The 115343-nt window shown below is 41.4% G+C and carries 90 protein-coding genes, 1 tRNA gene and 3 pseudogenes (2 of these 94 cut by a window edge); 75 read left to right on the top strand and 19 right to left on the bottom strand.

From position 1 onward, the window contains the following. From ACP8HI_RS13550 to ACP8HI_RS13490, 13 genes and pseudogenes are all read left to right on the top strand, one after another. On the top strand, window positions 1-2 hold a 2-nt sliver of the coding sequence (locus ACP8HI_RS13550; protein ID WP_438351567.1) for a hypothetical protein. 583 nt of this gene lie to the left of the window's left edge; a 2-nt sliver of its 585-nt coding sequence is all that appears in the window; its start codon lies off the left edge, out of view; only part of the stop codon is in view: it crosses the left edge, with 2 bases visible at window positions 1-2. Window positions 3-16: 14 nt separating this feature from the next. Then, window positions 17-607 carry a hypothetical protein gene (locus ACP8HI_RS13545; RefSeq protein ID WP_438351566.1) on the top strand — a complete coding sequence of 197 codons (591 nt, stop codon included), beginning with the start codon at window positions 17-19 and terminating at the stop codon, window positions 605-607. Between the two features lie 73 nt (window positions 608-680). After that, the gene (locus ACP8HI_RS13540; protein WP_438351565.1) at window positions 681-902 is read left to right on the top strand and encodes a hypothetical protein; all 222 of its coding nucleotides are present in this window, start codon (window positions 681-683) and stop codon (window positions 900-902) included. 470 nt (window positions 903-1372) lie between these two features. Further along, window positions 1373-1447 (top strand): annotated as a pseudogene (locus ACP8HI_RS13535) (terminase small subunit); the annotation flags it as partial. A gap of 25 nt (window positions 1448-1472) precedes the next feature. Next, window positions 1473-1868, top strand: a complete 396-nt coding sequence (locus ACP8HI_RS13530) for a hypothetical protein (RefSeq protein WP_438351564.1) — start codon at window positions 1473-1475, stop codon at window positions 1866-1868. A 275-nt stretch (window positions 1869-2143) separates the two neighbouring features. Continuing rightward, a complete protein-coding gene (locus ACP8HI_RS13525) occupies window positions 2144-2491 on the top strand; it encodes a hypothetical protein (RefSeq protein WP_438351563.1) in 348 nt (115 codons plus the stop codon). A 358-nt stretch (window positions 2492-2849) separates the two neighbouring features. Beyond that, window positions 2850-3554, top strand: a complete 705-nt coding sequence (locus ACP8HI_RS13520) for a hypothetical protein (protein WP_438351562.1) — start codon at window positions 2850-2852, stop codon at window positions 3552-3554. Between the two features lie 50 nt (window positions 3555-3604). Further along, window positions 3605-3742: a hypothetical protein gene (locus ACP8HI_RS13515; RefSeq protein WP_438351561.1), complete on the top strand. Its 138-nt coding sequence runs from the start codon at window positions 3605-3607 to the stop codon at window positions 3740-3742. Window positions 3743-3807: 65 nt separating this feature from the next. Next, window positions 3808-3921, top strand: coding sequence for a terminase small subunit (locus ACP8HI_RS13510; protein ID WP_438351825.1), 114 nt, complete (start codon window positions 3808-3810; stop codon window positions 3919-3921). After that, the gene (locus ACP8HI_RS13505; protein ID WP_438351824.1) at window positions 3914-3988 is read left to right on the top strand and encodes a hypothetical protein; all 75 of its coding nucleotides are present in this window, start codon (window positions 3914-3916) and stop codon (window positions 3986-3988) included. The genes ACP8HI_RS13510 and ACP8HI_RS13505 overlap by 8 nt, the downstream gene beginning before the upstream one ends. Window positions 3989-5318: 1330 nt before the next feature. Beyond that, window positions 5319-5459 carry a hypothetical protein gene (locus ACP8HI_RS13500; protein ID WP_438351560.1) on the top strand — a complete coding sequence of 47 codons (141 nt, stop codon included), beginning with the start codon at window positions 5319-5321 and terminating at the stop codon, window positions 5457-5459. A 124-nt stretch (window positions 5460-5583) separates the two neighbouring features. Beyond that, window positions 5584-5853 carry a group-specific protein gene (locus ACP8HI_RS13495; RefSeq protein ID WP_438351823.1) on the top strand — a complete coding sequence of 90 codons (270 nt, stop codon included), beginning with the start codon at window positions 5584-5586 and terminating at the stop codon, window positions 5851-5853. 191 nt (window positions 5854-6044) lie between these two features. Next, window positions 6045-6440: a hypothetical protein gene (locus ACP8HI_RS13490; protein WP_438351559.1), complete on the top strand. Its 396-nt coding sequence runs from the start codon at window positions 6045-6047 to the stop codon at window positions 6438-6440. Between the two features lie 100 nt (window positions 6441-6540). Here ACP8HI_RS13490 and ACP8HI_RS13485 read toward each other — a convergent pair whose 3' ends face one another. Beyond that, window positions 6541-7296 carry a stalk domain-containing protein gene (locus tag ACP8HI_RS13485; protein ID WP_438351558.1) on the bottom strand — a complete coding sequence of 252 codons (756 nt, stop codon included), beginning with the start codon at window positions 7294-7296 and terminating at the stop codon, window positions 6541-6543. Window positions 7297-7652: 356 nt separating this feature from the next. Here ACP8HI_RS13485 and ACP8HI_RS13480 point away from each other — a divergent pair, with 356 nt between their 5' ends. Both ACP8HI_RS13480 and ACP8HI_RS13475 read left to right on the top strand, forming a co-directional pair. Beyond that, the gene (locus ACP8HI_RS13480; protein ID WP_438351557.1) at window positions 7653-7952 is read left to right on the top strand and encodes a type II toxin-antitoxin system RelE/ParE family toxin; all 300 of its coding nucleotides are present in this window, start codon (window positions 7653-7655) and stop codon (window positions 7950-7952) included. Then, a complete protein-coding gene (locus ACP8HI_RS13475) occupies window positions 7945-9048 on the top strand; it encodes an ImmA/IrrE family metallo-endopeptidase (protein WP_438351556.1) in 1104 nt (367 codons plus the stop codon). The genes ACP8HI_RS13480 and ACP8HI_RS13475 overlap by 8 nt, the downstream gene beginning before the upstream one ends. A 346-nt stretch (window positions 9049-9394) precedes the next feature. Here the strand turns inward: ACP8HI_RS13475 and ACP8HI_RS13470 are convergent, their stop codons facing one another. After that, on the bottom strand, window positions 9395-9790 hold the full coding sequence (locus tag ACP8HI_RS13470) for a helix-turn-helix domain-containing protein (RefSeq protein WP_438351555.1): 396 nt from the start codon (window positions 9788-9790) through the stop codon (window positions 9395-9397). Between the two features lie 71 nt (window positions 9791-9861). Then, the gene (locus ACP8HI_RS13465) at window positions 9862-10047 is read right to left on the bottom strand and encodes a helix-turn-helix domain-containing protein (RefSeq protein WP_438351554.1); all 186 of its coding nucleotides are present in this window, start codon (window positions 10045-10047) and stop codon (window positions 9862-9864) included. Window positions 10048-10263: 216 nt separating this feature from the next. On the opposite strand from ACP8HI_RS13465, the gene ACP8HI_RS13460 reads away from it, so the two are divergent. The 3 genes from ACP8HI_RS13460 (at window position 10264) to ACP8HI_RS13450 (ending at window position 11292) form a co-directional block, all read left to right on the top strand. After that, window positions 10264-10422 (top strand): hypothetical protein, encoded by a 159-nt coding sequence (locus ACP8HI_RS13460; protein WP_438351553.1) that lies wholly within the window; start codon window positions 10264-10266, stop codon window positions 10420-10422. Window positions 10423-10633: 211 nt separating this feature from the next. Then, window positions 10634-10825 (top strand): hypothetical protein, encoded by a 192-nt coding sequence (locus ACP8HI_RS13455; protein WP_438351552.1) that lies wholly within the window; start codon window positions 10634-10636, stop codon window positions 10823-10825. Between the two features lie 65 nt (window positions 10826-10890). Continuing rightward, a complete protein-coding gene (locus tag ACP8HI_RS13450; protein WP_438351551.1) occupies window positions 10891-11292 on the top strand; it encodes a hypothetical protein in 402 nt (133 codons plus the stop codon). 177 nt (window positions 11293-11469) lie between these two features. Here the strand turns inward: ACP8HI_RS13450 and ACP8HI_RS13445 are convergent. Beyond that, window positions 11470-11541 (bottom strand) — tRNA-Val (locus ACP8HI_RS13445). A gap of 385 nt (window positions 11542-11926) precedes the next feature. On the opposite strand from ACP8HI_RS13445, the gene ACP8HI_RS13440 reads away from it, so the two are divergent. Together ACP8HI_RS13440 and ACP8HI_RS13435 are read left to right on the top strand one after the other, a co-directional pair. After that, the gene (locus ACP8HI_RS13440) at window positions 11927-12370 is read left to right on the top strand and encodes a GNAT family N-acetyltransferase (protein ID WP_438351822.1); all 444 of its coding nucleotides are present in this window, start codon (window positions 11927-11929) and stop codon (window positions 12368-12370) included. An 89-nt stretch (window positions 12371-12459) separates the two neighbouring features. Then, window positions 12460-12699, top strand: coding sequence for a DUF3892 domain-containing protein (locus ACP8HI_RS13435; protein ID WP_438351550.1), 240 nt, complete (start codon window positions 12460-12462; stop codon window positions 12697-12699). Between the two features lie 61 nt (window positions 12700-12760). Here ACP8HI_RS13435 and ACP8HI_RS13430 read toward each other — a convergent pair whose 3' ends face one another. After that, on the bottom strand, window positions 12761-13498 hold the full coding sequence (locus ACP8HI_RS13430) for an MBL fold metallo-hydrolase (RefSeq protein ID WP_438351549.1): 738 nt from the start codon (window positions 13496-13498) through the stop codon (window positions 12761-12763). A gap of 554 nt (window positions 13499-14052) precedes the next feature. Between ACP8HI_RS13430 and ACP8HI_RS13425 the strand changes: the two genes are divergently transcribed. Beyond that, window positions 14053-14607 (top strand): copper amine oxidase, encoded by a 555-nt coding sequence (locus tag ACP8HI_RS13425; RefSeq protein ID WP_438351548.1) that lies wholly within the window; start codon window positions 14053-14055, stop codon window positions 14605-14607. Between the two features lie 100 nt (window positions 14608-14707). After that, on the top strand, window positions 14708-15013 hold the full coding sequence (locus ACP8HI_RS13420) for a DUF1292 domain-containing protein (RefSeq protein WP_438351547.1): 306 nt from the start codon (window positions 14708-14710) through the stop codon (window positions 15011-15013). 77 nt (window positions 15014-15090) lie between these two features. On the opposite strand, the gene ACP8HI_RS13415 is transcribed toward ACP8HI_RS13420, so the two are convergent. Then, window positions 15091-16566 carry an aminotransferase class I/II-fold pyridoxal phosphate-dependent enzyme gene (locus ACP8HI_RS13415; protein WP_438351546.1) on the bottom strand — a complete coding sequence of 492 codons (1476 nt, stop codon included), beginning with the start codon at window positions 16564-16566 and terminating at the stop codon, window positions 15091-15093. Window positions 16567-16695: 129 nt separating this feature from the next. Here ACP8HI_RS13415 and ACP8HI_RS13410 point away from each other — a divergent pair, with 129 nt between their 5' ends. After that, entirely contained in the window at window positions 16696-18000 is a 1305-nt protein-coding gene (locus ACP8HI_RS13410; RefSeq protein ID WP_438351545.1) for an MFS transporter, read from the top strand. Between the two features lie 33 nt (window positions 18001-18033). Here the strand turns inward: ACP8HI_RS13410 and ACP8HI_RS13405 are convergent, their stop codons facing one another. Continuing rightward, a complete protein-coding gene (locus tag ACP8HI_RS13405; protein WP_438351544.1) occupies window positions 18034-18657 on the bottom strand; it encodes a YktB family protein in 624 nt (207 codons plus the stop codon). Between the two features lie 229 nt (window positions 18658-18886). On the opposite strand from ACP8HI_RS13405, the gene ACP8HI_RS13400 reads away from it, so the two are divergent. Next, window positions 18887-19483, top strand: a complete 597-nt coding sequence (locus tag ACP8HI_RS13400; protein ID WP_438351543.1) for a hypothetical protein — start codon at window positions 18887-18889, stop codon at window positions 19481-19483. Window positions 19484-19655: 172 nt separating this feature from the next. After that, window positions 19656-21068, top strand: coding sequence for an NADP-dependent phosphogluconate dehydrogenase (gndA, locus tag ACP8HI_RS13395; protein ID WP_438351542.1), 1413 nt, complete (start codon window positions 19656-19658; stop codon window positions 21066-21068). Here gndA and ACP8HI_RS13390 read toward each other — a convergent pair. Beyond that, window positions 21049-21366: a hypothetical protein gene (locus tag ACP8HI_RS13390; RefSeq protein WP_438351541.1), complete on the bottom strand. Its 318-nt coding sequence runs from the start codon at window positions 21364-21366 to the stop codon at window positions 21049-21051. The genes gndA and ACP8HI_RS13390 overlap by 20 nt on opposite strands. Before the next feature lie 187 nt (window positions 21367-21553). On the opposite strand from ACP8HI_RS13390, the gene ACP8HI_RS13385 reads away from it, so the two are divergent. The 5 genes from ACP8HI_RS13385 (at window position 21554) to ptsP (ending at window position 27664) form a co-directional block, all read left to right on the top strand. Beyond that, window positions 21554-22066 carry a shikimate kinase gene (locus ACP8HI_RS13385; RefSeq protein WP_438351540.1) on the top strand — a complete coding sequence of 171 codons (513 nt, stop codon included), beginning with the start codon at window positions 21554-21556 and terminating at the stop codon, window positions 22064-22066. A gap of 56 nt (window positions 22067-22122) precedes the next feature. Then, the gene (aroA, locus tag ACP8HI_RS13380; protein ID WP_438351821.1) at window positions 22123-23415 is read left to right on the top strand and encodes a 3-phosphoshikimate 1-carboxyvinyltransferase; all 1293 of its coding nucleotides are present in this window, start codon (window positions 22123-22125) and stop codon (window positions 23413-23415) included. Window positions 23416-23459: 44 nt separating this feature from the next. Further along, window positions 23460-23894 (top strand): CoA-binding protein, encoded by a 435-nt coding sequence (locus ACP8HI_RS13375; RefSeq protein ID WP_438351820.1) that lies wholly within the window; start codon window positions 23460-23462, stop codon window positions 23892-23894. A gap of 138 nt (window positions 23895-24032) precedes the next feature. Continuing rightward, window positions 24033-25919 (top strand): glucose PTS transporter subunit IIA, encoded by a 1887-nt coding sequence (locus ACP8HI_RS13370; RefSeq protein WP_438351539.1) that lies wholly within the window; start codon window positions 24033-24035, stop codon window positions 25917-25919. Then, window positions 25916-27664 carry a phosphoenolpyruvate--protein phosphotransferase gene (ptsP, locus tag ACP8HI_RS13365; protein WP_438351538.1) on the top strand — a complete coding sequence of 583 codons (1749 nt, stop codon included), beginning with the start codon at window positions 25916-25918 and terminating at the stop codon, window positions 27662-27664. Before ACP8HI_RS13370 ends, ptsP begins: the two co-directional genes overlap by 4 nt. A 77-nt stretch (window positions 27665-27741) precedes the next feature. Here the strand turns inward: ptsP and ACP8HI_RS13360 are convergent, their stop codons facing one another. Further along, window positions 27742-28266, bottom strand: a complete 525-nt coding sequence (locus tag ACP8HI_RS13360; protein WP_438351537.1) for a type 1 glutamine amidotransferase domain-containing protein — start codon at window positions 28264-28266, stop codon at window positions 27742-27744. Window positions 28267-28497: 231 nt separating this feature from the next. Here ACP8HI_RS13360 and ACP8HI_RS13355 point away from each other — a divergent pair, with 231 nt between their 5' ends. The 3 genes from ACP8HI_RS13355 (at window position 28498) to ACP8HI_RS13345 (ending at window position 31149) form a co-directional block, all read left to right on the top strand. Next, window positions 28498-28959, top strand: coding sequence for a hypothetical protein (locus ACP8HI_RS13355; protein ID WP_438351536.1), 462 nt, complete (start codon window positions 28498-28500; stop codon window positions 28957-28959). A gap of 213 nt (window positions 28960-29172) precedes the next feature. Further along, window positions 29173-30186: a catabolite control protein A gene (gene ccpA, locus ACP8HI_RS13350; RefSeq protein ID WP_438351819.1), complete on the top strand. Its 1014-nt coding sequence runs from the start codon at window positions 29173-29175 to the stop codon at window positions 30184-30186. A gap of 264 nt (window positions 30187-30450) precedes the next feature. After that, window positions 30451-31149 (top strand): 5'-methylthioadenosine/adenosylhomocysteine nucleosidase, encoded by a 699-nt coding sequence (locus ACP8HI_RS13345; protein ID WP_438351818.1) that lies wholly within the window; start codon window positions 30451-30453, stop codon window positions 31147-31149. A gap of 21 nt (window positions 31150-31170) precedes the next feature. On the opposite strand, the gene ACP8HI_RS13340 is transcribed toward ACP8HI_RS13345, so the two are convergent. After that, on the bottom strand, window positions 31171-31803 hold the full coding sequence (locus ACP8HI_RS13340; protein ID WP_438351535.1) for a GNAT family N-acetyltransferase: 633 nt from the start codon (window positions 31801-31803) through the stop codon (window positions 31171-31173). 242 nt (window positions 31804-32045) lie between these two features. Here ACP8HI_RS13340 and acsA point away from each other — a divergent pair, with 242 nt between their 5' ends. From acsA to ACP8HI_RS13310, 6 genes are all read left to right on the top strand, one after another. Continuing rightward, entirely contained in the window at window positions 32046-33770 is a 1725-nt protein-coding gene (gene acsA / locus ACP8HI_RS13335; protein ID WP_438351534.1) for an acetate--CoA ligase, read from the top strand. A 192-nt stretch (window positions 33771-33962) separates the two neighbouring features. Continuing rightward, entirely contained in the window at window positions 33963-35561 is a 1599-nt protein-coding gene (locus tag ACP8HI_RS13330; protein WP_438351533.1) for a response regulator, read from the top strand. Window positions 35562-35586: 25 nt separating this feature from the next. Further along, window positions 35587-37344, top strand: a complete 1758-nt coding sequence (locus ACP8HI_RS13325) for a sensor histidine kinase (protein ID WP_438351532.1) — start codon at window positions 35587-35589, stop codon at window positions 37342-37344. A gap of 175 nt (window positions 37345-37519) precedes the next feature. Further along, complete coding sequence (locus ACP8HI_RS13320) at window positions 37520-38869, top strand: ABC transporter substrate-binding protein (protein WP_438351531.1); 1350 nt, start codon at window positions 37520-37522, stop codon at window positions 38867-38869. A gap of 85 nt (window positions 38870-38954) precedes the next feature. After that, window positions 38955-39881, top strand: a complete 927-nt coding sequence (locus ACP8HI_RS13315; RefSeq protein WP_438351530.1) for a carbohydrate ABC transporter permease — start codon at window positions 38955-38957, stop codon at window positions 39879-39881. 1 nt (window position 39882) lies between these two features. Beyond that, window positions 39883-40719, top strand: a complete 837-nt coding sequence (locus ACP8HI_RS13310) for a carbohydrate ABC transporter permease (protein ID WP_438351529.1) — start codon at window positions 39883-39885, stop codon at window positions 40717-40719. A gap of 71 nt (window positions 40720-40790) precedes the next feature. On the opposite strand, the gene ACP8HI_RS13305 is transcribed toward ACP8HI_RS13310, so the two are convergent. Then, window positions 40791-41648 (bottom strand): helix-turn-helix domain-containing protein, encoded by an 858-nt coding sequence (locus ACP8HI_RS13305; RefSeq protein ID WP_438351528.1) that lies wholly within the window; start codon window positions 41646-41648, stop codon window positions 40791-40793. A gap of 110 nt (window positions 41649-41758) precedes the next feature. On the opposite strand from ACP8HI_RS13305, the gene ACP8HI_RS13300 reads away from it, so the two are divergent. The 16 genes from ACP8HI_RS13300 (at window position 41759) to ACP8HI_RS13225 (ending at window position 82047) form a co-directional block, all read left to right on the top strand. Further along, window positions 41759-42775 carry a dienelactone hydrolase family protein gene (locus ACP8HI_RS13300; RefSeq protein ID WP_438351527.1) on the top strand — a complete coding sequence of 339 codons (1017 nt, stop codon included), beginning with the start codon at window positions 41759-41761 and terminating at the stop codon, window positions 42773-42775. Window positions 42776-43005: 230 nt separating this feature from the next. Next, on the top strand, window positions 43006-43983 hold the full coding sequence (locus ACP8HI_RS13295) for an ABC transporter permease (protein ID WP_438351526.1): 978 nt from the start codon (window positions 43006-43008) through the stop codon (window positions 43981-43983). 23 nt (window positions 43984-44006) lie between these two features. Continuing rightward, complete coding sequence (locus tag ACP8HI_RS13290; protein ID WP_438351525.1) at window positions 44007-44885, top strand: carbohydrate ABC transporter permease; 879 nt, start codon at window positions 44007-44009, stop codon at window positions 44883-44885. A 58-nt stretch (window positions 44886-44943) separates the two neighbouring features. Next, window positions 44944-46509, top strand: a complete 1566-nt coding sequence (locus ACP8HI_RS13285; protein ID WP_438351524.1) for a DUF3502 domain-containing protein — start codon at window positions 44944-44946, stop codon at window positions 46507-46509. Between the two features lie 210 nt (window positions 46510-46719). Continuing rightward, entirely contained in the window at window positions 46720-48495 is a 1776-nt protein-coding gene (locus ACP8HI_RS13280; protein ID WP_438351523.1) for a cache domain-containing sensor histidine kinase, read from the top strand. Next, entirely contained in the window at window positions 48470-50077 is a 1608-nt protein-coding gene (locus ACP8HI_RS13275) for a response regulator (protein ID WP_438351522.1), read from the top strand. Before ACP8HI_RS13280 ends, ACP8HI_RS13275 begins: the two co-directional genes overlap by 26 nt. Beyond that, the gene (locus ACP8HI_RS13270; protein ID WP_438351521.1) at window positions 50074-51411 is read left to right on the top strand and encodes an ABC transporter substrate-binding protein; all 1338 of its coding nucleotides are present in this window, start codon (window positions 50074-50076) and stop codon (window positions 51409-51411) included. Before ACP8HI_RS13275 ends, ACP8HI_RS13270 begins: the two co-directional genes overlap by 4 nt. A 229-nt stretch (window positions 51412-51640) precedes the next feature. Then, the gene (locus tag ACP8HI_RS13265) at window positions 51641-53314 is read left to right on the top strand and encodes a hypothetical protein (protein WP_438351520.1); all 1674 of its coding nucleotides are present in this window, start codon (window positions 51641-51643) and stop codon (window positions 53312-53314) included. A 540-nt stretch (window positions 53315-53854) separates the two neighbouring features. Beyond that, complete coding sequence (locus ACP8HI_RS13260; protein WP_438351519.1) at window positions 53855-61999, top strand: S-layer homology domain-containing protein; 8145 nt, start codon at window positions 53855-53857, stop codon at window positions 61997-61999. 273 nt (window positions 62000-62272) lie between these two features. Continuing rightward, window positions 62273-68725, top strand: a complete 6453-nt coding sequence (locus ACP8HI_RS13255) for a CBM96 family carbohydrate-binding protein (protein WP_438351518.1) — start codon at window positions 62273-62275, stop codon at window positions 68723-68725. A gap of 377 nt (window positions 68726-69102) precedes the next feature. After that, entirely contained in the window at window positions 69103-72537 is a 3435-nt protein-coding gene (locus ACP8HI_RS13250) for a hypothetical protein (RefSeq protein ID WP_438351517.1), read from the top strand. Window positions 72538-72654: 117 nt separating this feature from the next. Continuing rightward, entirely contained in the window at window positions 72655-74970 is a 2316-nt protein-coding gene (locus ACP8HI_RS13245) for a helix-turn-helix domain-containing protein (protein WP_438351817.1), read from the top strand. A 204-nt stretch (window positions 74971-75174) separates the two neighbouring features. Continuing rightward, window positions 75175-76146, top strand: coding sequence for an ABC transporter permease (locus ACP8HI_RS13240; protein WP_438351516.1), 972 nt, complete (start codon window positions 75175-75177; stop codon window positions 76144-76146). A gap of 18 nt (window positions 76147-76164) precedes the next feature. Further along, entirely contained in the window at window positions 76165-77055 is an 891-nt protein-coding gene (locus ACP8HI_RS13235) for a carbohydrate ABC transporter permease (RefSeq protein ID WP_438351515.1), read from the top strand. A 241-nt stretch (window positions 77056-77296) separates the two neighbouring features. Then, window positions 77297-78907, top strand: coding sequence for an extracellular solute-binding protein (locus ACP8HI_RS13230; RefSeq protein WP_438351514.1), 1611 nt, complete (start codon window positions 77297-77299; stop codon window positions 78905-78907). After that, on the top strand, window positions 78907-82047 hold the full coding sequence (locus ACP8HI_RS13225) for a heparinase II/III domain-containing protein (RefSeq protein ID WP_438351513.1): 3141 nt from the start codon (window positions 78907-78909) through the stop codon (window positions 82045-82047). The genes ACP8HI_RS13230 and ACP8HI_RS13225 overlap by 1 nt, the downstream gene beginning before the upstream one ends. A gap of 106 nt (window positions 82048-82153) precedes the next feature. On the opposite strand, the gene ACP8HI_RS13220 is transcribed toward ACP8HI_RS13225, so the two are convergent. Next, on the bottom strand, window positions 82154-83026 hold the full coding sequence (locus ACP8HI_RS13220) for an AraC family transcriptional regulator (RefSeq protein WP_438351512.1): 873 nt from the start codon (window positions 83024-83026) through the stop codon (window positions 82154-82156). Between the two features lie 144 nt (window positions 83027-83170). On the opposite strand from ACP8HI_RS13220, the gene ACP8HI_RS13215 reads away from it, so the two are divergent. Continuing rightward, complete coding sequence (locus tag ACP8HI_RS13215) at window positions 83171-85069, top strand: beta-L-arabinofuranosidase domain-containing protein (protein WP_438351511.1); 1899 nt, start codon at window positions 83171-83173, stop codon at window positions 85067-85069. Between the two features lie 172 nt (window positions 85070-85241). Here the strand turns inward: ACP8HI_RS13215 and ACP8HI_RS13210 are convergent, their stop codons facing one another. Together ACP8HI_RS13210 and ACP8HI_RS13205 are read right to left on the bottom strand one after the other, a co-directional pair. Next, a complete protein-coding gene (locus tag ACP8HI_RS13210; RefSeq protein WP_438351816.1) occupies window positions 85242-86321 on the bottom strand; it encodes a glycoside hydrolase family 88 protein in 1080 nt (359 codons plus the stop codon). Window positions 86322-86451: 130 nt separating this feature from the next. Then, on the bottom strand, window positions 86452-87960 hold the full coding sequence (locus tag ACP8HI_RS13205; protein WP_438351510.1) for an alpha-N-arabinofuranosidase: 1509 nt from the start codon (window positions 87958-87960) through the stop codon (window positions 86452-86454). Between the two features lie 145 nt (window positions 87961-88105). On the opposite strand from ACP8HI_RS13205, the gene ACP8HI_RS13200 reads away from it, so the two are divergent. Next, window positions 88106-89008, top strand: coding sequence for an ArsR/SmtB family transcription factor (locus ACP8HI_RS13200; RefSeq protein ID WP_438351509.1), 903 nt, complete (start codon window positions 88106-88108; stop codon window positions 89006-89008). An 88-nt stretch (window positions 89009-89096) separates the two neighbouring features. Further along, complete coding sequence (locus ACP8HI_RS13195) at window positions 89097-89999, top strand: hypothetical protein (RefSeq protein ID WP_438351508.1); 903 nt, start codon at window positions 89097-89099, stop codon at window positions 89997-89999. A gap of 121 nt (window positions 90000-90120) precedes the next feature. Here the strand turns inward: ACP8HI_RS13195 and ACP8HI_RS13190 are convergent, their stop codons facing one another. Then, window positions 90121-90582, bottom strand: a complete 462-nt coding sequence (locus tag ACP8HI_RS13190; RefSeq protein ID WP_438351507.1) for a helix-turn-helix domain-containing protein — start codon at window positions 90580-90582, stop codon at window positions 90121-90123. Window positions 90583-90711: 129 nt separating this feature from the next. Continuing rightward, window positions 90712-90918: pseudogene (locus ACP8HI_RS13185) on the bottom strand (cupin domain-containing protein); the annotation flags it as partial. A 223-nt stretch (window positions 90919-91141) separates the two neighbouring features. On the opposite strand from ACP8HI_RS13185, the gene ACP8HI_RS13180 reads away from it, so the two are divergent. From ACP8HI_RS13180 to ACP8HI_RS13130, 11 genes and pseudogenes are all read left to right on the top strand, one after another. After that, the gene (locus ACP8HI_RS13180; RefSeq protein ID WP_438351815.1) at window positions 91142-91975 is read left to right on the top strand and encodes an amidohydrolase family protein; all 834 of its coding nucleotides are present in this window, start codon (window positions 91142-91144) and stop codon (window positions 91973-91975) included. An 18-nt stretch (window positions 91976-91993) separates the two neighbouring features. After that, window positions 91994-92924, top strand: a pseudogene (locus ACP8HI_RS13175) (aldo/keto reductase). 21 nt (window positions 92925-92945) lie between these two features. Then, window positions 92946-93968, top strand: coding sequence for a zinc-binding alcohol dehydrogenase family protein (locus tag ACP8HI_RS13170; RefSeq protein WP_438351506.1), 1023 nt, complete (start codon window positions 92946-92948; stop codon window positions 93966-93968). Between the two features lie 331 nt (window positions 93969-94299). After that, window positions 94300-94866 carry a hypothetical protein gene (locus ACP8HI_RS13165; RefSeq protein ID WP_438351505.1) on the top strand — a complete coding sequence of 189 codons (567 nt, stop codon included), beginning with the start codon at window positions 94300-94302 and terminating at the stop codon, window positions 94864-94866. A gap of 132 nt (window positions 94867-94998) precedes the next feature. Beyond that, a complete protein-coding gene (locus ACP8HI_RS13160) occupies window positions 94999-96579 on the top strand; it encodes a glycoside hydrolase family 43 protein (protein ID WP_438351504.1) in 1581 nt (526 codons plus the stop codon). Between the two features lie 298 nt (window positions 96580-96877). Further along, window positions 96878-97810: a carbohydrate ABC transporter permease gene (locus ACP8HI_RS13155; RefSeq protein WP_438351503.1), complete on the top strand. Its 933-nt coding sequence runs from the start codon at window positions 96878-96880 to the stop codon at window positions 97808-97810. A 16-nt stretch (window positions 97811-97826) separates the two neighbouring features. Then, complete coding sequence (locus ACP8HI_RS13150; protein ID WP_438351502.1) at window positions 97827-98663, top strand: carbohydrate ABC transporter permease; 837 nt, start codon at window positions 97827-97829, stop codon at window positions 98661-98663. A 111-nt stretch (window positions 98664-98774) separates the two neighbouring features. Continuing rightward, window positions 98775-100112: an ABC transporter substrate-binding protein gene (locus ACP8HI_RS13145; RefSeq protein ID WP_438351501.1), complete on the top strand. Its 1338-nt coding sequence runs from the start codon at window positions 98775-98777 to the stop codon at window positions 100110-100112. Window positions 100113-100220: 108 nt separating this feature from the next. Then, entirely contained in the window at window positions 100221-101972 is a 1752-nt protein-coding gene (locus ACP8HI_RS13140; RefSeq protein ID WP_438351500.1) for a histidine kinase, read from the top strand. A 1-nt stretch (window position 101973) separates the two neighbouring features. Continuing rightward, entirely contained in the window at window positions 101974-103584 is a 1611-nt protein-coding gene (locus ACP8HI_RS13135; protein WP_438351499.1) for a response regulator transcription factor, read from the top strand. Beyond that, a complete protein-coding gene (locus ACP8HI_RS13130) occupies window positions 103584-105158 on the top strand; it encodes a glycoside hydrolase family 43 protein (RefSeq protein ID WP_438351498.1) in 1575 nt (524 codons plus the stop codon). Before ACP8HI_RS13135 ends, ACP8HI_RS13130 begins: the two co-directional genes overlap by 1 nt. Window positions 105159-105329: 171 nt before the next feature. On the opposite strand, the gene ACP8HI_RS13125 is transcribed toward ACP8HI_RS13130, so the two are convergent. Together ACP8HI_RS13125 and rpsD are read right to left on the bottom strand one after the other, a co-directional pair. After that, window positions 105330-108443 carry a transglycosylase domain-containing protein gene (locus ACP8HI_RS13125; RefSeq protein WP_438351497.1) on the bottom strand — a complete coding sequence of 1038 codons (3114 nt, stop codon included), beginning with the start codon at window positions 108441-108443 and terminating at the stop codon, window positions 105330-105332. 154 nt (window positions 108444-108597) lie between these two features. After that, window positions 108598-109197, bottom strand: a complete 600-nt coding sequence (gene rpsD / locus ACP8HI_RS13120; protein ID WP_438351496.1) for a 30S ribosomal protein S4 — start codon at window positions 109195-109197, stop codon at window positions 108598-108600. A 422-nt stretch (window positions 109198-109619) separates the two neighbouring features. Between rpsD and ACP8HI_RS13115 the strand changes: the two genes are divergently transcribed. The 6 genes from ACP8HI_RS13115 to ACP8HI_RS13090 all read left to right on the top strand — a co-directional run bounded on the left by ACP8HI_RS13115 (window position 109620) and on the right by ACP8HI_RS13090 (window position 115156). Continuing rightward, window positions 109620-111605 (top strand): diguanylate cyclase, encoded by a 1986-nt coding sequence (locus ACP8HI_RS13115; RefSeq protein ID WP_438351495.1) that lies wholly within the window; start codon window positions 109620-109622, stop codon window positions 111603-111605. Between the two features lie 237 nt (window positions 111606-111842). Next, window positions 111843-112673 carry a hypothetical protein gene (locus tag ACP8HI_RS13110; RefSeq protein ID WP_438351494.1) on the top strand — a complete coding sequence of 277 codons (831 nt, stop codon included), beginning with the start codon at window positions 111843-111845 and terminating at the stop codon, window positions 112671-112673. Window positions 112674-112763: 90 nt separating this feature from the next. After that, complete coding sequence (locus tag ACP8HI_RS13105; RefSeq protein WP_438351493.1) at window positions 112764-113879, top strand: aminopeptidase; 1116 nt, start codon at window positions 112764-112766, stop codon at window positions 113877-113879. 91 nt (window positions 113880-113970) lie between these two features. Further along, a complete protein-coding gene (locus ACP8HI_RS13100) occupies window positions 113971-114216 on the top strand; it encodes an HPr family phosphocarrier protein (protein WP_438351492.1) in 246 nt (81 codons plus the stop codon). 131 nt (window positions 114217-114347) lie between these two features. Continuing rightward, complete coding sequence (locus tag ACP8HI_RS13095) at window positions 114348-114635, top strand: DUF1507 family protein (RefSeq protein ID WP_438351491.1); 288 nt, start codon at window positions 114348-114350, stop codon at window positions 114633-114635. Window positions 114636-114769: 134 nt separating this feature from the next. Continuing rightward, window positions 114770-115156 (top strand): Asp23/Gls24 family envelope stress response protein, encoded by a 387-nt coding sequence (locus tag ACP8HI_RS13090; RefSeq protein WP_438351490.1) that lies wholly within the window; start codon window positions 114770-114772, stop codon window positions 115154-115156. A gap of 33 nt (window positions 115157-115189) precedes the next feature. Here ACP8HI_RS13090 and ftsW read toward each other — a convergent pair whose 3' ends face one another. Then, a protein-coding gene (gene ftsW / locus ACP8HI_RS13085; protein WP_438351814.1) for a putative lipid II flippase FtsW crosses the window boundary here: on the bottom strand, window positions 115190-115343 show its 3' end. It continues 1070 nt past the right edge of the window; only the last 154 of its 1224 coding nucleotides appear in the window; its start codon lies beyond the right edge, outside the window; its stop codon occupies window positions 115190-115192.

Below are 115343 nucleotides of genomic sequence, written 5' to 3'. Positions count from 1 at the left end.
AGATGGGACATACATTATGAAAATACTAAATAAAATGTCAACTTACTTGTTAGTTATTTTGTGCATAGCAGCGTTTGGTTTGTTTATTTACCCCGGTATATATAAGTATGATAAATTAAATCAGAAGTTTCCCGTTAAAATAAATCGCTTAACCGGTGAAACTCAAGTTTTGTATAATGACGGATGGAGTGACATGGGCGGATACGATTCAGCTGCAATTAAAATGGAAAAGTACAAAGATGAAATTGTTCAAATGTTAGATAATCAGAGTATGCAGATTAAGAATGAAGTAATTGAGTTGGCGAAAGAAGAACTAATTGAAATAAAGCAAGAGGTAATCAACCAACCAGTGACGCGAACGATTGATTTTGATTCTGTGAGAAACAGGAATGAAAAGGTTGACGTAGCTGACACGGTGGATGAGAGTAGGTTGTATTTTAAAAAAGGGGATTCTCCTGGAATGGTCGAGAATATCATGGGCACCCCAGATAGAATAATGGGTGGAGAGTTTTATGAATTATGGGGTTATGGATTGTCTACTATCAGTTTTACTAATGGTGAAGTAAGTGGATGGGCAAATTCTGATGATAACTTGAAATTAAAGTAGATAAACAGATGCGTTGCACATAAGGGTCCTCAAAATGAGGGCTCTTTTTCATGTCTAAAAATGGAGGTGTCACATGGCTAATACTGGATACGGCAGGATTAACTATGCCACGGCAAACAAACAAGGCCAACAAGGCATAGTTCAGAACCAACAGAATATTGCCACTGATCAAAAATTCAAGCAAGATGAAATAGATCGCGCGTTATCTGTCATCGAAGCCCGTAAAAAGGAGCATAAACTACTAAGAAACCCTAAGATTACTGAAGCTATGCTCAGAACGATTAGGGAGCGCTAAGGGATATCTAGCAATAGTCCTTAGTGTGGGATAGAGCGATAAAACAGCAAACGAGATCGATGCGCAGAGCTTAGTCCAAGAAGTCATAGATAAGGCCATGAACAAGTGATCAGAGCATACAGAGACCACACAGGACAGGCTAAGTAATGCTGAGGTTACAGAACAATCAAGAGGCAGTTAGACAACGTTAGAAGCACACTGAGAGGTATTTGTGACCTGAACTACTAGGGTTGTATAGGCTTCCACGGAAATTTCGAGGAACCTCAGAAAACCTCAGATTGCGGAAGCCGTCAGAAGCACTAAGAAAAGGGTTCTCTAGGAGCTGAACTCAACAATCCTTAGTGCAGGGTGTAGCGTGAAAATGGGCTAGTGACTGCTAACGTTCAGGAAGCCATACAGAGGGGTATAGATAGCGTTCAGAGGGTACTGAGGTAGGAGTTCTATGTGAGCTGAACTCAATTATGTGGACAGCAATTAAGGTCGGTTATAGCGTCAAAACAGCAGAACAACAAGCTAGTAGGTTGTTAAGTAATGTTAAGGTTATATTTCATAAAAAAATGGGGGGATTCAATGTCATCTGATAAATCATTATCAAAAGTAACGGCCGATGAGATTAAATCAATAAAAAATATTCTGGAGCACTATCGCTATATGAAGAATGTTGTAAGATTGTTTGAACAAAGGGATATAGTAGATACAGACCCTTTAGTAAAAAAACGAAGATCGAAGATATATGATAATTATGTTGATCTTACGCAGCGGATAGAAAAATCTCATAGTTTGCTCACAGATGCGGAAATGAAACTAATGATTGAACTTCGATATATTCAAGGGTATTCATATAAAGAAACCATAATGATGGGAAATGCAGGATTTTCCGATAGCACATTACAGCGACGATTGAAAAAAGGCATAGATATAATGGCAATTCAATTTAAGAGCTGGGGGTTGTTTGATGCAAAATAAGGGAGTGATTGGATTTTCTCTAATGGGTGACGACCTAACAAAACTGGACATTCAGAAGGCGATCTTTAAGGTGTTACCTCCTAGTAAAACCTAGTATTCAACAGGAGGTACAAAAGGTGATGGGTCCCTTACTTACATACAGCTAGAGAAGTGCAAAAGGCGTATATGAGGAGATTGGTCAGGTACGATACAACATTGTTGTTAGCAAGAAAGAATATGTGAAAGAGGTAAATCCTTCCTTGTGTCGAATTAGACGGTGAGGAGGGATAAAAAACATGGAATATATATTACCTGAGTTGATGGCTAATTATGACACACATAAATTTAATGAAGTGATGCGTGTTATAGCGCGTATTAATGAAAAAGAGGTGTTTAATGGGGAGTATGATGTTCGATTTTACTGTGACACTAATTATCGCAGTGTAGATATTGCATTTCCTATTATGGGTAAATTACCTTTGCAGTATCTAGAAACTGAAGGTAATAAGTTCCCCGTTAAATTCAGTTATAATCCAGATCGCGATCAGTTAGAAATGTCAGGGAAAATTAATAAACCACATTTTGAGGCTAATGGTGGTTACGATATATTTATTCAACTACCTCAAAAAAAATATAATTTATAATTTACCATTTACGGATTGTACTATTGGGGTCTACTGAGTGATTGAAGTAAAATTACATAGCAAAACTAAGGTCGCTCAAATGAGCGGCTTTTTTTATTTTATATAAGGAGTTGATATAGATGGCATTGACAATCAAGCAGCAAATGTTTGTAAAAGAATACCTGAGTGACCTCAAGGGGCACTAATTTATATTATGACCTAATGGTTTTTGCAGGTTCGAATCCTGTGGAGGTCTTATGAAATGTAAAGAAGCTTCAATGGATCGATACGTTAAGGACTTGATCTAGTAAAAGAAAATATAGGAAATAATATGTAATATACTTTATACTTACTCCAGATCAAATATGGGGGTAAGTTTATGAAGTGGGAGAATAAAGACTGGTTTTGGTTGCTATCGATAATGGCGTTTGTAATGGGGACTTCGTACATGTATAAAAATGAGTTCATGAATCTAATTTCATATGCCTCAACTTTTTTATCCATCTCACTGGCTTTTATAGCAATTTACATTTCGGTTAGAGAAGTGACGAAAGCAGACAAAATCAAAGATGAAACTTTAGTGACATTGATTGAATTGAAGGAAAGAATTAGCCAACTCGATACCAAGGTAAGTAGTATTGATATTGACAGAATTAAAATGGGAATTGATGATGCTGTCAGTAATTTCAAACAAGGAATAGAAGTAATAAATAAAAGTGACGGACAGTCAGACGCTTCAAATGGGAAAATTATCGAAAAACTGGATGATAAAATTGATCAATTATCAAATGAGCTAAAATCTTCGATAACAATTGAAAATAAAATTAATAGTAATAATGTATGGCGGGACATGTTAATTGAAACTAATTTAACGGCTACTTATATAAAATTAAGTAAAACATCTGAAAATGGTCTTTTCACACTTCCATTAATTTTTGAAGAGTTAAACAGTAAAACGCCTTATTATTCAAGTAAAAAAGAAGTTGTTACTATAGTAAATCGGCATTTGAAACAGGGTACTCTTAAACCAGGAAAAGAGGAAGGTACTCTTATGTTAAATAATAGTTTATATAGTCGCCAATAGGCGGCTTTTTTATTTCAAAACAAACACAACGCCGGGGTGGTGATAATGTAGTGGCTGATAATCACGTTTTAGCCGAGAAAGATTACATGGCGGGATCTAAATATAAAGAGATCGCAGATAAATACGGGAAAGAGTTGGAAACAACGTTATGGATGGGAACGCACAAAGGGTGCACACAAACCAAATAGTATGCACACAAACAAAGGTGGTGCACCTCCGAAGGATGAGCAGACTTGAATAAGGCGGCTAACAGATAAGCAGAGTCTATAATATATACCTGATTGATCTCAATGCCACACAGGCAGCGATAAGGGCGGGTTACAGCGTTAAAACAGCAAGATCAGTCGGGCAAGGAGAACCTGACTAAACCTGACATCCAGAAGGCTATTCAAAAGGCGATGGATAAGCGTTCAGAGCGAACAGAGATCATATAGGATGCTAATTACTGCTAAGGTCAAAGAAGCTGTTTAAGAGGTAATGAACATAAAATAGTTGCAAATGTGAGCATGAAAAATACATCCAAGAACAAAACGAAGATACGCTGCTGATATGAATGCATCCTTTGACGATGTAAAATCAAAACGAACTCAAATAAATAAAAAGAGGACAGTGAAGTCCACGCTTACTGGAATTTTAGTGAACGGTAGCAAGAAAACTCGAAATTGAATTCTCAGGATTTCATGGGGTGATTTGAAATCACGTCATCAAGTCCAGGAGCGGAGAAACCTACTGAACTCAAAATTGAGGCGAGTACCCTAATCCGAGTACTGGGTGAGTACTCTAATACGTCATTTCATAATGAGATGATTCCTAATTGCTACACAACTATACTTGTATGGCATCTATATATTCCATATCATTTGGAGGTGATTGATTTACATATGATCAAAATCTATATTTTGTGAACATGTCTGTATAAATCCTTATGTACCAACGGTTTCAGCGTTTATCCATTTTCAAAATTAGAGTATTAAATTTTTATGCATGGTGGGTATGCATGGTTGTCGTATTTATATTCAGTATTAGGATTGATACCGCATAAATATCCACACCACTACATCAGATGTCACGCGTGACAGACTCGATAGTCACGGGGGCTACCCATCACAACCCAACACAACCAATGCAGATGTGGTGGTAGTTGAAATGAATTATTACATAACCTAACCTAAGACGTCAGAAGCTTTTAAAGCGTGTTTTAAGGGCTTCTATATATTTAACTATAAATGTACCAACAACAAGCAAAGAGCCGGGAAACATAGTGTTAATAAAGCCGTCCCCACTTGTGGGTATGAAGCCACAATGCGATAAGGTAGCCGGGGGGCTTGAATGTTCAATACATCCAATATCAGACGGACTCAAAGTTGAGTTGGTTGGAATTAGAGCTGAGGTAAGTAATCTTTAGTACAGGTAGTTGTAAATCTCTAAGGTACGAAATTCGTTCTTTTAACGAGTGTAAAATTGCGCTGGTCCATTAAAGGCATTCCTAACTTGGTAACACCTTCTTGTAGCACATCCTGAGAACGCAATTTTTCGTTTTCTAAATACTTTAACTTGGGGGTCTGTATGGAGGAACACAATCCCTTTCCCAACAACCCGGGAAAAGAAAATTCACACTTCGCTCAATGGGCCCGTATTGAATACAACCACTTTGAACCGTCATGAATTTAATGATGGTCCTGGAGGGAAGGTATTCAGCTGTTTTCGGAACAGCGGAAATTCACTTCATCCCCATAGATTTGGACTGAGAAAGGAGAGCGACTTATGAAGGAAGCGAAAATAACGGTCACAGTTAAGACTATCCCTCATCCAGATCCGCAGCGACTCATTAATATGTGGTCTCAGATCGTGTTGAAGGAACTACTTCGGCGGGATCAGGAAGATGAGGGACAATCCAGCGAGTAAGGTATTGGCTCTACTGCTCTTCTGAAGGGTGAGTGGTAGGGACGTTAATTTCGGCTTTTTCGGCTGCCCTAAAAGGGAGAGTAACTATTCTTGTGAAATGAAGGAGATACCTTATATGAACAGTATTCTCACAATTCAGATTGATGAAGCTGAGATTATGAAGTTATGCCGTGAAAGAATAGGCGAACTGGTTAAAGTGGTCGAAGGGGATAATGTATTCTGGGATACAGCAGAACTTAAGAAACGAACCTGTATGAGTTGGAATACAATTCAAGACACCTTTTTCTTTGACTCTAGATTTATAAAAAGGAAAGTGGGAGGTAAGTGGTACTTCCCTGCTAGAGAAACGAGAGAGTTCCTAGTTCAATGGCTGCTTGAATATCCAATCTCCTGAAAGCGATCTTAAAGGTTACGCAAATCAAAACCAACTTAAATAAATGCTACGTGTTCGTGGAATGCCAGTAGGAGGGTTCTTGGCTGGGCTTAGTACAGCGTGGTTGGCCAAGCTGAAATTACGGTGGATCTATCACATCGGATACAGATATAAACGTAACCAAAAACGCGCGTATAGGGAACGACCTATACATGGGTATAGAGGGAACGCTTGGAGATAGAAAAATTGAATCTGTAGATAGCGGAGTTTATGTGGCTAATATATCATTCGTGGATTCTACCAAAGAATTAAAAATTCGTGGATCGAATGATATACGAATAGAAGCCGGGCTAAACCTTGATTTAAAAGGGTGGGATGTTATTTTAAAACCTCAATTTGGGGCATATATCGGCACTGCCACAACCAGTAACCGTATACTAACAGTCGCTGGGCTAGATCCAATAGAATCAAGCCTTGATGAATTGGTTCGTTGGATTTCCCATCTAGAATACAGCGCAGTAGTAAATATGAGTTATGATTCAGCAACGAAAAACTTAAAACTTTATAATTCATTTGGTGACCAGGTAGCGATTGTTAATTTAACCTGATATAGCAGCCTTACTATAGTATGATTCAATAAAGAAAAGATCATTGAGGGTTATGCCTCGATGATCTTTTCTTTCGTCTCAATGATAAGTAAGCAGTTTATTAATTTGTTGTCTTAAACCAAACTCCACCAGTTCCATCATATTTTCGGCCGTATGTGATAAGTGGAGATTGATCGCTTTTCTTCACTTCGAAAGCAGCCCACCCTGTATTAGATGATCCAACATATATTTTAGAATCTATTGAAGGATCAGGCTCTACTACAGACACGAAATCATAATCAGTACCAGATGTTGACACAAGTTTGAAATTTACACTGTTAACATCGATATAAGCATCAGTCTTTTTATTTTCTGTAACTCCGATGTTTATTTTAGCTAGAATATATTCATATCCATCTTTAGGGGCAGAGTTAAATTGATTCGCCTCGCTAATTAAATTCCAAGCTTGTTCTCCACGAACCACTTCACTTATAGAAATCGTTCCTTTGTAGTCATCCATAAAATCAGACACATGGAAGGTAGCTTCCTGACCAATTTTAGCGGGATTTTGTCGAGTGGAAACTTTCGTCTTCTCCGCTACTGTATTATCGGTAGTAATGGTTTCTGTGCTTCCTTCACCACCTACAATGGTGATCGTTTGCGTCTTACTATCGAACGCCACGCTTGCGCCCAACAACTCTGAAACAGCCCTTAGGGGAACATATGTAGTGTTGTTGATCGTACGAATATCTGCTTTAGCTACACCACCATTTACGATCAATGTAATTTTCTGCGCTGCATAAGCACCTGCACCAAAAGCACCGAAAACTGCTAAGACAACAGTTAGAGATATGATTAATTTCTTTTTACTTCTCATTACTCAACCTCCATATATTAGATTTACTGGTAGACTATCAGAATTAGGTAAATATTACTATATGATTCTGTGACAAGAAATTTAAAATTGTGGAGTAAATCAGGGGGATTATTAGCACAGGTAAATATTACATAAATAAATATTGGAAGATTCCCTCATGATTTCGGTCGGTGGGGCTTTTTTTTGATTTCCAGTAATTTTCCAAAAAGTGTATTGACTACTGACCGCAAAGGGGATATCCTGTCATTATATGCCACTATATATCAAATTATAAATGTTTAACCTTTTAGGTTAATGCTCATTGACGGGGAGATCAGATGAATATATACTTTAAAGACAGGAAGACCGAAAAGGCAATGAATAATGAAAGGGAGGGGATTAGAGTCTGGGGTACAGACAACGCTAGAAAAATAAGGGCTAGGATGTCCGAACTTAAAGCTGCGGATAATCTTTCGCTAATACCCTATGTACCTCCAGCGAGGCTTCATGCACTGACAGAAAATAGAGATGGTCAATTTTCTGTGACAGTCAAGGAGCCCTTTCGTATTATCTTTGAACCCTACCATGACCCGGTTCCGCAAACTTTGGATGGGGGAATCGATAAGAAATCTGTAACGCAAATCAATATTATTGAGGTGGTGAACTATCATGGTTAATCATTCTGTATATGAGCCTAACTATGCTGTCCCGCCTGGAGAAACACTTCTGGATACTCTTGAAGAGTTAAATATGTCTCAGGCTGAATTGGCCAGAAGAATGAACAGGCCGGTAAAGACAATAAATGAAATCATAAAGGCAAAAACTGAAATTACGCCTACTACTTCTCTTGAGTTGGAGAGAGCAACGGGGGTTCCTGCGAGTTTGTGGAATAATCTCGAAAGGAATTATCGTGATAACCTCGCTAGAATTAAAGAGCGGGCCCGTTTAGAAAATCATGTGGGTTTTTTGGAGATACTCCCAGTAAAAGATATGATACGGAGGGAATGGATTCCTAAGTCTAGAAATAATATAGATCAACTTGTTGAAGTGTTAAATTTTTTTAGAATCTCGACAATTGAGGCATGGGAAACAATTTGGGGATCCGAATTATCCGAGAATGTTGCGTTCCGGAAGGCTTTATCATATGAAAGTGATAAAGGTGCTATATCTGCTTGGTTAAGACAGGGTGAAATTGAGGCTGAACAAATTCCGTGTGGAGTATTTGATAAAGCGAAATTCAAATCATTATTACAAAGTGAAATCAGAATTTTAACTAAAGAGCCCAATCCTCAGGTATTTTTACCAGAACTGGTTCGTCTATGCGCAGAAGTCGGTGTAGCGGTAGTATTAGTTAAAGAATTGCCTGGCTGTAGAGTTAATGGTGCTACTTATTGGGTTAATTCGCAAAAGGCTGTCATTCAGCTAAGTGCAAGGTACCGAGCAGACGATCATTTATGGTTTACGTTTTTTCATGAAGCAGGGCATATTGTTTTACATGGAAAAACAGAGACGTTTTTAGAGTACAAAAAAGAGGCTGAACTTGAAGAGAAAGAGCAAGAAGCAGATACCTTCGCTACTGAAAGTTTAATTCCTTCTGCGCAATATAAAGCCTTCATCACTAAAACTGCGTATTATAGCTATCAAAGTGTGGGAGCATTTGCCGATGATTTGGGCGTTTCTCCTGGAATTGTTGTAGGGAGATTACAACATGATGGTATAGTGCCTTATCGGAATCTGAACCAAATGAAACAAAGGTATACGTGGAGTGATTAAGGGAATAAAATACTCACATATATTAATAATATGTTCCCTTTTGAGTTTTATCTTCTATATATAAAGCTAACCCCAATAGAACGATATATAAGTCCCTACCAGTGATATGTCGATAGGGACTTTGTGTATTTAACGAAACAAATCTATAATCCTAGAAACATGCTCGATTTCCTCATATGGCACCTACACTGGACCTTCTGACGTTCACACCTTGGCACGTTCGGAATCGGTGGATGCTTCTGTTGCTCCGTTAATCCCATCACCATCACTAAGCAGTAAGGTAACTCATTGATTGCGTGCCGCAGCTATATGTAATTCATTCCTCACGTTCATATGATCCCACGACTCATAATTGTTCTCTTCGTTCTATCCAGTCCAGTATGGATTCCTTGCGGATCCGTCTGACGTTGCCAACTTTATAACTGGGGATCGGGTCATCTATGATCAGGCACCAATTGCGTGCCGTTTTGATACATACGCCTTGGCTTTCAGCGAGCTGTGCGATGGTTAATGATGCGGGATACCTGGACAATGACTCCGCTTTTTCTTTTCCTGCAGAGCCTCCAGGGATATTCATCTCTAAATCAAAGGTATCAATTTGATCTTTTACCTCATGTTCAGTATCTATAATGTCTGTTTGTTTGTGATTATACGCCCCATTACTAATAGCTCTTTCAACGGCAGTTACGAATAACTCATACATGAAATCCTGTGTTTCTTGGGAGAATTGTTTATTATGCAATGTTAACCCTCACATTCTACTTTGAGTCCAACCACATAACCTGAAATTAGTTCATATGATTACTTCTTTAGTCATCCCATTTTTTCGATAAGTGCGTTTTGATAATCTTCCAACCATTCGCGCTTAATCTTCCAGTACCCACCATCCTTATACGCCTTGATCTGCTTGGCGTATATCCGCCGTTTGAGTGTCACCTCACTGATTCCTAACCAGTAAGCCGTCTGCTTAAGGCTCATAATGTGCGGGATTTCCTGCATTGAAAGCAACTCCTTTCTTATTGTTTATTATTCAATTTTAACTCTCACAATCCATCTCATTTATACCATATTAAGGAGTATTAACAAAATTATAAAATATAATTCCCATATATCTCTAATGAATTGTTTTATATATAATTACAAGGGAGTGATGATAACGGAAGAATTGATATCAAATATAGATCCTCAAATATAAACAGGGGAGGGGGTGTTTTTATGGATGAAATAAAGAAAATGAAGGTTGTTAGTCAGGCGGTTGTAGACGAAAATGGAAAGTTACTTAGTGGTAAACCGAGTGACTTTCCAATCATAACTAATAGATGCAAAGCGTTAGCTCTTCTTTTGGAAACCGGACACGAATATAAAGTGGGATAGATTATCACTTTATTAAAAAAAGAAAAACAGCATGGCTCAAGAAATGATAGCCGATGGATTACACCGTTTCATTTATGAACACGGTGTATACCTTTTACTTGCAAAGAGTGAAAAATTCTAAATAGTCGAGGCGTGAATTTCAAGGTCTACTGAGCATTACGGACCCTCTGACTAAATCCAACTTTTAAACTTAACTAAGGAGAGATGTGGGATGCGAAAAGAAAAGCCGAAACTTAGGATTGGTTCTCATTTTATGATCATTAACGGAGAAAAAGTTGAAATCGACCCAAGTAAGACAGATCTTCCAGATCGTTGTAAGTTGGCTTGGGCTGAAATGATCACAGGGAACAAATACGAGTTAGTAGCTAAGGATGATACATCCATTGATGATAATCCACAGTGACTTAATTTAATTAAACGAAGTAGCTGCAGCGTACAAGCGAATAATCGTGGGAGGGATATATACACTTGAAGAGAAACGCCAAGGAACTACAAGAGCTACTACATGAACTTACAACTGATGCTATACAACTTGCAATTAGAGCTGGCACACTAGAAGCTCTTAGTTTGGAAAACGACAACCAACGGGATGAAACTAATAGCGATAGTAAATACACTAAGTTAAGTGAAGATAAAAGGAAACCCCTTTCACTGGAAGAATTGCCAGCCCATCTTACAGCAAAGAATATTCATGAATTCACCAATATCAGTCTTCGCAAAGTATACGAGCTCATGAACATGAATCCAGAGTATGGAGGGATACCGTCATTCAGAATCGGTAGTAAGTCGCTTCTTTCTGATCGAGATGAATTTCTTCAATGGTGGGATAAAGAGAAGGAAAAAGGTAGACGTGTTTGGCCTTCAAATTAACAGGTATCGATGCGGGGATTAAATAAGTTATATTTACGTATTTTCACCTGAATTACGCTTATTTGATAATCATTCAGTGGAAATTTAACGGCAGATTAACGGCAGACACTTTTTTGAACCAATATTTCCAACCTTATAAAAACAGAAAAACCCTTGATACACAAGGGTTCTCAGTGATGATCTGTACTGGATTCGAACCAGTGACCCCTACCCTGTCAAGATAGTGCTCTCCCGCTGAGCTAACAGATCTAAATGGTATATATTATGTCAGACACAATGACTATCATACCAGTAGCGGGAGTAGGTGTCAATATCATATTATGAAAGGTTCATAGTATGAAGTCGAAGGGATGCGTCTTATGTATTGAGCCATTGCTCAGTATATGTTTCATTCATCATCCCATTTACGGGAGTACCCCTTCTTGGTGACATAGTAGAAAGAGTAGATGAGGACGATGGTCATCACGACCACGACAGTAATGGTAACTCCCATACCCATGAAGATATTCGGCTCCTTTCGTGTTAGAATAAAGTCTTGCTAATTAATCAAACTATACAACAATTTAATTTTTTTGTATAATAATTCGATTAGAAAAGGATCATGAGGTATACGATCAGAGAGAGAGGTAAGGAAATGGCTGCTGAGATTATTCATGTTAACACAGAGGAACAATTACAGTATGGAATGGATATTCGAAAGAAGGTATTTGTGGAAGAACAGCAGGTACCACTAGATCTTGAAATGGATGAATATGATGCGATTAGTCCTCATGTGCATCACTTGTTAATACAAGATAATGAAGAATATGTGGCCACAGGTCGGATTATTTATTACGACGATGATACAGCGAAAATGCAACGCATTGCGGTAATAAAAGAATATCGTTCGAAGGGATTCGGTCGCGTGTTGTTGATCGCGATGGAGAAGTTGGCGGTGGAGCTAGGATTGCAATACGCGGTGCTGGATGCTCAATGTCAGGCTGAGCCCTTTTATGCAAAGCAAGGATATGAAGTGATCTCAAAGGAACCTTTCGATGATGCCGGAATATTACATGTTCGTATGAAGAAGAAGTTATAGTCCCGACGTGCATCAAACCATCACCTACTGGGAAGCATAGACGAAAGCCCTGAACACCATTAGAAAATCAATTAAAAGGAGCGATCGCTATGGAAACATCAGGCCGTGAACAATTTGTTGCTGTGCAGAAGAACGGGGATGGGGATCTGACCGCATTTCAGACTTCATCAGGTCGTGTATTGGCTTATGAACAAGCGCTGCAGGAAGTGAATGCAGGGACGATTGCTGGCGTTAATATATTTAAGGGGAAAGATGGAGGAATGTACATTCGAGGAGATGCGGATGGAGATCCATCTAACAACTTAGATCAACTACCTATTTTTGAATGATGCAAGACTGAAAGAGCCAGCTGTAGACTCCCGTAACGGAGCCGCAGCTGGCTTTCTTTTTTTAAAACTCGTAAATCAGATTTTGCTCTAAGAAGGTCATGCTACCTGTCTCATTAAGATAATGAACTTTCTCATCACTGTAATGCATTAAGTAGATTCTCTGTTGAATATCTTCAGATAGAGTTACAAGCTCTTGAAGGGTTGTGTGAACCTCTCCAGGACCTTGTAATTGGCACTCATGAAGGATCGTCTTACATCCGCGTGTTTGGACAAGGTGCAGAAGTAGTGAAGGATCGAAGGTCATGTCAGAGCTATAAAAGATGCTTTCATTAATATATATAGAGTAACTTGCTTTACCTGGGATATGTTTCGTTGGGATTAACTCTAGTATAATATGCTCGGTTATGTAATGAGGTTTCAGTGGTTGAAGCGGTCGTACATCAAAGATGTCCTCTAATGAAGTGATTTCCCCGGCTTGATAACATCCACCTTTTAAAGTATTCTCCCACAATGGTTCAACGAGATCATCTGAGATATAAAGAATCATCTTGCGCTTGTATATGTACTTCATTTGGAAAGCTAATTCTTCGAGTCCACCTACGTGATCTGCGTGAATATGGGTTATGAGTATTGCATCTATTTCATTAAAAGGTTTGCCCAAGTTGTGGAGTGCAAGCGGTGCTGTTATACCACAATCAATGAGAAGAGTGAACTGTTCATCATAGAGTAAGGCATTATTATTGTAATAGTTTTTGGCAAAAGCACTTCCAGTTCCGAGCATTTCTAACTGTAAACTCAAGATGATTACCTCCTTTCGTATCAGGTATCATTAATATATCATTCATTAGGTAGTGACGACAGCAGTAAATTTCATAGAGGATGTTCAAAAACTTATAAATCTAGAGTTCCCATTGGGTGGAATCCCCATACAATAAGGTATGGTTATACATCTGGAATGGGGTGTGATGATGGTTAAATCTAAAAGCAAGAAACCAGTTCAACCTAAAGGCGAAAAGGTAGTAAAGGAAATGAAACTTGTTACATCTCAAGTATGTGAAGTTTGTAAGACACCTTGTTCGGATGGAATACGATATAGAGAAAGAATGAGGATCCCTGGCGCATTAGGAAACGGTATTCCATGTATATTAACCAAATGGAGTAAATAAGGAAGTTCAAAAAGTCTACCCTTTTTGAACTCGCAGTAAATGGATATTAATAATAAGCATAACCTGCAGAAACCACTTCTGTAGGTTTTATTTAGTGGAAGGATCTCTTTGACCGCAACTTGCAGATTAGTTTAGTGTATATATGTATAGCATCACGAATGGAATAGGTTGGAGGGGGCGTTTTATTATGAGATGGAAAAAAATAATAGTCAGTACAATTGTCATGTCCCTCATGGGGGGCTCTTTGATGTTCGCTGATCCAGTCAACGAGAAGGTTCGTTTTTGGGTGAATGGGCAGGAAGTTCAAGATGGTGGTCTTATCTTAGAGGGACGTACGTACGTACCTATACGGGCGTTTGACGGCCATGTGAGTTGGAACCTTAATAATAATCAACTTAAAGTGATTAAGCCTAATGTGCATATCTTTCTATTTAAAGGAGATACGGTATTCGGCAACGTAAATAAAGGTAAACTGAAATTTAACGTATTCAGTCAAGTAGATAATTTAACTGAAAACATCGCATCAGTGAAGTTGGCAATAACGGACCCCTCTGGTAACACTAAGGATATTCAATCGCAGGATCTAAATAGTGATCAGAAGGATAACTTCTGGTTTCGAACAGATGATTTTACATATGATTTCAAAAGTGCAGGTAAGTACACTATCGGATTCTATATTAAATACTCTAAAAACTCAGAATATGAATTGGTTTCACAAAAAGTCATTACAGCCTTAAATTGATCGTTAAACTTGCGATATGTGACAGGTGAAATTGACCTGAAATGCCTTCCATGGTACGATACCAAAGTATAAAAATTCAAACTTGAAGTGAGGTGTTAAAATGAGCGATCAAAAACATGAACATGACGAAAATTGCAATCATGATCACGAGCATGATGAGGATGAGTTGGTCCTTACGTTGACGGATGAGAATGGTGTAGACGTGGAGATGGTTCTTGTAGAGACTTTCGACGTTGGTGAGAAAGTTTATGCTCTGTTACTCGAACGTGAGAATCCTGAAGCAGATGGTATTATCCTGCGCATGGAAGAAGAGAACGAGGAAATGGTTCTTTATAACATCGAGGATGAAGAAGAATGGAAGGCTGTAGAAGAAGTTTATAATGTGCTTGTTGCACAGCAAGAATAGATTACAATCTGTCCTTATATGAAGAAGCTCCGTACCAACTAGGTACAGAGCTTTTTTTGTGTTCTTATCTTTAGAATTTAGAAAATGGCGTCGGTCTCAACGATAACCTTAATATTGTGAATATAGCGGTCTTCCGGTCCTTTAACAGGCAAGCCTACTTCGATATGATCTATAATATAATCGATATTATCCTGAGAAATGACTTCACCTGGAAGTAGAATGGGGATTCCCGGTGGGTAGACATATATAAATTCGGCAATAATTCGGTCAGCAGACTCTTTAAATGGAATAACCTCAGTATCTCCATAGAAGGCTTCTCTCGGATTGATGGAGAGTAGCGGGATTTCTGGGATTTTGATGACCAGCTCATATGCTTGATTCTCCACATAATAGGTGTCAGATAGCTCACGCAAAGCAGATAGGAGAATCTCAATGGTATCTTCCTTATCCCCTGGTGTAACGAGACAAAGAATATTATACATATCACTTAATTCAACCTCAAGATTATAATGCTCGCGCAGCCAATTTTCTGTTTCATATCCGGTAATTCCAAGATGACGTACATGAATTGTTAGTTTGGTAGGATCGAGATCATGCGTAGCTTCGCCACCAAGAATCTCTTTGCCGAAGCAATATAGACCATCGATCATGTTGATCTCGCTTCGTGCATATTGTGCAAGTTCAATAGCTTTCTGTGCTATGGCATGTCCATTGAGAGCTAGATTACGTCTGGATGTATCTAGCGAAGATAGCAGAACATAAGATGTTGAAGTTGTTGTCAACATACTAAATATGGTCTGCGCACGCTGTGGATTTATTAAACCGTTCTTCACATTCAAATTTAGAACGGAGCTCTGAGTCATAGAACCACCTAGTTTATGAACACTAGTGGCAGACATATCGGCCCCGGCTTCCATAGCTGATGTAGGAAGATCTTCATGGAAATGGATCAATACACCGTGAGCTTCATCGACTAAAACAGGAACATTGCGACTGTGAGCCAGTTCAACAATCTCCTTTAAGTCGGCACATAATCCGAAATAGGTTGGATTGATAACTAAGACCGCTTTTGCATCAGGATGCCGATCAAGGGCTCTTTTAACAGAAGTTGTTGTAATTCCATGGTCAATCCCTAAATTCTCATCTCGAGCAGGGGAGACGAATACCGGTTTAGCTCCGGAAAAAACAATGGCTGACATGATTGATTTATGAATGTTTCTGGGGATAATAATCTTATCACCAGGCGAACAGGTGGATAGAATCATTGTCATAATAGCACCACTTGTACCTTGAACACTAAAATAGGTATAATCAGCTCCAAAGGCATCGGCTGCCAACGCTTGTGCTTCATCAATAACACCAGTAGGCTGATGTAGATCATCTAGCGGAGCAATATTGATTAAGTCTATGGAAAGGGCGTTATCCCCAATGAATTGTCGGAATTCTTCATCTGATCCTCGACCCTTTTTGTGTCCAGGTATATGAAATTGTACGGGGTTGCTAGCAGCATGGTTTTTCAATGCTGTAAAAAGCGGCGTTTTGCTGTGGTCCATGGAAATTTCACACCCTTTCGTAAATAAAATACAAGGATGAGTATAACAAATCGGGGGGGGAATGCAAGCTTTTGTTCAATGGAGTAGAAGTACGTAGAGAAGATATTATTTAGGGTGAAGGGAGTTACGATGACTGAATTTACTACGCCAGTTTCAAAGAGTGTTGCAAATAATCAATTGAGGTCCCCTTTTTTCGTGGAGCTTATGATCATTATATTTCTAGTCGAGTTTCTAAAGGGATCCCTACTGGTGACGCTTCTGCCCATATATATGAAGAACTCTTTAGGATTAACGGCTTGGAGTGTGGGAGTAGCGTTCTCATTGCAATACGTTGGTGATAATCTCTTTAGAAGTCCTTTTGGTTGGTTAGCAGAACGCTTGGGCTATCGTAAGACGATGTCAGGAGCACTATTGATGACCGTTGTTGCGGTGGTGATCATCGCCTTCACTTCTGCCCCAGTATGGATCGCTATTGCATGTTTAATTCTAGGGATCGGCACATCTCCACTATGGCCTTGTGCAATGACAGGTGCTACGGAAATATCGGGTCCCAATAATAGTAATGGTACTGCGATCGGGGCGCTAGAAACGGCTTCATTATTGGGAATAGGTGCGGGTCCCATTGTGATGAATTTTCTAATGCAACGGACAAACTCAAATTATCACACTTCTTTTTTAGTACTTATTGGCTGTGGTATCGTGCTTGTGCTAGTTGCATTGCTTCTCCCGGGTAAAGTTAAGAGTGTACAGCCACGCAGGGTGCTAGATGAGGTCATACATAAGAATGTAATCATACTAATGACCTCTAAGGTTAAACAATTGATCACCAGTGTTAAGAAGACAATGTATGAAGTGAAACATTCGCTAAAAGTAAGCTGGCTTGTCTATCCTGCATTGTTCCTACAGTCATTTGTTATTGGGATATTAACGCCTGTTATAACCTTGTATGTACAAAGTGAACTGGGGTACTCACCGAATATGTATAGTCTGCTGTTAATTGCTGGAGGAGGGATAACGGTAATTGCATTGATTCCTTGTGGCAAATTAATTGACCGTTTCGGAACGGCTCCATTTTTACATGGTGGATTTCTTCTTGCGGCGATATCCATCTTTTTATTCTCAATGGTACAATCTGTATTGCTTGTGTTCATAATGGTAGCGCTAATTGGGGTGAGTTATGCATTTATTTTGCCCGGATGGAATACCTATGTATCTCATTTAGTACCTAAGGGGGAACGCGGAGCGATTTGGGGGTTTTTCCTGACACTGCAAGGATCTGGTATGGTGGTAGGTCCACTGGTATCGGGTAGGATATGGGATGTTATGGGGCACGAAGCCCCGTTTATAGCAAGCAGCCTAGTGATGGCTACCTTGTTTGTTGTCCATTTATTGTTAACGCGTAAACCGCGGACAGGAACAACGGTGAGAGGATAGTTATTTCTTAAAAGAGCGAGTTGTGAAGACCCTCTAAAAAGACATTTTGTACAGCGGTAGTAGTTGTTCAAATGTAGTATGAATAAGGGCTAGAAGTTCCTCGCCGTTCTGAAGAATGGGATCATCATTATCAATGCGCAATCCGCACATGATTTCAGCTTTCTTTACGGTAGATAATTTGTGAGCCATAGCTTTCAGATCAGCACTTTTTACATCTGAATGAAGTGTTCCACTAGGATCCATATGATCCATGGACCAATAGAATTGTTGCGGGACTAGCTTATTAATGATCGTGGTTTGCGCTTGAAGCTTCTTGGCAAACTGCAATTTATTAGGGCTCTCATAGATCACGGCAAAGATAATAAAGAGATGGGATTCGAACATACCTACTTGAAAATGAGGTAATGCCTTATATCCCCGTTTACTAGTTCCCCATGCGACCCAAGTATCCTTTGGTGGATTGACCTTACGGCGTGCGTGCTTGGCTACATGTGGATAGATCTCTTCTCCACAGAGTGCAGATAGGAATGGGGCTATTTCTGTTCCGAGTAAATCTAATTTTGGACGAATATTTGCAATGAGTGCTTCCATACGTTGTTGTAGCCCTGGAACGTGAAAGACGTCGAAATCCTGCTTCGTAAATCCTGTGAACGACATGGTAATGCCTCCTGTATGCTTGTTTGAATTGGTATCAGAATAGTATAACACACCTTTTAAATGGAGGATCAAGGTGGATGGATCGCTCTTATTTACAGGGAAATGTTTAATGATGATTTATTAAGGGTAAAAATAGTCAATAAACCAAGTTACCATTACATAAGATAAAGTATAAAATATAGCATGGAGATGATCCTGTTGTGTAATTGCCAATTTAGGAGGGAGTGCCGTGAACAAAAGCTGTGAAGTTGAGTACTGTAATCTGGAGCTCCGATTCAATCGGCGACATATTCAAGATTTGATCAAAGATTTGATTCAAGAGGGCTATTCCCTTTATTGGAGTGAGAATGAGACACTATTTATTATTTCAGTTAGAACGGGACGGAAATTAGTTAAACTTCGGTTTTTGAAAACACGGAGCGGTTATAAAATGGTAGGAGATTATATTATTCGTGATGCTAAACTTTCCGATTGGATGGAGAAATTGATTGGAGACTCAAGAGGTCACGCGGTTGTAAAGCGATTTAAGGACAGACAGATTCTTATTGAAAATATATTGTTCGGGGAAGTGATCCGTTTGGTGGAAATATCCGGTTATGAACAGCGGGTACTGTACCAGAAGGGAACCTACTTTAGTGAACGAGAGATGAACGATATGTATTTTTCATTAGAAGGAGATCTACGTTTACAATTACGACGTATTGAAGTGGATGAAGAATTGGAGAAATTGTATGAAGCCATGAAGGAAAGTGATACGGTGAAGATGGAACTTTGCAAAGAGCGACTTCGAGAATTATGTCGGGAATTGTCGACTCTTGAATGGTAAACAAGTTTTTCGTCTACAATAAAAGAGTCATTTAGGAAACACACCTCGAACCTTTGAGGTGTTTTCTGTGTTAGGAATTAGCAGTAGGGGTTCACTTTTTGGCGTAAAAACGCTAATATATAGATTGAGTATTAATGTTTTATAATAACTAGAGCAAAGGATGAGAAACCAAATGGCAAAACAAGAAATAGGGGTCATTGGACTTGCTGTAATGGGTAAGAATTTAGCTCTTAACATTGAGAGTAGAGGTTTTTCAGTCTCTGTATACAATCGCTCTCCTGAAAAAACGCATGACCTTCTGAAAGAAGCTGTAGGTAAAAATTTGAGCGGTTCTTTTTCCGTTGAAGAATTCGTGGAGTCGCTTGAAGTACCACGCAAAATTCTTATTATGGTACAAGCAGGTAAAGCCACTGACGCAACGATTGAGCAGTTGCTGCCATTTCTAGATCAAGGCGACATCATCATCGATGGGGGTAATGCTTACTTCCCTGATACAGTACGCCGCAGTAAAGAACTCGAAGGTAAAGGCTTCCGTTTCATCGGAGCTGGTGTCTCCGGTGGAGAAGAAGGAGCATTAAAAGGTCCTTCTATCATGCCTGGTGGTCAAGAGAGTGCGTATCAATTAGTTGAGCCAATCTTAACAGCTATTTCAGCTAAAATAGATGGTGAGGCCTGCAGTACATATATTGGACCTGATGGTGCGGGACACTATGTCAAAATGGTGCATAACGGTATCGAGTATGGTGATATGCAACTCATTTGTGAAGCTTACCAGCTCTTGAAGGATGTTTTACATCTTGACGCTAAGGAATTACATGAAATTTTCACAGAATGGAATAAAGGGGAACTGGACAGTTATTTGATCGAAATTACTGCCGATATTTTCTCGAAGTATGATTCCGAGACTGGTAAGCCAATGGTTGATGTTATCCTTGACTCTGCTGGACAAAAAGGTACTGGTAAGTGGACAAGCCAAAGCTCCCTTGATCTTGGCGTACCTTTGTCAATGATTACTGAATCGGTATTCTCACGCTTCTTGTCTGCAATGAAAGAAGAACGTGTAGAAGCTAGCAAAATTCTGAACGGACCTACAACTGAACCTTTCCAAGGGGATAAAGCTGAGTTCATCGAAAATGTTCGTAAGGCTTTGTTTACGAGTAAAATCGTATCTTATGCTCAAGGTTTCGCGCAACTACGCGCTGCTTCTGATGAGTATGAGTGGAACTTGAAATATGGTGAACTTGCAAAAATTTGGCGCGGAGGCTGTATCATTCGTTCCCGATTCTTACAAAACATTACGGATGCATACGAGAACAATGCAGACTTGAAGAATTTGTTGCTTGATCCATTCTTTAAAGATATTTTGGAGAATTATCAAGGAGCTTGGCGTCAAACGATTTCTGCTGCAGTTACACAAGGAATTCCAGTACCTGGATTCGCAAGTGCACTTGCATACTACGACAGCTATCGCACAGAGAGATTGCCGGCGAATCTACTTCAGGCGCAACGTGATTACTTCGGCGCTCACACGTTCAACCGTGTGGACAAAGAAGGTAGCTTCCATTTTAACTGGATGACAGAATAGGGTTTACGGGAATCAGTCCATGCATGGCTTCCATAAGGCAGGAACGAATATTATCTTGTTCAAGATAACTTGTGCCAGGTCGCTTAAGAAGTAGTATGCTGACCTCTCCGAAGTATTGGAAATTACGAAGTAAACGTGGCTTAGGGAGTTCCAGCAGTGCTGGATCACCTTGAGCCACTTTTTGTTGAACATAATGAAGAACCCACATCATATCATCGCGACATAACATATGGCGGACATCACAGATTTCTTCAAGGCGTCTTAAGTTAGGGATTGAATGACTCTCAGAATGGTGCATGAATTCAACGCTCCTTTTAAAGCAGTCTATTTACAGCTCACTCTAGTATATGTAACTCTAGTAGAAATAGAATCTTCCTTGGGTAGTATGATTGTCGAAACTTTTAGGGCTGTGGTATGATATGAAACAACGAGTTAGTATGATTTCTTTAAGACCTAGATATGGGGTTGAATAAAGGGGTGAGAGTTTGAGTCAATCACAACATAATATTATTCTGATAGGAATGATGGGTACGGGCAAATCTACTGTAGGTAAATGGCTCGCACAACATCTTGAATATAATTTGGTTGATTTGGATGCTGCGCTGGAGGTCCAGGAGGGATGTAGCATTGCATCGATATTCACCAATCAGGGAGAAGCTTATTTCCGTCAGGCTGAGACAGGGATATTACAGAAGGTTCTTACATCTACGAAGCAGGTTATCGCTACAGGCGGTGGAGCTGTGTTAAATCAAGAGAATTGTGATTTAATGAGCCATGGTGGTTGGGTTGTTGCTTTGACTGCTGAAGCGGATGATATCGCTTCACGTGTTCAAGGGGATGGGCTGAGACCATTGCTAGCGGGAAATACAGAAGAGAGAATACGCAGTATTCTTGAAGAACGTAAGAATGCATACCTATTTGCTGATTACACAGTGAATACATCTTTATTTTCGGCGGAGCAAGTGGGTTCAATGATTTTAGCGAATTACCGCGTTTAAGAGTGTTTGCGGTAGGAGGTAACCTTGACTATATAACTACAAAGGAGTTATTGATGATGGATATTATTGTTAATCCTACACCTCAATTAAGAGGGAATATTGGGGCTTTGTCTTCCAAAAACTATACAACGCGTTATTTGCTTGTCGCTGCATTAGCAGAAGGTACGAGCACTATTTATTTCCCAGCACACAGTGAAGATAGCGATGCTATGAGACGCTGTATTCAGGATCTTGGGGCAACGCTGATTGAAGATGATGAGAAGGCTGTTATTACTGGCTTCGGTAAGCATCCAAAGGATGTTAAAGAATTGAATGTCGGCAATGCTGGCGCTGTTTTGCGATTCTTGATGGGAATTGCTGCGTTATGCCCAGAAGTTACGTTTGTGAATACATATCCAGATTCTTTGGGGAAAAGACCTCATGATGATCTGATCGAAGCACTAGGCCAATTGGGCGTCGAGGTTGATCATAATGACGGTAGATTACCAATAACCATTCGTGGGGGCAAGCCCCAGGGCGGTAAAATCAAGGTGTCTGGCGAGGTAAGTTCACAATATTTGAGCGCTCTTCTATTTCTGACACCATTGCTAGATCAGGATAGTGAGATTGAAGTTCTAGGAGATTTGAAATCGAAGGTTGTAGTGGGTCAGACACTTGAAGTTCTTGAACAGGCTGGAATCGTTATTCATGCGCGTGAGGATTATATGGTTTTTCAAGTGCCAGGTAGACAAAACTACCAGGCGAAGGAGTACAAAGTACAAGGTGATTATCCGGGTTCAGCAGCCATACTGGCCGCAGCTGCTGTTACGCAGTCTGATGTCATTGTAGAACGATTGTCTGTCTCAAGTAAGCAGGGTGAACGTGCTATTGTCGACGTATTGAAGATGATGGAGGTCCCTCTTACACATGAGAATGATATTGTCCACGTTAAGGGGAATGGTAGATTGAAGGCGATAGAATTTGATGGTGATGCAGCTACGGATGCTGTGCTTGCTATGGTTGCAGCTGCCGTATTTGCTGAGGGGACATCGCGATTCTATAATATAGAGAATTTAAGGTATAAAGAGTGTGATCGAATCACAGACTATTTGACAGAACTTCGTAAAGCAGGTGCGAATGTAGAAGAGAGACAGTCAGAGATCATTGTCCATGGACGCCCGGAAGGCGTTGAAGGTGGTGTGGAGATTAATGCACACTACGATCATCGTGTGATTATGGCCTTGAGTATACTTGGATTGAGATCTGTGCAACCGATCCGAATTAAAGATGCTCATCATGTTGCTAAGTCTTATCCGCAGTATTTCGACCATTTACAAGCACTTGGTGCACAAGTGGAATGGGTTCAATAATATTTATATAATCAATCCTATACTTTAGGAAATGGGGTGCCATGATGTCTTTCAGTAATCCAACGCGCGAAGAAATTAAGGATATTTTGAAGCAAGCTGGTAATATTGCCGTAGTGGGTCTATCTGATAAGAGTGACCGCACTTCCTATATGGTTGCCTATGCTATGCAAAAGAGGGGCTATCGTATTATTCCTGTTAATCCTACTGCTAGTGGGACAGAGATTTTAGGTGAAACATGTTATGCATCGCTTCAAGATATTCCCGAACCGATAGATATTGTGAATGTATTTCGTCGTGCTGAGTACTGTGCAGAGGTAGCACGTGAAGCTGTAGCTATTGGGGCCAATGTATTGTGGCTACAACAGGGAATTGTTAGCGATGAAGCTGCGGAGATTGCTAAAGAGCGTGGGTTAACTGTTATTATGGATCGATGTATCAAAGTTGAGGATGCTAATTTGCTAGTTAAGGATTCCGAATAGGAATAAAGAAGACCCTTTTGGGTCTTTTTTTTGTTTTTGACAAAATGTCTGTCAGGGCGTACCATTTAATGTACATAGGATCAACAATGAATGAAGCTTCATTCGTTGTTGATCGTGTGGAGAAGGGGGAGTGTCACCTTGAATTGGTTGGGATCTTTACAACAGCTCGGAAGAGCGGTCATGCTCCCTACAATGGTGTTGCCTGCTGCGGCTATTCTGTTAAGCGTAGGTAGTTTACCTTGGGCAGCGTGGGGACTTCCAGCCATAGCTGAAGTTAGTACATGGGCAGGCCAAGGGATATTCTTCTTCTTGCCTTATTTATTTGCGGTAGGAGTAGCGTTGGGGCTTGCTAACCAAGGAGGGCCAGCGGGGCTTGCTGCGTTATCTGGCATGTTTATTTACGACCAGATTACAAGACATATGGGCGATGGAAAGATACAGCCAACTATTTTAATCGGAATTATCTTCGGTATGATCGCAGGCGTACTATACAATCGATTTAAACTTATGAAGCTTCCAGAAATTTTACAGTTCTTTGGTGGAACACGATTTGTGTTTCTGAGTATGGGGTTGTTCTCAGCTATATTCTCGTGGTTTATGGTTGGAATAGCACCACTTTTACAGCGAGGTCTGGACGAACTGACTCTCATGGTTACACATTTAGGTGGGTTTGGGCTCTTCATATATGGGATGCTATATCGCATTCTTACTGCCTTTGGTCTGCATCACCTACTAAACAATGTGTTCTGGTTCCAGATTGGAAACTATACCACGCCGCAAGGAAATATCGTGCAAGGTGATTTACCACGTTATTTCGCAGGTGATCCCACGGCTGGAACGTTCATGGCGGGATTATTTCCAATCATGATGTTTGCTCTGCCGGGTATTGCTCTGGCAATTATTCATGAAGCACGTGAGGACCTTAAACCCAAGATTAAGAAGATATTTCTAACAGCCGCATTGGTCTGTTTCTTCACAGGGGTGTCTGAACAGATTGAGTTTGCCTTCTTATTTGTGGCTCCTTATATGTATATTATTCATGTTGTATTGTCCGGAATCGCGATGTGGATTACATATGCCTTAGGAATTCATCATGGATTTTCATATTCTGCTGGGGCTATTGATTACGTACTCAATCTTCATTTATCACAGAATGCCTGGATGATCATTCCTATTGGAATAGTGTATGGGGTCATCTATTACGTGCTGTTCCGATGGGCAATTCATAGATTTCAAATCCCAACACCAGGACGTGAAGAGGGATCGACACTAGAAGATTGGGCAGGGAATATCCCCTACCAAGCTCCGCTCATACTGGAAGCCCTCGGAGGTAAGGAGAACATTGTACAGGTAGAATCTTGTATTACCCGCCTGCGACTTACCGTTAAGAATGACAGGCTAATTGATGGTAATGCCCTTAAGTTACTTGGTTCTGCAGGATTGATCAAGCTAGGCGGTGGCAATGTCCAGGTTGTCTTTGGCACGTATTCAGAATTGATTCGTGAGGAAGTTAATAAGTTGATGCAGAGAGATTTGCCTCAAGTACTATTTAGTGCTCCGGTTCAGGGACGTATGTTGCCGATTGAGGATGTGCCGGATCATATATTTGCTACTAAGTTGGTCGGGGATGGCGTGGCATTTATGCCCGAGCGAGATGAATTGGTTTCCCCAGTCTATGGAACGATCATTCATCTGTATCCTACGATGCACGCGATTGGAATTTCGACACCAGAAGGTCTTGAGGTACTTCTTCATATAGGGATAGATACATCCCAGCTCAAAGGTGGACACTTTGAAGCTGTCGTCAAAGAAGGGGATTCTGTTGTTCCGGGTCAGTTACTCATTAAGTTTGATTTGGCGTATATCCGTAAGCATGCCAAATCATTGGCGACTCCGATGGTGATTACCAATCCTGAACGAGTTAAGTCATGGAGCTTTGCTCCTTTCAAAGCCGTAAAAAAAGGGCAGGCATCTGTGATGTCTGTTGTGTTATACGACAGGAATGTTGGAGGGTTTGAGTCATGATACAAGGTATTGGAGCGGCTTCTGGAGTCGCTATTGGTAAAGCTTTTGTTCTTCCTAGTTGGGAGTGGGATCTACCTGAATCCAGAATGGATACCATTGATTTGGCAAAGGAATTCGAACGATTGTACGAAGGGATTCGCACCTCAAGAAGTGAAATTGAGATCATCAGAGATGAATTCAAAGAGGTGGTAGGTGAAGAGGAGTCCAATATTTTCGATGCTCATCTTGCGATACTAGAGGATCCAATCTTTATGAATGAAATCCAAGGGATCATTGAACGCCAATACAAAGCGGCTGAAGTTGCTGTGAAAGAGGCTATTGACCATTTCGTAACGATGTTCGATCTGCTGGATGATGAATATATGAAAGAACGGGCTTTGGACATTAAGGATGTTGGGAATCGATTGTTAAAGCATCTACTTGGGGCACCGGAGATAACACTTCCTGAAGATACCCAACCTTATATTCTGGTTGCTAAGGAACTATCTCCGTCCCAGCTAGTGCATCTAAATCCTTCTCATGTGTTAGGGATAGCTACCTTAGTTGGCGGGAAGACATCTCACTCTGTTATTATGTCGCGGGCTTTGGGGATTCCGTTTGTATCTGGATTGGAGAATAGTTTAAAGACGCCAATTCAGACTGGGGATATGATGATAATAGATGGAGACGAAGGTCATGTTTTCATAGATCCGAATGAATCAACGATCATCCATTATTCAAGCCGACGAGTGAAGCAAAAGAAGAAGAAGGAGCAGCTTGAACTCTTGGCATCTGTAGAAGCGGTGACTAAAGATGGTGTTCAGCTGAATCTATCTTCCAATATTAGTTCTGTCAAAGAAATGGACACTGCACTGAAATATGGTGCAGTGGGGGTAGGGCTTTTTCGAACAGAATTCATATATATGAATCGAGATACATTTCCAAGTGAGAATGAGCAATTTGAGGTATATCGTCATGTAGCAGAATCCATGGGCAATGGATCCGTTGTTATACGTACATTGGATATTGGAGGGGACAAGCATTTGGATTACTTCCCTCTTCCGGAAGAGGATAATCCATACCTCGGATACCGAGCTATTCGGATTAGTCTAGACCGGAAGGAGTTGTTCAAAACCCAACTAAGAGCGATATTACGATCTAGTCATTACGGAAAAGTGAAGATTATGTATCCTATGATTTCTTCGGTAGAAGAAGTGAGACAAGCTAATGAAATTCTCCGTGAAGCGATGAAAGAATTAGACGAACGAGGAATCTCCTACAATCATGATATTCAAGTTGGGATTATGATTGAAGTGCCAGCAGCGGTTGCGATTGCTGACTTACTGGCCGAAGAAAGTGACTTCTTTAGTATTGGTACGAATGATCTTGTACAATATGTACTTGCTGTTGACCGAATGAATGAGCAGATCGCTCATATGTACCATCCGTATCATCCAGCTATACTTCGCATGCTTCGATCGACCGTTGAAGCGGCAAGAAATGCAGGTATCCCAGTTAGTGTCTGTGGTGAAATGGCAGGGGACGAGCGTTCTATTCCTTTGTGGATAGAATTAGGGGTGCATGAACTTAGCATGTCTCCAGAATCATTACTTAGGATCAAGCATCGTCTTCTGAATACATCTGCTGAAGAAGATAAGGAAGTAGCAAGAGAATGTCTTCAGCTACGTACGAGTACAGAAATCGAAAAATTGTTGAATGATTATCATGATGCTCACAGAAGTAGTATCTCTATTGCTGTAGATTAGTGACTTCATATAAATTAAAAACACCCGCTTTCTTTTTGTCCCATTGGGATTGAAGGAAGCGGGTGTTTTTAGTTCGGTTATTTGTCTGCTAAAGCGTCACAAAAGGCTTTACCGTACGGTGGAAGATCGGGAGGTCTACGAGCAGAAATAATGTGTCCATCCACGACAACAGCTTCATCTTTCCAAATGGCACCTGCATTCTCCATATCGTCTCGTATTCCTGGAGTTGAAGTTACAGTAACGCCATTCAGAATGCGCGCGGACACGAGCACCCAGCCTGCATGGCAGATCTGTCCAATGGGTTTGCGATCGTTGTTCATGTCACGAATAAGCTCTATTACTTTACTATAACGACGGAGTTTATCAGGAGCCCATCCTCCTGGTACAAGAATACCATCATAATCTTGACTATTTACTTCTTCAAAGGAGTAATCACTTTTTGCTGGAACGCCATATTTACCGATGTATGTTATTCCTTTTTCTTCTCCTACAAGGTGAACCTCAGCTCCCTCCTCGCGTAATCGGTAGATCGGATACCATAACTCTAAATCTTCAAAGTCTTCGCTCACAAGCGCTATTACCTTTTTGCCGGAAAGTCTCATTGTTGTATCGCTCCTATTCTGATTTGGACGTATATCTTTGAACGCGTACTATTTCATTCTAACAAAAGGATTGTCTTTAGTCACAATTTAGAAATCCATTATACAGAGTTAGAGGTAATTTAAAATAAACCCATAAATGAGAAGGATTTACTCCAAACAAAGTCGAATAGGGTTAAAATCATTCTATTTATTTACGTATGTCTAAATATATATTGTTACGATGAGGTGTTAATGGTGAAGATACAATGTAAGTGTGGTCAATTGATGCGACTAGAGCTGCGTACCATTCAAGTCGCAGGAGAAATACAAATCCTACATGTACCTATGAGAGCTTGTGAAGCATGTTCGACGTATCGTCTATTGGGATCAGTAAAGCCCATATTGACGGATTATCTGAAGAATATTGAGACCTCACCGCGCAAGAAACGGATCTCCTTCACGAAAATTAACGAGTCATCACAGGTTATCTACGAAGTGTTTTTACAAGAAGAGAGCGATTCTTGTGAGGAACTCGAACTTGCAGTAAGAGAGGCAATAAATGAACGGATCAATCTATTACTTGATCTATTTGGGTATGCTAAAGGAGTAGAGGACATGATTTGGGTTGATCATATTAGACAAAGATTACGACAGCTTTCAAACCTATTAGCAGAATTGGACCGAGAGAATCACTATTCTCACGAAAAAGGGTAGTTCTGTGTAGTTTATTGGCTTTTTCCGTCATTTTTTGTTACGATATTAATGAGTATTTATATCTAGAGAAGTTTACATCTCGTATTGTTATATATAATTCAGAATTTACAATAGGTTATGAAGCGTTAACATTGCGTAAAGTAGGAATTTGTCGTAATATTAAGCTTATTGGGTTGATCGAATGAAAATTTATTTGTAATGGAGAGAAAGAATTTGACAGTAACCATTTATGATGTTGCGCGTGAGGCTGGCGTATCTATGGCTACGGTATCTAGGGTTGTGAATAACAATCCCAACGTCAAGCCACAGACCCGTAAGAAAGTATATGAGGCAATTGAGCTCTTAGGATATCGTCCCAATGCTGTTGCGAGAGGTCTGGCTAGTAAGAAGACTACAACGGTTGGTGTTGTAATTCCTGACATTTCTAATTCAATATTCGCTGAAATTGCTCGGGGCATAGAGGATATTGCAAACATGTACCATTACAATATTATTCTATGTAACGCTGACAAGAAGAAAGAAAAGGAAATTCGAGTTATTAATACATTACTTGAGAAACAAGTGGATGGATTGTTGTTCATGGGCGGAACTGTAACAGAAGAACACATTCAAGCATTCCAGACTTCTTCAGTTCCGGTTGTGCTCTGTGCAACTAGTGATGTGAACAACAATTATCCATCGGTTGACATCGACCATGAAGCTGCTGCTTTCGATGCAGTGAATACGCTGATTCGGCATGGGCATCGTGAGATTGCTATGATCAGCGGTACACTTCAAGATCCAGCAAATGGTTATTCACGTTTCCAAGGATATAAGAAAGCATTGGAAGCGGCAGGAATTGAATATCGGGAAGACTGGGTTCGTATTGGTAATTATCGCTATGAATCCGGAGTAGAGGCAATGAAATATTTCCTTGATCTGAGAAAAAAACCGACGGCTATCTTCTCTGCAACAGATGAAATGGCGATAGGTGCGATTCATAGTATTCAGGATGCAGGGCTTAGAGTGCCGGATGATATCTCCATTATTAGTGTGGACAATATTCGTATGGCATCTATGGTTCGGCCATTACTCACAACAGTAGCCCAACCGATGTATGATTTGGGAGCAGTAGCTATGCGACTCTTAACGAAATATATGAAGAAAGAGAACGTCGAGAATCCGCGGGTTATTTTACCGCATGAGACCATTCTTCGCCTTTCTGTTAGAGCTGTGAAAGAAGATTAATACATTGTGAATAATGGTTTTATTGAAAGCTCCGTTAAGGAGCTTTTTTCAAATATAAGAAAGTATAAGTTTCACTTGAAACAATTTCATAATCGCCGATGCAGCTAAATCGGCGATTATGAAATTGTTTCTTGATACTCTATTACTTATATTTCGGCAGAGACGGATACCGTCCTTGAAAAAGGACGGTATTGCCGTTTCTGCTTGATGAGACTAAGACCATAAAAACTAGTTAATGAGGTGTGCAATATGGGGCTTGTGGGAATAGAATCAACTATTGGGCTGATCGGAGCTATGGATGAAGAGATCAAGTTATTATTAGCAGGAATGGAACAGAGTAAAGAAATAACCAAAGCTGGAGTTCGCTTTGTTAAAGGGATCCTTCATGGGAAGCCTGTCGTTGTATGTAAGTCTGGCGTAGGTAAGGTGAATGCGGCTGTAACTACACAGATATTAATTGATCAGTTCGGAGCATCCAAAGTATTGTTTACCGGTGTTGCTGGAGCGATTCATCCTGATTTAAATATTGGGGATATCGTAATCTCCACAGAATGTATTCAGCATGATATGGATGTAACTGCACTTGGATTTAAAAGAGGTGTCATTCCTTATCAGGAAATATCTACATTTTCCGCGGATGCACAATTAATAGCTCTAGCTGAACAGGCTTGTCACGAAATATCTGTTGGGAAATACATGTTGGGTAAAGTATTATCTGGAGACCAATTTATAGCAAATCGCAATACAGTTGCATGGCTACGTAATGAAATGGATGGGGCGTGTGTTGAGATGGAAGGTGCTGCAGTAGCTCAAGTATGCTACATGAATAATGTAGCATTTGTCATTATACGCTCAATGTCGGATAAAGCGGATGGATCGGCGCATGTGAATTACGCTGATTTTACAATTGCATCTTCGCAACGTTCTCACGCTATTATAGAGCAAATGCTTTTTCGATTATGATTAGGATCAGTCCTTTTATCATTAATACATAAAACGTGATTGAAATCGGATGCGATCGAATTGTTCCTTTGAAGAGAGAGGGACATCCTTCCCCATGCGTACCATAAGGCAATTGGCAGGATGAGAACATATCTCGGGATCATCTGTTGCATACCACTCCATATGAACGACTTTCATTAGTTTCTCCATCATTTTTCGATAGCCCCACACATCTAGACCACTTCCCTTTAAGTCCCAATGCCAATAGTATTCTGTTGTGAATACAATATACCGCTCCATTTGATCTTCCTCAAAGGCAATCTCAATCATCTTTTTGCCAAGTCCTAATGAACGGTAGTCATCGGCTACTTCAATAGCGCCAAGCTCGATTAGATCTATCATGTGTTGTTGAGACCAACGTTCTTGCTCATCGGGGAAATGGAAAGTAACATATCCAACAATAGTAAGCCCATCGCGGGTAATGATGATACGCCCCTCTGGCAGATCAGCAATTTCAATTAGGGCCTGGTGCTGTTCCTTAGGCTGACGAAAGGCATCAAGATCAGGATGAAGAGTTAATTGCTTAACGTATTCACCTGATACAGGACCCTCGATAACGAGAGGAATATCAGAGTGAGACAAGAAATGGCTTTGATAGCGTTTGTAATGATCCATGCTTGCACCTTCCTTCATTATAATATACAGACACAGGATGAAAATAAATGGCAGAGTTCAGTGACGTATGCTATAATCTTTCTGACACAAGTTAGTCACAGGTTATTTGTGATTGGGATACATAGTGCTATTTATATTATGCCATATAGTTCTTGATTAAGATATCTGGACTGCGATAAATGACGATTGTTGTAAGCGTTATCTTCAAGTGTGGATTTAATTGAATGGAGGGCTTAAATCGAATGGAAATCAAACATAATGAAATACTACCAAGTGTGAACCCAGTGTCAAATATGGGTGATTATGAGCAAGCTCGGAACGATTTTAATTGGGAAGAAATTGAACGTCACTTCACGTGGTATGAAACAGGGAAATGTAATATGGCCTATGAAGCTATCGATCGACATGTAAGTGAAGGGCGTGGCGATAAAGTCGCACTCTTGTATAGTGACTCACATCGAGAAGAATCATATACTTATAAACAATTAAGCGATCAATCGAATCAATTCGGGAATGTCCTTCGAAAGTATGGAGTTGGAAAAGGGGACCGAGTCTTCATATTTATGCCCCGTAGTCCGGAATTATATATTTGTTTGCTTGGCATAATTAAGATCGGTGCTGTGGTGGGTCCTCTATTTGAGGCATTTATGGAGACCGCGATTAAAGAAAGACTTGAAGATAGTGGAGCGGTGGCTTTGATAACGACTTCTGGACTTTTGGGAAGAGTATCAAGGGCGGAACTTCCTGAATTACAACATGTTATTATTGTTGATGAGGTTGCGGATCAAGATGATTCTGTGATTAGTTATAAAGAAGAGATGAGCTCAGCATCTATGGAGCTAGAGCTACAGTGGCTGAACCGCGAAGATGGACTCATTATGCATTATACTTCAGGATCTACTGGAAAACCGAAGGGCGTATATCATGTTCAGAATGCTATGATCCAACATTATTATTCAGCACAAGTTGTACTTGATTTACGTGAGGATGATATTTATTGGTGTACGGCTGATCCTGGTTGGGTAACGGGTACGGCATATGGTATTTTTGCTCCATGGCTGTCTGGAGTTACAAGTGTTGTTCGCGGTGGAAGATTCAGTCCGCAGGATTGGTACGCTACGATAGATAAATATAAAGTAACGGTCTGGTACAGTGCGCCAACCGCTTTCCGGATGCTTATGGGCGCAGGAGAAGACATTATATCGAATTATGAACTCAGTAGTTTACGGCATGTCCTTTCGGTTGGGGAACCACTGAACCCTGAAGTAGTTCGCTGGGGATATAAAACGTACGGGCAACGCATTCATGATACCTGGTGGATGACGGAAACGGGAGGACAGATGATTTGTAATTATCCAGGAATGGCAATTAAGCCGGGATCTATGGGTCGCCCTCTACCTGGAATTGAAGCTACCATTAAAGATGACCAGGGTAATACAGTGCCACCATACACTATGGGGAATCTAGCTATTAAGGCACCATGGCCAGCGATGATGAGCACGATATGGAATAATCCAACGAAATACGAAGAATATTTCCATGTGCCTGGATGGTATATTTCAGGTGATTCTGCTTATATGGATGATGAGGGATATTTCTGGTTCCAAGGTAGAATTGATGATGTCATTAATTCGTCAGGAGAACGTATTGGACCCTTTGAAGTAGAAAGTAAATTGTTGGAGCATCCTGCTGTACTAGAAGCAGGAGTTATTGGGAAGCCAGATGCGATCCGAGGAGAGATCATTAAAGCATTCATTTCACTTCGGGAAGGATATGTTGAAACTCCTGAGTTGAAAGAAGAAATTTATCGATTCGTTAAAGAAGGGCTATCTGCCCACGCAGCACCTAGGGAAATAGAGTTTAAAGAGAAGTTGCCTAAGACACGCTCTGGTAAAATCATGCGTCGTGTGCTGAAAGCATGGGAGCTTCAACTTCCGACTGGAGATCTTTCTACGATTGAGGATTAGTTATCATATATAATGAAGGAAAAATTAGAGATTATCCCAAAGTCATCTTTATGGCTATTGGGATAATCTCTTTTTTATGATAGTGTACATGATATCTAAAAAAAGCTTATATTTATCCTGAAAAATTTTAACTTTGTGGTAAACTGTATAAAATAACTTTCCTACGTTATCGAATCAAGGAGGAATCGCACCATGAGAATGATTCGGGTATTGCTGGCCGATGATGAGCCGGTCATCTTACGCGGACTAAAGAAGCTTCTTTCTTGGGAGGAGCTTGGCTTGATGATTGTAGGCGAAGCCAATGATGGTAATGAGTTGAAACAACTGATCGCTGAATGTCAGCCTGATCTTGTTATTAGTGATATTAGCATGCCAGGCTGTAGCGGGATTGATATTATTCGTGATATACATCAATCTAAGCTTCCGATCAAAGTTATATTTATTAGTGCGTATCAGGAATTCTCTTACGCCAAGCAAGCACTACAGTACGGAGCGCTTGACTACGTGGTTAAGCCAGTCATTAAAAGCCAACTGGAGCAGGTACTCAGTAGGGCAGTATCTCAAATACGACAGGAATCCGAAGGTGAACGAAACAAAGAGATGCTAGAACTTTACGAGAAAAAGGATCGTATAGTAACCATTGAAGAACTGTTAGATCGCTTGACTGATGGCGATAAGGGAACGGCAGTTGTACTGACGAATATGGGCGTTCTCGTAGTTAGTTCTTATGTAAGTATTTGCATGTTGGAGATAGATGAGGATACTGAACTCTCACTTCGGTGGGAAGAACGTGAGCGTAAGCTCGTTGAATTCGCACTTCATAATATCATTAAGGAAACAATGGATGATATTCGCAGTGGATTTGTATTTCGAAAAGGTGAGCGCTTCGGTATCCTGCTACAACATGATTGCCTTAGTGAGTCTGCCAAGCTTGCGGAAGATCTTCATTCCAAAATCAATAGCTACCTAAAATTGAATGTGTCCATCGGGATCGGAAGTGCAGTGGATGATATTTCCTCTGCAGACAAGTCATACAGAGAAGCTGTTAAAGCGCTCGGGAGAAAATACTTTATTGGTGTGAATCGCGTCATTACACATGAGACTTTCAGGGATGAAGGGGAAGCACAGTTATCAACGCTAGCTGAGCTTCAGGCAGAACTAGTCGTAACACTCACTTCTCAGAATGAAGGTCGGGTATCTGTAATGATACAGCAGATTCTACAAAGCATCAGGATGTTCGCAGGTAGTAGTAAAAACTTAGCTGTATCCAGTGTATGCAATACCATTATGATGCTTGAGCAGGAGTTGCTTGATTTCGGAATAAAGGTGAATGAGTCTAATCAGGAGCTCTATTCTATTCTTGAAAGCTTGATCGATTATGCAACGTTCGATAAGGTTGGAGAAGAGTTTGAGAAGATCGTGGACAGAATGTACCAGCAGTTAGCTAGCCGTATGGGCAATAAAGAAGTAGCACAGCTATCACAGGTCAAGAAGTACATTGAAGAGAACTACGCGAGCAACATTACATTGGAGTCTATGGCTGCACTTGTATTTATGAATTCATATTATTTCAGTAGTTTTTTTAAGAAACATACAGGCCAGAATTTCAAGCATTACGTCACAGAGGTGCGAATGAAACATGCACTTCAGCTACTTCAACAAAACGATCTAATGGTATATGAGATTGCGGAACGCGTTGGATACAATAATGCGCGGCATTTCAGCGATATGTTCAAGAAGAAATATGGAAAGTTACCACAGGAATATAAACAGTCTGCCAGAAAACAATAAACTGGAAAAGGGGATTCCTTGTCTGATGCATATTGGGGGTCGCAGGTTCAAAAGTATATTCGTTAAGTTTTCCGCATCATTTATATTGGTAGGTTTGATTCCATTGTTTGCTCTCAGTTTATTTTCCGTTCAGACCTTTTCTAGCTATGTGGAACGTTATACGACTAGCAACTTGCAGCAAATGGTACTTTACATGAGTTACAATATAAATTCTGCCTTTAATCAATATAACGAAATCTCTAAACTGATGTATACGGGACGCTATGAAGGATATGTTGAAAGCGCTACAATGAATCAGAGATATAATGTAAATGAATTAGAGCAAATCAATACCATTCCGATTGACGCTTTCTTAAAAACAATTTTATACAGTGATTCCTTTATCCGTAGTGTCTATTTTGTAAGAGAGATGGATGAGAAAATATATTATCAGGAGAAACAAAGCAAGGGTCTTACGCTCGATTTATTACCTTTTAGAGATTGGAAACAAGAGATGAGTACAAGCCCTGCTAAGATGGGAATATTCCCACCTCATCCTGAATTATATTATATGGGTTCCAATAAAAATGTTATTACAATAGGGCGTAATCTGATTGATATCTCTGGTCCACTAACACAGGAGCCCAAAGTTGTGGGTACACTTTTTTTTGATATAGATACCGATATGTTCAATCCGTTTTTTGGAGAGATCGACCTGAATGAGAAGGATGAATTGGTTCTACTTGATGGAAATGATAATGTTTACTTTGGAAATCTGAAGACTCCTCAAGCTGGAACTGGAGTTGAGGGGAAGATGAGTGATGAAATGATTGCCCTAAGCGAGGAGATTCCTTTCCTTAATGGGGCTCTTGTAGTCAAAATTCATAAGGAGCAATTATTTCAGCAACTTTTCACGGCCCGAGCAACCGTGTATATTGCTATTCTTATTTGTTCATTCGTTCTCATTGTCATGGGGGCCTGGTTCTCTCGAAGGTTGGCCGCGCCGATCCGAAATTTAATTAAGCAGATGGCCATTGTGGAGTCTGGTAATTTGGATGTACAGCTGACAGTAGACAGTAATGATGAGATGGGCAGGCTGAGTCACGGTTTCAATAGAATGGTGAATCGTCTACAGGTATACATTAACGAAGCATATATTGCCGAGATTAAACAGAAGCAGACAGAACTTAACGCTTTGAAGAGTCAAATCCGTCCACATTATTTATATAATACCCTTGAAGTGATTAGAATGAATGCGGTAGATAAAGAGGTGGACGAAGTTGCAGATATGATTCTCTCCTTATCCAATCAACTGAAATATGTCATTGATTATGGAGAAGAAAGAGTGAGTATACAAAGTGAACTTGAGCATCTGCATGATTATTTCTATATTATCTCCGTTCGGTTTGACAATAGGTATGAGTTACAAACCGATATTTCTGTAGAAGTAGATCTGAATTGGCCAATTCTAAAGCTTTCCTTACAACCTATCATCGAGAATGCTGTTCAGCACGGACTACGTCTAAGAGGTAAGGGAACGGTAGGATTAACGATAGAAAAGCGGGAGAGGAACATCGCGGTCACTGTGTATGATGACGGGATCGGGATGGATGCTATAACATTGCAGCGCGTAAATGAATCTCTTGATGATCTCAAAGCTCCAAGTAAAAATGTTGGTTTGAAAAATGTTCATGAGCGAATCAAATCGATCTATGGGGAGGAATTTGGATTATCCATTAGCAGTCGCGTGCATATCGGCACTTCAGTACTTCTATTATTTCCCATTCCAGAAGAAGGAATTTAATATTCCTTTTTTTTTGTTCATTTCTTAAATTCACCACATACCATGCTTAAAAAACTTCATTCTAACGTACAAAATTCAATGCTATTCTATTAACAAGGGAAACGCTTTCAGACGATGATGCGCACATCGATAATTAAGTTTCCAGCTTTCATTCAAAAGGGAGGTTCAAATAAAAATGATTAGACAAACTACTTTGAAATTGACCGTACTATTGCTTGTTATTATGACAGTTCTTACGGCTTGCGGTGGGAATAATAAAACCGCCAATACACCAGCACCACAAGAACCTGGCAAGGAACAGACAACGGATGTTGCTAAGGATGTTCCCAAGGATGTAAGCTTCACGGTTGGATATGCTGCGGGTGACCCAGCTACTAAGGTAGCAATCGCCAATACGATTAAGGCATTCACAGCAGCTAACCCTCATATTAAAATTACAGACTTGAGTGAAACTACATCAGCTGCTTATCTAGACTGGCTGAAGACAAAAGATGCCGTTGGAGAATTCCCCGATCTTGTCGAAATGCGGGATACAAAGATATTTGCTGATGCAGGTAAAATTGCAGAGTTTCCTGAAGATTTGAAGAGCTTGTTCAAAGTCCTTCCTGAAGTAGATGGTAAGGTTTGGAATGCACCATTAAGCTCTACTGCACCTCAAGGCATTATCTATAGCAAGAAAGCTTATGCCGATGCTGGTGTTACAGAACTTCCTAAAACGTATGGTGAATTTCTAGCTATTCAGGAAAAACTATTAGCTACAGGTATTTCCCCTATCGTTGTAGGTGGTAAAGATATTTTCCATATGGGCTTCTGGCTTAATAAATTCCTGATTGACGATGTGTATGCTGCTGACCCGGATTGGAACTCTAAGAAAACTGCCAAAACAGTTAGTTTTACTGACGCGAACGTGGTTCAAGCTATGACAGATTATCAAGAGCTTTTCTCAAAATATGTTGACAAGGGTTGGTTAAGTACTGGCGATAACCAAACGGCATCCATTCTAGTTTCCGGCAAGGCGGCACAGTTGTTCTCCGGAACATGGATGTTCACTCAAATTGCCGAAGCTGATCCAAGCTTCGAATTCGGATTCTATGCACTTCCAGATCGTGAAGGCGGAGTGAAGGTACTCGGATTGCCATCGCCTGCTGGATGGTCATTGTCTGCAGAAGCAGCTAAAGATGCTGATAAAACCGAAGCTATTAAATCGTTTATTCGTTTCTTTTTTGAAGCAGAACAATACTCTCCATATTTAGCTAGTGTCAGCGGTGTTCCATCTACAACAGAGAATGTGACCTATGAAGTAAGCGAACAAATGCAAGCTGCACTAGACATTATTGCTGATCCAAATGTTATTAAATCGCTAGCCATTAACAACTGGTGGGGTGAGAATCAAATTCCTCCACAATTCCGCAACTGGTATTACAAATTGATGCAGGATCTTGTTGCGAAAGACGCAGATGTTCTCGAATATATGAAAGCTGCTGATACGGAATATGACAGCGAAGTGATAGTTAACGCACAGTAAGGGGATATCAGACGGAAGAAGGTGCCTCTGCTTGTAGCAGGGGCCCTTCTTATAACAGATGTACTTTGGAAGGAGTGAGAATGATATGGCAGTACCATCTGTAAATATGGATAACATATATGTACCCACAAAGAAAAAGAAAAAGTGGCAGTCCTACGCGCTTCTGTTTATTTTGCCTTCATTAATACTGTATACCCTGTTTGTAATTGTTCCTACCCTGGGTAGTGTGTATTATAGCTTCACATCATGGAACGGCGTAAGTGATGATGTTCGGTTTATCGGGTTTGCAAATTTTGTGGAAATATGGAATAGCCCACGGGTTCATAATGCACTTAAAAATACGATGATTCTAACTGTAAGTTTAGTTATTTTAGAAAATATAGTAGCCATTATGCTTGCAGTCATGGTCGATAAGGTACACTGGTTCCGGAATTTTTTCAGAAGTGTTTTTTATTTCCCAGTACTAATTAGTGGGATTGTGATGGGTTTTGTCTGGACGATTATCTTGAATTATAATTTCGGGGTCATTAATCAAATGCTCGAATCTATAGGGCTTGGATCCTATATAGTGGACTGGCTAGGGAATCCTAAATATGCGATGATTTCGATTATACTGTCAACGGTCTGGAAATCTGCTGGTTATTACATGATTATATATCTAGCGGGGCTGCAAGGTATACCGCAGGAGTTGACAGAAGCGGCTAGCATTGATGGAGCTAATGGCTGGCAACAATTCCGTCATATTACGTTCCCGATGCTTGCGGGTTCTGTAACGGTATGTATGGTTCTATCTATGATCAGCTCGCTGAAGATATTTGATCAGATTGCTGTCATGACAGACGGTGGACCAGGGTTTGAGACAGAGACATTAACTTATATTATTTACAAGGTAGGGATTGGCGAATTGAGACAAGGGTTTGGTACAGCGATGGCACTTGTATTATTCCTGATTATTATGATTATTACTATAATTCAAGTGAAACTCCTACAAAAGAGGGAGGTACAGCTATAATATGACGATCCAAGGACGAAAAAGACTGTTAGATACTCTCCTATTCCTGTTTACGCTAGTTGTTGCTATCATTTTCTTCTTTCCAATTTTCTTCAGTGTGATGTCCGCGTTCAAGACGAACGGTGAAATTATGAAAGATGCGATTGCGCTTCCAACGTCTTTATATTTAGGTAGCTTCAAGTACTTACTGACCGAAACGCAGTTCCCAAGAGCAATATTGAACAGCTTGATCCTAACGGTTATAGCGATTCTCGCTCAAGTGTTAGTCATTCCAATGGCGGGTTATGCGATTGTAAGAAGAAATAACAAATGGACTCGGTTTATTTTCTTGTTCTATTTGGCTGGAATGATGATTCCTTTCCAAGCTTATATGCTTCCACTATTCAAGGAACTGAAAATGTTTGGTATGTACGGTAATCTAGTAGGACCGATCGTCATCTATGTATCCGGTTCGGTAGGGTTCGGATCTCTCTTGTATACGAGCTTCTTGAAAGGTATTCCGATAGAAATTGAAGAAGCAGCAGATATTGATGGGTGCTCTAGATACGGAATTTTCTGGAGAATTGTATTCCCACTGCTTGGACCATGTACAGCAAGTATGGTCGTATTGAACGGACTGGGCATCTGGAATGATTATCTTATGCCGATGCTTGTTCTACCTTCGGGCCGGGCCAAAACGATGGTTGTAGAAATATTCAAGTATATCGGTGAATTCTCTTCCCGTTGGGATATGATCTTTGCCGGAACAACTCTATCCATCATTCCGGTTATGATTGTATTCGTTTTCCTCCAAAAGTATTTCGTGAAAGGTATCGCATCGGGAGCTATTAAAGGCTAATCTCGACTTATGTCAGGGGGTGTCTCTTAAGCCACAATAAATGGCGAAAGGCACCCTCTTTTCCTCACGAATTAAGTGCTCTTCCTGTACTTATGTGGTGTAGTTCCAACGACTCTTTTGAATAGTTGATTGAAATAGGAGGCATTTGGAAATCCTACATTAATGCCTATTTGCTCAACGCTTAGGGTTGAAGTTCCGAGCAACTTACAGGCCTGTTTGATCCGTCTGGCTGTCAGATAATCTACCAGTTTGCCTCCTGTTTCCTGATGAAAGACTCTGGAGACATAAGATTTAGATAGATGAATTTCTTCTGCTAAATGGCCCAGGTTAACCTCTTCATGGTAGTGCTCCTCAATCCAACTCATGATTTTTTCTGAATAACGTAGATTTCTAAGTTCAGGGGTTTGGGATAATGATGAATTTTTAGTGTTAAGACAGTTTAGAAATTGGAGTAGCAGCATTGTAATGTCTTCGGTATCTTCCTCATGGTTATGTCTGTTCGAACGTTCGTGAGATTCTAAAATCCATTCCATAGTTTCAAAGCTCGTGTTCAAGTCATACGTGCAAATTGTATCATTTCCCTGCCATAATGTTGTAAATAAGGCCTTCCTCTTTGTAAAGTTCTGTAGTAGCTTTTCAATAACATGTGGTTCAACATAGAAGATCGTTCGCACAAAGGGGCAATCTGATGAGACGTCTGAATAGATATGGTGAAGTTGATAGGGCTGGAAAAAGAAGAGCATACCTTTACGAATATCGTACATTTGCTGATTGACGACGACGTTACCTGTTCCTGCATGAACGAACATGATTTCACAGCATTGATGCCAGTGATAGTAGCCTTTGTAATGATCGTCGGTGTATATTTTATAATCGAAAATCAAGACCTTCCGATTCTCAAAGATAACAGGCTCAAATAGCTTTTTCATGAATTCCAATACTCCTTCAAGATGACAAAATACAAACATTTTATCATATCCTATCATAACTTTCAGTATAATGTAAGCGTTAATATGAACTTAAAAGGAGATGACTAATAATGTGGAGCGGAGATACTTATCTGCATGAATTATATGAACAGCTTACTCGTGAGCGGGAGGAATTAAGTAGAGATGAACCATCTGAGCATAAGAAATCACGCCTTAAAAAAGATCTTAGGCAGGTTCTGGGAGAGTTCGAAACGACAGACCAATTTACGCCAGTCTTATTGGAGAAAGTGCAGTGTGATGGTTATGTCCGAGAGCGGATCGAGCTGTCTGCAATTCCAGGATTATCGTTCGGAGCCTATGTCCTTATCCCCGATGAGGCGACGGATAATATGCCAGCGGCTATTGCTGTACATGGCCATGGTTATGGCAGTAGACAAATATGCGGATTGCTAGAGGATGGGGAAGATGATACAGGTCAGCCCGATATCTATAATCATTTTGCTGTACAGTTGGTACGCAAAGGAATGGTCGTCATTGCTCCAGATGTAATTGGCTTTGGCGAACGCCGAATGGAGAGTGACCTTGCTGGAGATCCAAAGGCACCAAGCTCATGCTACACGATGTCAAGCCACCTCTTATTACTCGGCAAGACATTGACGGGTCTGAGGGTAACGGAGATGCTGAAGACATTGGATTATTTCAGTCATCGTAGAGAGGTTGATTCGAACCGAATCGGTATTGTGGGATTCTCGGGAGGTTCATTGATTTCTTTCATAACTGCGGCACTTGATGAGCGGATTTCCGCAACGCTGCTAATTGGATTCCCTAATACATTCAAGGATAGCATTATGGCTGTGTCTCACTGTCTGTGCAACTATATGCCCGAAATGCTAAAGTTAGGAGAACTGCCAGAGCTGATCGGTCTGATTGCACCGCGTCATCTATTTCTTGAGTCAGGAAGCGAAGATCCCATATTTCCGGCTGCTGGATTCACCACTGCGGTTAAGGAGCTAGAAGGGATATATGCCTATGAAGGAGCAGCATCCAGATTTCAATATGATTTATTTCAGGGTGTCCATGAAGTGAACGGACATCGTTCGTTCGAATGGTTGAAGGATGTTTTGTAACAAAGGGTTATAGAAAAAGCCTATCCACAGGATTGTACGTGTAGTGCGTATAGAACTGTAGATAGGTTTTTTTTGCGTTCATACCGATAAGGATAACTCTAAAAAAAACGTATAAGCAGCTTTAATAACCGCATTTCAATAAAATAACAGGACTTTATAATTAATAGATAAGAAGATGTTCAGCTAGCTAGAGTTCTGGAACATAAATGGTCATTAAAGGGGAGAGAAAGATGAGAGAGAAATTCAGTTCGGCCAAGGCGTATCCAAAAAGAACGCTAGGCAGTCCATTTAAGGGGATCTTTCAAGAGTTAATTCGAAATAAAGCATTATATTCTATGACCATTCCAGGTGTAGTCCTTCTATTATTATTTAATTATTTTCCGCTATTCGGCCTGTTGGTTGCCTTTAAGAATTTTAATTTTAAAGACGGTATATTTGCAAGTCCGTGGTCACAACCGCTGTTTAATAACTTTGAATATCTCTTTTCCTCAGGCTCCGTATTTCGGGTCACTTTCAATACTTTATATCTAAACTTTCTGTTTATTCTGCTAGGGATCGTGTTCCAGGTAGGTCTTGCGTTAGTGTTTAATGAATTGGCAGGGAAATACTTCAAGAAGATTACGCAATCCATGATGTTTTTACCCCATTTCTTATCTTGGATCGTAGTTGGAGTTATTGCATATAACTTGTTCAGTATCGATACGGGTGTGTTTAATTCTTTGCTAAGTTCGTTGGGGTTTGAAAAGGTCAATTGGTATGCAACCCCTTGGATGTGGCCAATGATCATGGTGGCTTTTCAAATCTGGAAAGCGACCGGATACGGAATGGTTTTATATTTGGCAGCACTATCGGGAGTAGATCCTTCCTATTATGAAGCTGCTAAAATTGACGGTGCGAATAAATGGCAACAAATCAGGTACATCTCCATTCCTTTTCTTACGCCTACGATTATTATCCTGTTCTTGCTTTCCATTGGGAAAATAATGAATGCCGATTTTGGGATGTTCTATTCCATTGTAGGAGATAATGCCGCTCTTTATAGCACAGTAGATGTTATTGATACTTTCATATTCCGTAGCCTGAGAACTAATGGAGATATTGGCATGGCTTCTGCAGCGGGATTCTATCAATCGATCATTTCGTTTGCCGTCATTGTGTTTTGTAACAAGTTAGTTAAGAGATACGACAAGGAGTCGGCGTTATTCTAGAAATCGTGAAAGGGGATCTAAACGTGTTAGATAAAATAGGCAAGAGTGCCATGTACCTGGTCATATTAGCTTTCTCTGCATTTTGTACACTGCCGTTTATTTTAGTCTTAAGCAGTTCATTGACTAGCGAAGATTCAATTATGCAATTCGGTTATAACCTCATCCCGCGTGATTTGGATATATCAGCCTATCGTGTACTTTTTGCAGATATGTCGAGAATACTGAACGGATATAAAATATCGATCATAGTAACGGTTGTTGGAACTGTTCTAAGTCTGTTAATCACTTCATTACTTGCGTATCCCATTTCATTGAAGAGAGTGAGATTCCGAAGACAATTAAATGTCTTCACACTAATCACTATTCTTATTAGCGGTGGGATCGTTCCTTGGTACATTGTTTGTGTACGGTACTTACATCTACAAGACAGCATATGGGCGCTAATTATACCGCTTTTATGTCAAGCATGGAATGTGTTCCTACTAAGGAACTTCTTCCAGAACATACCTGAGGAGATTAGTGAATCCGCGAAAATTGATGGTGCAGGAGAGTATCGGATCTTCTTCCAAATTGTTGCTCCCTTATCCAAGCCAGCACTTGCAACGGTTGGGTTATTCATCTCATTAATGTACTGGAATGATTGGTGGCTTGGTCTAATGTTATTGAATAAAGTCGAGTTGCAGCCGCTGCAATTACTTCTCAGAACGATTCAATCCAATGTTGAGTTTCTTGCTAACTCAGAGATGGGAGCAGAGATCATCCGAATGACTGGTGGTAGAATGCCGGCTGAGGGACTCAAAATGGCGACATGTATTATTACGATTGGACCCATCGTATTTGTATATCCCTTTATTCAAAGGTATTTCATTAAAGGGATTATGATTGGGGCCGTTAAAGGTTGAATACTCACGGTTAACCGTTTGTAGAATATAAACAAATTTATTGGGAGGGTTATTTTACATGAAAAAAATGAAAAAAAGACTCACGTTAGTTCTCGCTCTAGTCATGATATTCACTATGCTAGCTGCCTGTGGCTCACCCAAGAATACTACGAACACAGAGGTAACAAAAGATCCGGGAACAACGGAGACTAAGACTCCGGAGGAAACGAAGGAACCACTCAAGGAAGTTACTTTGAAAATTACTGTACCAGGGGATGATCGAGCTTCCAAAACAGAAGTGTTAAACGCACTTTATGAGCTCACCAAGGACAGATTGAATGCAAAGTTTGAAATTAATGTGGTTCCATTTGGGGATTACCAAAACAAGTTGACCATGATGGCATCATCTGGTGACAACTATGATGCAGCATTTACGGCTGACTGGTTCGGTTATGCCAGTATGGTCAATAAAGGAGCCTTTCTTGACCTAACTGAACTCATGGCACAATATGCACCTAATCTCTTCAAGATTTATGAAGACAATGATATGCTTGCCTCGGCCAGTGTAAATGGAAAAGTAATGGCTGTGCCATGGACAGAAATCAAGACTTCCAAACCTGTATTTCAATATCGAAAGGATATTGCTGATAAACTGAATGTACAGCCTGGTGATTTGACAACGATTGAAGGTATCGAGCAATTTCTTACAGCTATTGCAGCAGCAAAGCCTGGCATGACCGTTTATGATATGGCTATGAAAGGTGATGCAGGAGATATTGTGACTCTGTTACATCCTAAGTATGAGATGTTAGATATCGGTTTTAATACTTTGTATATTGATGTGAATGACTCATCAGCAAAGATTATTCCATTAGAGCAGACTGAAATGTTCAAAGAAGCAGCTCATCTTGCAAAGAAATGGTATGATACTGGTATTATTTCCAAGAATGCACTTGCAGACAAGGAGAATCAGCCTTTTGAAACGGGTAAAGTATTCTCTGGTAAGAATACATCAGGGGCACTATTTGGTGCAACGAACTTTACGGATAAAACAGCTGTTAAAGCGGCAGTAGAAGTATACCCAGATCATAAATTTGCTAGAGACTCGCAAATGAATAATGCAATGGCAATCAATCAAAATGCTGCAAACCCTGAAAGAATGCTAATGTTTATGGATTTGCTCTCAACTGACCAAGATGTATATGATACTTTCTTCTATGGAATTAAAGACAAAACCTATACATTGGATGGTAATGGGGTTGTAGGCTTTACAGCAAATGAAGATCCTGCTAAACCGCTTTGGCAGAATTGGTTCAACTATGGCTTCTATCGTTCTGAATTAGCGCGTCCAACCGTTTCTTCACCTGCTGAAAGTATGAAACAGAATTATGAATATGCAACACGTTCTAATATTGTAGAATCACCGATTGCGGGATTTGTACCTTCCCCTGATGCCATCAAAACAGAGCTTGCGCAAAGATCTCAAATATCATCAGAGCAAGGAAAGTTACTACTTTCCGGTATCGTTAAAGGTGATGTTGATACAGCTATTAATGAGTATAGTGAGAAACAAAAGTCTGCTGGCCTTGATAAAATTTTAGTGGAAGTTCAGTCACAGATTGATACTTTCCTTAGCAATAAATAATAGGGACTTGTCTTAGATTGGAAGGGGCTATATCAAAAGTGAAACTACTTTTGGTATAGCCCCCTTATGTCGTGAACTGGCATTATCGCAAAAGAGTGAAAAAAACAAACATTTTTATGAAGGATAGAAAAACTTTCAAAGCTAATTTCAAGCTATAATTATGCAAATCCATCTTTAGATGAAGAAAGTAATTATGAATGGGGCTCGTAGATGAAATTCACTTTTCGACGGAGTATCTTTATCAAATTTGTATTGTCGTTTATTCTAGTCGGAGTATTACCGTTGGGCGGATTAGGATATTTATTCTTGAATGCGTTTTCAATGCAATCCGAACATTATAATGATAACAATCTAGAGCAGATGACCGTATATGTAGCGAAAACTACGGATGGAATATTGACGAATTATAATACTCTTTCAAAGATGATGTACTACGAGAACTGGTATGAAAGTTTAAGAAAGGCATCATCTACAGATGAGACTTCGGCGATAGATAATTTGCTGATCTCCATCCTTTACTCGGATAGTTATATAGAGAATGTCTATTTTATATCGCAGACCAGAGATCAGATCAACGTCAAATCTAGAAAGGCCAAGGCATTTGATGAATCCAAGTTTCCACTTGAAGCTATACAAACAAAGCTGATGGCTAATATGGATCAACTATCTTTGTTTGCGACTCATCAGGAAACGTATTTTAATCGATCCGACATACAGGTCATGTCCTTTGCCCGTAATTTGCTAGACACCTCAACCCTATTTAAAGGGAAACCTACCGTCATTGGAACACTAGTATTTGATGTTAATATCACTGTTTTTGACCATATCTTTTCGCAAATTGTTATGGGAAATGACGATGAGATTAACGTCATCGATCAAGAACGCATGGTTTATTATAGTAATTATCCAGATCGTATCGGGACAACATTGATAGTAGAGAATATTGAGAAGATTAAAGAACAGATGGGGAAAACGGTGAAGAAAGATATACCAAGTGCAAATCTGATATTGCTTGGGAGCTTTACAAAAACGAATTTCTTCAATGTATTCACTCAATTTAAAAGCGTTGCGATAGCTACTACCGTCGTATGTATCCTATTACTAATTGTGCTATCCCTTGTACTTTCAAGGAAATTCTCGCAACCCATTCGGGAAGTGATTCGTCAAATGTCCAAAATGGAATCGGGTAATTTGGATGTACAGTTGATGGTTAAGTCAGAGGATGAACTTGGTCAATTGATTAGAGGGATGAATCGTATGGCCGTAAGACTTAACGAATTTATCCAAGTAGCCTATGTGGCAGGAATTAAGCAGGAGCAAGCTGAATTAAAAGCTTTGAAAAGTCAGATTCGACCTCATTATTTGTACAATACCTTAGAAGTCATACGCATGAGCGCTGTAAGTAATGATGATGGGCCAGTGGCGGAGATGATTCTTTCACTATCGAATCAATTGGAATATGTCCTGGATAGTCGGGAGAATGTGGTAGAGCTTAAGAATGAGATTCAAAATGTAAACGACTATTTTAATTTGATTCAAGTTCGGTATGAAGATTGGATTGAGCTTCTGATTAAAATCGACCCGAACGTTTCTTTGGACTGGGGAATTTTAAAGTTATCGCTTCAACCACTAATCGAAAACGCTGTTGAGCACGGTATTCTACCTAAAGATTCCAAGGGGAAAATTGTTCTAGAAATCACATCTGAAGAAGGTGGAACGCTACTTATTAGGGTCATCGATGATGGTATTGGAATGAGCGAGACACGATGTCAGGAATTGAATACAATATTAAACGGACAGAGCCCACATCAAGGTGACAATAAATTAGGTCTGAAAAATGTTCATGATCGTGTTCGATCCCTTTTCGGAGAATCGTATGGACTTCTGATTAATAGCATTCCTTCTATGGGGACCATTGTACAAATAACAATCCCGATCATAAGGGAGGTAGGAAATCATAATGCTGAGAGTATTAATGGCAGATGACGAACGTGTGATTCTACGTGGGTTGAAGAAACTTATTAACTGGGAAAAGCTTGGGCTAAGTTGTATTGGCGAAGTATATAGAGGAGACACACTTTTAAAGGAAATCGTTGAACATACACCTGATATTGTCATCACAGATATTTCCATGCCTGGTATGAATGGCATAGAGGTGCTTAAGAGCCTGAGAAATCTCGGCATACAGACGAAGGTTATTTTCATTAGCGCATATCGTGAATTCTCTTATGCTCAGGAAGCTTTATCTTATGGTGCGGTTGATTATTTAATTAAACCGATCGACCCTTATAAGCTAGAACAAATTCTAATTAAAACGGTTACTAGTATTTCTGAGGTTAACAAGATAGATATGATTAGCAGTCAGTTTCAGCATTATGAGGTTAAGCTAAAGAAACAGAAAATCATAGATTTCCTCGAGAATTTAACGGAAGAGAAAAAGTTGTCCGACATGCCAGATGTGATACATGAGCTGAATAGGGGTAATCACAATGCTATATTTTCTGTTATTGCAATTGAAGCTGATCATATAAAGGGAGACATGGGCAGCTGCGTGGAGTGGAGACGAAAGCTCCTTTATTTCGCTATCAAAAATGTGATTGAAGAGCTTGTACCCATTGGAGTTGAAGGTTGGGCGATCTCGAACCGAATCTATCTATATATGGTGTTGAAGCATGATCAAGATTTCGATATTGAGGATCTGGCATCTCAGTTTCACTCACATATTGGGAGATTGTTAAAAACAAGTGTCTCGATCGGTATAGGGACCCCGGGAAGCTTGAGAGACATCCCCGAAAGCTATGAGGAAGCTAAAATCGGGATCAACTATAAGTTTTTCCTTGGAGTAAATGGTCTTATTTCCTATTCATCGATACCAACCATTAAGGAAAAGAAAGAAATGGATCGTGAGAAGTTGGAGAAGGATCTGCTGAAGGCCTTATATTCTACAATAAGCGAAATTCCTACTTCATTATTAGATATATGGGAGGAGACGATTAAATGTTTGGCTTGGGGAAATCGTGATTATGCGATTAATTTGAGTGTGTCGATGTTGAATAAAGCACTACGTGAGATGCCTTCTGAAGTCATAGAACTAGAGTCAGAAGAACTTCGCTATATGTTGCAACTTAACGAATGTGAAACTTTTGAAGAGATGAATCGTTACTTTCGAAATGAGCTTGGTATGCTACAAATGAAGATACATCAAAAAGGATCTGGCAAAGAAGTACAGCAAATTACTCAGGTGAAATCCTACATCGATGAGCATTATCAAGAAGAAATAAGCTTGGAAACGATGGCAGTCCGCTTTTATATGAATCCCTATTATTTTAGCGTTTTCTTCAAAAAGCATACGGGTCAAAATTTCAAAGCATACGTTACTGAAATTCGAATGAAGCATGCGATGCAGATGTTGATAGAAACAGATGATATGTTGTATAGAATCGCAGAAAACGTAGGTTATCATAATGCTCGACAATTCAGTGAATTATTTAAGAAATACTATGGAATCTTGCCAAATGAATATAGGAAGCAATATGGAGGGGACAAGAAGGTGGAGGGGTATAAATGAAGGGAAGAATAAAGAATGCAGCTGGTATAATCGTTCTTAGCTTCATCATTATGATCATAAATGGTTGTGAGAATAGTAGATTCCTGACGACACTTTCCAGTCCAGTTGATAACAATATTCAAGAGGAAGAGGTAACGATTCTTAAATACGTCTATGCAGGTGGAGATTCGATCAGCAATCAGTCCATGAGTGAAGCGATTGAGGCGTTTAACCAGTCGCATGTGAAGATTCAGATTATGGGAATTCCCTCTTTGCCTGGGTCTGTTACATATGATGAGTATTTAAAAACCTTAACTGCCGTAGGTGAATTTCCGGAGTTACTTGATATGCGAGATGCACAGACGTACGCGGATGCTGGGAAGATCGCTCCGATTCCGCAAGAAATTGTAGATCTATTTGAAGACGTAGCAAAGGTAAATGGAAAGGTGTATACGGCACCTGTCGTGAAAGAATACCTTTTAGGAATTATTTATAATAAGGATATTTTTGAACAGGCAGGGATTACGAAGGAGCCTAATACATGGCAAGAGTTCCTGGAGGATTGCCAAAAAATTAAAGACCTTGGTATCAGTCCGATCGTGGTAGGTGGTAAAGACTTGTGGCATATGGGGTTTTGGCAAGGGTTTTTCATGGGTAATGATATGTTTGCGGAGAATGAGAATTGGAATTCAGACCGAAAGGCAGGTCGAGTTCATTTCAGTGATGAGAATGTTGTGAAAGCGATGAAAGATATGACAGAGCTTTGGACGAAAGGCTACGTTGATGACAATTGGTTAACTACGGAGGATAGTCAAGTCTCAACAATTCTAATATCAGGGAAAGCAGCGATGCTATATGAAGGGAACTGGATGTTGAGTACGGTTAAACAAGCAGATCCAAATTTCAATGTTGGTTTCTTTGCCCCAAAGGATAGAGAGGGGCGAGCAATCATGGTTGGTAAGCCGACACCTCAAGGTTTTGCCCTTTCGGCAGAAGCAGCGAAGAATCCGAGTAAGGTGGTCGCGTTCATTGAATTCATGAAGTTTTTCTATCATAAAGATAATTATGCTAAGTATCTACAAACCAATAATGCTATATCTGCTACGAAAGAAAAAGTCACGTACGAGGTGCCAGAAGAGATGCAAAAGATACTGGCCACCTATAATGATCCCAAAACAATAAAAGTACAGCTGATGCATCAATATTGGGGGGAGAACAAGATTTCGACAGAGTTTCGGGATTGGCTGTGGAGATTAACACAGCAATGGTTGATAGAGGAGGAGCTAAGTATCGAGGACGCGATGAAGCTAGCGGACGAGGAGTTCGATAGAGTCGTTCATGATGGGGAAGACTAGTGAAGCTGTTATTCTGATTCATGCCCATTCCGTGGATAGTAGGATGTGAGTCCTCAATTTATTCAGGTAGCAGAAAAGTATAGAGTCATTCGATATGATCGCATTGCATCTTGGCAATTTACTCACTATGAGCTACCATGTGTGTTGGGAGCTACTCTTCAGAGGAACTTATTCGTCTTGAGTCTTAGTTATTGAAAAATTCATACACAATAGAGAGGATGTTCATCCAATGGGGGAACTTCAGAAGAATCACAATCCATATAAGAAACGTCAGGCAGAACTTATCCTTAAGATTGCATTGGTAGCGGACAGCAAGCCATTGCTTGCAAGTGGCTTATGGTTTCATGATGATGTACGCAACAACTTTTATTATGCTTCGTATTTATTCGCAGCAGCGGTGGATTCATCATTAGAGATTCCTTTTGACAGGGAGGATGCGAAGAAGAAAGCCGAAAATGTGCTGTTAGAGACTCTTATGTTGCAAAATCGTCAGCCTGGCACGGCACTCTATGGACATTGGCCGCTAGGATTGAATCCAGATCCAAGGGAAGCTACACCGCATGAGCTACCTGTAGAAATCATGGGTAGTCTCATGGCCTACTTTCATAGAGAGTATGGAAAATTAATGAACACTGATCTCAGAGTCGCTTTCGATACGGCAATGGAGCATATTTATCGTAGTGATTTTTTTCGTAAGCCGGTTGTTACATACGGGCATCATGAAGCGAAATATACAGCGGCTAAGCTGATCTTTGGAGGAATGTTCAAGGATGAGGGACTGCTGGAGGATGGACGTCAATGTTTGAAACAAACACTGGAACATATCCGATCGAAGGGAATGCCGGAGTATGGCTCTTTGCCTTGGTTCTGGCATTGGGTTCAGGCGTTTACTTGTGCACTGGAGTTCGCAGATGGGGAAGATAAAGATCTTCAAAGTAGTTTGAGGGAAATGTTGGATTATTTATGGAAAGAAAGATCTCAATTTTATCTTAAGGGAGCCTGGGTCGGAGCGCATTCACGTGGCTGGCCGCATGATGTTCCAGGGGATGTAAATGTACTTCACGATTACGTGCAGTTCGGAGATTTCAAGCTTCCTGAAGCGATGCCTCGGACCGAGTATGCAGGATTTCTGTTCTATGAAGCACCGGAAGAGGCACGTGTGACTGCATTGAATCATCGGATACCAGTGGAGTTCAAGAAAATGACGGAAAAGGTCGTTCCAAGCGATCCAAACCGTCAGCCACAGCTACATTCCTATGCGTATATGACAGAGGAGTTTGCTGCGGGGGGCATGTGGGAGCGGGTAGAGGAATTTGATAATGAGCAATTACGCTGGGCTTTTTCCTTGCCTCTAAGTGGTAGAGAGGGAGCAAACCAACTTTACTTCTTCCATCCTGGTCAAGGATATCATGAAGGTGATCCTCGCCATCAGAGTCGCTATGCGGAAGTTCTATATCACCAAAATGTGGTCATGGCACTTTATCCTGTTCCTGTAGGTGAACCGAATCAGTTGATTGGCGTACTTCCTAAGGGGAAGTGGTTACAACAGCCTACTGCTCTTTACGGACAGGTGGATAATGTTTACTTCGCCATTTTCTTATCTCATCCGTATGAGCTTACTGAGAGGGCAAAATATATAGAAGTTACAGTCGAAGGAATGCCAGGTGGAGTCGTTATAGAGGCGGTAAGTGTGAAGGATGCTGTGGGGCTTGGTATTGAGGGACTGGATGCGTTTGTAGAGGCCATAAATCAAAAAGCTCCGAAGTTTGAAACAGAGAATTCGTTAGAAGTGCAATATACTGCCTTTGACGGTGAACAACTACAATTAAACTTTCTCGATAAAGAGTCATCTCAAGCTTGGCTTAACGGAACCCGGTTTTCATTTAATAACTACTCTGTTTAATCGGGTATTAATTAATGCAACCAAGAAGTGAATACAACTAGGTCGGCCTTTATAAGGCTGACCTTTTGTGCGTTTGGCAGCGGATGGACTTAGGAGTGAAAGTCACTAGCACACCGTCCAAGACGATTCGTGCGGAGGGCTTGGAGGCAAACAGCGGGACTGTGGAAGAGAAATGCTGGAGTAAATCGCCATGACCGCTCACCAGCTTTACTAAAAATGGTGAACAATGTTAGTTAACTATTGTAATGACTAGGGTAATTAGCATTTTTTTAATTTTATATAGTAAATCTTAAAAAACTAACAGATGGATGTTAAAAAACTACATTGGATCAATTATATATACATGATATCTTAATAATTACATATAAGGGAAAGCGCTTTCTTGGATAAATCATACAAAATATAAGGGGGGCCTTAAAGGAGAAATGACTGCGAGGAAAGCTGTTTTCACATATGAACAGATGGTGGAACGAGGAAACCCTTGACCCATCTCTACCTCGGGGAATGCCGAGAGGCTATAACAAAATGAGGAGGAAAAAAATGAATAGTTTTAACGAAAAAGTATCTAAGCGAATTCATAAGCTAACAAAACGCATTAAGCGAGCCTTATCCATTTGCCTTGTAGCTGCTTTGGCTGTCCCAGCTGTATTACCGATTCAGTCTAGTGTGGTACATGCAGAAATAGTTGGAATAACTTCTGCTTATATAGACAAGATTGTGTTTGGCAATGATGATTCTGAAATAGCCCATGATTTTGTAGGTGATAATACAACTCCCTATGTTGGGGGACTTGGTGAAACGGCACGTAAATCTGATCCGCGTGTTCCTGCGTTACTGAAAGGCGGGGATTTAATATTCACAATGAGTGTTGATCCTATTCAACAAAACTATTTGACAGTGAAGTTTTGGGGAGATGAAGCTTCGACCTATAAGAGCATTGTTTACATAAACGGTGAACAGCTCGGTTCTAGACGGTCAGGTGATTTCGAACCACTTAATTCCGGTAATGAAAATTACCGTGCAGGGTCCGGCACTCCCACAACCGGTGCTGAACCCCTGAGTAATAGATTTTATTACAGAACGACTATGCTACCTCTCGAGTCTACTTACGGACAAGAGACAATGGAAATTACGATTAGAACTTATCATGAGAACTTTTCCAGTAATGTGACGTTGCCATCGCGAGGGTATTATAACGCATATACACATTCACAGGCTTATTTAGACGTATCTGACGAGAAGCAGGGTGCGAAATTTACTGCTGATGTGAATACATTATTAGCTGAGGAAGCTAGAACGGACGTTGAAAAACAAGCGTTAATTGATGGGTATACGGACAGTCAAAGAAAACTATTTAATAGTTTGACATCGAGTAAAGCAGGTGTTAACGACGAGCTATCCATTGTGAGGTATGTAGACGAATTGAAATTTTATTCAAGCTGCTTAACTTATGACTGGTGTCCAGCGAATACACCTGAATTAAAAAAGGAAGCATTGGATCTAATATTTAAATCGATAGATAATCACGTGAAAGATTATTATGGCAATACAAGATTAGTACAAAGAGGGGGGCATCAAGGGGATTGGGGAGGGTACTATGGCGCCCTTGGTGAAGCCTTATACATTGTGGAAAACCTCATTGCAGATGATGAAATTTTTGGGGAATTGGAGTTTAATGCATTCTTAGATCAGCCGTTTATCACAGGCACGGTTGAAGGACCATATTCTCTAGCAGGTGTTGACTGGGCTGGTGGTGAGCTAACACGTCGTGAAGCATGGGAAAGACCACTTAAAGCAAACTTTGATTTTGCGCGTTCGAGGTTGTCCTATATTTACAATCAAATTATGTATACCTACGAAGGGGCATGGGAAGCACATGAGGGTTTACGTGTTATCGGATCTCGTTTTTATGAAGGAAAAGAGCGAAGCAAAGCGATCCTACTAGAATCATTAGGAAGCATACCTTTCTTAGGTGAAGAAGTGTTAGTCGGTCCTAATGGTGAAGAGTTAGATGTATACCATTCCTTATTTTATCATGATACTACCGCGGTCTTTACTGCAGATGTTGAGCAAATTATCGCTAAAGGATTAGCAAAAAGTAAACTCGATAATGGGAATGTAGTGAGGCGTTTAACGCTCGGTGAATATTTTACTGGGATATCAGAGGCTGGTCTCACTAGAGAGAACGGTTATGTTGCAAACTATGGAGAATCAGCTAACTATTTACCTGAATATTTCTATAAAACATTAAATCACGCAGGCGACGAGCAATTAAATGATGAAATATTAAAATTAGCATTAAAGAGTGTACATGCCCGAGGTTATGCTCGTCATACGGATTTAGCTGATGATGGAAAAAGAGTTATGAGAATGGAGCAAGTTCTAGATGATCGGAATCCAACCTTTTCTGGTAACTATGGTTATGCAACAAGTATAAATGGTGGCAAGGCACTACATTTTGCTTCATTAGAATCAGCAATGGTACAGAATGAAGTTCGATATAGCGGTCCGGAGTGGGGAGGTTACTGGAAATATGCACAAGAAGCTGTTGGCTATGCACAGCAACAAATCGCTGACAATCAATTCTTTAATAATTTCAGTAGTTTAACAGCAAAGAATAAATATGATTACGAAGCAGCTAAGACGTATCAATATATTACTACCGGCCGCGATGACTATTCTAGATTTGATAGTGTAATGGCTGGTGTGGTTCACCCACAAACGGACTTTAGTTATTATACAGTAGATGAAATTACAGCATTAGAGGTTAATCCAGTTGATTATGAGAAGTTTGCCTGGGTTGATATGGATAACTTCTACGTTTCGTTAAGAGATGAAGATACTAGAATATTCGGTCAGTTAAATATGCTTAATCGAGGCTTTGCTGGTAATGGACGTCTACATGTCATTAATGATGACCACGAGAATATCGTCCAAATCGCTACCAATGGTAAATTCCAGTATGAAGATTATACAATCCGAATGAATGATGTCGACATTTTTATGATTGACGATCAGAATAAAGCGGATGGCGACAGACCTCAGGCATTAGCAGGGGAAATCAATCCCATTACGTATCAACCAGGAGTGGGTAAGATTAACCGGGAAAATTGGGAGCCTGATCATGCTTATTCTGGACTAGCTGAGCTACTGACAGCAAGATATGGGAAATATTTTATCGTTTTCAATTCAACACGTGATGTATATGAAAACGAACAAACCTTTGATGTAGAGTTGCCGACAGATTACTCCGGCGCTACTGTATTCGATCTTGTATCAGGTAATAATATTCCTGTAACTGATGGTAAGGTGACCATTGTGCCAAGGTCAGCCATGGTGTTGAAATTGACTGAAAATAGCGAGGATGCGCTAAAACCATCTAGCGTAGATTATGTAGGAGCTTTAGCGGGTAACGGTTATGCAGGTATCAATTGGAAAACAACTGCGGGCGCAGCATCCTACACCATTAAACGTTCGACAACAGAAAATGGCACATATTCAGTAATTTCTAGCAATGTACAAGGTAACTATTACAAAGACACTACGGTTACCAATGGTCAAGATTATTACTATAAAGTAACAGCAGTAAATGCAAACGGGGTAGGCTTGGATTCTTATCGAGCGAAGCTTGAGTTAAGTGTACCGGTAACATTAACTACTCCAGACACCTTATGGCGTGATGATCGATTAGGTGATATTACGCAAGGTAATGCGACCATCATGGGTTCATCCATCGCAATTGAGAATGGAAATGGAAATGGTTTAGGTGAGGGTGATGACTATACAGTTCATGAAAGAGATATCAATGATTCGTTGCATTACGTGAGCCAAGTTGTATCAGGTAGTGGTTCAATTGAGGCGAAAATTGACAGTCATAAAGGAGAAGCAAGTGGCGTCATGATGCGTGATTTGATTGAATCCAATGCTCGCTATATTTATTTTGGCGCAGATGTAGACGGTAATCTTGTATTGCAGAATCGTACCAGAGATTCCCGACATACATTCACTGATTTGCAGATGAGTCCCTTGAACGTTAATCTTATTGGATTTGATTCAACAGAATATCCATACGTTAAGCTATTACGGGATTATGATTCGAGATATGTGAATGCTTATGTATCTACTAATGGAGAAGATTGGATCATGGTTCATAAGATGTTTACTCCGTTCCCTTATGCATTTTACGCGGGAGTGGTGGCTACAGATGACGCACAATTTAGTGAGGTAGCTGTTGAAGAGCTGTTACCTGGTATAGTTTATCCATTTATTGAAAAAGCCAACGATGCGATTTCTCTCTCTTGGAATAAACCTAAGCGAGCGATTACTTTCAGTGTGTTTCGCACGTACGATACCGAGAAAAGTTCACAAAATCCTGTCTTTGTAGAAGGGACTAATCAATTAGTAGAGGGATCTCCATGGACTGTCGTAGCTTCTAATACGATAGATTTGACATATGTCGATACGCAACCGACGTTACAAGATACGCCTAGTTATAAGATTGTCCCTATTTCATTGGATGGAACTTATGGAGAATTCTCCGAAACAGTTAATCCAGCTGCTGAAACAATGGCACCTCACGCAAGTCATATTACAATAAGGAATAATCCAGCCGCGATCACAGATACGATTGAAGTGAAGGGATTGTCGGCAGGGAATCTAGTGAAGGTGTACAGAACGACGAATGACACAACTATATTAGGATCGGCAGTAGCCGATAGTTCGACGGTAACGATTAGTATCCCTCAAATAGGTGAGGATTCAGGGATGCTGTATGTATCGATATCTGAGCCGAACAAACTTGAAAGCAGTAGAACAGGGAAAACATATGCAGGTGAAGATGGAGTTATCTTAAGACAGGTGGAGAAAGATGCCACATTAAGATTTAATAGCGCTGCACCTGGAAATTCCACAGAACTGACGGTATTATCAAACGGTATTAATGTTGAAGATAATAAAAGATACGGAATCATAACATTTGACGGAGTCCCAGCACTTGATGATGAAGAAATTGAATCCGTTACGTTAAAAATGTACCGGAAGAATGCAAGAACGGCCACTCTACAAGCACACTTAATTCAGTGGAATGACTGGATTGAGCCATCAGGCAACGATACACTTGGAGCTAAACTAAAAGATGATTACTTTGGGAATAGTACCTCAGCCATTGAAACTTTCTTGGCAGGACCTAAGGCTTCAGCTGGAGTCACACCCATAAATGATTATGTAGCATATGATATTAACGCGTTATGGGATATTGATGTTACAAATATAGTTAAAGTGAATGAAGGAAATAAAGCTACCTTCCTTATCTCAGTTCCTAGTGGTGAAGCAAACCCATTAACGAAAGAATATGTTGCGGGACAGAGTACTCGTGGACAATTTGGACCAACTTTAATAGTTAAATATGTAATTAATAAATCTGCTTTAAATGAATTAATAGTAACCATTGATGAGCTTGAAGCAGAAGACTACACCATTGAAACATGGGCTGCTTTACAAGCTGTATTAACAAGTGCAGAGCAAGTTAAGCTGAATGAAAGTGCTACACAAGTGGAAGTGAATGCGGCTTTAACAAATCTTCTTGCTGCAAAAGATGCCTTAAAAGCAGTTCGAGGCAGTGGATTTGAGGAAGATGAGACAGACATTTGGTTGCAAGGCGGAAGTGGTGAGAACTACGTATTTGGATATGATACGGATGCGCATAGAGGGTCACGTTCATACAAATTCTCAAGTACGAATCCGAGTGCTGATGCTACACTTAATACGCATATTTCTAGCATTCTTAATGGAGAAACATCCACATTTGAAGTAACAGGCGGAAAGGAGTATGAAATTAGCTTTTGGTATAAAACGAATAACCATGTTAGAAACGCTCCAACTTCAGGTGCCACTGTACAAATCATGAATTATAAGGAGAATACAGGCAACAAAAGCGAAAGAATTCCAGAAGGAACGACAGATGGTTGGGTCCAGATGAAGATCCCGTTCACTACTCATGCGGAAGAAACAAGATTACGGATTAATTTTGAATTCCGTGCATCTATGGGTGAAGTGTGGTTCGATGACTTGCAAATTATCACGAAATCAGGATTGAGTACAGAAACACTGGTAGAAAAGATTAAAGAAGCTGAAGCCATAACAAATGATACAAATCAGTATAAAATAGACTCGTATTCAGCATTACAAGCTGCCATAGGAATTGCAAAATCGACACTGGATCATGTTGATGAAAACACACAACAACTAGAAATTGATCAAGCCGTGAGTGCCCTACAGACAGCGATGGATGCTTTAGTGGAGACAGATTTGGAAAAAGCAGAACTAATAGCTCAAATTAACACAGCTAAAGCCATAACGAATGACTGGTCAAAGTATACGGCTGTTTCATTTAGTGCGTTGCAATCAGCGATTATAGTAGCTGAGGCAGTTCTAGAAGACAGCACAAAACAAGCTGAGATAGATGGTGCAGTAATCGCCTTGCAGACAGCAATAGACAATCTAGTCATTGCAAAAGTGTTAGCAGAGAAAGATACTCACTTACACTCTGGTAATGTAACTGAGAAAAACGGAGGCAAAGAATCTCTAGTTATCTTAAGAAATGAGGCAGGTCAGCAAAGGTTTGGAATCATTACATTTGATATTTCAGAATTTGCGGGCAAAGATATATCAGGGGCGAATCTTAAACTTTACAACACAGGCACTCTTCCAGATCGTACTAACAATATGAGTGTAACTAGTGTGGTTTACGACGACTGGGATGAATCTAATTTAGACTATGCGACATTTAGTAGTAAATTTAATATTGCAAATGATAGTGAGTTGGCTACCTTTTTTGAACCGCTAACTTATGTGGTAGTCACGTATGATTCTATTGAAAAGCCAATAAACACGATGGGTGTCTGGAACGCGGATATTACAGATTTGATTAAAGCACAACTTGATCTGGGCAGTATGAAGCTTACATTATTGTTAACTGTGCTTCCAGGTACAACGCACGAAGCTAATCCGGCAACAAAAGAATCAGCTAAAGGGTATTATGCACCTTCGATAACAGTGGATTATGCTACCAGTACAGATATTAATACGGATGCACTAGTGAACGCAATTAACAGAGCAACAGCTATAACGAATGACAATGGGCAGTATACATTTGAATCGTTTGAAACCTTGCAAAAGGCGGTCACAGCCGCTCAAACAGCACTAGCAAACAGCACAATTCAATCTGAGATAGATAGTGCAGTAATTGCTATGCAGACAGCCATCGATGGTTTAGAACTCAGTGAGCCAGAAGAACCAGTTGTACTGAATAAAACTGCATTAGAAGCTTTAATCGCAGCAGCAGAAGCGAAAGACGAGGTTGATTATACATCCCGTTCATATGCAGCCTTGCAAAAGGCGATTATAGTAGCTCAAACAGCACTAGTAAACAGCACAACTCAAGCAGAGCTAGATGGTGCAGTGAGTGCTTTGCAGACAGCGATTGATGGTTTAGTGGTGAGAGAAGAGCCTGAAACACCATCGATTGATACAGGGGGCGGTAAATTTATACCATCACCTTCACCACGACCATCAACGCCGAAAAACACTGTTGTTGCTGATTACTTGGTAACTAACCAAATCAACAATCAAGCATCTCAACAGGTGATTATTACACTTCCAGTAAGCACTGTTGATATGGCTGAGGTCATCGCAGAGATTCCAGCTAACATCTTGAAAAGCTTGGTCGCGTCTGGTAAACCGTTAGTGATCAAATCTGGCGATGTTGAGATTGCGATCCCAGCGGGAGTAATAGCAGCCATAGCTACTTCTCAACCATCACCAGACAAACTTTCCATTCATATTAACTTAGCCAGTGATGTGATTGTGCCTGCTGGAGATGCCGTTTCTAGCGTCTATGATCTCACTATTAGTAGTGAGAAGAGTGGGACAACAACAATAATTTCAACGTTCAGTGAGCCGATAACCGTTCAGCTACCTGTGCTAGCTTCAAATGTGAATGACTCTCATAAAGTTGCTGGTTACAGAGTAAATGGCAACTTACTCGAATACGTGGGCGGAAAATATGTAGATGGTAAAGTCGTGTTTAGAACACACGGTTTCTCACGCTATGTAGCGATTGAAAAAGACATTACGTTCGAAGATATTGCAAAACATTGGGCAAAGGATGCAATCGAAGTACTAGCTTCACGTACAATTACTTCTGGTAAAGGGCTAAATACGTTTGCACCTCAAGATCGTTTAACACGTGGGGAGTTTGCCGTCCTGATCTCCCGTGCTTTGGACTTACGAGGAGGATCCTATGAGGGTATCTTCCAAGATGTCACAATAGAAAGAGCTTGGGCTTATACAGACATTGAAGCAGCGTACCGTGCAGGCATTATTAAGGGAAGGGATGCAGCAATCTTCAACCCCGATGCAAACATAACACGTGAAGAACTAGCGAGTATGATTATGCGAGCAATTGCTTATGCAGATGCATCATTGTTAAACGATCTTCATGCAGCAACAGCGTTTAATGATGCATCAAACATCAGTAGCTTTGCTCAAGAGGCAGCGGTAGCAGCACAATCACTCGGAATTATTAGTGGAAAACCGGGGAATTTGTTCGATCCTAAAGGTCCTGCTACTCGGGCAGAGGCTGTGGCGATGTTGTATCGCGCATTAGAGAAGTTGCAACAATTTTAAGAAATTGATTTGAGAAGTAGGCTCACAGTCATCGGAGTTAAGCATCTGCTTAACTCCGATTTTTAATAACTATTATTTATTGCAATGGGGAGATGACAACATTGAGCATAAATACACAACTGTTCTTAAGAAACTAGCAGAACAATCTTAAAAAAGTTCATTGGAAGCATAGAGAGGCAATGATAAGGTAGAAACACATATTTGATAGCGCTTACATAATGAGATATTTCCAAGAGTTAATCATCTACTTAACCAAAGAGGGGGAACACTATTTTGAGGAAGATCAGTATTTTTATACTTGTATTATGTCTTGTCATTTCAATGTCTAGTTTACCAATAATGAATGCAGCGGATATTGAAGTTGGTCAGGCACAGGAGTCAACGGAAGAACAAGCTATCACTCTGGAGGGGCAAGTCATTGAAAGTGAATTTGAAATTACAAACGTTGAAGAAGCTTCGAGAGTACAGATTCAGGAGTTAGAAGAGCAGAATGATATCACTTCGATGTCAACATTCACACTTCAGGCAGTTGGTGGTGTGTACACTCTTGGAACCGAAGCAGACACCTATGTACAGAGTGGTTCGGCCAATATTAATAAAAACTTTGCTACAAATGAGAAGATTCTGACAGGAGCGGGGAGAGAAGGCTATCTGCGATTTGATCTGTCTGACTTACCAAGAGAGGGTAAGATTGTTAAAGCGACTATGAAGCTGTATAAGACGGATAACAATACGAATGTATTAACTGTTAGTAATGTGGTCTATGACAAATGGGAAAATAATATAACTTATAATACCAAGCCGGAAGTGGGTAATAAGCTCACTGACTTTACCGCTTCAGGAAAGAATACATTCGTTTCTGTTGATTTGACCTCAGCAGTACAGAACGAATATCAATCTGATAAAAAGTTATCTATTCAGATGGAATGGGCCGCAGGCTCAATTTACGCCAATGAGTTCTTTTCCTCTAGAGGAGCAATGGCTACACAACGTCCAATCTTGGAAATTGAAATGATGACTGATGCTGAGATTGTGGCGTCAGATCTTGCGTCTCTAGATTCACTCAACGAACGTACGATTACGGATAATTTGGTGCTTCCGGTAATGGGTGAGAAGGGATCGGAAATCAGATGGGTATCTAGCGATGAGACAGTAATCACATCTACGGGAATTGTGAATCAGCCTGATGTAAACCAAGCGGATAGCGTTGTTACTTTAACAGCAACTGTTACGTATGGATCAGCTTCACAGACGTGTGTAATAACAATCCATATCCCAGCAAAACAGCAGGAATCACCTTATATCCTGCCATCACTGAATAATTTGATTGTATTCGCACAAGCACGGGTGAATGAAGCTCAAATTGGGACGGCACCAGGACAATTTCCGCAGGCAGCTAAAAGTTTATTCTTGGAAGCCATTTCTGAGGCCTTAACGACGGCTGAGAACCTAGACAGTAGTCACGTTTATGCTATTAAGAAATTAATCAATAGCGGATCGACATTCTACCAATCGGTGGTTACATCTGACGTGGTCAGAAACCCATCCATGAAACTGATAGAATATTCGCAATATCGGAAGGAACTAGTGACGCTTGTCTGGCAGGCAGAGTCCGCGATGCTGGTTGAGCCTGAGATGTACACGGTAGCGACCAAAAGAGCTTTGCAGGATAAAATTGATCATGCTAAAGAGGTGCTGAACGGTACGTATGAGCTTCCTTTCATACGGGATCGGGAGTTTGTAATTCCTCGTCCAGACGAGGATATTCAAGCGGCCATCGAGTATTATAGCAAAGCACCCAGCTATGGAATGTCATTGTATGGTCTGAAGCCTGCTTTGCAATGGTATTCTTCACAACATATCCTGCAGAGCGGTTACAGAACGGTAACACTATCTCCTATAGCGGATACTTATGTTAATAGTAATCCTGCGGGGGTTAATTACGGATCTGGAAAAACAGTAGTTCTTAGCGGTGGTAATACTGGAAGATCAGCCTTTCTAAAGTTCGACCTGTCAGCAATTACAGGAAATATTGCATCTGCTGAACTTCAAATTACCAATGCGAAGGCCGACAACAACCTTCTCCATATTTATACAGTAAGTGATGACAGTTGGGTTGAAAGCCAGCTTACTTATAATGTGTTACCAAAGGGTACTAATAATGAACCTCTATTAGGCTATGAACTTGGGAAATGGATGATGGGTGGTCTGAATAACCGCAGCGTGGTTGATGTCACGTATGGGGCGGAGCAGGAAAAGGCAGGCGATCAGATTTTATCGCTAAGGATTATACAGGATATAAGTGCATCGTTTCCGGGTGAATTTCACACGAAAGAAGCTGTGGACGTTACCAAGTGGCCGGCTCTTGTAGTGAAGATGGACAGTGTCGATCCGGGACTACTGAGTGAATTATATGGAAAAGTGACCGGGTTGGCTAACGACTTGGTTGGACCGGCTGTTACGGGGAGTGGTGTAGGGCAATATGCTGCTTCTGCTATTTCCGATTTGCAGCAAAAGCTTGCTATAGCTGAAACCTTGCATGGAGCTGGAGATGTCTACGCGGAAGGAGCTGCTCTGACGGCAGTATATGATTCGATGCGGGCAATGAGAGAGGCGCAGGTGCTGTTGACTGATATCGAGTCGGAATCAACTTTGTTTTATACAGCACAAGGATTAAATGATTTAAAGAACCGAATTCAGACGAATCCGACTCTCAAGGAGGAGTTCAACAAGCTAAAAGCGATGTCTGATGAGATGACACTCGAAGATATTAAAGGTTTGTCGGATATGCTGGTTGAAGGCGCCAATCTGGACGATTTCAGCAGCAAATATAAAATATGGTCTCCAGTCAGTAACCGGAACTTCACAACTCCTGCGGCTGCAGTAACTGCAAATATTTCAGTTACGTTACCAAGAATGGAGAATGAAGCTGAGGGGCTTGGACATGTGTGGATTGATAATCTGCGGGTCTATCCAGTAACGGGAGCAGATTGGGATATTCAGAATGAAAGCTTTGAGAGTGGAACGGGAAATCCGACTAACTGGAGTCCGGTTGTAATTAGTGGGAATCCAGTGATGAATTGGGAGAACAGAACGAACTATTCTTCAGCTGGAACAAAATCGATTTATCTAGAAAATCCTACTGCTGCTGATCAAGGTGCTTGGGTCTATAATAAGGAAATTAAGGTTACCGGTGGGATGTCGAATACGCTGAGTTATTCAGCAAAGAATAACGGACAATTTAAGGAAGGCGTCAATGTTGAAATTACGTTCAAAGATATAAATGGTACGGTTGTTGGATCATATGTTGATCAGAATAACCATAAATCTGCATTTGGTTCTAATTCGTTTAATCTGACCGCTCAGACGGATGCACTGGTATATGCAGTTACGGGTGATATAAGTTATGCGGAGAAGGCGAAAGAACGGATTAAGTGGTTCACGAATGATCATCTAGAAGGGGTAGAAAGCTGGCTCATTAATAATGGACGTCCATTCGGTTACGATGCGTTTGGTGCTGTTCAATCGGGGAGAAACGCAGTTTCAATAGCGTCTGCGTACAGTCTCATTAAGGATTCTGGCGTATTCTCTGTAGAAGAGAAATCATTATTTCTCCGTCAAGCCAAGTACTGGTTGGGCAATCTGACAGATTTGCGTGATCGTACCGAACTGACTGTTTACGAAGCTCAACTCAATACGGGGAACTGGGAAATGGACATGTCGACGGGAGCATCTATGCTTGCTATGGTACTAGCTGATGATCTGCCGGATGCACGCCAATGGATCGATAATGGAAGAATTATTGTAGAGGGGCAACTGAAATATACTATTCGTGAGGATGGGGGTTGGCCGGAGTCGATTCGTTATCATTTTGCATCGCTTGAGCGTATTCCTGCTTTTGCGAAGGCACTTAGAAATGTAACAGGTGATGATTGGTTCCAAAGTGGTGTTGTGAAAAATATGTTCAAATTCACGGTAGAGGTACAAACACCTCCTTATGAATTTTTCGATGGTGGAATTTCCACGCCGAACTTTGGGGACCATTCTATTTCAAAAGGGACAGAATTCAGTGTTCTTGGGCTCTATTTCGATGAAATTGCCAAAACAGATTCGGCACTTGCATCTGCCGTGTATGATACTTGGGCCCGTGCCGGGAAGCCCCTGCGGAATTACTGGGGAGAAGCATTAGCAATGGAAAATTTCTTTGCACCGTTTGATTTCTCCAATCAGGAGAACGATGTTCTACAACTAAAGTCTACAGATGCTATCCGCCCATGGGGTATATCCTTATTCCGTAACAATTTCAAGAGGGATAATGAAACCTATCTGGCAATGGTAGCTAACGAAAAGGCTATTGGTCACAATCATTACGACCAAGGTTCATTCATTCTGTATGCTAATAAGGAGCCGTTGGTTATGGATCCGGGCATCGAGAGTTACTTCGACACCAGTAAAAACTGGTATGTAGGTTCGTCCGCACACAGTACGGTGCAGTTCGTAGTAGACGGAGTTTCTAAAAACACCCCGATAAGCAGCACATGGGAGGATTTTTATACTTCTCAGAGTGTTGATTCAGTGAAAGTAAAGATCAATCATCCTTCAGGTGCGGCTAGTGGAACGCAGACACGAAATATAGAGTATGTCAAAAACGGCATCAATGCGTTTGTTATTTGGGACCAGATTAAAGGCAGTTCAGACAGCACAAAATTTAATCTTCCTGTATCAGCAACTTCGACAGTCGTAAATGGAAACAAAGCGTTGTCGAATGGACATTACAGTCTTGATTTGGAAACGACCTTTCTTCAGCCGGCACAACCTAATATTACAACTGAATTCGGACGAAGCTATCCGCAGGTTCCGAAGACAGACGGGATCTCTCAACTGAACTATATACGTGCGGAGGCCGCAGCGGGTGAAAGTTTCCTTACTGTTCTATATCCTAAAGGAAAAGGGATGGTGGGTTTAAGCACTGAGCAGCTAGAACTTGGTTCCGCTAGTGCGAAGGGATATCGGGTGCAGACAGCAGATGGTAAGTGGTTCATTGTCATAGTGAATAACAGCGACATGGTGCAAAATATCAGCATTCCTGCAGAAGAGAGCCTTGTAGATCTTAAATCAGATGAGCTTCTTCCGGAGAAAGCTGGCAAGATTTCGGCTAATCTAGAAGCAAACGGTATTCATATATTCAAGGCTGAGTCACTGGCAGAAGGAACGACAACAACCATTGAAATCACTGGAACAGATACCATTCAGGTTCCAGTGAAGGGTACTCTCAGCTATAACTATGAGGCAGCTGTGATTGACCAATACAATGATCAAATCTCAGGTGAAAATGTGAAGTGGTCATTGGATAGCAAAGTCAGCGGTATAACTGTTGACGAAAATAAAGGTATTGTAACTGTGAGTAGCGGTGCGGGAGGGAAAGAAGGAATCATTCTTTCCGCTACGGCTGGGACTGTAACTCAAACACTTAACATTTCTATAAATGGCGGAGGTCTTGTACCAGAGCCAGATCCAGAACCAAACCCAGATCTAGGATCGGTAGCCAATCCTAATCCATCAAATACTGGCTCGCAAACCACGCCAGGCTCATCCAGCAACTTAGGTGTGATCCGGGAAATTACAGCAAACGAGATGCAGAATCATCCGAATAATGTAATCACAATAGCGCTCAATGAAAAGGAAAATGGCATATCTATTCCTTCAAGCGCATTGAATCTTGTAGATAAACTATCATTAGTAATGACTAAACAGGCGGTATCGTTATTCATACCGTCAGCAGTATTGAAACAACTGATAAACCTGAATTTGGGTAGTGAAGTAGATTCTTCGATTATCATAAAACTGAGTGCCAACAATGCCGCACTTCCTTTGAAAATCAAGGATCACGGAAATTCATCGGTGATCAATATGGGGGGGCAAGCATACGAAATTGACCTTATGCTGACGAGCGAGAACAGCCAGTCAACACGGATTGATGCGTTTGTCCAGCCTGTGATTCTTACCTTTCCTTACGATTCGGCCTCGGTAGATCCAGAGTTGATCGCTGTTTACTACTTCAATTCAGGCTCTAGTAAATGGGAGTATATTGGCGGTAAAGTCGATTTAGCCAAGGGACAAATATCCACCGCTGTTCCACGATTCGGCACCTATGCTGTGTTGGAGGTGAACAAGACGTTCTCCGATGTATCAGTGGGGCATTGGGCAAATAGGACACTGAAAGTTCTCACAGCACATAATCTGGTAAACGGAACTGAAGAAGATTTATTCCATCCGAATGTCCAAGCCAAACGTGCAGAATTTACCTCTATGTTGGTGAGAGTTTTAGGGCTTGATGGCGGAGACACCGCTTTACCGTATACAGATGTATCTTCTACAGCGTGGTATGCCGCAGATGTTTCCAGTGCATATGCAGCTGGCTTGATCAAAGGAACATCCAAGAAACACTTTGCACCTGAAGCTCTTATTTCGAGAGAGGAAATGACAGTGCTTATGATAAGGGCGTATGAGTATGTGAATGGAACTTCATCAGCAAGTGGTAGTGCACTTCAATCGTACACTGATGCTAATCGGGTTTCCAGTTGGGCGAAGGATGAAGTCAATAAGGCCATTGAGCTTGGTTTAGTCAAAGGTACAGATATAAATACATTGGCACCTCAATCTAAGGCAATGCGTTCCGAAATGGCTCAGATGATTTATAACCTATTACAAAAAGTGTCCAATTAAGAGAGCACTGCAATACGAATATTAATTCTGTGAAAGCAAACCCAATGCCGCGTAGGCGTTGGGTTTTTTAAAATATAAGAAAGTATAAGTTTCACTTGATACTTTATTTCTTATATTTCGGCAGAGACGGATACCTTAAAGCGATACAAAGTATCGTTAGCATCGGAAGCATAAACTCCTTGAAAAAGGACGGCATAGCCGTTTCTGCTTGCCCTATTAGAAAGATAAGTGGTTGCAGATTGCTACTAATCTCCCTAATTTAATGCGATCGGTAAAATTTAAACAGACGGTTTCGTTTCTAATCGTTGTTATCAACCAAATCAAAACTACACAGATGTGGGAAGAGAAGCCACAATATTCGTAGAAGTACAATAACGATGAATACATACAATTGGGGTGAGCAAATGTTGAACAGGATAAATCTTCTGGAGGACTGGAAGATAACCGGACAACAAGCCGGCAAAGGTTATGCATTACAAGATCTACTTCAAATGGAATATGAAACTCCTGATGATGCAATTGGATGGTATCCGATTGGTTTTGAACGCGGCAATGATTCAGCGCTGGATGTGATGGGCTGGTATGGATTAAAGTTGGCCTTGAACACGGATAGTGAGGAGACGGAGATTACCGTAAAGGCCAGTTTTATAGATAATCGCAGTATATCGGCTGTAATCTGGTTGGCGGGGGCCGGAAGCCATGAGGTATCATTGAGGCTGTCCGACTTTGAAGTTGAGAGCTCTAAAGATAATATCTGGAGGTTCCTGAAGAGCATCGAACTCCATGGCAATGCGGAAGTAATCTCGGCTTTGTTGGTAAAAGGAGATCGTATATTCGTAGAGACTGATATTTTGGGCAAGGCGGGAGATATCGGCGAAGAGGTTCGTTATACTATGTGCGTCCATAACTGCACTGATTCTAAACAGAGTGTTGTGATCAAACAGCTCTTCGAAGGATGGGAATCTCTGCTGCCTGAAATTTCACCTTCTCGATTTGTACTGGAGCGAAACGGAAAACAGCAGGTTGAAGTGGTAATGAAGGTACATGATTATATGGTACCAGGTGGTCACGAGAGTACGGTGCTACAATTTACGGCCGGTGGCGATGGTGGCAACGCGGTTCAAGTGGAATTAAAAACGCTAAGTAGACTCGCACATCCTTATATTTATTACAATGAAGAGCAATGGCGTGAGACGGCGGAGAAGATCGCAAAGTATGAAAAGTTCAAGCCAGGGTATGACAAGCTGATCGCTGATGCTGATGCGTGGGAAGTAACGCCTCCGGTATCAGACAGAGATTATTGCTACAATACGAGTGAAGAGCATTATTTGATGTCAGCGGCATATGTCTATGCTTTAACTAAGGATATGAAATATGCTGAGAAAATTGCGCGTTTCCTGCGTTATTTCATTAATGAAGAAACAGGTTATCCGAAAAAGAAAAAAGGATGCAGTCAAAGTTATGTGCAAGAGGGTCATTTCTTCCAGCATATTGCTATTCCATATGACATCATTCATAATGCCGGGGTGTTAACGCCTGAGGAACATCGTGGTGTAGAGAAATGCTTCCGAATTTACATGGATATACTGGATAAGCATTTGCAGCAGGGACATATTTCCAACTGGTTATTATCTGAAATTACAGGGGCGTTCTACTGCGCACTGGCTATAGAAGATATTGAACGGGCATTGCGTTTCACCTTTGGTACAGGCGGTTCCATTGACCAGTTCCGTTATGGGCTGTTTAATGATGGCTGGTGGCATGAGTGCTCTGTCGGCTACAATATATGGGTTTCTTCAATGTACATTCATACGGCACATGCCTTGCTGCCCTTTGGCTACAATATTTTGCATACCCATTTCCGGATTCCCTTTAATGATGAAATCAACAGCACTTATAACGGTGATGAGGTAAAAGTGAAATTTGGGATGGTCAATAAGAAGTGGGGTGGTAACTTAAAAAGTTATGTCTGTATTAAGGACATGTTCGATGCGACCATTCCATTCCTTGATTATCGGGGCGTTCTGTTCGGAATTAGCGATTCGGATGAGAAAAAGCTAGAAGGTGTACATTTTGGCTCCACGTTTGATCTAGCCTATCACTATTACAAGGATTCGAGATACATCCCCGTTATAGAGCAAAATTCATATGTCGATCCGATCTTTGGACATGCGGAGTTGCCGGAAGTCGAGACCTCATTATACCGGGAGAATGCTTATGCCGATAATGTCGGAATTGCGATGTTGAGAAGCCAAACACCGAAGAGAGAGCAGAAGGAACAGATTCAGGCTGTTATTCGTTACGGCTCCCATGGTTATGCACATGGTCATTATGATCGTACCGAGCTGCTCTCAGTTATGCGCTATGGACGAAGCTTCTTTAATCCTGAGCATTGCTGGTGGGGCTACCATCATTTCATGTACAAGTTCTATGTACAGAATTCTTTGACCAAAAACATGGTTGTTGTCGATGAAAAAATGCAGGTACCGGCCGATTCCAAACGGCTTCTGTTCTACAGTGGCCAGGCCATCCAGGCTACAGCGATCGAGACTTGTTCGGAGTGGGCGTATCCACCTTACGGAGGGATGGTCTACAATGAGGGTGAAACGCTGGAAGAACGATGCCGTATGAACGCGAGCTCATTGCCACCTGCTGTTGATGCACCTCCATATGGAGAATTATCTGAATTCACCGCACTTGTCAAACAAAAGAGGGTCATGGGTGTTACGGATGATTATATCGTGTTATTTGATTATCTGGAAGGTGAGAAGGAACATCAGTATGATAGCCTTTTCCAAATTAAAGGCTTCCAGGGGCTAAGAGCCGATGATCTGAAATGGATCAAACATACGAGCCAATTCTCCGATAATCCGGTGTCAGACGCTCAGTTTATTACCGATTGCGACTGGTATGAGGCATCGGGTACAAGTGTCGCCAGCTTCGAGACTATATTCGGTGAGGGTGAGGATATGCGTGGCAACCGCACGTTCCATAATGCCCCCGGAGTTCTGAAAATGGATGTCCATACGGCTTGGCCACGGGATACGGTGCAAATCGTCGGTCGGGTCGCTGAGTATCACGCAGGATATACGATTCCGCTAGAGTACAAAGTAGAGGTGGACGGCGAGGTTAAGGCACAGGACGAGTTTGGAGCTTGGCTACTAGGCGAAGGTATTTGTGATATTGACCTGCAAGGTGCGAGAACTTTGACTCTACGGGTAAAGAATAATCCGTTATACGACGAACAGCATTATCCACTTCAAACAAAGCAAGGTCTATTCTGGGGGGAAGCTTATCTGGTTAAGGCAGATGGAAGTTCCATTCAATTGAGTGAGCTTGATCTGGTATATGATAATGTTGATCCCGGTTATGGCATTGGCAAAGATTATGAGGGTGGAAGGGTTACAATCATCGGTAATGAATATCCATATGCGTTGCCGACAAGCCCTCTGGATCACGAACGTGAGGCATTGGTTAGCCTCGACCTGACTGGTTCTGAAGCAGTGCGATTTGTCGGGCGTATCGGAGCTGATGCATTCCCCGGCGATGAAGCTCAGCGTCGCAAGACTTATGCGGTTAGATCGAAAGGGATGACGGGCAGATATATTACGATTGTGGAACCTTTTGAGAGCGACAGCATGATCGTGAAGGTAGTGGCTAGGGATGCTAATACAGTGGAAGTAACACTCACGGACGGCAGAACACAAGTAATCTCAGTACATGGCATAGAAGAAGATGAAGATTTGTCGGTAAAATTGGTCGAATATCAGTCAGGACAGGTAATACGCGAGGAGACAGCCAGCGGAAAATAGAGTTATCCATTAAAAAAAGCAGTAATCGTTCTACTTTAAAGTAGCACATTGTTGCTTTTTTTTTGTATAATAAAGTCCTTTAGAGAGAAAGGTTGGAGGGGGTTGCTTGTGAAAAGAATGATAAGTCGGTCCAACTTTTTTAGATGGTCAGTATTAAGCAAAACCATTTTCTTTTATACGGTGCTTGTTCTGATGGTAGTCACTTCCGTTTCTTTTGTCACCATGAGTACCTTTACCAATTATCTGAAAAAAGATGCTAAACGATCTGCAGAGGCGATGACTCAGCAGTCCTACAGCTCGGCTGATATTCTGTTATCCTCCACGTACAACTATTTCAGTCGGATATTCGTTAACAATTCGGATATATTCAATGCAATGTATAGTGATGAATTCAGTCCGCTACAATCAAAAAGCGTAAGCGATATGTTAATTAATCTGAAATCGTCTAATCCGCTTATTGAATCCCTTTATATTTATAACCTCAACCATGATACGGTGTTCTCCTCGGAATCAACCCGCAGCTCGGTAAATAAGTTTTTTGATCAGGGCATGACAGAGCTGATACAGAAGGAAGGCTTCTTGAAGCAGGGCCAATTCATTCCAAGGCGAGCGCATATTACGGTGAAGGTTGATCCATATGACGTTAATGTTATTACTATGGTTTTCTCACAGCTGGGAAGTAATGAGCTTGTAGATTCCGCGCTTGTAGTTAATCTTAATCAGAATAACTTGCAGAAGATTATTACGGATGGCGGGTGGAGCAGCTCCCGGCAGTCTCTAATTTTGAACAAATCCGGGTTATTGCTGTCACATTCCGACAATGAAAAGTTTAACGAGAGTCTTGTGGACTCCGAGTATGTTGATGAAATTATGAATTCGGATCATAAGCAGGGGCAGATTAATGCAGAGATTTCAGGCAAAAACTATTGGGTCTTCTACCTTAAATCAGCTCAGCTAGGATTGACCTTTATTAGTACAGTGGAAGAGCAAAGTGTACTCGGCAACGTGAGAAGAGTCCAGTATTTTATTCTCGGGATCACAACTTTTTTTACACTGATTGCAATTGTTATCGCTTTCTTATCCATTCGGAATTTTTATACGCCGCTTCGCCATATTGTTAAAAAAATTGGTGTCTTAGCCACTAAACAATCTGATAAGCTTTCGTACAATGAATACAATCTCATAGAGAATTGGTTCATGTATCAAGAGAACAGGGTTCAAGAATTGGAAAGTAGCATTTCTGGTTATTTGGACGCAGGTAAGAAAGAGACGCTTCGCGAGATTATTAAAGGCAGCTTCAGAGCTGTTCCTAATAATATGAAGCGCCTGGAGAAGCTTGATATAGATCCTGCGGCTGAGGTTTATGCCGTGTGTATCACACGCGTTGATAATTATCATCTGATTGTAGAACAATTTCAGGATTATGATATTCCTCTGTTCAAATATGGGATGATGAATATAGCCAAGGAAGTTATGAGTGGCGGCTGTAGGCTTGAACTTTTGGATGAGCATGAGGATTCTTTTGTAATGATCATAAGTGGGGATAAGGAATCGCTCGACAATGGGCATCTGCATGAAGCTTTACAACAAGTGCAGGAGAATATACTTAAATATTTGAAGTTGAGCGTGACGATCTCGGCCGGTAATCTAGTTGTTGGTATTGATCAGATCCAATATTCCTGGAAACAGGCATTTGTTGCCTCGAAGTACCGGCTTGTCCGGGGCAGCGGTAGCATTATTGGCTATGAGAATGAGATGTCCGGTAAATTATCGGTGCACGAATACCCGCTCTCACTGGAAAAGCAGATGATGGACAGTATGAAACTTGGCTCAAGAGCTAAATATGAAGCGGCTGTAGATGAATTTTTTAACGAGATCTCTAGTTATCATTATGAAGAAATTCACTTGTTTCTATCGCAAATGTTGATGATGACGATCCGAGTCTCGGGTAGCATGATTGATAATGAAGAACTCCTGCATACTGAGCTTCTAACGCTATCTGATTCATTGCTATATTGGGATACGCTAGATCAAATCCGTAATCAGTATGTACTTATTTGCGAACGGATTATTGAATTTCGAGATGAGAACTCCTCCAGTCGGGTCTCAAAAATAGTAGACAAAGTGAAGGAACTGATCCATAACGAATATACGAATCCAGATTTGACAATTGATGAAATTTCCAGACAAGTAGGGATGTCCAAGAACCATCTGAGAAAAGTATTCAGCGAGCAATGCGGTGACACTATCAGTCAGTATCTAAGCGTTTACAGATTTGAGAAGGCCAAGCTGCTACTCATGCAGACAGATCTCCCTGCTGCCAAAATTAGTGAAATGGTCGGTATCTCGAACTCAAATTATTTTTACAGCTCCTTTAAGAAACATGTAGGTAAATCGCCGGTGAATTATCGGAGCGAGCATAAGCTTAACTGACAAGGTCTAATATTTATACGAGAAACGGATGACATCTCAACAGGATGTCATCCGTTTCTTCTTGCGTTATTTTTTGTGCTGTTCGTTTTCTTTTATTGAAGGGGATCATGTCAAATCGTTGTGACCGTTAATTTATAAAGTGGCAGAATCGTAGGAAAGTGGCGCATAGTGAAATTATAGAAAATATAAGGAGGTTCACTACTTATGAAGTCATCTGCAACATTGGCGGCAAGTGCTACTCATTTGCATAGTAAGCGCAAAAAAGACTCGTTCTTTTTCGAAATCAAGAAAAACGGTCTACTATATCTCATCGCTCTGCCTGGGATACTTCTTATCTTCGTCTTTTCCTATTTGCCTATGGCTGGGATCGTTATTGCCTTTCAGAATTTTAATCCGGTGAAAGGAATTACAGGAAGCGAATTTGTTGGGCTGAAGAACTTTGCGTTTTTTGTCCAGTCTAGCGATACGATAAAGGTTATCTTTAACACATTATATTTGAATGTCTTATTTATCGGGACTTCTACTTTAGCATCTATTGCTATTGCAATCATGTTGGCTGAACTCGGTGGCAAATGGTTTAAAAAGATTAGTCAGACCATTATTATGCTCCCCCATTTTCTTTCATGGACGGTCATCGCGATGTTTGTTTCAGCACTCTTGTCTACAGATACTGGAATGGTCAACAAGGGACTGAATCTTCTTGGTCTGGAAAGTATTGGTTTTTACTCCACTGCCAGTTGGTGGCCTTTTATACTTGTTATGCTGAAACTATGGGTCGGAGCGGGATTCGGATCTATTGTGTATCTTGCAACGATCTCTGGTATCAATCCAGACATCTACGAATCCGCATCGATCGACGGGGCAAGTCGTTGGGATAAAATCCGTCATATCACACTACCACTGTTGAAGCCGACAGTTATTCTGTTACTTCTATTAGCAGTTGGAGGACTGTTCAATGGTGACTTCGGTATGATATACGCTATTGTAGGTAACAATCCGGTTCTGTATCCTACTACCGATGTCATTGATACGTATGTATACCGCGCGCTAATGGAACTGTCTGATATGAGTATGGCTGCTGCTGTTGGTCTGTTCCAATCCGTGGTAGGGTTCATTCTTGTTGTATCCATTAACTATATTACTCGTAAACTTAGCCCGGAATCTGCTCTATTCTAATTCCAGAAGAACATGGAGGTGTCTCTTTTGATTAAAGAAAGTAAAAGCGACCGTATTTTAAAAATGTTATTTTATGCTCTACTTGCTTGTTTTTCTATTTACTGTCTTGTACCATTCATCTCAGTAATCAGCAGCTCCTTTTCTTCGGAATCTGCCATTCTAAAACATGGATATTCCTTATTTCCTCGCGACTTCAGTTTTGACGCATACAAGCTGATCTTTAAGGACACTACGATTTATAAGGCATATGGAGTGACTATATTCGTAACTGTTATCGGCACAGCTCTGGCCTTACTGGTTACTTGTGGTCTAGCGTATGCACTATCTGTTAAATCGGTGAAATATCGCAATAAAATTAACTTCTATGTTTATTTTACGATGCTGTTTCATGGCGGTCTGGTAGCCAACTATTTGATGATATCCAAATATTTAAATCTGTCAAATTCTATCTGGGTACTGATTATCCCAACACTATTAAGCCCATGGAATATGTTTTTGATGCGGAACTTCTTTAAATCAATTGATGATTCCATGGCTGAATCGGCGAAAATAGATGGTGCAAACGATATATCCATCTTGTTCCGGATCATTCTACCGATCTCAATGCCTGCGATGGCAACCATAGGTTTATTCTATGCACTTATGTTCTGGAACAAATGGTTTGAAGCGATGTTATACATCAATAAGCCTGATCTGTTCCCACTCCAGTATCTGATTATGCGGATTATGAGAAATGCAGAATTTGCCAACTCGCTGGCAGCAACGGTGAATCTGCCGAATTTTATGGTGCCGACCTATACAACGCGTCTGGCTACAACGGTAGTTACTATTGGACCGATCGTTTTCCTGTATCCGTTTCTACAAAAGTATTTCGTCAAAGGTCTCATGGTTGGTGCAGTAAAAGGTTAAGCTGGGCTTAAGAATAGCGACGGGAGTAACACTGTTGTTCTTATCCCAATCGTATCAATTTAGGGTATTCATTTGGTTGAAATCAAGGAGATCGTTCATTATTAGACTGTTTAAAGTGTGAAAAATAATGCATATTTAATTCAAGAAAAGCTGATGGGTGGAATGATGTTAACGCATTCACAAACTTATGTTACAGCTTTTCAATAGGTAGACTAAACATTATCAAGGAGGGTTTTAAAAAATGAGAACCAATAAAGTGAAAGTTATTCCAGCGGTATTATTATCCACAGTGCTGGTGTTTTCCGGACTGGTAGGATGCGGTTCTAACAACAAGGAAGCTACATCTTCAACCTCAGAAACATCCACTGGCTCAGCAACGTTGAATCCGGTTTCACTCAAGGTGATGATGTTTGGTGACAAGCCGGCTGATATGGACAAGATTGTGACAGAATTTGAATCACGTTCCAAAGATGAGTTGAATACTGCACTTGAGATTGAGTTTAATCCGGCCGCGGACCATAAGCAGAAACTAGGACTTAAAATGGCAGCAGGAGAAGAAGTGGATATGGCGTTTGATGCTGGCTTTTTGTCCCTGAACCAGAATGTCAGCAATGGATTCTATCAGGAGCTAGATAAATACTTTAATAATGATGAATACCCAGGTTTGAAAAAGGTGTTCACGCAAGACCTAATTGATGCTAATAAAATAAATGGTAAGTTGTATACGATTCCGTTGACTCAATATTATTATGATTTGGATGTTATCTATATTCGCAAAGACCTGCGTGAGAAGTATGGTCTTGATCCGATTGAGAGCTATGATGACCTGAAAGTATTCTTGGATAAAGTTCAGGAAAATGACAGCGATATGATCCCACTGGCGCTTCGAGGAGAACGTGGATTCTACAAACTGTTTGGAAATGGAATCAAGCAAACAGGGTTCAGTGGCGTAAGCGGCACTGGTGTGCCTTTCAATCTCGTACTATCTGAGGACGGCAAGAAGGTTCTGAATGCCGTTACTATTGGTGATGACCAATTACAGTACGACAATTTACCAGCTCCGTTTAACCAACAGTTTTATTTTGAACAGTCGTTTGATAAGTATGTGGAATTCAGCAAGTACTTAGAGAAGGACGTTATGGTGCAAAAGGATGCGCAAAGCTTACTTATCTCCGGGAAAGCCGCAGTAGGTGAAGGTACAATCTCCGGATTCTCGGCTAATCAAGAGAAGCTTAAGAGCGCCGTTTCGGGTGCAGATCTGGAGGCTTTCGTGTACAGCTCCAACGTAAAAGATATGAAACCAGAAGCTATTGGTGTTACTTACAAAGCGAATAATAATATGGTAATTCCGATAACTTCAAAAAATGCGGATCGGACGATGAAGTTCCTGGACTGGGTATATTCAAGCCAAGATAATCATGACCTTTTCGAATTGGGCATTGAAGGGGAGCATTGGGAGAAGGATGGAGATATAGGATTTAAACCGTTGGAGGGCTTGAAGAACTACAACTTCCCTAGCTATCAGTTGACATTGAATCCTTCCATGTCTCGCGTGAATACTAGTAATGATTCTAAGTTACTAGAGTACTTGGAGTATGCGTCGAAACCGGATACCTATTACAAGATTCCTTTAGCTGGATTCTCTTTTAATTCTGAGCCTGTCAAGACAGAGATCGCCAAACTCAGCTCGAAGCATCTAGAATATTATGCATTAATGAAAAACGGGTTGGATCCAAAATGGAGAGAAACGATGATCAAAGAGAATAAGGAGCTTACTTCGCTAGGTCTGGAAAAGGTCCGTACCGAACTAATTAAACAAGCGCAAGAGTACCTGGATAACGGCGGGCAGTGATGACAACACTATCAGATTCTAAAGAACAACTTCAATTATTGGTTGATAGGGCAGAATGGTTACTCTCCTCAAGAGGTGAATATTTTACGTACGGAGCCAAGGTCGCATTGATGGATGTACTGGGGGATGCCAAATTAGCTTTACAAGGTAGAACTCGGCTTCCGTTTAAGAGAACCCGTAGGTTCTATACACCTAGAGAGGATGAAGCTATACAATTTGCAACTAAGCGTTATACCATGGCGCCTACCTACAATGAGAATGGTAATGTGTATCATTATTATGGCCTTGAACCGGCCTTAGCATGGTTTGAGAAGCAGGACATATTGTATGATGGAACAGCTAAATTGCAGGATAGAGTTGTGTTTGTAATTGAGAAGGCACAGGAACTGTTAAAGAATGCGCGCTTCGGAAAAGATATCGGTTGTTATGATGAGGCTACAGGTGATCGATTGCAATCTGCCGTCGAAACTGTACAAAAGGAGGCAAGCTTTAGCTCAACTTCTACAAATTTAGCACTAGCGATTGTTCAATGCTTCAATAGAGTGCGTGAATTTAGGTATTCCAGAGTACTACGAACAGATGTGACCCAAGCTTCGTCGCTGTATTTAACTCCAGAAAGGCTAGAGGAGGTTAAGCGGATCGCCCAGACGGACGTTCTGATCAAAGAACAGTATGCTCTGATTCGGGAAATAGCCGATAGCCTTAGCCTGGTGGATATCGAAAAGGCGACCTCGTTGATGAACATGGAGATTGATTACGATCAATTAAATAAAGAATTATATATTTGGAGCTCTACTGACAAAATTGTGAATTTCACCGCACCCGAGAATGCAGTATCGGCAACGATATCCTTTATTCTACCGGCTGAAGAGAATGAACAGGATGGTCTTGGACATGTTTGGATTGACAATCTGGAGATATTCTCGGCCAGCGGAGGTAGTCTGGATATTCTAAACAGCGGGTTTGATGAAGGAGACTTATTTCCAAGCTATTGGAAAATGGAAAAACGCAGTGGAAATCCTCTATTGAAATGGGAGGACGTATATCCGTACTGCGGAGGTGGGGATTTGGCGAGAGCCATTCCTAAATCCTTTTCACAGATGATCAGCCAAGAGAAGTTAGAATTATCTAGACATTCGCTCTATATTTGTAATCCTACGCATCAGGACGAAGGATCCTGGACATATGACCAAGAGTTTACGGTGGAAAGCGGTATGGGTTATACCTTGAGTTTTGACGCCAAAATTGATGGCAAATTCAAACGAGGATTAAAAGTTGTCATCTCCTATATAAATGAAGATGGCCAATCAGCAGGCGAGTACGTGTACAGATTCAATCGGAAATCTTCATTGGTCAATTCAGCGTTCTCTCTAAAGATGCAGTGTGATGCGATCCAATACGCATTTACCGGGGACATTGCGTATGCACAGAAGGCTAAAAAGGAGATTCTCTATAACTTGCATGATTTCTGCCAGGGAGCAGAGTATTGGCTAGTGGCTAATGAGCGACCGGATGGCAGCGACAGCTTCGGAGCTGTGCAAGGCGGAAGATTGTTGAGCAGTACGGCTGTTACTTATTCAATGATCAAAGAAGCAGGAGTGTTCTCGTCAAAGGAGAAAAGGCATTTCTATGATTTGGTAGAGTATATGCTACGTTATATGATGGATTTAAGAGATCGCACGGAGTTATCACCACTGGAAGCGCAAAGTGGCTGTAGTAATTGGCAGACCGATATGTGTGCTGGAACCGGATATATGATGATGGTGCTGGATGACTTTCCAAACCGTAAAGCCTGGCTATACAATGCGAATATGGTGCTGCACTCACAATTAGTGATGAATGTGAATCCTGATAACAGTTGGCCTGAATCGATCCGTTATCATCATGCAGCGTTAGAGCGTTTTGCTGGATATGCTAAGGTCCTTAGTCATGTAATGGGCGAAAATTGGTTTGAGACGACAGCACTTGCACAAATGTTCGGCTACAGTATTGATGTACAGACACCGGGATACCGTTACTTTGATGGGCGGGTCGGAACACCCCCTTTCGGCGATCACATGCTGACTGGAGGCTCGGAATTCGGAAGCTATGGTACGTATATCGAGGATGTTGAACGGATAGACAAATCTTTAGCGAATCGAATGACTCATTGTTGGATACTGGCGGGTCAGCCCTTTAAAAAACTGTGGGGTGAAGGTGTTGCGCTGGAAAATTTACTTGGCAAAGGTTATATAGCTGAGCCCACAGGTCAATTTACTCTCGATTCAACCAAGGATTATCCGCATGCAGGAATCTATGTTTTCCGTAAAAAATTCAACAGTATCGGCCATAGTTATTTCGCGGTGATGTCAAGTCCAGAACCGATCGCGCACGGACATTTAGATCAGGGATCGTTTATCATTTATAAAAATTCAGTCCCTATCGTAATGGACTCTGGCATTGAAGGATATTTCGATAACAGTACTAGCTGGCATATCAGTTCTTACTCCCATGCTTGTCTACAGTTTTCAACCCGCCGTACAAATATTGAAAAGACGGGAAACGGCGTAATCAATTTATCTGCTGGAACCTACAGTTTGGAACGGGGATGGGTGGATGTCCCTAAGACGAGTAATGTCATAGATTGTACGCTGGGTAAGGAAATGGATTCGATCACTATAGAAATACTGAACCCAGAAGGCGGGGGCAAGCATACTCGGCAAATATATTATATCAAGGATCCCGATCTTTATATTATTCGTGATACTGTTGAAGACTTTGAAGGGGAAGTGTTGTTCAATTTACCGGTGGCCTCAACAACGTCTAGTGTCTCAGCATCGCGAGTTTTTTCAACAGGAGTCTATGATGTAAACCTAGAGACGGTATTCTTGAGCAAAGTAAATAGGATTGAACTAGAGAAAGGGCGTTCCACACCATTCTTCAAGACTGAGCAGAGTAGCTATTGCACAATGGATTATATCAGGGCCAGAGCGGATGCCAAAGAAGGTTTCTTAGCTTTGTTATATCCGTGTGAGAATGACAGAAGAAGACTTGAAGTTACTTCCGAGGCTAACGGTAGGTCAGTTGTTACCATGGAGGACAGTAAGGTAGAGATTAGGATACAGGATAATAGACTTCATGTTAATGTGCTAAGTAAATAGGAGGAATTGCCCAACCAATTATGCTTGTCTACATCAGAAATATAGGACTGTTTCCCGCCATTAAATAGATGGCGGAACAGTCCTATATTACGTGGAAATGAAAGGCTCAGTTCCGGTATAAATGCTTCATATATGAGGATGGCGCCTCTCCAAGCACTTTTTTGAATACGCGGCTGAAATAATAAGGATTGGGAAATCCCAGAGCTTCACTGATCTCGGATACATTCCAAGAAGTCGTCCGCATCAGCTCAATAGCTTTGTTTAACCGAAGCTTGGTATGTGTTTCGATGATGGTATATCCAGTTACTTGTTTGAAGGCTGCCGATAGATAGCTGTAGTTCATTACCATATGCAAGCTAAGCTGCTTACCCACAAATTCTTCCCCACAATGCTGAACCAGATAGGTCATGACTCTTCGGACAGTACCCTCTAATTTACCGCCAATGTTGTCATGGGTTCTTTGTTTCCATAGGGTATGAAGATCCATAAATAGTTCATATACCTTAAGGGAGTTTCGCGTCATCTGATGCTCTTTAGGATGTTGGTATTGGTCCATCAGAAGTTTGAGACGAGCCTCAAGAGATAGATGAAGGGGTGAAGTGCCATACTTGGGCAGCGAGAAACGATACTGATAGTAATCAGGGTAATAAAATCCTAACTCTGGTAGAGGTGAATAGTCCTTATAGGTGCCCTCATCCTCTATAGCAACATTGAAATGAATCCAGTACCATGAGGTTCCATCCGGTGTACGGGGTAAGCCCCAGTGATGAAGTCCTCTTTTTAGAAAAAGATGTTCTCCCGCGTTCACGATATATTCTTTCTCTTCTTCAATGATTTGCATTTCACCTTTGGTTACAAAAATAAACACATCATAATCAAGCTGGCGGTCTGGATGGGTGTACATGCTCGTGGTCTGATTCCAGCCGATATCGCGTACTAGGGGAAAACGGTCTGCACTTAAATAAACTAGATCGTTCACAAGATAACCTCCAGGAGAACTATACATAACGAAATTATACAACCACAAAAAAGGATATGCAATATGTTGTTATGTGTATGTTCCCTTTATATATGGAAGATATAATTATATTTATAAGCCAAAATAAAGAGAGGTTGATTAGGAATGGAAATGAACAGTATATTGTCATCCTTTTCGGTGGGGTGTATCAAGCTGGCTCCTGGACCGTTTAATGCTCGTTTTGAATTAAATAAACAATATGTTATGAGTCTAACCAACGCGAATCTGCTTCGCAATTTCTACTTGGAGGCTGGGTTGTGGAGTTATAGTGGGAATGGAGGTACAACGGCTGCCTCCACCACAAGTATGGACAGTCCGGACCAGTGGCATTGGGGGTGGGAATCCCCTACCTGTGAGTTACGTGGCCATATTATGGGACACTGGCTATCTGCTGCTGCGCGGATCTATGCCCAGACCGGGGATATGCTAGTGAAAGCTAAAGCGGATCATATTGTGAATGAGCTTGCAAAGTGTCAGGAAGCTAACGGAGGAGAATGGCTGGCAGCTTTTCCGGAAACCTATATGCATCGAATCGCGAGCGGTAAGTATGTATGGGCACCGCATTATACAATTCACAAGCTGCTTATGGGTCTTTATGAAATGTATACCATCATGGGAAATGAGCAAGCATTGGAAATGATGAAGGGTATAGCGTCTTGGTTCTATCGTTGGACGGGGCAATTCAACCTTGAAAAGATGGATGAATTACTTGATCTGGAAACAGGCGGGATGCTAGAGACCTGGGCTGATCTATATGGAATCACTAAAGATGAGCAACATTTGGAGCTTATCCATCGTTATGATCGCCGTCGTTTCTTCGATGCGTTGTTGGCAGGGCAGGATGTTCTAACTAACAAACATGCAAATACGCAAATTCCTGAAATTTTGGGTGCAGCCAAGGCATGGGAAGTGACAGGTGATACACGCTATCGCAAGGTTGTAGAGGCATTCTGGAAATGTGCGGTTACGGATCGTGGTTATGTATGCACCGGAGCCGGAGATAATGCGGAGTTATGGATGCCAGCAGGCGAAATATCTTCTCGTATGGGTGTTGGGCAAGAGCATTGTGTCAATTACAACATGATGCGGCTGGCGCATGTGCTACTGACATGGACAGGAGACCCTGCTTATGCTGATTACTGGGAGCGTCGGTTTTACAATGGCGTGTTGGCTCACCAGCATAGGGAGAACGGTATGATTTCCTATTTCCTTGGAATGGGGGCTGGAAGTCGGAAGAGTTGGGGCTCGGAGACTGGACATTTCTGGTGCTGTCATGGGACGCTGATGCAGGCGAATGCTTCATATGAACCGATGATATTTATGGAGGAAGGAGGGGGAGTCTCTGTATGTCAATGGATTCCGTCGACTGTGAAGTTGACGCGGGATGATGCGAAGATTGAGATTGAGCTTGAGCAGGATGGGCAACAGGGTATCTATCCGATGAGTGGCTGGTCCGTAACTGGAACGATAGCTATTACAAAGGTGGATATTCCTACGATCCCGGTTCACCGTCCGGATGCCTTTGTATACAAGCTTACAATACGCTCTAATAAGGAAGCAGAGTTTACATTAAAGCTGAGAATTCCTTGGTGGGTACGGGAAGGAGTTACTGTCCAGGTGAATGGGATATCGGAATCTGGACCTTTCACGCCAACATCCTTCATAGAGATCAGCCGAGTATGGAGAAATGGAGATACAGTAAATGTAGAGTTTCCGAAGGGGTTGGTTACTGAATCTCTAGCGGGTAGCCCAGATGTCGTAGCTTTTATGGACGGGCCGATCGTACTTGTTGGTCTGACTGACGGGGAGAGAACACTAAATGGTAATTCATTCGAACCGGGCAAGATCCTTACAGCAGACCGCGAGAGGAACCACGGCTGGTGGAATCACGGTTATTATCGAACCATCGGGCAGGATCGCGGCATTCGATTCATTCCACTATATGAGGTGAAGGATGAAGTGTATTCGGTATACTTTCCGGTGAGGCAAGATCATCACTCGTAATTATGCAGGTTCAGCAGTTTAAAATGATAAAAAGCAGACCGAAGGAATCTATATCCTTAGTCTGCTTTTTGTTTGAATAAAATTATTTTCTCAACTATGAGCGGTATACAATCAAGAAATCGGAGGGCAACAGCGATCGTAAGGACAATCTGTCACCGTAGCGATATCTCTATTAGAATATGCGATGTTTCCATCCATTTAGTTTGGCTATGGCTTCAACGTAATAATAGTCTCCATAGATAAGGGAAACATCAATAAAGGTTGTACCGCTGCCAGTGCCATGCAACAGAATAGCTTCATGGTCCGGTTGATCCCAAGTCGCATAGTTTTCAGTTAGGGAGCGTAAAATCCGTTCAGCTGCGTTAAAGTAGAGACTCTTTTCTCCGGCTGGGACGATCTCGGCAAGATCGAGAAGACCCGTTGCAGCGATGGAGGCAGCAGAGCTGTCTTTGAACATGCGTTCATCGTCTTCTAGGCGGAAATCCCAATACGGAACTTGATCCTCTGGCAGTGCGGCTATGAAGTAATGTGCGATGCGCTTAGCTGTGTCAAGGAACCGTACATCGCCTGTATGACGGTATGTGTTGGTGAATCCAGTCAGGGCCCATGAGGTTCCTCGGCTCCAAGATGATTCTGCTGAGTATCCTTGTCCACCGAAATTCTCGATGTATTCGCCTGTTTCTGCATCGAAAGAGATGATGTGTTTAGTCGAACCGTCTTCGCGGATGCCATATTTCATCGTCGTCTCTGCATGGTTGATTGCCATATGTTTGTAACGCGGGTCCCCTGTTACTTTGCTAGCCCAGAATAGCAGAGAAATATTCAACATACAGTCGATAATAACCCAGCCGTATTTATCTTCATTCCAAGCGCGAATGAACTTACCTACAGGGTTGTAACGAGCAGCTAGGAAGTTGGCAGCTTCAATTCCTCTTCGAAACGCATCCTCATCACCTGTTATCGTATTTTTAATGACAGCTGTTGGGAGGAATTGAAAACCTACATCATGGTGCATCTCTACCGTTGGTTTGATGAACCATTCTTCCAGTGTACCGTCCCAGTGCCAAGCGGCATCCTTATAAAGATCCTTGCCTGTCATATCATGCATAATCCAAAGGATACCCGGCCAGAAACCTGTCGTCCACCAATCGGATCCGATATCGTCAAACTTACCATCTTCCCCTGCGAAATGGGGACATTTGTCACCTATTTGTTGTACCATACGCTCTACTTTCGTATCCAATCTACTCATGACTTCCTGCCAATATAGTTCACTCACGTGAAGAACCCCCTAATAGTTTGTAATCGACTCTCACTTGAGTATATCTTTCGAATGAATGCAAAAGTTGTGATTTGATGTAAAGAAATATTCAAATATTGTTCTAATCATTTATTCGCAGTCGAATCACATTCCAGGATGCCTTGGAGAGGAGCGCGTTTACGCGGCCATCGTCGACTTTGGCGGTTCCATGGTTATGTGGAAGGATGTTACCAGGATTTAACTTGGTGTTTGCAGATTTGCAGTCATCACCTTCAAGCACGATATGTTCAATAACACTAACTGCACCAAAGCTACGCAGGTCTACGTCAAGTTCAAGGCTGTCTGACAAATGCCGGTTGACGGCAAATACGGTTACTTCGTTGTGCTCCTCATTGTATACACTGATCGCCTCCAGATAAGGCACGTCACTGAAATCCTTGGAGTCATATTTTGGTGAGGAAACGAGTGGATGAAGTACGGTTCCGCGACCATAAAGTGAAGCATGAAGATATGGGTAATAGGTCGATTGCAACCACAGAGGTCCCTCATTTTCTGTCATGATCGGTGCGATAACGTTGATGAGCTGAGCAAGACACGCTATTTTGACGCGGTCAGCATGCTTAAGTAGCGTAATAAGACAGCAACCGACGACAAGCGCATCCTCCAATGTGTATACATCTTCGAACTCTGGTGGTGCGACCTGCCAGCGCTCTTCTGCTCGACTACTCCCCTGAGATTTCCACACATTCCACTCATCTAGAGACAGATTTATTTGCTTCTTACTTTTCTTCTTAGCTTTGATATAATCACAAGTCGCTGCTACACTACTAATAAACTGATCTAGATCGAGCGAGCGCGCGAGGAAATTGGCAGTATCATCCTCATTGTTGTTATAGTAGGTATGTAGGGATAAATAGTCGACATTATCATAAGAGAGATCGAGTACAGTGGCTTCCCACTCTGCGAACGTATCCATGCCGCTAGCTGAACTACCACATGCGACGAGCTCAAGCGTAGGATCTACCCAGCGCATAGCTTTTGCCGTTTCATTAGCTAGTCTTCCGTATTCGACAGCTGTTTTGGCTCCGATCTGCCAAGGACCGTCCATTTCGTTGCCGAGACACCATGTTTTAAAAGTATGTGGTTCCTTGTAGCCATGAGAGATCCGGAGGTCACTCCAGTAGGAACCTGAAGGATGATTGCAGTATTCCACTAGATTCCTTGCGGCGTCAATACCGCGCGTACCTAGATTTACAGCCATCATGACTTCCGAGGCGACGAGCTTCGCCCAGTCAGCAAATTCATTGGTTCCTACTTGGTTCGTTTCCGTTGTCCACCAAGCTAGCTCAAGAGAGCGCTTACGATTTTCTTTGGGACCAACACCGTCCTCCCAGTTATATCCGGACACAAAGTTCCCTCCCGGATAGCGAATGATTGGAACGTTTAATGCGCGGATTGCTTGTAGCGAATCGCCTCGAAATCCGTTCTCATCTGCAGTGGGGTGACCCGGCTCATAGATACCTCCATAAACAGCTCGTCCCAAGTGTTCAATGAAGGAACCGTATATACGGTTGTCTATCTCAGAAAGTTTGAAGTCTTTATCGATGATCATTGTGGCTTTAATAGGCATGAACTTAAATCCCTCCAGTAGAATTAATGTTAAGGCTAATTCAGTAGCTTGATTTCTAACTACATAGTACTCATAATTATTATTAGGCAATGTATTTGTTTAGGATTAATGTAAGTGTTAATTCTACGACGGTGGAGGTTTTCAAATGTATTTAACGACTGATTCTGAATCTCTTCGGGTGTATGAGGCACTTGCGAGCGAAGTTCGCCTGAGAATCATTGATCTGCTAGACGCAAGAGAGATGCATATTAAAGAGCTAGCTGGAGAGTTATACCTTAGCAGTGCCATCGTCAGTTCTCATGTATCTAAGCTGCAGAAGGCAGGGATCGTCAGTTCGCGTATGACGAGAATAGATGGAGGCACGTACAAGTTCTGTTCTTTGTCTGCGAACTATCTTCAGATCAAATTATCGAGCTCGAAGGGAATCGCCAGAAAAGTTGTCGAGGTATCAGTGCCAGTAGGTCATTATACGGATTTACAAGCTTCACCTACTTGTGGAATTGCGACGACGGACAATCTGATCGGGTATTACGATGATCCGAGATATTTTCTGGACCCGGGGCGTGTGAATGCCGGAATTCTCTGGTTCGCCAAAGGTTATGTGGAGTACAAGGTGCCGAACTATCTTTTTCAGGACCAAATCGTTCAAGAAATTGAAATCTCCATGGAGATCGGTTCGGAGGCTCCACATTTTAATGACAAATGGCCTTCAGATATTGGATTTACTATGAATGGGATTGCGCTTGGAAAATGGACGAGCCCTGGTGACTACGGTAAAATAAGAGGACGTTTAAATCCAGGATGGTGGAACACGGACGTTAACCAATACGGATTGCTGAAGGTACTTAAAATTAACGCTGGTGGTACGTTCATGGATGGACAGCGAATATCAGGAATTACTCTGAACGATGTGCATTGGGCAAATGATCAATGGGTATTCCGCTTCACTGCGGAGGATATCAGTCGCAGACGAGGAGGATTAACGTTATTCGGCCGAGGTTTTGGAAATTACGAGCAGGATATTGTGTTTAGGGTTTATTACGAGTGAAGTCTAAGGTGAAGTACTTAATATCACTGAACAAATAGATCGACTCTATGATAAAATCATTATAATGAACGGAAGGGGAAAAATAACATTGAATGATAAACTACAACACGCGTATGAACAGCTGGGCTTGTCGGCAGACATTACACGCGAAGAATTGGATAGTCGGTTCGATCTACTCCTGAAACGGCAACGCTCTAATTCTAGCGAAGGTAATACAACTTATGAAGAGGACTTTCAGGCATTTAAGTTCATCCTCGATACGCTGGATAAACAGGAAATTCAGGAGAAAGAGGAGCAGAGGCTCGCGAAATGGGGCATACTTTCCGGTGTTGCACGAAAATCAGAGAATTTCATACGGCTATACAAAGTGCATACTATTATATCTGTCATCGTAGTAATTCTGCTAGTTGTTGGTGGGAATGCGCTGTATAACAATTTGGAAGAGAGGAAGTATTTAGCTTCATTACCACCGTTGGATGCGACAATCATGTTCCTGGGAAATTATGAATCACAAGATTCAAGTGGGAAAACGAATAATCTTAATGAAATGATTGTAGCGGATTATCCTGAATGGAAACGAGTGGAGACCACCATTGTGCAACTTCCGACGTCAGGAGGAGCTGATGGCACATTGGAGATGAGTTATTTACAACGAGCGATAGCGATGTTAGCAGCCGATAAGCCGGATATCCTCATTATGGATGAAGCAGCATTTAACTGGATTAAACAACAGGAAGGGCTTCAGAATTTGGAATCGATTATTTCTACAAGTAGTCTTACCCCAGATGATATGCGTCTGAAGAGGGCTACGTTAGAGAGTGGACAAGAAGAAGTGATAGGGCTAGATATTTCAAATACGAGTTTCGCATCAGATTTACCAATCCGTTACGGTGCACCCTCTTTCATTGCTGGCATTCTGGCTAGTGATGATATGAAGGACAAGGCGATGGAGTTTGTCGAGCATATTATTAAAGAGGAAGATACTCAATAAATAACGCATTTACAAGTGAGAGATCACAGCAATATCCCCTATAAGTAGCACTCAAAAATAACCGCATGTTACCGTGTGGAAAGAGTGAACTTGGAGGGGATATTTTTATGGACAGTCTGATTTACGAACTTCCTTTTCTGTAAGCATTAGGCGTTACCCCAGTTACATTTTTGAATATTCGATAAAAATGAGTAGGTGTGTCGAATCCGCATTGGTCCGCAATAACACTGATTATTTCCTCCGACTGAAGTAACATCTCTTTCGCTCGGATAATTCGCTTGGCATTTATATAATTAGTCACATTCATCGTAGTCCATTGTCTGAATACCCGGGAGAAATGAGGTGGGGAAATATTAGCCTGTTCTGCCAGCTTCACCAGTCCAAACTGCCGTTCCGGATGTTCGTTAATTTCTCGCAGAGCTTCCATCATCCAGGATGGACCAATACGGGATTCTTCAGTTTGACTGCGCGTACTTGTTAGGATAAGGCGGTTTATATGTAGCAACAATTGGCATGCAATCAGCCGTACTGCCTCACGATAACCGATGTTGCAGCGTATCATCTCTTGGGAGATTTGTTCCATTGAGGATTCAGTAATTTGTTTCAGAGGGTCAGGCAGCTCGAATCTGTAGAGCTTTCTCTTTCGGGCTAGCTCATAGGATAGAAGGTGAGAGTATGAATCGTAAGGCGATTCAGCTATCAAAAGTGTAGGAGCAAAGAACAGCGCCGAAGATACGATGGGATCATCGTTATCTGGTAGCGAGTGATGAATCGTGTTACCTGGAATAATGAACAGATCCCCTCTTTTTTTCTCATACCAAATATTATCGATGAAAAAAATCCCTTTTCCTTGATAAATATAGACAAGCTCATAACGATCATGGAGGTGGTCGGGTAGCTCATTAACTTGTTTTTTAATCGTTTTATGAGAAATTTCAAATGGGAATAGAGGGTCGCCGAAAAAAGGTTTGCGAAATCCTACCCCTTATACTTTTGATCTAACACAGACTAACAATATCAAAAAAGGTTATAAAAATGCAATAATTAGCGATTACAATATCATTAACGAATAATATACAATGTGAATATAGGTTTTAAATTCATGACAAATAATGATTTTCACAAAGAGGTGTGACTTTTTGATGCGGATTGACGCCCACCAACATTATTGGAGAATTTCCAGGGGAGATTATGGTTGGATTACACCGGAGCTGCCTGTGTTATATCGCGACTTCATGCCAACAGATCTTGATCCCTTACTGAAAAAGCATAACATGGACGGAAGCATTATTGTTCAGGCAGCTCCGACGATGGAAGAAACCGATTTTATCTTGTCAATTGCTGACCAACATTCGTCCATCTTGGGTGTCGTCGGATGGTTGGATCTGTTCGGGACTGATCATCGTCAACAATATGAACGCTTACGTCGAAATCCAAAATTTGTTGGATTTCGAATTATGATTCAGGATATGCCAGATGCATCTTGCATACTGGACCCAACATTTGTTGACGCGCTTCGTAGTTATGCAGAAGACGATGTGCCCATCGACTTATTAGTAGTCTCCGACCAATTGAAACAGGTGCTTGAGTTAATTCGACGAGTTCCAGGACTGCGTGGGGTAATCGATCATATAGGCAAACCCCGTATTAAAAATGGGGAACTCAAACCTTGGTTTCATGATATGGAGGAAATCTCGCATTATCCTGGCATCTACTGCAAATTATCGGGCATGGTCACCGAAGGAGATCACAATGATTGGAATTTGGAAGGTTTCACACCCTATATCCACCGGGTTCTCCAAATGTTCGGACCTGAAAGAGTTATGTTTGGAAGCGATTGGCCGGTATGTCTACTCGCAGCCGAATATGATGAAGTCGTTGATATTGTGATGAGCTCTCTTCCGGAAGCTTGGGGAGAGACGGAAAGATTCCGTTTATTCGGTGGGAATGCAAAGGATTTCTATAAGCTATTATGAGGATGGGGTGATCTTGTAATGAAATATCGCAAATTAGGAAATACCGGATTAGATGTATCTGCACTAAGCTTTGGGGCTTCTTCACTTGGATCAGTATTTCGTCAAACCGACGACAATGAAAGTGTACGTACCGTTCATGCTGCCATTGACTCAGGCATTAATTATATTGACGTATCGCCGTATTATGGACTGACCAAAGCCGAAACAGTGCTTGGTAAAGCTATTCAGGAAATCCCTCGGGATCAGGTTCTGTTGTCAACGAAGGCAGGACGTTACGGTGAGGATATCTTCGATTTTTCCGCCAAACGAATCTTCAGTAGCTTGGAGGAGAGTTTGATGCGACTTCGTACCGATTATGTTGATATGTTGATCTTACATGATATTGAGTTCGTGTCAGCCGAGATTATTCGTGAAGAGGCGCTGCCTGCGCTGCATAAGCTGAAAGAGCAGGGGAAAATTCGTTATTGTGGGGTCAGTGGCTTGCCGATACAGCTCTTTGAAAAGGTCCTGCCGAATATTGAAGTAGATATGATTCTTTCTTATTGTCACTATTCATTAAATGATACTTCTCTGCTCAATCTGTTGCCACTTTTGGATCAGCGAAACTAACGCATCGCCACTCTCGATGGGTCTGCTAAGCACACGTGAAACGTCGAGCTGGCATCCGGCTAGTGAGAAGCTAAAGGTAGTTTGCAGAAAAGCGGCCGATTATTGCGCCTCCCAAGGTAGCGACATAGCCAAATTGGCCGTACAATACTCCACAGAAAATGAACAGATTCCGACAACGCTCATCAGTACGGCGAACCCGGACAACATTGTCAAAAATGCAGCCTGGACTAACGAGCCGTTGGACAAGGAATTGCTTCAGGAAGTACTTGAGATACTGGAGCCAATCATTAATGAGACGTGGGTAAGCGGTCGTCCGGAATATAACGAAATTTCGGGTTAGATTGAAGGAGGGCATAGTCCAATGAAAGGGATTGTATGTGAGGAAATAGGAAAGTTAACGTTACATGAGGATTTACCAGAGCCAATCATGGGTGAGGGCGAAGCGATTATTCAGATTCGTCGGATTGGTATTTGTGGTACAGACCTGCATGCTTATCAAGGTAATCAGCCTTATTTCACCTATCCACGAGTGCTTGGTCACGAGCTGGCGGGTACCATCGAAACCATTGGTGAGAATGATCAAGGACTTCGTCGCGGCGATCAAGTTAGCATTGTGCCCTACATGCACTGTGGCAAATGCATTGCTTGCCGTAACGGCAAGTGCAATTGTTGTGTATCGATGAAGGTGTATGGCGTGCATATTGATGGGGGAATGCGGGAAAGGGTATCCGTACCGATTAGTCATTTGCTCAAGACGGAAGGGTTAACGCTTGACCAGTCAGCGATGTTGGAACCGCTTGCTATCGGGGCTCATGCGATTCGACGTTCCGGTCTGGTTGCGGGAGAAACGGTGCTTGTTATCGGAGCAGGACCTATCGGGATTGGTGTTATGGCCCTCGCAAGATACGCAGGGGCTAAGGTCATTGCAATGGATGTCAACGATGAACGTCTTAGTTTCTGCGAGTCTTGGGCTAAGGTGGACCATACCGTTAATGCGTTGCAGCAGCCAGAGGGACAGCTATTAGCACTTACGGACGGCGACTATCCTTCGGTTGTATTTGATGTCACTGGCAATGTAGGTTCAATGACGAGTGCTTTTGGGCTGACTGCACATGGAGGCAGACTCGTATATGTCGGGTTGGTTAAGAGTGATATTACCTTTAATGATCCTGATTTCCATAAACGTGAAATGACTTTGCTAGGAAGTCGTAATGCGACCAAGGAAGATTTCGACTATGTCCTGGATGCGATCAATGATGGGTACATTGATGTGAACGGATACATCTCTCATCGCTGCTCTTTTGGAGACATGATCGATGAGTTTGAAAACTGGTTAAAGCCAGAGATGAAGGTTATTAAAGCTGTGGTTGAGATCGGAGACTGACGCATAAATATTGGTTGAAGTGAGCAAAAAAGTATTACATCATGAGGCGATTAGTTCCCTGTAGTTCACAGAGAACTAATCGCCTGATTTTTTTTCGTAGCTAAAATTCCCGGGTACCTTGGATATGCATATTTCTGGAGTACCAATCACTGCCAAAAGCAGGAACAGAATAGAGACCCCAATTCAGAAAACAAATCACTCAACAAAATACAAACATTTATTCATATCCAATCATAACTTTTGATTTCGTTTACGAGATAAAATAGATGTGTCAGAAAAAAAGTGAAGTGGAGTTAATTACATACTATTAATGTTAAGGATAGATGAGACAATGACTCAATTGATCGTTTATAATGCGCCTAAAGAAGCAAGCGAGCGCGATGATTTCACAGATAGCGTGCGTACTGCGGGTGAACCTTGGGAACAGCTGTTTGTTTACGAGGTTAAGGTTGATATGCACGATGTTCGTCAAGCGTCGATGGTGTATTTTGATATGGAAGGCGAAGTAGAGGTTCGGGTAGAGAGTAGGGAGCAGCAGATCGAACAAGCAGTCAGCCGTCTTCTCTCGGCAAACCTTTCGTTTGAACATGATAGTCAATGTATTACAATCACTCTAGATCGCCCACGTAAGTTGTCCATAGAAATCAATGGGCAACGTTTTTCGAATTTACATTTATTTGCGAATCCTCTCGAGGAGAATGCGCCTCTTCCGGATGACGCGAATGTACTGCTATTGAAGCCGGCTATTCATCGCACAGAAGATATTTATCAGTTGGTATCGACTCCGGGGATGCCAGAAGGCAAGGTGCCTGATACGATTTATTTTGCCCCAGGAATGCATTATCTCGAGGAAATGGTATTGCGCATTCCGTCCGGGACATATGTATTTTCTACTTAATGCCCGTATCCTCCAAGATGACAAAAATCAAACATATTATCATATCTTAACGTAACTATAAGTTCGATGTAACCTATAAAATGATTACAATACTGATGTTTTGTATTCAACAATAATGCAGGAGGTATTCACATGGTACAAATGATTCAGAATCCGATATTAACAGGTTGTCATCCAGATCCATCTTTTATCAGGGTAGGGGACGACTATTATATTGCAACCTCATCCTTTGAGTGGTTTCCGGGTGTGGAAATTCATCATTCGAAAGATTTAGTGCATTGGAACTCTATTACACGAGTACTAACAGAAACATCGCAGGTTGACCTGCGCGGGAATGGGAGTTCGGGTTCTATTTGGGCACCGGCACTTTCTTATGATAACGGAATGTACTATTTACTGTATACAGATGTGAAGTCGCGTAAGAGTGTATACAAGGATTTACATAACTATTTAATTACAGCAACCGATATTCAAGGTCCATGGAGCGAACCGGTTCGACTGAACGGCAGTGGATTTGACCCGTTTTTGTTCCATGATGATGATGGTCGTAAATGGTTGTTAAATATGCGCTGGGATTTCCGCAAAAGTCATAGTAACTTTTCCGGCATCATTATGCAGGAGTACGATGCTGAGACGGGTAGGCTAATAGGACCGATCCATGATATTTACAAAGGAACACCGATCGGCGTAACCGAAGGACCACAAATGTACAAGAGAAACGGAACTTATTATTTACTTATCGCTGAGGGCGGAACTGGAATTAACCATATGGTAACGCTGGCAAGAAGCCTTGCTCTTACAGGACCCTATGAGACTGATCCGTACTTTCCAATCATGACGACTGCGCATGACTTGACGTATCCTTTCCAGCAGGCTGGTCATGGATCACTTGTAGAGACGCAAACCGGAGAGTGGTATATGGCTCATTTATGTACGCGGCCCATCCCAGGAACACATACGATGAATCCGCTGGGGCGGGAGACTGCGATTCAACGCTGTGAATGGACGGAAGATGGTTGGCTACGGTTGGCTCATGGCGGCAAGTTGCCTGCGCTTGAGACTGTTTCTCCTGAATTGCCTGCACATCCTTTCAAAGCGTTGCCGGAGAGAGATGAATTCGATGGTGAAGAGCTTGGATATCCATATCAAAGCCTGCGTGTGCCTTTTAATGAATCATGGGTAAGCCTGAAGGAACGCCCTAGTTATTTGCGTCTGAGAGGTAGAGAATCATTGGCCTCACTGCATGATCAAAGTATGGTGGCACGGCCCATCCAGCATTTCGAATGTACAGCGTCTACCTGCTTGGAATTTGAACCGGATAGCTTCATGCAAATGGCGGGATTGGTGTGCTATTATGACGATTCGGATTATTATTATCTACGAGTTACGGCAGATGAAATCAGAGGTAAGTGTCTGGGTGTCGTGTTGTGTAGAGGCGGCAAATATGACGAGATTTCTTCCATGCAAATTTCAGTGAAGGACTGGGACCGTTACTACTTGAAGGCTGAGATATCAGGGCGTGATCTGGTGTTCTATGCCTCTCCAGATGGTTCGAATTGGGCTGCAGTTTGTACGCCTCTTGATTTCGGATCTTTATCTGATGAATACGGTGGGAAATTAGGCTTCACAGGATCGTATGTGGGGGTCTGTGCGCAGGATTTGGATCAGCAAGCGAAGCCGGCTTATTTTGACTTTTTCGAATATAAAGCGTAGAAGTCTCGAAATAGCCATTATGCGAGAATTAGCACGTACGGTTTTTGTAATAGGCCCATGCAATTGCGCATGGGCCTATTCGATTTCTAGTATACCAATGTTCCGGTGATGATAAGTGAGTTCACGATACCGAGCGGATACTGACCTTTTTTCTTTCTAAGATAATTATACGAATAGTTCATGTGTGTAGCAGAGTCAAAATATTACACGCAAAGTGGTATAAATCCTAAGTCGTTAAGACTCTCGATTATTTCTATAATAATCTTATTAGTAACCAAACACACAGGAGGCAGATAACATGTCCATGACGATGGAGCGAACGGCGGACGGACAAAAGAGAAAGTGGTGGAGTCCAAAAACCAAAGAAGCAGTTATAGGCTGGCTTTTTCTAGCACCTGAAGCGATCGGGATTATAGCACTAGCCATTTTCCCACTGTTCTTTTCCTTGATTTTGAGTTTCACCAACTGGAATCTCGTAGGCGGATTTCCAGAAATGAAATGGATAGGGCTTGATAATTTCACCAGATTGGTAGATGACTCCAAATTTCTGAAAGCGCTACAGAATAATCTTTTCTTTACGGCGGTGACAGTGCCTATAGGTTTGATTATTGCCATGATATTGGCTGTAATCGTGCACACGAAGGTGTATGCAAAAGATTTGTTTAAAATATTATTTTTCATTCCATATATATGCTCTACGGTCGCTGTGGCGGCTGTATGGTCAGCCTTATATCATCCTTCGAGCGGTCCGATCAACCGTTTCTTGATGCAGATTGGCTTTGAGAATGTGCCTAAATGGTTGGTGGATTCAGAATATGCAATCATTGCGATTATGGTCATTGCGATCTGGCAGGCGCTTGGGTATCAAATGATTATTTTCCTGGCAGGTTTGACACAGATTTCTGAGGATTTATACGAAGCAGCGGAAATCGACGGCGCGAATGGCTTTAAAAAGTTTTGGTACATAACGATGCCGATGTTGTCCTCTACAACACTCTTCTTGACAATTACGACAATTATCAGTTCGTTCAAGGTGTTCGATCTCATTAAATTCCTGACGGACGGTGGACCCAATGACGCTTCAACCGTCATTGTTTATCGCATTTATGAAGAAGGCTTTATCAATTTCAACATGGGATATGCTTCGGCACAGTCGTGGGTGTTGTTCCTACTTGTAATCTTAGTAACGTCTATAACTTGGGTATTTCAATCTCGTCAGAAAACCGTCTAAGGAAGGTGAAGTAGCTATGGGAAAAAATAAAATTGATTTCAGTCGACTGATTTTCACTGTCATGTGTAGTATTCTCTCGATCGTGTTTATCGTACCATTGATATGGATGTTATCTGCTTCGGCGAAGCTGGAACGCGACGTAATGATCTATCCAATTCAATGGATTCCTCGCGACTGGAACTGGATCGAAAACTTTCAAAAGGTATGGATGGAAAATGTCCCTTTCTCCCTATTTTACTGGAACTCGCTGAAGATAGCGGTTATCGCCACACTTTGCACTTTGGTGTTTTCCTCGATGGCGGCATTTTCTTTCGCTAAACTTCGGGCTCCAGGTAAGGGCATTATGTTCGGTATGATGATGTCCTTCATGATTATTCCGGAACAGGCGACACTGGTGCCGCGGTTCATCATGATCAAATGGTTAGGTTTATATAACACGCATGAAGGTATTATTATAATGCTTATGTTCTCCATGTACTTTACCTTTTTAATGAGGCAATTTATGATGGGTGTTCACAATGATTTTATCGAATCTGCTAAAATCGATGGTGCCGGGTACTTTAGAATATATGCGCAAATTATGCTACCACTTTGCCGGCCGATATTGGCTACCGCGGGGATCATCAAATTCATTTGGACCTGGAACGATTATCAAAATCCATTGATCTTTTTATTCTCGAAAGAACTGTATCCACTGCCTCTAGGCATTCAGTTCTTCCGACAGGAATATTCCAATAATGTATCGCTAATGATGATGGCTGCTGTATCGGCAATAATTCCATTGATTATCGTATTTGTCATTCTACAAAAGCAGGTGATTAACGGTATCACTGTCGGAGGAGTGAAGGGTTGAAACGCAAAGTGAAAAATAATACACGGTAAACGTCCAATCAAATTACACGGTAAAACGCTTACAATTGATTATGATAAATATAGGGTAAATCAAAACAAAGGGGATGTAAAAATGAAAAAAATTACTGTAGTACTCATGTTGTGTTTCGTCCTGGTTTTGTCTGCATGCGGCGAAAACAATGACGTAGGAAACGAAAAGGCGCAATCCGAAAATTCGGCAGGCGAACAGGTCACTCTTAAATTTTACACAAACGCGAAGGGCGAACCCGGCGAACCGATAATGAAGCTTGTAGATGCTTTTAACGCACAGAGTGAAAATGTTAAAGTCGAACACGTCGCTCTCGTACAAAACAATGATTCAAGGGAAATGTTGCAAAAGCTTGATGTATTATCAGCCTCCGGTGAAAAAGTCGATATCATATTGATGAACAACGAAGGTTATGTTCTAGAGCGCGCGGGAAACGGTATGCTACATCCGTTGGACGAGTTCTTTCAGGCAAATAATATTATTCCTGAAGACGAATATTATCGTAATCCCATTTATGACAATAAACACTACGGCGCGATGACCGATGCCAGCTTCTGGTTCGTTGCATTAAATGAGGATCATCTGAAAGAAGCAGGACTAGATGTACCGGGCTTCGACTGGACTTGGGATGATTTCAGAGACTATGCCAAAAAGCTTGCAGATACCGGAGAGGACCGTTCTGGAGTCTATTTTCACACCTTCGGAGAGTATGCTAATCTGATCGCATATACAGATTTCAAGAATCCGCAACTGAAGGAGGACGGAACACTATTGTTTGATGATCCAACCTTCGAATACTGGTTCAACCTGCGCCGGGCGATGGAAGTAGAAGACAAGTCTGTTAAGCCACTGGCCGATGTTTTGGCGGCAAAACAACATTGGGCTACTGATTTTATGAATGGTACGGCGAGCATGCTACCAATCGCTGGTTATGCGTTGGACGAGGCTTTCCTCAATACTGAAAGCTATCCGCGTGATTTCAAGATTACCTTTGCACCTCTTCCACGTTCCTCTAAGGACGTCGAACCGGGACTGACCAACATCAGCGGAAGTTTCTTGTCACTTCACAAAAACTCTAAGAATAAGGAAGCTGCATTCGAGTTCATTCGATTTGCCAGTATGGAGGGTGCTGAACTGTCAGGACGGATTCCAGGATGGAAAAAGGCGGATGGAAAGGCTGTTCTGGCAGAAATCATTGGAGAAAATACGGATATCGTTGATAAAGAGGTATTCTCAAATACCCTGTTCGACGAGCGTGTTCGGACGGCTGGTTCTTCCGAGGTAAGTGTTTCTTATCAGCAGCAGTTGAAGAAAGTAGCGGAAGGCGGGATTAACAAATTCCTGCTAGACAACAGTACATTTGAGGAAGCGAAAAAGTATATGATGGACGAAGGACAAAAGATTATTGACATTAATAAATAAACAACATAAGTAATTCAGGGGAGATCGGCTTATTCATCGGTTTCCCTGTTTCTTTTCCATGGATTCGTGTAACATCATAGAAAAGGTAGGCTTACTGGGGGAATGACATTGAACTGGTTATATCGAATTTCGTTTTATCGTAGAATACAAACTGCTTTGTTGCTGTTTCTGATATTTCCTTTACTTCTGATTTCGGGCTTCACCTTTATGGCGAACAAACAAGCGAATGAGGAAAATATACGTACAAGTATGGAGGGGATTATCGGCATATTGGCCAATGATTTATCCAAAACGGCCAATGATGTTACATATACGGTAAATCAATTTTCGTTACCTCAGACTAATGGTGTCTTCAACAGTCTAAGAAATCTCAAATATCTGCAAAGCTTCAATAATTTCAATGAGTATCGGGACTACGCCAACCTGAATGAGAACGCGACATTGCTAATCGGGAAATTGTCTCTGGTTCATGTTAGTGTTTTTTTCGTTAACAAGGAGTACTATCCAATTGTCGGCTCTATCAAGAGCGAAGATGTTGCTGAATTGCGGCGTGATAAACGCTTTGAACATATGAGAGGTAGTGAAGCTGCTTCGGGGATTGTCGAATGGTTTAGGGTAGAGAAATCCGGCGGATACGAAGGAGTTTTCGGTGAAGATTATTACTATTTCATTAAAAAGTCTGTTTATGATCCCATTCGCCATGAAGTGCTAGGAACGCTGTTTATAGGAATTCCCGAATCCTATTTCAGGAAATTACTGTTGAATTCCAGCGGTGGAGTAATTTCGCTATACGAGAAGGATGGGGAATTAATAGCAGGGACGAAGGGGAGTATGGACCATCTGAGCGCGAAGCCGTTAAGTGGATGGATGCGTGAACAGGTAGACGTACCGGGAACGTCCTGGCAGTTAACGTATGATATAGAAAAAAAATCGGTTGCCGGGAACTTGGTCCAACGCTATTCGTATATGCTGATTGCAATGGTGATTGTATTGTTTATTTTTCTATTCATGTCGATTGTTATTGCTAGAGGACTAAACCAACCGATTGGGAAATTGATGCGAATTGTCAAGCAATATGGGGAAGGGAATACTCTAATCCGATACAACCTCAAGGGTCAGGATGAGATATCTGTGCTTGGCAACACGATCAATCATATGATGGATAATATCAATACGTTGATCAGTAAAGTCGAAGCGGAGCAGGAAGAAAAGCGGATCATAGAGCTATATGCATTGTTCTCCCAGATTCAACCTCACTTTCTGTTTAATACTCTAAATTCAATTAAATGCAATCTGGCCCTGGAGGGGAATCAAACGCAAAGCGAAGCTATTGATTCATTGATGAGCCTACTTCGTGCCCATCTGAGGGCGGGCGAGCCTCACCAACTTGCAGAGGAATATAGACTACTGACCCAGTACGTTTCCATTATGCGGATGAGAAACCGTCTCGATATAGAATTCAGCGTGGAGTTACCGGAACAATTTCGTTCGTTTAGCGTCCCAAGAATGCTACTCCAACCGCTAGTGGAAAATAGTATTGTTCATGGAATGACACGTCATGTGATGAATCCCTCCATTTGTGTAAGAGTCGAAGAAGTGGATGAGGGTGTGGAAATCCAGATTGAAGACAATGGAAAAGGAATCGATGAAGCTCAGGCCAAAGTGCTGAACGAGAGATTGCTGAAAGGGGCGGAGCAACAGGGGGAAAGGGGTGTTGGATTATACAATGTACTGCGACGATTAAAGCTTACCTATGGCGATAAGGCATCTCTTACTATTCGCTCAGGCATTCCCGCAGGTTGTGTATGTATCTTGTTCATCCCGATAACGGAAGAAGGCCAAAGAGGAGATGTGACATGACATGACCAAAGTGATGCTGATCGATGATGACGTGCCAGTTGTGGAGTATTTACTGAAGCTTGTACCTTGGGAGCAGCTTGAAATAAGTGTTTGCGCCATGGCATATTCTGCCGAAGAAGCTCAGAAATTATTCTATGCTACACAGCCGGATATTCTCGTTACCGATATCGGCTTACCGGACGGAAACGGCATTGAACTTGCTCGTCATTTCCGTATAAGCAATCCAGGACTACGAGTAGTTTTTTTAACTTGCCATGAAGATTTTCATTTTCTCAAAGAAGCTCTTAGTATTGAGGCGGACGATTATATTGTGAAAGCTGAACTCAGTCCGCACAAAATGATAGAGAGCATTCGCAAAGCCCAGACACGAATAAATTCGGTTCAAATGGAGCTGGAGAGAATTGCCTATAAAAGTGATGTAGAACGAAACAAGGATATTTTGACACAGCAATTTTTCGATGATCTACTTCATGCAGCGGACCCGGAAGCCTGGTTAATACAAGGGGAACGATTGGGAATCGAATGGAATCAACCTTGTTTCTCAACGGTTCTATGTCATTTGGATCTGGGTAGGCTGTTCGAAGTTTATGATAGGGTGAATCTGGATTTAGTTCGTTACGCTGCCTATAATATTGCGTCGGAGCTTGCAGAGGGGACATCCATCATCCCTATCATGTCCCGTGATACCCGGCTTTGGCTCATTGCCAACACTTCGAATGCCGAAGTTGCAAGAAGAGAGTTTGCTGATTATTTATCCAGACTCCGCGGGAAGTTGGATAAATTTTTGAAAATTGAATGTTATTTCACAGTCGATGATAGCGCTGGTCCGCTGACCCAGTTAAAAACGACGATTTATGGGATTAAAGAGGAGATTAGCCTACAATATTATGATTCTTATTGGCTCGTCAAAGTCGGCTATAGCCAGCAGTCAAATGCGAGAACAGAAGGGGAAATGGATACCCGCACTATAGAGGAATATGCTGAAAAGTGGACAGTGGCCTTGTGCGATTTCAACCGTTCCCTCGTTCATATGTATCTAGGAACAATCGAGAAATTAATGGGTGAGTTAAGGTTGAAGCCTTCAAAGGCCCAGGATCTGTTGATCCGCTTGTTGCAGCAGGCGGCATTCAAGCTTGGACGACAAATGGATGAACTTCTACAGCAGGATATCAGACAGACGATCCGCATCGGAGAAGCATTCCGTATCGTTCGCTGGTTTACGGACCGCTTGCTGGAGCAGACTAAATCCGCGTATGAGGAAAATTATACTTCAAATCCAGATCTTCGAGACATTAATGCGTATGTTTATGAGAATATTCATAAAACGATCACATCCATTGATATCGCTAGGTATCTTCATTTGAATCCCAGTTATTTCTCCCGTCTTTTTAAAAAAATGGCTGGACTTAATTTTACGGATCACGTCCATCTGCTCAAGATGGAAGAAGCTAAACAACTGCTGGCGCCAAATAACGAAACAGCTGAAAATGTGGCTTACATGCTTGGATATTCGGATCGTGCGTATTTTTCGAAAGTATTCAAGAAATACATTGGTATGAGTCCAAGCGAATTTAAACAAAGGCAAAAAGATATCGATGGGGAGGCAAGATAATGAACTCAAATTGCAACGATTATCCATGGGGCCCATGGACGGCCGACCAAGGAGACGGAACGTATGTGAATCCGGTGCTTTACGCTGATTACTCCGATCCGGATGTCATTAGAGTAGGGGAGGACTTTTACATGACTTCATCAAGCTTCGGGCATATACCCGGGCTGCCGATTTTGCATTCCAAGGATTTGGTCAACTGGCGTCTGATCAATCATGCTTTAGAGCGCATGCCTATGGACGGTTACGAGACCCCTCAGCATGGCAACGGGGTCTGGGCACCAAGCATCCGATTTCATGATAGTAAGTATTGGATTTTCTATGGTGATCCCGATGTCGGCATCATGATGACGACATCCGAGGATCCTGCTGGGACATGGTCAGATCTCCATTTGGTACATGAAGGAAGGGGATTAATTGACGCGTGCCCATTCTGGGATGATGACGGACATGCTTATCTGGTACATGCGTACGCACACAGCCGCAGTGGTATCAAGCACCGTTTGCGGGTCTGCCGGATGTCGTTAGACGGTAAGAGGTTGTTGGATGACGGAGTTGACATTATAAACGATTCGATACAGTTTCCAACCATTGAAGGACCAAAAATGTACAAACGCAACGGGTTTTATTACGTGTTCGCTCCGGCTGGTGGCGTTGAGGAAGGCTGGCAAACCGTGCTGCGGTCTGATAAACCCTTCGGTCCCTATGAAGCGAGGATTGTACTGAAACAAGGGGGAACGGTAGTCAACGGACCACATCAAGGCGCATGGGTAGAGCTAGCATCGGGTGAGTCGTGGTTCATGCATTTCCAGCATAAGGATGCTTACGGAAGAATTGTACATTTGCAGCCAGTCACCTGGATTGACGACTGGCCACATATGGGAGCAGATGTAGATGGAGACGGAATTGGAGAACCCGTTGCACGGGTACTTAAACCGGATGTAGGTGCGGTTTATCAAATCGAAGCGCCAGTTGCTTCAGATAATTTCGAACATGAGCGGCTTGGTTTACAGTGGCAATGGCAGGCTAACCCGGAATCCTGTTGGTACTCGCTTAAGGACTGCCCGGGACAATTACGTTTGTTCGCCCAGCCTGCCGTCGGTAACAAGGACACACTTTTCCAGGCGCCTCATTTGCTTCTGCAGAAATTTCCGGCACCGGAATTTGCTGCTTCAACCCATCTGAATATGACGAATTTAAAGAAAGGCGATCAGGCCGGTTTAATTATCTTTGGGTATAGCTATGCTGCTCTTGTATGCAGCCCGAGGGAAGAGAACGATGGATTTCTGTTACAACTTATTGAAGGCAGTATCGAAACAGAGCAAGTCGTGTGGGAGCACTATGTTCCAGTTACTCAGCAAGAGGTTATCTTGCAGGTTGACGTCGAAGCAGGAGCTCTGTGCTTCTTCCGTTATAGCTTGGATGGCGAGCGATTCGAGTCCATAGACCGACCGCTGTTTCAGGCTGTGGTCAGCAGGTGGGTCGGAGCTAAAGTCGGATTATTCGCCCAATCAGATGACAAGCTTGGCGGATATGCAGATTTCAACGGGTTCAAGGTAACGGGTATTCACTGCTAGGTACCCTCCATAAGAATGTGGAAACGGAGTAAACGAGGGTAACGAAATAGCTCAACGAAAACCTGGAATAGCAATAGCTGGACAAGTGCATAAATGCAAACAACAAGAAGACCCGGAAGAATAACTCCGGGTCTTCTTGTTGTTTGAGCTAGATATTATAGATAGAAACTACTACTTCTCGTAATAAGTGGAGGCTGAGGGTGCGGACTCGCCAGCATTATTAACTGCGGTTACACGGTACCAACCTATTAATGCGGTAGTAGTGTTCAAATCCAAAGTTGATCTTTGGCTTGAACCAATCTGTGAATACACACCATTCTGCTCTTTACTGTAATGGACATTGTAGCGGTCGACAGTATCCATACCGTTGATGGACCAATTTAATTGGAGCCCATTCTCAGTAGATTTAATGGCCGGCTGACCAGGTGCTGTTGGAATACTCTGTAGAGCCTCTCCAATCGGAGGTGTAATGATATCATCAATAGTAATGTCTTGATCACCCTGATCTGGATCGGTGATTTCGCCTTCGCCAGGGAGCTCTGGTATAATCTCATCCGGCGGATCAGGTGTCTGGCTACTGCTATTGCCGACGATCGCGCTTGGCTCTGACTCATGACCTGCTACATCGACTGCTGTGATATAGAAGTCATACGTATAGCTGGCAGAAGTTTTAAAAGTAAATACGAAAGACTCATCACTTCGTACAACATGCCCTTGATGTTGAAAGTCATTGCCACTTAGTGAACGATACAGACGGTAGCCTACGACGTCCTGTGATCCACTACGTGTAAAGCTGATCTGTGCAGCTCCATTCTCCATGGAGAGGCTCACATCATTAGCTGCTGTAGGTGCACCACCGTCATCGATTCTTGGATCAATCTGTGTAGGCATATCGCTAGTTGCGTCTTTAGGCAGGTAGTATTCCAAAGATTCATGTTTCTTCATGACTGTGAAAGCATTTTGAAGATCCTTGATTAGATCCTGAATAGGATACTCACGTTTAATGACCATCTTTTCTTTCAGCATATCTTCTGGTGTCGTATCCTGAGGAATATAATTCACACCATTATACGTAATGTATTTCGCTTTTGCGATGCCATCATCACTATCCATAGGGACGTATTTGGAATTAAACAAGTCGGTCACATATTTATCTGTTAATGAAGAAGGTAGTTTCCCACTATATGCAGACACCGTCTTCGATGTAATTCCAGATGGTTTCTCAAATGTAGGGGTAACGAATAAATCAGGTTTCTTTTCGACCAAATCATTCATAATGAGTGTCCATATGTTCTGTGCATTCTTTCTCTGGTTGCCCTCGAGTAGGTTAACAGACTCTTTGTATCCAACCCAGACTCCAAGAGTAACATCAGGAGAATACCCCATAAACCATACGTCAGCATAATTCTGTGTCGAACCTGTTTTACCAACAATGGGAACCTCTTTCGAATGCTTATAATTCTGCTTGACTGTACTTGCGGTACCTTGAGTAATAACTGTGCGCAGCATGTCAGTCATGAGATAGGCAGTCTGTTCAGAGAAGACGTTGTCAGGTTCAGGTGTATGCTGATAGACGATACTACCATTTGAATCCGTAATCTTCTCTATCATGTAAGCATCAAGGAATGTTCCATGGTTAGCAATCGCACTATAGGCATTAGTCAGCTCTTCAACGGATACACCATACTTTAGACCGCCGAGCACACCCGTTGTAGCAGCATAGTCTGCTTCTTGAATTGTTGTAATCCCTAGTCTCTTGGAGAACTCCCATGCTTTATCAATCGTGATCACATTATTAAATAACTTCAAGGCAATCGTATTTTTGGACATATTTAGAGCATATCGAGCTGTAACAAGGCCTTCGTAACCTCTCGATGAGTTCTTAGGAATATGGAACCCCTTCTGACCATCTTTCAAAATAATCGGTCCATCATCGACGATACTAGCAGGCTGGATAGCTCCTGAGTCCAATGCAGGTAAATATGCTGCGATTGGTTTCATAGCTGAACCCGGTTGACGAACCATTTGAGTTGCGTAGTTCATTTGCTCCTCATAAAAGTCACGACCTTCAATCATTCCAAGAATAGCGCCTGTTTTGTTATCTAACAGCATAGCTGCCGTTTGTTCCATTCCCTTCGATTTACTGTCCGGATTAAAGTTCTTATCATTCTCGGAAATCTTGTGCATCGCACTGTAAGTATCTTTATTAATGGTCGTATAAACTCGATATCCGCCAGTAGTTAGCTGTAGCGTTGCTTCTTCCATAAGATCGCTTTTATCTTTCTCTGTTTGTTCATTATTCTGAGAAGATGTATCCAAAGATAAGAGAATTTCCGAAGCTTTACGCTCGGTTTCCATCATAAGATAAGGGTATGTGGAATATGCCTTTTCTGTTTGTGTAGCTAGCGTTGACTGAATATCGAATGCAAGGGCTTCATTATACTCGCCATTCGTAATTTTGGCTTCTTCAAGCATGCGGCGCAATACCAACTTTTGTCGATCCATTGCACGATTAAATGCAGTAGGGTTGAACTCACCCTTCCCATTAAAGGCAGAATACTTAGACGGAAGTTGAGGTAGGCCTGCTAAATATGCAGCTTGGGCAATATTCACTTTTTCCAAATCACTTATGTTGAATATTCCTTTAGCAGCAGCTTTAATACCGTATACATTATAGCCATTCGAACCGTTACCGAAAGGTACCTTGTTTAAATATGCTGCGAATATTTGGTCTTTGGACAGTATACGTTCTAGTCTTAACGAGAGCAGCATTTCTTTGATTTTACGATCGTCTGTTCGATCAAGGTTGAGAAATACACGTCTGGCAAGTTGTTGTGTGAGTGTACTTCCACCTGTTTGTATGGATTCGTTCAGCACTCTTTGCTTCACTGCACGAAGCGTACCTTTGAAGTCAATTCCAATATGGGTTGAGAAATCGTTATCCTCAATCGCGATAACAGCTTCCTTGATGATTGCAGGAATCTTCTCGAACTCGACAGGTCGTCGGTCTTCATCGGTACGTAGTTGCCCAATCTGTGTGCCATCGTTAAAATAGGCAAAGCCAGTAATCGAATTCTGACTCATCTTTTGTTCAATTTCAGCCCTTGATCGTACAGGGTCATCTTGAACTCTGGCTGAAACGTAGCCGATTCCGGCACCACCCACAAACAGGGCTCCCAAGAACCCGAAAAAAATGAGCCAAAGTAGCATTGTCCCTAGTATTCGTCCAATAGATCTCTTTGGAGGGCGCTTTTCCTTTGATGTCTTTTTATTTGTATCAACCATTCGTTTTAGATCCTCCTTTTAACGGGATTATTATAGCATAAAAAGAGACTTTTGAATCGCTTTATCCTAATTAGACTACTATATTGGTTGGAATTTTCCAATGAATGAAATGAAAAAAGCCTGGAACATAAGTTCCAGGCTTCGAATTTTAATCTTAACGGTTGTAGAATTCGACGATTTGCTTCTCATCGATATCTTGAGACAATTCAGAACGCTCAGGAAAGCGAATGAACTTACCTTCTAGAGTCGTGTCATTGAATTCCAAGTAAGCTTGAAGGTGGTTGCGGTTCCCAATAGCTTCCTTAATGGAAGATAGGCCAAGGCTTCTTTCACGAAGACCGATAACGTCACCTGTATTCAATCTGTAAGAAGCGATATTTACTTTCTTACCGTTTACAGTGATATGACCATGAGATACCAATTGACGAGCACCAGCGCGAGAATTAGCAAAACCAAGACGGTAAACCAAGTTGTCTAGGCGGCATTCAAGCAAGATCATAAAGTTCTCACCGGCGATACCTTGCATTTTTTGAGCTTTATTGAAAAGTGTCTTAAATTGTTTTTCGCCCAAACCGTACATGTGACGAAGTTTTTGTTTCTCTAGCAATTGCATACCGTAGTTGCTGATTTTTCTGCGTTGGTTAGCGCCATGTTGACCCGGAGGGAAAGGACGCTTCAAATCTTTACCATTACCGCTTAGAGAGATGCCTAGACGGCGACTTAATTTAAATTTAGGACCAGTGTAACGTGCCATTTTATAGTAGACTCCTTTTATAGTTGAAATTTAGGTAGGGTTCTATTTGTGCCGTAGATTGTATCATGTGCTGTAGCTCATGGCTCAAAGCACAATTGACATGAAAGTTCAGCCGCTGTCTTGTCAGTAACAAAATACGTGAGGGTGACACAACGTTACGCCCAAAAGCATTAGATAAAAATCACCTGCTCAACAACTAATTTTATATGATAAACTATATGTAAGTCAAGTTTAATATTGTAAATAAAGATGTCGAAACTTGTCGATAGGTCTTTAGAACTAAAAAAGTAGGGATAAATCATTAATTATTGGTGCAAAATTTAGTTTAAGAGAGTAGAATATGGTTATTGTGTATATGTATATGTATTTGTGATGGGCGGACGGAGCATCTTTTTAAATATAGTGAAAAGGAGCTATATGTAATGTCGGAATATCAAAGTATCATTTCAAAGCATGAGAGATTACTTAAGGAGAGTGGACCTCCAACAGCCTTGGATTCAGTTCGTTTTTGGTTAGGTAATTTGGATATTATAACATATGACTTACCGCATATTGATAGCTTATTGTCCAATAGCTTTTTAGATTGGGAGGAGCTATCCTACTCAATGCCCATCATGGAATATACAATGTGGGGGCTTTTTCAATTCGAGGGTTCCTTTATTGCTGGAAGTTCTATGATCTCAGATTATTGTAAAGATGAAGGTCGTATTCACTTGGATCGTTGCTTAACTAATAAAGCTGAAATCATTGCGCCATGGAATGCGGAAGTGAATTCCAATAAGGAGGAATACTCGGTTTGCTTGTTTCCTCAACTCACTCGTGGACTTAAGGAGATTTATGCAATCATGGTGTGTATTTTGCCTCAGAAGAGGGTTGAAGGTGGCGTGACGAATGCGATCTCCTTAATGCCAATTCTCTTTCAGAGCTGTTTCTATAAAAATTTCGAATATATATTTGTGGATGATATGATGAGTGAACAAAAGAAGATCAATGATGAAGCAGGTCGTAGAGCGATGTTGTATCAAATGGTGCAGCGGATGCAAAGTCAGATTGATGTCGACATGGTTCTAACTGAAGTGTTGGATAGTATAGCTATCCTCTGTCCTGAAACTTCCTTACAGTTATTTATGTCACAAGATCATCAGAGTGAGAACCCACGGGTTAAACCGCTCATTTTTCAGGCTACAATGGATGATATTAGTGTGCGCACATTTATGGACGGACGGTTGACTATTCAGGAAACGAAATTGGAGAATGGTGAGTATCAGAAAGAAATAGGTTTTCCGCTTGGAGGTAAACAGGGAGTATATGGTGTCCTTCATTTGCTGGTTGGACAAGGCTCTGTTTCTGAACAGGAATTACAGTTTGTGTCGACTCTAGTGGATACGGCAGGAACTCTATTTGAGAATGCTAAGTTATACGAGCAATCTAACTCACTTATTCGAGAACTACGATTGATTAATGAACTTACACGACGAGTGAATCAAAGTCTTCGTTTGTCAGAGATTTATCGATTTTCGAGTGAAGAGCTTTTGAATATATTTAAAGCGGACTATTGTTGTATTCTTCAATTCAATAAGGAATTGGATGGTTTAGAGGTCGTGTCTTGTAATGTACCAACAATGTCAAAGAAAGTTTTTGAAAAGGACTATGGTTTTGGTGGGTTGGTATTTGGAAAAGGGGAACCGGTAATATTATCGGATTATATAGCGAAGATGGATATTTCTTCTGTATTCATGGAGAAAAGTGGTTCAAAGTCTCTGATTGCAGCGCCTCTCATCGTAAATGGAGAAGTTACCGGCGCTATTCTGATGTCACATCAGGGATCGCATTTCTTCACTTATAATGATTATAGATTACTTCAAGCGTTGTCTAATCATATTGGAATTTCTGTTAGTAATGCATTATTGCATGCTCAGGTTAAACGAATGGCTAATCGGGATATGTTAACGAATCTGTATGCTCGTCACTATCTTGATGAAGTTATTAATAAGAGACAGAAACATGATTATTGTGGATCGTTAATCGTAGTTGATATTGATGAATTTAAACAGGTCAATGATACTTATGGACATCAAAAAGGTGACAAAGTCCTTAAAAAGGTCAGTGAAATTATTAAGTTGTCAATACGAATGGATGATCTTGCAGCTAGGTGGGGTGGCGAGGAGCTTGCTATATACTTACCTCTACTAGGGTTGAAGCAGGCGATTGTCATTGCAGAAAGAATTCGTAAACTTGTTGAAGTAGAGACGGATCCTCCTGTTACCGTATCTTGTGGCATCTCTGAATGGAATTGGATGGATGAGCAAGTTAGTGTAGATTCATTATTTTATTCAGCAGATATGGCACTTTATAGAGCAAAGAACAATGGACGTAATCAGATACAAGTTGAAGATAAAAATAGTTGATGAAGCACCCGGATGTTGAGGGTGCTTTTTTTCTGAATATAAGTAAGTATAAGTTCCGCTAGCATCGGAAGCATAAGCTCCTTGAAAAAGGACGGCATAGCGGTTTCTGCTTGTTTGAAGAAACAAGAGACGGATCATTTATATTAAAGCTTTGAATGGGAACGATATAGGTATTGAATTTTTGGTTAATTTTTTAAAAAAAGACTATGCGCCAATTCATGTGAGGAGTAGATCAAGATGAAATACTATATGCGAAGCGTCTGGACATGGGGAGTTATTGTAGGTTTATGTACCTTGTTGTCTAGCTGTAATTTCCTGTCTGCTAATAAATCGCCAGAAGAACAACTTCAACTCTCGCTAGGTGGTCTGGCTGGGATTGAGACGTTAACGTTTACTGGAGAAGCTGCATTAAGAAGAAATGAACAACGATGGTTTGAACAGCATTTTGCATATGAAGGCCAACTTACTAACCATGATTTATTGAGCATGCAAACAAAAGCGCCTATACAGAGCGCATCGGCTAAGAATATAAATAAAACTCAAGAAGAGGGAAGAATCAGCGATGTTTCCGCAGATTTACGGAGGTTCCAAGGGGGTTGGGTAAATACATCAAGTGTAGATAGCCATATGGATAAGCTTCTTGTAAGGTTTAACCCATTAAGTCAGCTGGATGGTGTTGCTGGACTTAACAAGAGTATCCAGGAGGAGACTAGCGCATCTAGAGGGACTAGAGTACTTCGTATTGAACTGAAATCGGAGGATGCATTGAAGTGGTTAGACCATCAATTGAGTAGCGAAATGGAAGCCCTAAGAACGGAATACTATAAACAGAATGCAACTTACTCACCGGAGACCCAAACTGAATTAGAAGCCATCTGGAGACAGGGAGAAGAGCAATTGCAGACGATGTTGAAAGAGGCTGAAGTAGATACGGTTTATCATTTGACTATTGATCGTAAAAGTAACTTTCCATTAAGGCTAACTTCCGAAAGCAAAATATCCTTTTTGGATTTGGAAGGAAATGAACAGAATGAAATCATGGTGAATGATGTTGTTTTTCAAATGTAAGCTTCACCCACGAAACATGATATAATGATTCATGAATTAACCAATGTTCAAAAAAGGTATTTATATAAAATCAAAGGGAGAGAATTATGCATGCGTGATCCTAGAATTCAAAAACTCGCGGAAAATCTCGTTGGATATTCGGTAGATGTACAACCTGGTGAAAATGTACTGATCGAAATGATCGGTAGTGAACGTGATCTAATGAAAGCTATTATAGAAGAGGTTTCAAAACGGGGCGGTAACTCCTTCGTTCAACTGACAGATAAATCTGTTCAACGTACATTATTTACTTACGCAACGGTAGAGCAAATGGAAACATGGGCCGAAGTGGATCTAGAAAGAATGAAGAAAATGGACTGTTATATCGGCATTCGTGCAGGAGAAAATGTGAATGACCTATCCGATGTACCAGAAGAAAAAATGAAACTTTACAATTCTATTTATAACCATAAGGTACATAGTCAACAGCGGGTTAACCACACGAAGTGGGTTGTTCTTCGTTATCCCAATGCTAGTATGGCTCAATTGGCGAATAAGAGTACAGAAGCCTTTGAAGAATTCTATTTTGACGTATGTAATCTTGATTACGGTAAGATGGATATTGCTCAAGACCCACTTGCAGAACTGATGAGAAGAACAGACAAGGTGCGGATTACGGGCCCGGGGACTGATCTTAGCTTCTCAATCAAGGGTATAGGCGCTGAGAAATGCTCAGGACAGAAGAACATACCTGATGGTGAAGTATACAGTGCGCCAGTGCGTAACTCGGTGAATGGTACAATTCAATATAATACACCGACCGTTTATAATGGTGTATCTTTCGAGAATGTGAAGTTTACGTTTAAGGATGGACAAATTATAGAAGCTACAAGTAATGATTCAGCGCGATTAAACGATATTCTAGATTCTGACGAAGGTGCACGTTACATCGGAGAATTCGCGATAGGCTTCAATCCATATATCCTCCATCCAATGAAAGATATTCTCTTCGACGAAAAAATTGCAGGAAGTCTTCACTTCACACCAGGCCAAGCATATGATGTTACGGATAATGGTAACCATTCCTCGATCCATTGGGATCTAGTATTGATTCAACGTCCTGATTACGGTGGTGGCGAAATTTACTTTGATGATGTGCTTATTCGTAAGGATGGGATATTTGTTATAGCCGAGCTAGAAGGACTAAATCCTGATCATTTAAAATGAGATAGAAATGACTTGCATCAAAAAGCGTATTCAAGGTATCATTGTATGGTATAATATAAAATAAAACTAAGAGAAGTTACGGAGGGATCCTATGTCTAGTAACAATGCAGCTGTTGTAGAAATTGCTCAAACGGCAGGTAAGTTCACTTCTTCCATCGTTCTTCAAGCAGAAAATAAGTACATCGATGTAAAAAGTATTTTGGGCTTATTTACTACGTTAGTCAGTCATAAGGGTTATGAGCTACATGTTCATGGACCAGATGCGGACGAGGCTAAAGTAGCTATGCAAGAAGTATTTGCTAAACATGATTTGCAAATTTCCGTTATCACTGAATAATGTGAGCGAAAGCACCCTTACTTTTACAAGTATGGGTGCTTTTTTTTTTGGGTTCTTGTATTGATGTGTATTTTCGACTAATATTAAGATTAGAATTAATTCGTTAACTTTTGGACATAGGGGGAAGAGACATGACTTCGTCTGATACACAGGAACATTTGAATCTCAAAGCGATTAATCTTCTACAAGAAGATGCAGATAAAATTCAAAAGCTTATTGAAGTTCAGATGGAGAATTTGGCAACGCGTTATTGCCCTCTCTATGAGGAAGTACTGGACACCCAAATGTACGGCTTCTCTAAAGAAGTTGATTTCGCGGTACGTTTAGATCTTCTAGATGTATTTACGGGAAGACAATTGGTTAGCCAACTTGAGCGTAAATTAGCCATTCTCTATGAGGCGTTGAACAACAAGGAGTAGCCTGTGAACTACAGGCATAGATAGAATGTAAATGCATGCCGATTCTCGGGCATGCATTTTTTTTAGAAGAGTATTTGCTTTTCATTCCTTTTGGATTTACAATTACCAATAATGAGGTATAAGGGGGGATGGGCATGACGGAACAACTTCAATCAGAAAATGGAAGTGTACGAATTTCGAATGATGTCGTCTCGAAGATTGCCGGCATGGCAGCGCTTGAGACACCAGGTATTGCTGCGATGTCTGGAGGGCTATCCGAAGGATGGGCTAAACGTCTTAGTGGTAAGAATGTACAAAAGGGTGTCACAGTCGAAGTAGGCCAGCGAGAGGCAGCGATTGATTTGCGTATCATTGTACTTTACGAAACTCCTATACATGAAGTTTGTCGTATGCTACAGCAGAATGTCCGTGAAGCTATTGAGAGTATGTCAGGTCTACATGTAGTTGAGGTTAATGTCAAAGTTGAAGGTGTCGCCTTCAAGGATGATGAGATCGAGGATTTAGTTGTTCGCAATAAGTAGATTACACACCCATGAATGACCTAGAAAAAGAGACTAGCGGGATACTCCCCGATAGTCTCTTTTGGATTTAATACGTTCTTGTACGACAGGCTTATTACTCTCACGTGAAATGCTCAGAACAATTCCCATGCTTATCATCATGATCAGGGTAGATGAACCACCATAACTTATGAAAGGTAAGGTAACA

The organism is Paenibacillus sp. FA6, from assembly GCF_051550225.1.
Lineage (GTDB): Bacteria > Bacillota > Bacilli > Paenibacillales > Paenibacillaceae > Paenibacillus_AQ.
The sequence above is the reverse complement of the archived record's forward strand: the minus strand, read 5'-3'. Positions and strand labels throughout refer to the sequence as shown.

Coding starts and splice junctions, on each gene's coding strand:
- ACP8HI_RS13155 (WP_438351503.1), top strand. CDS start 96,878: ATGTCCATGACGATGGAGCGAACGGCGGACGGACAAAAGAGAAAGTGG.
- ACP8HI_RS13330 (WP_438351533.1), top strand. CDS start 33,963: ATGAGAATGATTCGGGTATTGCTGGCCGATGATGAGCCGGTCATCTTA.
- ACP8HI_RS13130 (WP_438351498.1), top strand. CDS start 103,584: ATGAACTCAAATTGCAACGATTATCCATGGGGCCCATGGACGGCCGAC.
- ACP8HI_RS13440 (WP_438351822.1), top strand. CDS start 11,927: ATGGCTGCTGAGATTATTCATGTTAACACAGAGGAACAATTACAGTAT.
- ptsP (WP_438351538.1), top strand. CDS start 25,916: ATGATACAAGGTATTGGAGCGGCTTCTGGAGTCGCTATTGGTAAAGCT.
- ACP8HI_RS13170 (WP_438351506.1), top strand. CDS start 92,946: ATGAAAGGGATTGTATGTGAGGAAATAGGAAAGTTAACGTTACATGAG.
- ACP8HI_RS13245 (WP_438351817.1), top strand. CDS start 72,655: ATGATAAGTCGGTCCAACTTTTTTAGATGGTCAGTATTAAGCAAAACC.
- ACP8HI_RS13490 (WP_438351559.1), top strand. CDS start 6,045: ATGGGTATAGAGGGAACGCTTGGAGATAGAAAAATTGAATCTGTAGAT.
- ACP8HI_RS13390 (WP_438351541.1), bottom strand. CDS start 21,366: ATGCACCATTCTGAGAGTCATTCAATCCCTAACTTAAGACGCCTTGAA.
- ACP8HI_RS13160 (WP_438351504.1), top strand. CDS start 94,999: ATGGTACAAATGATTCAGAATCCGATATTAACAGGTTGTCATCCAGAT.
- ACP8HI_RS13500 (WP_438351560.1), top strand. CDS start 5,319: ATGAAGGAAGCGAAAATAACGGTCACAGTTAAGACTATCCCTCATCCA.
- ACP8HI_RS13320 (WP_438351531.1), top strand. CDS start 37,520: ATGATTAGACAAACTACTTTGAAATTGACCGTACTATTGCTTGTTATT.
- ACP8HI_RS13265 (WP_438351520.1), top strand. CDS start 51,641: ATGGGGGAACTTCAGAAGAATCACAATCCATATAAGAAACGTCAGGCA.
- ACP8HI_RS13405 (WP_438351544.1), bottom strand. CDS start 18,657: ATGTCGTTCACAGGATTTACGAAGCAGGATTTCGACGTCTTTCACGTT.
- ACP8HI_RS13315 (WP_438351530.1), top strand. CDS start 38,955: ATGGCAGTACCATCTGTAAATATGGATAACATATATGTACCCACAAAG.
- ACP8HI_RS13355 (WP_438351536.1), top strand. CDS start 28,498: ATGGTGAAGATACAATGTAAGTGTGGTCAATTGATGCGACTAGAGCTG.
- ACP8HI_RS13240 (WP_438351516.1), top strand. CDS start 75,175: ATGAAGTCATCTGCAACATTGGCGGCAAGTGCTACTCATTTGCATAGT.
- ACP8HI_RS13285 (WP_438351524.1), top strand. CDS start 44,944: ATGAAAAAAATGAAAAAAAGACTCACGTTAGTTCTCGCTCTAGTCATG.
- ACP8HI_RS13375 (WP_438351820.1), top strand. CDS start 23,460: ATGTCTTTCAGTAATCCAACGCGCGAAGAAATTAAGGATATTTTGAAG.
- ACP8HI_RS13485 (WP_438351558.1), bottom strand. CDS start 7,296: ATGAGAAGTAAAAAGAAATTAATCATATCTCTAACTGTTGTCTTAGCA.
- ACP8HI_RS13455 (WP_438351552.1), top strand. CDS start 10,634: ATGCGAAAAGAAAAGCCGAAACTTAGGATTGGTTCTCATTTTATGATC.
- ACP8HI_RS13525 (WP_438351563.1), top strand. CDS start 2,144: ATGGAATATATATTACCTGAGTTGATGGCTAATTATGACACACATAAA.
- ACP8HI_RS13540 (WP_438351565.1), top strand. CDS start 681: ATGGCTAATACTGGATACGGCAGGATTAACTATGCCACGGCAAACAAA.
- ACP8HI_RS13360 (WP_438351537.1), bottom strand. CDS start 28,266: ATGAGACTTTCCGGCAAAAAGGTAATAGCGCTTGTGAGCGAAGACTTT.
- ACP8HI_RS13480 (WP_438351557.1), top strand. CDS start 7,653: ATGAATAATGAAAGGGAGGGGATTAGAGTCTGGGGTACAGACAACGCT.
- ACP8HI_RS13210 (WP_438351816.1), bottom strand. CDS start 86,321: ATGAGTAGATTGGATACGAAAGTAGAGCGTATGGTACAACAAATAGGT.
- ACP8HI_RS13410 (WP_438351545.1), top strand. CDS start 16,696: ATGACTGAATTTACTACGCCAGTTTCAAAGAGTGTTGCAAATAATCAA.
- ACP8HI_RS13305 (WP_438351528.1), bottom strand. CDS start 41,648: ATGAAAAAGCTATTTGAGCCTGTTATCTTTGAGAATCGGAAGGTCTTG.
- ACP8HI_RS13090 (WP_438351490.1), top strand. CDS start 114,770: ATGACGGAACAACTTCAATCAGAAAATGGAAGTGTACGAATTTCGAAT.
- ACP8HI_RS13200 (WP_438351509.1), top strand. CDS start 88,106: ATGTATTTAACGACTGATTCTGAATCTCTTCGGGTGTATGAGGCACTT.
- ACP8HI_RS13115 (WP_438351495.1), top strand. CDS start 109,620: ATGTCGGAATATCAAAGTATCATTTCAAAGCATGAGAGATTACTTAAG.
- acsA (WP_438351534.1), top strand. CDS start 32,046: ATGGAAATCAAACATAATGAAATACTACCAAGTGTGAACCCAGTGTCA.
- ACP8HI_RS13460 (WP_438351553.1), top strand. CDS start 10,264: ATGGATGAAATAAAGAAAATGAAGGTTGTTAGTCAGGCGGTTGTAGAC.
- ACP8HI_RS13425 (WP_438351548.1), top strand. CDS start 14,053: ATGAGATGGAAAAAAATAATAGTCAGTACAATTGTCATGTCCCTCATG.
- ACP8HI_RS13225 (WP_438351513.1), top strand. CDS start 78,907: ATGACAACACTATCAGATTCTAAAGAACAACTTCAATTATTGGTTGAT.
- ACP8HI_RS13215 (WP_438351511.1), top strand. CDS start 83,171: ATGGAAATGAACAGTATATTGTCATCCTTTTCGGTGGGGTGTATCAAG.
- ACP8HI_RS13545 (WP_438351566.1), top strand. CDS start 17: ATGAAAATACTAAATAAAATGTCAACTTACTTGTTAGTTATTTTGTGC.
- ACP8HI_RS13145 (WP_438351501.1), top strand. CDS start 98,775: ATGAAAAAAATTACTGTAGTACTCATGTTGTGTTTCGTCCTGGTTTTG.
- ACP8HI_RS13100 (WP_438351492.1), top strand. CDS start 113,971: ATGTCTAGTAACAATGCAGCTGTTGTAGAAATTGCTCAAACGGCAGGT.
- rpsD (WP_438351496.1), bottom strand. CDS start 109,197: ATGGCACGTTACACTGGTCCTAAATTTAAATTAAGTCGCCGTCTAGGC.
- ACP8HI_RS13325 (WP_438351532.1), top strand. CDS start 35,587: ATGCATATTGGGGGTCGCAGGTTCAAAAGTATATTCGTTAAGTTTTCC.
- ACP8HI_RS13530 (WP_438351564.1), top strand. CDS start 1,473: ATGTCATCTGATAAATCATTATCAAAAGTAACGGCCGATGAGATTAAA.
- ACP8HI_RS13165 (WP_438351505.1), top strand. CDS start 94,300: ATGACTCAATTGATCGTTTATAATGCGCCTAAAGAAGCAAGCGAGCGC.
- ACP8HI_RS13275 (WP_438351522.1), top strand. CDS start 48,470: ATGCTGAGAGTATTAATGGCAGATGACGAACGTGTGATTCTACGTGGG.
- ACP8HI_RS13135 (WP_438351499.1), top strand. CDS start 101,974: ATGACCAAAGTGATGCTGATCGATGATGACGTGCCAGTTGTGGAGTAT.
- ACP8HI_RS13270 (WP_438351521.1), top strand. CDS start 50,074: ATGAAGGGAAGAATAAAGAATGCAGCTGGTATAATCGTTCTTAGCTTC.
- ACP8HI_RS13295 (WP_438351526.1), top strand. CDS start 43,006: ATGAGAGAGAAATTCAGTTCGGCCAAGGCGTATCCAAAAAGAACGCTA.
- ACP8HI_RS13435 (WP_438351550.1), top strand. CDS start 12,460: ATGGAAACATCAGGCCGTGAACAATTTGTTGCTGTGCAGAAGAACGGG.
- ACP8HI_RS13300 (WP_438351527.1), top strand. CDS start 41,759: ATGTGGAGCGGAGATACTTATCTGCATGAATTATATGAACAGCTTACT.
- ACP8HI_RS13205 (WP_438351510.1), bottom strand. CDS start 87,960: ATGCCTATTAAAGCCACAATGATCATCGATAAAGACTTCAAACTTTCT.
- aroA (WP_438351821.1), top strand. CDS start 22,123: ATGGATATTATTGTTAATCCTACACCTCAATTAAGAGGGAATATTGGG.
- ACP8HI_RS13475 (WP_438351556.1), top strand. CDS start 7,945: ATGGTTAATCATTCTGTATATGAGCCTAACTATGCTGTCCCGCCTGGA.
- ACP8HI_RS13230 (WP_438351514.1), top strand. CDS start 77,297: ATGAGAACCAATAAAGTGAAAGTTATTCCAGCGGTATTATTATCCACA.
- ACP8HI_RS13110 (WP_438351494.1), top strand. CDS start 111,843: ATGAAATACTATATGCGAAGCGTCTGGACATGGGGAGTTATTGTAGGT.
- ACP8HI_RS13465 (WP_438351554.1), bottom strand. CDS start 10,047: ATGCAGGAAATCCCGCACATTATGAGCCTTAAGCAGACGGCTTACTGG.
- ACP8HI_RS13250 (WP_438351517.1), top strand. CDS start 69,103: ATGAATACATACAATTGGGGTGAGCAAATGTTGAACAGGATAAATCTT.
- ACP8HI_RS13095 (WP_438351491.1), top strand. CDS start 114,348: ATGACTTCGTCTGATACACAGGAACATTTGAATCTCAAAGCGATTAAT.
- ACP8HI_RS13280 (WP_438351523.1), top strand. CDS start 46,720: ATGAAATTCACTTTTCGACGGAGTATCTTTATCAAATTTGTATTGTCG.
- ACP8HI_RS13190 (WP_438351507.1), bottom strand. CDS start 90,582: ATGGAACAAATCTCCCAAGAGATGATACGCTGCAACATCGGTTATCGT.
- ACP8HI_RS13340 (WP_438351535.1), bottom strand. CDS start 31,803: ATGGATCATTACAAACGCTATCAAAGCCATTTCTTGTCTCACTCTGAT.
- ACP8HI_RS13420 (WP_438351547.1), top strand. CDS start 14,708: ATGAGCGATCAAAAACATGAACATGACGAAAATTGCAATCATGATCAC.
- ACP8HI_RS13180 (WP_438351815.1), top strand. CDS start 91,142: ATGCGGATTGACGCCCACCAACATTATTGGAGAATTTCCAGGGGAGAT.
- ACP8HI_RS13310 (WP_438351529.1), top strand. CDS start 39,883: ATGACGATCCAAGGACGAAAAAGACTGTTAGATACTCTCCTATTCCTG.
- gndA (WP_438351542.1), top strand. CDS start 19,656: ATGGCAAAACAAGAAATAGGGGTCATTGGACTTGCTGTAATGGGTAAG.
- ACP8HI_RS13125 (WP_438351497.1), bottom strand. CDS start 108,443: ATGGTTGATACAAATAAAAAGACATCAAAGGAAAAGCGCCCTCCAAAG.
- ACP8HI_RS13260 (WP_438351519.1), top strand. CDS start 53,855: ATGAATAGTTTTAACGAAAAAGTATCTAAGCGAATTCATAAGCTAACA.
- ACP8HI_RS13520 (WP_438351562.1), top strand. CDS start 2,850: ATGAAGTGGGAGAATAAAGACTGGTTTTGGTTGCTATCGATAATGGCG.
- ACP8HI_RS13105 (WP_438351493.1), top strand. CDS start 112,764: ATGCGTGATCCTAGAATTCAAAAACTCGCGGAAAATCTCGTTGGATAT.
- ACP8HI_RS13150 (WP_438351502.1), top strand. CDS start 97,827: ATGGGAAAAAATAAAATTGATTTCAGTCGACTGATTTTCACTGTCATG.
- ACP8HI_RS13415 (WP_438351546.1), bottom strand. CDS start 16,566: ATGGACCACAGCAAAACGCCGCTTTTTACAGCATTGAAAAACCATGCT.